This window comes from Pseudomonas sp. TE50-2, assembly GCF_040813665.1.
In the GTDB taxonomy this organism is placed as follows: domain Bacteria; phylum Pseudomonadota; class Gammaproteobacteria; order Pseudomonadales; family Pseudomonadaceae; genus Aquipseudomonas; species Aquipseudomonas soli.
Map to the genome: position 1 here is coordinate 4,575,793 of NZ_JBFNXN010000001.1, position 113,831 is coordinate 4,689,623.

At 63.2% G+C, this 113,831-nt stretch carries 107 protein-coding genes and 6 tRNA genes (2 of these 113 only partly in view); 90 read left to right on the top strand and 23 right to left on the bottom strand.

Features of this window, described 5'->3' with window-relative positions; translation table 11 throughout:
• The 4 genes from AAHK21_RS20905 to AAHK21_RS20920 all read right to left on the bottom strand — a co-directional run.
• On the bottom strand, window positions 1-351 hold the 5' portion of the coding sequence (locus AAHK21_RS20905) for a response regulator transcription factor (protein WP_038706585.1). 327 nt of this gene lie to the left of the window's left edge; the window shows 351 of its 678 coding nt (coding positions 1-351); its start codon is at window positions 349-351; its stop codon lies off the left edge, out of view.
• Window positions 352-358: 7 nt separating this feature from the next.
• Window positions 359-751, bottom strand: a complete 393-nt coding sequence (locus AAHK21_RS20910) for a translation initiation factor 2 (protein WP_367858226.1) — start codon at window positions 749-751, stop codon at window positions 359-361.
• Window positions 752-889: 138 nt separating this feature from the next.
• Window positions 890-1,189, bottom strand: coding sequence for a YciI family protein (locus AAHK21_RS20915; protein ID WP_367858227.1), 300 nt, complete (start codon window positions 1,187-1,189; stop codon window positions 890-892).
• 1 nt (window position 1,190) lies between these two features.
• The gene (locus AAHK21_RS20920) at window positions 1,191-1,787 is read right to left on the bottom strand and encodes a septation protein A (RefSeq protein WP_023631974.1); all 597 of its coding nucleotides are present in this window, start codon (window positions 1,785-1,787) and stop codon (window positions 1,191-1,193) included.
• A 67-nt stretch (window positions 1,788-1,854) separates the two neighbouring features.
• On the opposite strand from AAHK21_RS20920, the gene AAHK21_RS20925 reads away from it, so the two are divergent.
• From AAHK21_RS20925 to AAHK21_RS20950, 6 genes are all read left to right on the top strand, one after another.
• A complete protein-coding gene (locus tag AAHK21_RS20925; RefSeq protein ID WP_038706583.1) occupies window positions 1,855-2,715 on the top strand; it encodes a PHP domain-containing protein in 861 nt (286 codons plus the stop codon).
• A gap of 13 nt (window positions 2,716-2,728) precedes the next feature.
• Window positions 2,729-3,358: an L-threonylcarbamoyladenylate synthase gene (locus tag AAHK21_RS20930; protein WP_367858228.1), complete on the top strand. Its 630-nt coding sequence runs from the start codon at window positions 2,729-2,731 to the stop codon at window positions 3,356-3,358.
• Between the two features lie 125 nt (window positions 3,359-3,483).
• A complete protein-coding gene (locus tag AAHK21_RS20935) occupies window positions 3,484-4,182 on the top strand; it encodes a ScpA family protein (protein ID WP_172670920.1) in 699 nt (232 codons plus the stop codon).
• A gap of 14 nt (window positions 4,183-4,196) precedes the next feature.
• The gene (gene scpB, locus AAHK21_RS20940) at window positions 4,197-4,958 is read left to right on the top strand and encodes an SMC-Scp complex subunit ScpB (protein WP_367858229.1); all 762 of its coding nucleotides are present in this window, start codon (window positions 4,197-4,199) and stop codon (window positions 4,956-4,958) included.
• Window positions 4,959-5,103: 145 nt separating this feature from the next.
• Window positions 5,104-6,168, top strand: a complete 1,065-nt coding sequence (gene rluB, locus AAHK21_RS20945) for a 23S rRNA pseudouridine(2605) synthase RluB (RefSeq protein WP_038706581.1) — start codon at window positions 5,104-5,106, stop codon at window positions 6,166-6,168.
• A gap of 651 nt (window positions 6,169-6,819) precedes the next feature.
• A complete protein-coding gene (locus AAHK21_RS20950; protein ID WP_367858230.1) occupies window positions 6,820-8,238 on the top strand; it encodes an amino acid permease in 1,419 nt (472 codons plus the stop codon).
• A gap of 72 nt (window positions 8,239-8,310) precedes the next feature.
• On the opposite strand, the gene AAHK21_RS20955 is transcribed toward AAHK21_RS20950, so the two are convergent.
• Window positions 8,311-9,192, bottom strand: a complete 882-nt coding sequence (locus tag AAHK21_RS20955) for a LysR substrate-binding domain-containing protein (protein WP_038706580.1) — start codon at window positions 9,190-9,192, stop codon at window positions 8,311-8,313.
• Between the two features lie 151 nt (window positions 9,193-9,343).
• Between AAHK21_RS20955 and AAHK21_RS20960 the strand changes: the two genes are divergently transcribed.
• Complete coding sequence (locus AAHK21_RS20960; RefSeq protein WP_367858231.1) at window positions 9,344-12,361, top strand: FAD-binding and (Fe-S)-binding domain-containing protein; 3,018 nt, start codon at window positions 9,344-9,346, stop codon at window positions 12,359-12,361.
• 134 nt (window positions 12,362-12,495) lie between these two features.
• Here the strand turns inward: AAHK21_RS20960 and AAHK21_RS20965 are convergent, their stop codons facing one another.
• The 6 genes from AAHK21_RS20965 to phhA form a co-directional block, all read right to left on the bottom strand.
• Window positions 12,496-13,698 (bottom strand): MFS transporter, encoded by a 1,203-nt coding sequence (locus tag AAHK21_RS20965; RefSeq protein ID WP_367858232.1) that lies wholly within the window; start codon window positions 13,696-13,698, stop codon window positions 12,496-12,498.
• Window positions 13,699-13,824: 126 nt separating this feature from the next.
• Window positions 13,825-18,099, bottom strand: a complete 4,275-nt coding sequence (locus tag AAHK21_RS20970; protein ID WP_367858233.1) for a deaminase domain-containing protein — start codon at window positions 18,097-18,099, stop codon at window positions 13,825-13,827.
• 164 nt (window positions 18,100-18,263) lie between these two features.
• Window positions 18,264-18,392, bottom strand: coding sequence for a hypothetical protein (locus AAHK21_RS20975; RefSeq protein WP_263974800.1), 129 nt, complete (start codon window positions 18,390-18,392; stop codon window positions 18,264-18,266).
• Between the two features lie 225 nt (window positions 18,393-18,617).
• Window positions 18,618-19,814, bottom strand: coding sequence for an amino acid aminotransferase (locus AAHK21_RS20980; RefSeq protein WP_367858234.1), 1,197 nt, complete (start codon window positions 19,812-19,814; stop codon window positions 18,618-18,620).
• Window positions 19,811-20,167, bottom strand: a complete 357-nt coding sequence (locus AAHK21_RS20985) for a 4a-hydroxytetrahydrobiopterin dehydratase (RefSeq protein WP_062574779.1) — start codon at window positions 20,165-20,167, stop codon at window positions 19,811-19,813. The genes AAHK21_RS20980 and AAHK21_RS20985 overlap by 4 nt, the downstream gene beginning before the upstream one ends.
• Before the next feature lie 38 nt (window positions 20,168-20,205).
• A complete protein-coding gene (phhA, locus tag AAHK21_RS20990) occupies window positions 20,206-20,994 on the bottom strand; it encodes a phenylalanine 4-monooxygenase (RefSeq protein WP_023628482.1) in 789 nt (262 codons plus the stop codon).
• A gap of 255 nt (window positions 20,995-21,249) precedes the next feature.
• Between phhA and AAHK21_RS20995 the strand changes: the two genes are divergently transcribed.
• A complete protein-coding gene (locus tag AAHK21_RS20995; protein WP_110702354.1) occupies window positions 21,250-22,809 on the top strand; it encodes a sigma-54-dependent transcriptional regulator in 1,560 nt (519 codons plus the stop codon).
• A 99-nt stretch (window positions 22,810-22,908) separates the two neighbouring features.
• On the opposite strand, the gene AAHK21_RS21000 is transcribed toward AAHK21_RS20995, so the two are convergent.
• Window positions 22,909-23,163: a DUF2790 domain-containing protein gene (locus AAHK21_RS21000; protein ID WP_023630669.1), complete on the bottom strand. Its 255-nt coding sequence runs from the start codon at window positions 23,161-23,163 to the stop codon at window positions 22,909-22,911.
• A gap of 407 nt (window positions 23,164-23,570) precedes the next feature.
• Here AAHK21_RS21000 and acs point away from each other — a divergent pair, with 407 nt between their 5' ends.
• The 22 genes from acs (at window position 23,571) to mgtE (ending at window position 45,317) form a co-directional block, all read left to right on the top strand.
• Entirely contained in the window at window positions 23,571-25,532 is a 1,962-nt protein-coding gene (gene acs / locus AAHK21_RS21005; protein WP_038706576.1) for an acetate--CoA ligase, read from the top strand.
• A gap of 521 nt (window positions 25,533-26,053) precedes the next feature.
• Entirely contained in the window at window positions 26,054-26,839 is a 786-nt protein-coding gene (locus tag AAHK21_RS21010) for an ABC transporter substrate-binding protein (RefSeq protein ID WP_367858235.1), read from the top strand.
• A 90-nt stretch (window positions 26,840-26,929) separates the two neighbouring features.
• On the top strand, window positions 26,930-27,619 hold the full coding sequence (locus AAHK21_RS21015) for an ABC transporter permease (RefSeq protein ID WP_023630944.1): 690 nt from the start codon (window positions 26,930-26,932) through the stop codon (window positions 27,617-27,619).
• A complete protein-coding gene (locus AAHK21_RS21020) occupies window positions 27,616-28,314 on the top strand; it encodes an ABC transporter permease (protein WP_046854620.1) in 699 nt (232 codons plus the stop codon). The genes AAHK21_RS21015 and AAHK21_RS21020 overlap by 4 nt, the downstream gene beginning before the upstream one ends.
• A 22-nt stretch (window positions 28,315-28,336) precedes the next feature.
• Window positions 28,337-29,101 (top strand): ABC transporter ATP-binding protein, encoded by a 765-nt coding sequence (locus tag AAHK21_RS21025; RefSeq protein ID WP_023630946.1) that lies wholly within the window; start codon window positions 28,337-28,339, stop codon window positions 29,099-29,101.
• A 102-nt stretch (window positions 29,102-29,203) separates the two neighbouring features.
• Window positions 29,204-30,184: a transcriptional regulator ArgR gene (argR, locus tag AAHK21_RS21030; RefSeq protein ID WP_038706575.1), complete on the top strand. Its 981-nt coding sequence runs from the start codon at window positions 29,204-29,206 to the stop codon at window positions 30,182-30,184.
• Window positions 30,185-30,512: 328 nt separating this feature from the next.
• Window positions 30,513-31,733 carry an aspartate aminotransferase family protein gene (locus AAHK21_RS21035; RefSeq protein WP_367858236.1) on the top strand — a complete coding sequence of 407 codons (1,221 nt, stop codon included), beginning with the start codon at window positions 30,513-30,515 and terminating at the stop codon, window positions 31,731-31,733.
• Window positions 31,734-31,873: 140 nt separating this feature from the next.
• On the top strand, window positions 31,874-32,893 hold the full coding sequence (gene aruF, locus AAHK21_RS21040) for an arginine/ornithine succinyltransferase subunit alpha (protein WP_046854622.1): 1,020 nt from the start codon (window positions 31,874-31,876) through the stop codon (window positions 32,891-32,893).
• Window positions 32,894-32,948: 55 nt separating this feature from the next.
• Complete coding sequence (astA, locus tag AAHK21_RS21045; protein ID WP_046854623.1) at window positions 32,949-33,977, top strand: arginine N-succinyltransferase; 1,029 nt, start codon at window positions 32,949-32,951, stop codon at window positions 33,975-33,977.
• Window positions 33,978-35,441, top strand: a complete 1,464-nt coding sequence (gene astD / locus AAHK21_RS21050) for a succinylglutamate-semialdehyde dehydrogenase (RefSeq protein WP_367858237.1) — start codon at window positions 33,978-33,980, stop codon at window positions 35,439-35,441.
• A gap of 23 nt (window positions 35,442-35,464) precedes the next feature.
• Window positions 35,465-36,814 (top strand): N-succinylarginine dihydrolase, encoded by a 1,350-nt coding sequence (astB, locus tag AAHK21_RS21055; protein WP_367858238.1) that lies wholly within the window; start codon window positions 35,465-35,467, stop codon window positions 36,812-36,814.
• Between the two features lie 14 nt (window positions 36,815-36,828).
• A complete protein-coding gene (locus AAHK21_RS21060; RefSeq protein WP_011534960.1) occupies window positions 36,829-37,119 on the top strand; it encodes a hypothetical protein in 291 nt (96 codons plus the stop codon).
• A 10-nt stretch (window positions 37,120-37,129) separates the two neighbouring features.
• Entirely contained in the window at window positions 37,130-38,137 is a 1,008-nt protein-coding gene (gene astE, locus AAHK21_RS21065; RefSeq protein WP_046854626.1) for a succinylglutamate desuccinylase, read from the top strand.
• A gap of 303 nt (window positions 38,138-38,440) precedes the next feature.
• The gene (gene alaS / locus AAHK21_RS21070) at window positions 38,441-41,065 is read left to right on the top strand and encodes an alanine--tRNA ligase (RefSeq protein WP_367858239.1); all 2,625 of its coding nucleotides are present in this window, start codon (window positions 38,441-38,443) and stop codon (window positions 41,063-41,065) included.
• 83 nt (window positions 41,066-41,148) lie between these two features.
• Window positions 41,149-42,384: an aspartate kinase gene (locus AAHK21_RS21075; protein WP_028691060.1), complete on the top strand. Its 1,236-nt coding sequence runs from the start codon at window positions 41,149-41,151 to the stop codon at window positions 42,382-42,384.
• Window positions 42,385-42,552: 168 nt separating this feature from the next.
• Window positions 42,553-42,741 (top strand): carbon storage regulator CsrA, encoded by a 189-nt coding sequence (gene csrA, locus AAHK21_RS21080; RefSeq protein WP_003254503.1) that lies wholly within the window; start codon window positions 42,553-42,555, stop codon window positions 42,739-42,741.
• Between the two features lie 72 nt (window positions 42,742-42,813).
• Window positions 42,814-42,904 (top strand) — tRNA-Ser (locus AAHK21_RS21085).
• Between the two features lie 48 nt (window positions 42,905-42,952).
• Window positions 42,953-43,029: transfer RNA gene (locus AAHK21_RS21090), tRNA-Arg, on the top strand.
• Between the two features lie 70 nt (window positions 43,030-43,099).
• Window positions 43,100-43,176 (top strand) — tRNA-Arg (locus tag AAHK21_RS21095).
• Window positions 43,177-43,248: 72 nt separating this feature from the next.
• Window positions 43,249-43,325 (top strand) — tRNA-Arg (locus tag AAHK21_RS21100).
• 72 nt (window positions 43,326-43,397) lie between these two features.
• Window positions 43,398-43,474, top strand: a tRNA-Arg gene (locus AAHK21_RS21105).
• A 400-nt stretch (window positions 43,475-43,874) separates the two neighbouring features.
• Entirely contained in the window at window positions 43,875-45,317 is a 1,443-nt protein-coding gene (mgtE, locus tag AAHK21_RS21110) for a magnesium transporter (RefSeq protein ID WP_263160367.1), read from the top strand.
• A gap of 65 nt (window positions 45,318-45,382) precedes the next feature.
• On the opposite strand, the gene AAHK21_RS21115 is transcribed toward mgtE, so the two are convergent.
• Complete coding sequence (locus tag AAHK21_RS21115) at window positions 45,383-45,709, bottom strand: Arc family DNA-binding protein (protein WP_003254499.1); 327 nt, start codon at window positions 45,707-45,709, stop codon at window positions 45,383-45,385.
• A gap of 345 nt (window positions 45,710-46,054) precedes the next feature.
• Between AAHK21_RS21115 and phnN the strand changes: the two genes are divergently transcribed.
• Together phnN and AAHK21_RS21125 are read left to right on the top strand one after the other, a co-directional pair.
• On the top strand, window positions 46,055-46,678 hold the full coding sequence (phnN, locus tag AAHK21_RS21120; protein WP_367858240.1) for a phosphonate metabolism protein/1,5-bisphosphokinase (PRPP-forming) PhnN: 624 nt from the start codon (window positions 46,055-46,057) through the stop codon (window positions 46,676-46,678).
• Between the two features lie 74 nt (window positions 46,679-46,752).
• Window positions 46,753-46,829 (top strand) — tRNA-Arg (locus AAHK21_RS21125).
• A 45-nt stretch (window positions 46,830-46,874) separates the two neighbouring features.
• Here AAHK21_RS21125 and AAHK21_RS21130 read toward each other — a convergent pair.
• Window positions 46,875-47,396: a hypothetical protein gene (locus AAHK21_RS21130; protein WP_367858241.1), complete on the bottom strand. Its 522-nt coding sequence runs from the start codon at window positions 47,394-47,396 to the stop codon at window positions 46,875-46,877.
• A 253-nt stretch (window positions 47,397-47,649) separates the two neighbouring features.
• Here AAHK21_RS21130 and AAHK21_RS21135 point away from each other — a divergent pair, with 253 nt between their 5' ends.
• On the top strand, window positions 47,650-48,648 hold the full coding sequence (locus AAHK21_RS21135; protein ID WP_023629442.1) for a sensor domain-containing diguanylate cyclase: 999 nt from the start codon (window positions 47,650-47,652) through the stop codon (window positions 48,646-48,648).
• Window positions 48,649-48,720: 72 nt separating this feature from the next.
• Here AAHK21_RS21135 and lpdA read toward each other — a convergent pair whose 3' ends face one another.
• The 4 genes from lpdA to AAHK21_RS21155 are packed head-to-tail and all read right to left on the bottom strand — an operon-like array spanning window position 48,721 to window position 53,664.
• On the bottom strand, window positions 48,721-50,100 hold the full coding sequence (lpdA, locus tag AAHK21_RS21140; RefSeq protein WP_367858242.1) for a dihydrolipoyl dehydrogenase: 1,380 nt from the start codon (window positions 50,098-50,100) through the stop codon (window positions 48,721-48,723).
• A gap of 2 nt (window positions 50,101-50,102) precedes the next feature.
• Window positions 50,103-51,371 carry a dihydrolipoamide acetyltransferase family protein gene (locus AAHK21_RS21145; RefSeq protein WP_367858243.1) on the bottom strand — a complete coding sequence of 423 codons (1,269 nt, stop codon included), beginning with the start codon at window positions 51,369-51,371 and terminating at the stop codon, window positions 50,103-50,105.
• The gene (locus AAHK21_RS21150; protein WP_038706568.1) at window positions 51,372-52,430 is read right to left on the bottom strand and encodes an alpha-ketoacid dehydrogenase subunit beta; all 1,059 of its coding nucleotides are present in this window, start codon (window positions 52,428-52,430) and stop codon (window positions 51,372-51,374) included.
• 1 nt (window position 52,431) lies between these two features.
• A complete protein-coding gene (locus AAHK21_RS21155) occupies window positions 52,432-53,664 on the bottom strand; it encodes a 3-methyl-2-oxobutanoate dehydrogenase (2-methylpropanoyl-transferring) subunit alpha (RefSeq protein ID WP_094011875.1) in 1,233 nt (410 codons plus the stop codon).
• A gap of 198 nt (window positions 53,665-53,862) precedes the next feature.
• Between AAHK21_RS21155 and bkdR the strand changes: the two genes are divergently transcribed.
• The 3 genes from bkdR to AAHK21_RS21170 all read left to right on the top strand — a co-directional run bounded on the left by bkdR (window position 53,863) and on the right by AAHK21_RS21170 (window position 57,256).
• Complete coding sequence (gene bkdR / locus AAHK21_RS21160; protein ID WP_028691050.1) at window positions 53,863-54,351, top strand: Bkd operon transcriptional regulator BkdR; 489 nt, start codon at window positions 53,863-53,865, stop codon at window positions 54,349-54,351.
• A 204-nt stretch (window positions 54,352-54,555) separates the two neighbouring features.
• Window positions 54,556-55,797 carry a glutamine synthetase family protein gene (locus AAHK21_RS21165; RefSeq protein ID WP_367859014.1) on the top strand — a complete coding sequence of 414 codons (1,242 nt, stop codon included), beginning with the start codon at window positions 54,556-54,558 and terminating at the stop codon, window positions 55,795-55,797.
• 130 nt (window positions 55,798-55,927) lie between these two features.
• On the top strand, window positions 55,928-57,256 hold the full coding sequence (locus tag AAHK21_RS21170; protein ID WP_367858244.1) for an MFS transporter: 1,329 nt from the start codon (window positions 55,928-55,930) through the stop codon (window positions 57,254-57,256).
• Between the two features lie 66 nt (window positions 57,257-57,322).
• Here AAHK21_RS21170 and AAHK21_RS21175 read toward each other — a convergent pair whose 3' ends face one another.
• The 4 genes from AAHK21_RS21175 to flgA form a co-directional block, all read right to left on the bottom strand.
• Window positions 57,323-58,066 carry a flagellar brake protein gene (locus tag AAHK21_RS21175; protein WP_367858245.1) on the bottom strand — a complete coding sequence of 248 codons (744 nt, stop codon included), beginning with the start codon at window positions 58,064-58,066 and terminating at the stop codon, window positions 57,323-57,325.
• A 90-nt stretch (window positions 58,067-58,156) separates the two neighbouring features.
• The gene (locus AAHK21_RS21180) at window positions 58,157-58,624 is read right to left on the bottom strand and encodes a flagella synthesis protein FlgN (RefSeq protein ID WP_367858246.1); all 468 of its coding nucleotides are present in this window, start codon (window positions 58,622-58,624) and stop codon (window positions 58,157-58,159) included.
• Between the two features lie 46 nt (window positions 58,625-58,670).
• A complete protein-coding gene (gene flgM / locus AAHK21_RS21185) occupies window positions 58,671-58,985 on the bottom strand; it encodes a flagellar biosynthesis anti-sigma factor FlgM (RefSeq protein WP_110702385.1) in 315 nt (104 codons plus the stop codon).
• A 177-nt stretch (window positions 58,986-59,162) separates the two neighbouring features.
• Window positions 59,163-59,912, bottom strand: a complete 750-nt coding sequence (gene flgA / locus AAHK21_RS21190; RefSeq protein WP_367858247.1) for a flagellar basal body P-ring formation chaperone FlgA — start codon at window positions 59,910-59,912, stop codon at window positions 59,163-59,165.
• Window positions 59,913-59,975: 63 nt separating this feature from the next.
• Between flgA and AAHK21_RS21195 the strand changes: the two genes are divergently transcribed.
• Window positions 59,976-60,905, top strand: a complete 930-nt coding sequence (locus AAHK21_RS21195) for a chemotaxis protein CheV (RefSeq protein WP_110702387.1) — start codon at window positions 59,976-59,978, stop codon at window positions 60,903-60,905.
• Window positions 60,906-60,957: 52 nt separating this feature from the next.
• Window positions 60,958-61,785, top strand: coding sequence for a protein-glutamate O-methyltransferase CheR (gene cheR, locus AAHK21_RS21200; RefSeq protein ID WP_367858248.1), 828 nt, complete (start codon window positions 60,958-60,960; stop codon window positions 61,783-61,785).
• 65 nt (window positions 61,786-61,850) lie between these two features.
• On the opposite strand, the gene AAHK21_RS21205 is transcribed toward cheR, so the two are convergent.
• Window positions 61,851-62,117 carry a hypothetical protein gene (locus AAHK21_RS21205; protein ID WP_367858249.1) on the bottom strand — a complete coding sequence of 89 codons (267 nt, stop codon included), beginning with the start codon at window positions 62,115-62,117 and terminating at the stop codon, window positions 61,851-61,853.
• Between AAHK21_RS21205 and flgB the strand changes: the two genes are divergently transcribed.
• From flgB to AAHK21_RS21465, 52 genes are all read left to right on the top strand, one after another.
• A complete protein-coding gene (flgB, locus tag AAHK21_RS21210; protein WP_023629791.1) occupies window positions 62,098-62,505 on the top strand; it encodes a flagellar basal body rod protein FlgB in 408 nt (135 codons plus the stop codon). The two genes, AAHK21_RS21205 and flgB, sit on opposite strands and share 20 nt — an antisense overlap.
• A 2-nt stretch (window positions 62,506-62,507) precedes the next feature.
• On the top strand, window positions 62,508-62,951 hold the full coding sequence (gene flgC, locus AAHK21_RS21215; protein ID WP_023629792.1) for a flagellar basal body rod protein FlgC: 444 nt from the start codon (window positions 62,508-62,510) through the stop codon (window positions 62,949-62,951).
• Between the two features lie 10 nt (window positions 62,952-62,961).
• Window positions 62,962-63,660 (top strand): flagellar hook assembly protein FlgD, encoded by a 699-nt coding sequence (gene flgD / locus AAHK21_RS21220; RefSeq protein ID WP_367858250.1) that lies wholly within the window; start codon window positions 62,962-62,964, stop codon window positions 63,658-63,660.
• A 30-nt stretch (window positions 63,661-63,690) separates the two neighbouring features.
• Window positions 63,691-65,013, top strand: coding sequence for a flagellar hook protein FlgE (gene flgE, locus AAHK21_RS21225; protein ID WP_367858251.1), 1,323 nt, complete (start codon window positions 63,691-63,693; stop codon window positions 65,011-65,013).
• Window positions 65,014-65,082: 69 nt separating this feature from the next.
• Complete coding sequence (locus AAHK21_RS21230) at window positions 65,083-65,277, top strand: hypothetical protein (RefSeq protein WP_367858252.1); 195 nt, start codon at window positions 65,083-65,085, stop codon at window positions 65,275-65,277.
• 160 nt (window positions 65,278-65,437) lie between these two features.
• Entirely contained in the window at window positions 65,438-66,178 is a 741-nt protein-coding gene (locus AAHK21_RS21235) for a flagellar basal body rod protein FlgF (RefSeq protein WP_023629796.1), read from the top strand.
• Between the two features lie 48 nt (window positions 66,179-66,226).
• A complete protein-coding gene (gene flgG / locus AAHK21_RS21240) occupies window positions 66,227-67,012 on the top strand; it encodes a flagellar basal-body rod protein FlgG (protein WP_038706564.1) in 786 nt (261 codons plus the stop codon).
• 79 nt (window positions 67,013-67,091) lie between these two features.
• Entirely contained in the window at window positions 67,092-67,787 is a 696-nt protein-coding gene (flgH, locus tag AAHK21_RS21245) for a flagellar basal body L-ring protein FlgH (protein WP_110702406.1), read from the top strand.
• Window positions 67,788-67,793: 6 nt separating this feature from the next.
• Entirely contained in the window at window positions 67,794-68,909 is a 1,116-nt protein-coding gene (locus AAHK21_RS21250; protein ID WP_167659457.1) for a flagellar basal body P-ring protein FlgI, read from the top strand.
• Between the two features lie 11 nt (window positions 68,910-68,920).
• Complete coding sequence (flgJ, locus tag AAHK21_RS21255; protein ID WP_367858253.1) at window positions 68,921-70,117, top strand: flagellar assembly peptidoglycan hydrolase FlgJ; 1,197 nt, start codon at window positions 68,921-68,923, stop codon at window positions 70,115-70,117.
• Window positions 70,118-70,127: 10 nt separating this feature from the next.
• Complete coding sequence (gene flgK, locus AAHK21_RS21260; RefSeq protein ID WP_367858254.1) at window positions 70,128-72,167, top strand: flagellar hook-associated protein FlgK; 2,040 nt, start codon at window positions 70,128-70,130, stop codon at window positions 72,165-72,167.
• A gap of 12 nt (window positions 72,168-72,179) precedes the next feature.
• Entirely contained in the window at window positions 72,180-73,742 is a 1,563-nt protein-coding gene (locus AAHK21_RS21265; protein ID WP_367858255.1) for a flagellar hook-associated protein 3, read from the top strand.
• A gap of 283 nt (window positions 73,743-74,025) precedes the next feature.
• On the top strand, window positions 74,026-74,955 hold the full coding sequence (locus tag AAHK21_RS21270; protein WP_367858256.1) for a ketoacyl-ACP synthase III: 930 nt from the start codon (window positions 74,026-74,028) through the stop codon (window positions 74,953-74,955).
• A gap of 300 nt (window positions 74,956-75,255) precedes the next feature.
• Window positions 75,256-76,668, top strand: coding sequence for a flagellin (locus AAHK21_RS21275; RefSeq protein ID WP_367858257.1), 1,413 nt, complete (start codon window positions 75,256-75,258; stop codon window positions 76,666-76,668).
• Between the two features lie 75 nt (window positions 76,669-76,743).
• Window positions 76,744-77,094, top strand: coding sequence for a flagellar protein FlaG (locus tag AAHK21_RS21280; protein WP_367858258.1), 351 nt, complete (start codon window positions 76,744-76,746; stop codon window positions 77,092-77,094).
• 83 nt (window positions 77,095-77,177) lie between these two features.
• A complete protein-coding gene (gene fliD, locus AAHK21_RS21285) occupies window positions 77,178-78,566 on the top strand; it encodes a flagellar filament capping protein FliD (RefSeq protein ID WP_367859015.1) in 1,389 nt (462 codons plus the stop codon).
• Between the two features lie 128 nt (window positions 78,567-78,694).
• Window positions 78,695-79,096, top strand: coding sequence for a flagellar export chaperone FliS (gene fliS, locus AAHK21_RS21290; RefSeq protein ID WP_110605511.1), 402 nt, complete (start codon window positions 78,695-78,697; stop codon window positions 79,094-79,096).
• Window positions 79,097-79,116: 20 nt separating this feature from the next.
• On the top strand, window positions 79,117-79,413 hold the full coding sequence (locus tag AAHK21_RS21295; RefSeq protein ID WP_367858259.1) for a flagellar protein FliT: 297 nt from the start codon (window positions 79,117-79,119) through the stop codon (window positions 79,411-79,413).
• A gap of 166 nt (window positions 79,414-79,579) precedes the next feature.
• Window positions 79,580-81,055 (top strand): transcriptional regulator FleQ, encoded by a 1,476-nt coding sequence (gene fleQ / locus AAHK21_RS21300; RefSeq protein WP_367858260.1) that lies wholly within the window; start codon window positions 79,580-79,582, stop codon window positions 81,053-81,055.
• Between the two features lie 159 nt (window positions 81,056-81,214).
• Window positions 81,215-82,432 (top strand): PAS domain-containing sensor histidine kinase, encoded by a 1,218-nt coding sequence (locus AAHK21_RS21305; RefSeq protein ID WP_367858261.1) that lies wholly within the window; start codon window positions 81,215-81,217, stop codon window positions 82,430-82,432.
• Window positions 82,429-83,805 (top strand): sigma-54-dependent transcriptional regulator, encoded by a 1,377-nt coding sequence (locus tag AAHK21_RS21310; protein WP_367858262.1) that lies wholly within the window; start codon window positions 82,429-82,431, stop codon window positions 83,803-83,805. Before AAHK21_RS21305 ends, AAHK21_RS21310 begins: the two co-directional genes overlap by 4 nt.
• Before the next feature lie 107 nt (window positions 83,806-83,912).
• Window positions 83,913-84,245: a flagellar hook-basal body complex protein FliE gene (gene fliE / locus AAHK21_RS21315; protein WP_023630998.1), complete on the top strand. Its 333-nt coding sequence runs from the start codon at window positions 83,913-83,915 to the stop codon at window positions 84,243-84,245.
• 15 nt (window positions 84,246-84,260) lie between these two features.
• A complete protein-coding gene (fliF, locus tag AAHK21_RS21320) occupies window positions 84,261-86,039 on the top strand; it encodes a flagellar basal-body MS-ring/collar protein FliF (protein WP_023630999.1) in 1,779 nt (592 codons plus the stop codon).
• Window positions 86,032-87,051 (top strand): flagellar motor switch protein FliG, encoded by a 1,020-nt coding sequence (fliG, locus tag AAHK21_RS21325; RefSeq protein WP_023631000.1) that lies wholly within the window; start codon window positions 86,032-86,034, stop codon window positions 87,049-87,051. Before fliF ends, fliG begins: the two co-directional genes overlap by 8 nt.
• A 139-nt stretch (window positions 87,052-87,190) precedes the next feature.
• Window positions 87,191-87,964 carry a flagellar assembly protein FliH gene (gene fliH, locus AAHK21_RS21330; RefSeq protein ID WP_110702458.1) on the top strand — a complete coding sequence of 258 codons (774 nt, stop codon included), beginning with the start codon at window positions 87,191-87,193 and terminating at the stop codon, window positions 87,962-87,964.
• On the top strand, window positions 87,954-89,309 hold the full coding sequence (gene fliI, locus AAHK21_RS21335) for a flagellar protein export ATPase FliI (protein WP_038706560.1): 1,356 nt from the start codon (window positions 87,954-87,956) through the stop codon (window positions 89,307-89,309). Before fliH ends, fliI begins: the two co-directional genes overlap by 11 nt.
• A 6-nt stretch (window positions 89,310-89,315) precedes the next feature.
• Complete coding sequence (gene fliJ, locus AAHK21_RS21340) at window positions 89,316-89,768, top strand: flagellar export protein FliJ (RefSeq protein ID WP_110605508.1); 453 nt, start codon at window positions 89,316-89,318, stop codon at window positions 89,766-89,768.
• Between the two features lie 79 nt (window positions 89,769-89,847).
• A complete protein-coding gene (locus AAHK21_RS21345; RefSeq protein ID WP_104445088.1) occupies window positions 89,848-90,153 on the top strand; it encodes an STAS domain-containing protein in 306 nt (101 codons plus the stop codon).
• An 8-nt stretch (window positions 90,154-90,161) separates the two neighbouring features.
• Window positions 90,162-91,853: a SpoIIE family protein phosphatase gene (locus tag AAHK21_RS21350; RefSeq protein WP_367858263.1), complete on the top strand. Its 1,692-nt coding sequence runs from the start codon at window positions 90,162-90,164 to the stop codon at window positions 91,851-91,853.
• A gap of 60 nt (window positions 91,854-91,913) precedes the next feature.
• Window positions 91,914-92,261, top strand: a complete 348-nt coding sequence (locus AAHK21_RS21355; protein WP_367858264.1) for an Hpt domain-containing protein — start codon at window positions 91,914-91,916, stop codon at window positions 92,259-92,261.
• 68 nt (window positions 92,262-92,329) lie between these two features.
• Window positions 92,330-93,664: a flagellar hook-length control protein FliK gene (locus AAHK21_RS21360; protein ID WP_367858265.1), complete on the top strand. Its 1,335-nt coding sequence runs from the start codon at window positions 92,330-92,332 to the stop codon at window positions 93,662-93,664.
• Between the two features lie 146 nt (window positions 93,665-93,810).
• The gene (fliL, locus tag AAHK21_RS21365) at window positions 93,811-94,308 is read left to right on the top strand and encodes a flagellar basal body-associated protein FliL (RefSeq protein WP_367858266.1); all 498 of its coding nucleotides are present in this window, start codon (window positions 93,811-93,813) and stop codon (window positions 94,306-94,308) included.
• 10 nt (window positions 94,309-94,318) lie between these two features.
• Window positions 94,319-95,287, top strand: coding sequence for a flagellar motor switch protein FliM (fliM, locus tag AAHK21_RS21370; protein ID WP_023630491.1), 969 nt, complete (start codon window positions 94,319-94,321; stop codon window positions 95,285-95,287).
• A 46-nt stretch (window positions 95,288-95,333) separates the two neighbouring features.
• Window positions 95,334-95,798 (top strand): flagellar motor switch protein FliN, encoded by a 465-nt coding sequence (fliN, locus tag AAHK21_RS21375; protein WP_031315050.1) that lies wholly within the window; start codon window positions 95,334-95,336, stop codon window positions 95,796-95,798.
• 12 nt (window positions 95,799-95,810) lie between these two features.
• A complete protein-coding gene (gene fliO / locus AAHK21_RS21380) occupies window positions 95,811-96,254 on the top strand; it encodes a flagellar biosynthetic protein FliO (RefSeq protein WP_367859016.1) in 444 nt (147 codons plus the stop codon).
• A complete protein-coding gene (gene fliP, locus AAHK21_RS21385; RefSeq protein ID WP_367858267.1) occupies window positions 96,254-97,009 on the top strand; it encodes a flagellar type III secretion system pore protein FliP in 756 nt (251 codons plus the stop codon). The genes fliO and fliP overlap by 1 nt, the downstream gene beginning before the upstream one ends.
• A gap of 21 nt (window positions 97,010-97,030) precedes the next feature.
• The gene (fliQ, locus tag AAHK21_RS21390) at window positions 97,031-97,300 is read left to right on the top strand and encodes a flagellar biosynthesis protein FliQ (protein ID WP_023630488.1); all 270 of its coding nucleotides are present in this window, start codon (window positions 97,031-97,033) and stop codon (window positions 97,298-97,300) included.
• A gap of 7 nt (window positions 97,301-97,307) precedes the next feature.
• The gene (fliR, locus tag AAHK21_RS21395; protein WP_110702466.1) at window positions 97,308-98,084 is read left to right on the top strand and encodes a flagellar biosynthetic protein FliR; all 777 of its coding nucleotides are present in this window, start codon (window positions 97,308-97,310) and stop codon (window positions 98,082-98,084) included.
• A 2-nt stretch (window positions 98,085-98,086) separates the two neighbouring features.
• The gene (gene flhB, locus AAHK21_RS21400) at window positions 98,087-99,229 is read left to right on the top strand and encodes a flagellar biosynthesis protein FlhB (RefSeq protein ID WP_367858268.1); all 1,143 of its coding nucleotides are present in this window, start codon (window positions 98,087-98,089) and stop codon (window positions 99,227-99,229) included.
• A gap of 939 nt (window positions 99,230-100,168) precedes the next feature.
• Complete coding sequence (gene flhA, locus AAHK21_RS21405; RefSeq protein WP_367858269.1) at window positions 100,169-102,298, top strand: flagellar biosynthesis protein FlhA; 2,130 nt, start codon at window positions 100,169-100,171, stop codon at window positions 102,296-102,298.
• An 11-nt stretch (window positions 102,299-102,309) separates the two neighbouring features.
• Window positions 102,310-103,623, top strand: coding sequence for a flagellar biosynthesis protein FlhF (gene flhF, locus AAHK21_RS21410; protein WP_367858270.1), 1,314 nt, complete (start codon window positions 102,310-102,312; stop codon window positions 103,621-103,623).
• 114 nt (window positions 103,624-103,737) lie between these two features.
• Window positions 103,738-104,571, top strand: a complete 834-nt coding sequence (fleN, locus tag AAHK21_RS21415) for a flagellar synthesis regulator FleN (protein WP_023630864.1) — start codon at window positions 103,738-103,740, stop codon at window positions 104,569-104,571.
• Window positions 104,568-105,308, top strand: coding sequence for an RNA polymerase sigma factor FliA (gene fliA, locus AAHK21_RS21420; RefSeq protein WP_038706555.1), 741 nt, complete (start codon window positions 104,568-104,570; stop codon window positions 105,306-105,308). The genes fleN and fliA overlap by 4 nt, the downstream gene beginning before the upstream one ends.
• Before the next feature lie 104 nt (window positions 105,309-105,412).
• Complete coding sequence (locus tag AAHK21_RS21425) at window positions 105,413-105,787, top strand: chemotaxis response regulator CheY (protein ID WP_023630863.1); 375 nt, start codon at window positions 105,413-105,415, stop codon at window positions 105,785-105,787.
• 19 nt (window positions 105,788-105,806) lie between these two features.
• Window positions 105,807-106,595, top strand: coding sequence for a protein phosphatase CheZ (locus tag AAHK21_RS21430; RefSeq protein WP_046854691.1), 789 nt, complete (start codon window positions 105,807-105,809; stop codon window positions 106,593-106,595).
• A gap of 12 nt (window positions 106,596-106,607) precedes the next feature.
• Window positions 106,608-108,821: a chemotaxis protein CheA gene (locus tag AAHK21_RS21435; RefSeq protein WP_367858271.1), complete on the top strand. Its 2,214-nt coding sequence runs from the start codon at window positions 106,608-106,610 to the stop codon at window positions 108,819-108,821.
• A gap of 45 nt (window positions 108,822-108,866) precedes the next feature.
• Entirely contained in the window at window positions 108,867-109,991 is a 1,125-nt protein-coding gene (locus tag AAHK21_RS21440; protein ID WP_367858272.1) for a chemotaxis response regulator protein-glutamate methylesterase, read from the top strand.
• Window positions 109,991-110,731: a flagellar motor protein gene (locus tag AAHK21_RS21445; RefSeq protein WP_023631606.1), complete on the top strand. Its 741-nt coding sequence runs from the start codon at window positions 109,991-109,993 to the stop codon at window positions 110,729-110,731. The genes AAHK21_RS21440 and AAHK21_RS21445 overlap by 1 nt, the downstream gene beginning before the upstream one ends.
• Before the next feature lie 3 nt (window positions 110,732-110,734).
• Window positions 110,735-111,592 (top strand): flagellar motor protein MotD, encoded by an 858-nt coding sequence (gene motD / locus AAHK21_RS21450; protein WP_367858273.1) that lies wholly within the window; start codon window positions 110,735-110,737, stop codon window positions 111,590-111,592.
• A gap of 78 nt (window positions 111,593-111,670) precedes the next feature.
• Window positions 111,671-112,459, top strand: coding sequence for a ParA family protein (locus AAHK21_RS21455; RefSeq protein WP_023631839.1), 789 nt, complete (start codon window positions 111,671-111,673; stop codon window positions 112,457-112,459).
• On the top strand, window positions 112,459-113,379 hold the full coding sequence (locus tag AAHK21_RS21460) for a CheW domain-containing protein (RefSeq protein WP_367858274.1): 921 nt from the start codon (window positions 112,459-112,461) through the stop codon (window positions 113,377-113,379). Before AAHK21_RS21455 ends, AAHK21_RS21460 begins: the two co-directional genes overlap by 1 nt.
• Window positions 113,380-113,446: 67 nt before the next feature.
• Window positions 113,447-113,831: the 5' portion of a chemotaxis protein CheW gene (locus tag AAHK21_RS21465; RefSeq protein ID WP_023630607.1), read on the top strand. 95 nt of this gene lie beyond the right edge of the window; 385 of the gene's 480 nt are visible here — the first part of the coding sequence; it begins with the start codon at window positions 113,447-113,449; its stop codon lies beyond the right edge, outside the window.

A 113,831-nucleotide genomic window follows, 5' to 3' on the forward strand; every position in this document is an offset into this window, starting at 1 on the left:
CAACACCGCGCGCAGGCGGGCGGTGAGCTCGCGCGGGTCGCAGGGCTTGGCCAGGTAGTCGTCGGCGCCCAGTTCCAGGCCAAGGATGCGATCCAGCGGCTCGCCGCGGGCCGAAAGCATCAGCACCGGCAGGTCGGTGTGTTCGCTGCGCAGCTGTTTGAGCAGTTCCAGGCCGCTGCCGTCGGGCAGCATGACATCCAGCACCACCGCCGCCGGGGCGTGGGTGGCCAAGGCCTGGCGCGCACTCTGGCCATCGTGGCAGGCGCGCACCGCAAACCCTTCCTGGGTCAGCCAGCTGCCGAGCAGCTCGCACAGTTCCTGGTCATCATCAATCAGTAACAGCTCGCTCATTTCTCACTCAATTCAACCATTGCCGGCGTCTTCTGTGTCCGCCGCTGGCTAAGATACCGCAGACTGCGGACAACAGTGCAACGACCGAGCCGATCAGGAACCATTGCTGCTGGTCGGTCAGCGGGCTTTGCGGGGCGCTGGCGCCTGCCTGCAGTTCCTTGATCGTCAGCTTCAGGCGCTGGTTGTCCTGGCGCAGGCGGGCGAGCTGGGCGCTTTCACGCTCGCTGTCCTGGTTCTGCAGTTGCTGGGTCAGCGCCGCGCGCTGTTTCTCGCTCTCTTCCAGACGCTGCTGCAAGTCGGTGATCCGCGCCCCGGCTTCCAGCGACAGCGGCTGTTCGGCCGCGGCGAAAGGGGACAGCAGCAACAGGCAAAGCAGCAGGGACATCGGACCTTGACGCATTGGAACTCCTGATTCGTATCGATTCAGGAGGTTGTCGGCCAGTCGTCGGATTTTATGAATAGTGCCGCGCGGGGTGTAGCAGGGAGCGGCTTCGTGGGGGCGGGCTTGCCGCTGCGAAGCCCGTCCCGGTAAAGCCTGTTACGGCAGGACTTGCTTGAACGGCTTGACCACGACCTGGGCGTACACGCCCGCGGCGATGTACGGATCGGCGTCGGCCCAGGCCTGGGCGGCGGCCAGGGAGTCGAACTCGGCGACGATCAGGCTGCCGCTGAAGCCGGCGGCGCCCGGGTCGTTGCTGTCGATGGCCGGGTGCGGGCCGGCGAGCACCACACGGCCTTCGGCCTTGAGCTGCTGCAGGCGTTCGATATGCGCGGGGCGGGCGGCCAGGCGGTTTTCCAGGGAGTTTTCGACGTCGCTGGCGATGATGGCGTAGAGCATGTCAGTCCTTGGGTTTGGAGGTGGAGGGGTCGGCATCGTGCAGGTGGCGCGACAGGTAGACACCCTGGGCCACCAGGAACAGCACGGTCATGCCCAGGCTGCCGAATACCTTGAAGTCGACCCAGATGTCCTGGAAGGTGAAGGCGACGAACAGGTTGGCGGCGCCGCACACCAGGAAGAAGGCGATCCACGCCACGTTCAGGCGGTTCCACACTGTTTCTGGAAGTGTCAGGGCATGGCCCATGATGCGTTTGATCAGCACCCGGTCACCGATGAAGTGGCTGCCGGCGAACGCCAGGGCGAACAGCCAGTTGACCACCGGCGCCTTCCACTTGAGGAAGGTCTCGCTGTGGAAGGCCAGGGTCAGGCCACCGAACACCAGGCAGGCGACCAGGGTCAGCAACTGGCCCTTCTCCAGCTTGCCGTGGCGCAGGAACAGCGCGCCGTAGACCACCACGGAGCTGACGATCAGCATGGCGGTGGCGCTGTAGATCCCGCCGAACTCGAAGCCGTGGCCGGCGAATTCGACCGGGCGCGGGTCAAGCTTGTAGACGATGAAGAACAGCAGCAGCGGGATGAAATCGATGAATTGTTTCACAGTGGCAGCCAGAAGCGGGATGTGACGGCATAATAACAAACATCGATTCCTGCGAAAGCGCTCCTCCATGAATGTTGATCTGCACTGTCACAGCACGGCCTCCGACGGCGCCCTGTCGCCCACGGCACTGGTCGCCCGGGCCCATGAGCACGGGGTGCGCACGCTCTCGCTCACCGACCATGACACCCTCGAAGGCCTGCCGGAGGCGCGCCAGGCGTGCCTGGACAACGGCATGCAGTGGGTCAGCGGCGTGGAGCTGTCGTGCACCTGGGGCGGCGCCACCATTCATGTGCTGGGCTACGACTTCCCTCTCGACGCGCCGCCGTTGCTCGATGCCATCGCCAACCTGCACCGTGGTCGTTGGCTGCGCGCCGAGGAAATCGACCGCAAGCTGGCGGCCAAGGGCATGCCCGGCGCGCTGGACGGCGCGCGGGCCGTGCAGCAGGAACTGGGCGACAGCGGCAACGCCCCGGCGCGCCCGCATTTCGCCGAGTTCATGGTCCGCGCCGGCTTCGTCAAGGACCGCGGCGAGGCGTTCCGCAAGTGGCTGGGTGCCGGCAAGCTGGGCGACGTCAAGCTGCACTGGCCGACGCTTGAGGAAACTGTCGCGACGCTGCGTGAGTCCAATGCGTGGGTGAGCCTGGCCCATCCCATGCACTACGAACTGACCCGCAGCAAGCGCAGACGGCTGATTGCCGACTATATTCAGGCTGGAGGGCAGGCACTGGAAGTGGTCAACGGGATGATGCCGCCCGAGCAGGTGGGGACGATGTCGATCCTCACCCGTGAGTTCGGCCTGCTGGCAAGCGCCGGCAGCGACTTCCACGGCCCTGGCACCTGGGGCGAGATCGGTGCCTACCGGCCATTGCCTGAGGACCTGCCACCCCTGTGGCGCCGATTCCGACATGAACAGCCTATGGCGGTATGAACAGGACGACTTCGTGAGCCAATTTTTCCAGATTCATGCGGAGAACCCGCAGACGCGCCTGATCAAACAGGCTGTCGAGATCATCCGCAAGGGTGGGGTGGTGGTCTATCCGACCGACTCGGCCTATGCCATGGGCTGCCAGATCGGTGACAAGGCTGCCATCGAGCGCGTGCGCCGCCTGCGCCAGCTGGACAAGCACCACAACTTCACCCTGCTGTGCTGCGACCTGTCCGAGATGGGCACCTTCGCCAAGATCGACACGGCGACGTTCCGCCTGCTCAAGGCCCACATTCCGGGCCCGTACACCTTCATCCTCAACGCCACCCGCGAGGTGCCGCGCCTGCTGATGCACGACAAGCGCCGCACCATTGGCCTGCGCGTGCCGTCCAACCCCATCGTCCTGGCCCTGCTCGAGGAGCTGGGCGAACCGCTGATGAGCGTCAGCCTCATTCTGCCAGGCGACGAGGAGCCGATGACCGACCCCTACGAGATCCGCCAGCGCCTGGAGCACCACGTCGACCTGATCATCGACGGCGGCTTCGGCGACCTGAAGGCCTCGACCGTCATCGACCTGTCCGGTGACGAGCCCGAGCTTATCCGTGAAGGCTGCGGGGATCCGACGCCGTTCCTGGTCAACGCGTGAGCCAGGTACAAGCCCCCGAGGCGCCGGCCGCAGAGGCGCAGACGCCGTTCCAGCTGCAACTGGCCCTGGTCTACGGCGAAGCCCTGACCGAGATGCCGGTCGACCTGTACATCCCGCCGGACGCCCTGGAAGTCTTCCTCGAAGCCTTCGAAGGCCCGCTGGACCTGTTGCTGTACCTGATCCGCAAGCAGAACGTGGACATTCTCGACATCCCCGTGGCCGAGATCACTCGCCAGTACATGAGCTATGTCGAGCTGATGAAGAGCGTGCGCCTGGAGCTTGCGGCCGAATACCTGGTGATGGCCGCCATGCTCGCCGAGATCAAGTCGCGCATGCTGCTGCCGCGTTCCGGCGAGGTCGAGGAGGAGGAGGGGGACCCGCGTGCCGAACTGATTCGCCGGCTGCAGGAGTACGAGCGGTTCAAGGCCGCCGCCGAAGGTATCGACGAGTTGCCCAGGGTCGGACGCGAAATCGTCGTGCCGCGCCTGGAGGCTCCGCAGGCCAAGGTGCGCAAGTTGTTGCCGGAGGTGGCGCTGGAAGAGATCCTGCTGTCCATGGCCGAGGTCATGCGCCGCAACGACCTGTTCGAGAGCCACCAGATCACCCGGGAGGTGCTGTCGACCCGCGAACGCATGAGCGAAGTGCTCGACCGCCTCAAGGGCGGTGCCTTCGTGCCCTTCGTCGAGCTGTTCACCCGCGAGGAGGGCAAGCTCGGCGTGGTGGTGACCTTCATGGCGATTCTCGAGCTGGTGAAGGAATCCTTGATCGAACTGGTGCAGAATGAGCCCTTCGCCCCGATTCACGTCCGTGCCCGGGCAGAATGACCTGACAACTACCGATGAACCTGAACGAACCCCGTGAACTGGCGTCGTTGATCGAGGCCTTCCTGCTTGCCTCGGGCAAGTCGCAATCCCTCGAGCGCCTGTACGAGCTGTTCGAGGAGGCCGAGCGCCCGGCCCCCGCCGTTTTCAAGAAGGCCCTGGAGGTGCTGGGCAAGTCCTGCACTGGCCGCGCCTTCGAACTCAAGGAAGTGGCCACCGGCTATCGCCTGCAGATCCGCGAGGACTACGCGCCCTGGGTCGGCCGACTCTGGGAGGAGCGTCCGCAGCGCTATTCCCGCGCGCTGCTGGAAACCATGGCGCTGATCGCCTACCGCCAGCCCATCACCCGTGGCGAGATCGAGGACGTGCGGGGCGTGGCGGTCAACAGCAACATCATCAAGACGCTCATGGAGCGCGAGTGGATCCGCATCGTCGGCTACCGCGAGGTGCCTGGGCGACCGGCGATGTTCGCCACCACCAAGGCATTCCTCGATCATTTCAATCTCAAGAGCCTCGATGAGCTACCGGCGTTGGCCGAGCTGCGCGAGCTGGAGGTGGAACCCGAGGTCGATCCGGACGAGGCGCCGGTGCCCGCTCACCTGCAAGCCCTGGCCGATGCCAGCCTGGGCGAGGAGGGCGAGGAAATCGAGCCGAAGGAGGAGACCAGCTTCCGCTCGCTGCTGGTGGAGCTGGATGCGATGGAGGAAGGGCTCAAGATCGATTTCGATGATTTGCGCGATGAGGCTTCCATCGAGCCCGAGGACGAACCAAAGGCCTGACAGCCCAGCTCTGTGGACGCCGGCTTGCGCCTTTGGGCGGAATCTGTTGGGCGATCGGCAAAAACCTTCTACCCTCCAGTGCGTTCCCTTGCTGAACCGCGTATGATGCGCGCCCGCTTTCACTACTACACCGGGAGGTGCCCAGATGAGTGACAAAGACCTGCAAGACCAACAACCTACCCCGCCGTCCGGCGAAAAGCTGCAGAAGGTACTGGCGCGTATCGGCGTCGGCTCGCGCCGTGACGTCGAGGCCTGGATCGGCCAGGGCCGCATCAAGGTCAACGGCGTCGAGGCCACCCTCGGCCTGCGCGTCGACCTGCACGACGCCATTACCGTCGACGGCAAGCTGATCAAGCGCGTCGAGGCCGCCGAGGCGACCCGCCGCGTGATCATGTACAACAAGCCCGACGGCGAGATCTGCACCCGTGACGACCCGGAAGGCCGCCCGACCGTGTTCGACCGTCTGCCGCGGCCGAAAGAGGGCCGCTGGATCAACATCGGCCGCCTGGACATCAACACCACCGGCCTGCTGCTGTTCACCACCGACGGTGAGCTGGCCAACCGCCTGATGCACCCGTCCTATGAAATGGACCGCGAGTACGCAGTGCGTGTGCGCGGCGAAGTCGACGACGATATGGTCGACCGGCTCAAGGCCGGCGTGGTGCTCGAGGATGGCCCGGCCAAGTTCACCGATATCCAGAAGGCGCCAGGTGGCGAAGGCTTCAACCACTGGTACCACTGCGTGGTGATGGAAGGTCGCAACCGTGAGGTGCGTCGTCTGTGGGAATCCCAGGGCGTGGTGGTCAGCCGCCTGAAGCGCGTGCGTTTCGGCCCGGTGTTCCTCAACTCCGACCTGCCGATGGGCCGCTGGCGCGAAATGAGCCAGGGCGAGATCGACATTCTCGCCGCGGAAGTCGGCCTGCAGCCGGTGGCACTGCCGGAAATGAAGCTCAAGGCCAAGGACAAGCTCGAGCGCCTGCAGCGCAAGTCGACCCGCCCGCTGGGGCGTGGCGAGCGCGTGCGCACCCTGCGTCCTGCCGCCGAAGGCCAAGCCGAGCGTCCGGCACGTGCGCCGCGTGAAGACGCAGCGCCGCGCAAGGGCAACCGTGGCAGCACGGTGGCCGAGCGTCCGAGCGAGATGCGCAAGCGTCCGTCCCGTCCTGAAGGCGACAAGCCGGCAGGCCGTGGTCGCGGCAAGCCGCGCGGCTGATTCGGTCCGGTAGCGTGAGAGCCAGCCTTCGGGCTGGCTTTTTTGTGTCTGCGGTAAATGGCCCATCGCTGCTCAAGTACCTGAACGGACAGAAAATTTCCCGACCGGTGGCAAATTTTCAAACCACCTTGTAAAGAAAACTATACGATTCTTGGCGTTTTCCCCGGCTTGCCCGTGCTTTTCCGTTCTTCGTCACAAAATCTTTCCAAAGCCTGCGCGCCAGAGCCTCCCCGGCCCCCTCCACCCCCTTCCCAAACCCCCGCCCAAGCGCTGAGATAGCGCCATTGCCGTGTGCAGAGCCAGGCAGGATCGCCAGGCACTTAAAACAACAAAATGGAGGCGCCATGCACGCCGATCACTCCGCCTTTTCAGGCCTTCACCCCAGGAACGCTGCGTTTTTTCCACAGGAAACGATGCAACGCGTTGACGCCTGCGCGTTTGCAGGGGTATACAATGCGCCGCGTTTTACCTGTGACTCCCTTGCGTACCGCGCACGCTTGCTGACACCCGGTTGATCCGCCCCTGGCCACCAAGGCCACGAGCGATTTCCCGTCACAAGTATCCAAGGTAACCACCTTGCCCATTCCGCTGCGCCACGAGTGCGGTGGGTCCGATTCCGTCACAGATAAAAACAAGCAGGTGACTTCGTTCATGAGTGGACATAACTCACAGTCCGGCGAACTCAAGCGTGGCTTGAAGAACCGCCATATCCAATTGATCGCCCTGGGCGGCGCCATCGGCACCGGGTTGTTCCTGGGCTCGGCCGGTGTGATGAAGTCCGCCGGTCCGTCGATGATCCTCGGCTATGCGATCTGCGGCTTCATCGCCTTCATGATCATGCGCCAGCTCGGCGAGATGATCGTCGAAGAGCCGGTGGCCGGCTCCTTCAGCCATTTCGCACACAAGTACTGGGGCGGTTTCGCCGGCTTCCTGTCGGGCTGGAACTGCTGGGTGCTGTACATCCTGGTGGGCATGTCGGAACTGTCGGCGGTGGGCAAGTACGTCCACTACTGGTGGCCGGAGATTCCGACCTGGGTAACCGCGGCGGCGTTCTTCCTGCTGATCAACGCGATCAACCTGATGAACGTGAAGTTCTTCGGCGAAGCCGAATTCTGGTTCGCCATCATCAAGGTGGTGGCCATCGTCAGCATGATCGGCCTGGGTGCCTACCTGCTGACCAGCGGTAGCGGCGGTCCTGAAGCCTCGGTGACCAACCTGTGGGCCCATGGTGGTTTCTTCCCGCACGGTGTCAGCGGGCTGGTGATGGCGTTGGCGTTCATCATGTTCTCCTTCGGTGGCCTGGAGATGCTCGGTTTCACCGCCGCCGAGGCCGACAAGCCGAAGACCGTGATCCCCAAGGCGATCAACCAGGTTATCTACCGCATCCTGATCTTCTATGTCGGCGCCCTGGTGGTGCTGCTGTCGCTGACCCCGTGGGACAACCTGGTGGCGAGCATCGACGCCTCCGGCGGCAGCTACGGCAGCAGCCCGTTCGTCCAGGTGTTCTCGTTGCTGGGCAGCGACGTGGCGGCCCACCTGCTGAACTTCGTGGTCCTGACCGCGGCGCTGTCGGTGTACAACAGCGGCACCTACTGCAACGCCCGCATGCTGCTGGGCATGGCCGAGCAAGGTGATGCGCCGGCGGCGCTGGCCAAGGTCGACCGCCGCGGCGTGCCGGTACGTTCGATCCTGGTCTCGGCGGCCGTGACCCTGATCGCGGTGCTGCTCAACTACCTGATGCCGCAGAATGCCCTGGAGCTGCTGATGTCGCTGGTGGTGGCGACCCTGGTGATCAACTGGGCAATGATCAGCTACTCGCACCTGAAGTTCCGCCAGCACCTTGACCGCACCGGCCAGAAGCCGCTGTTCAAGGCGCTGTGGTACCCGTACGGCAACTACCTGGTGCTGGCGTTCGTGGTGCTGATCCTGGGCATCATGCTGCAGATTCCGGGCATCCAGGTGTCGGTGTATGCGATGCCGGTGTGGCTGGTGGTGATGTATGTGGCCTACCAGCTCAAGAGCAAGCGTGGCTCCCAGGCCAATGGCACTGCCGGCAGCATCGCCAAGTAAGCGCTGAGGCGCACCAACAAGAAACCCGATGCCGAGTAACCGGCATCGGGTTTTCTGTTGCCTGTGCCGGCCTCAGATCTGTTCGAGCAACCAGCCACGGAACGCTCGCAACGATGGCAATGCCTCGTTCCTGGGCGGATAGATCAGGTAGTAGCTGCGCTGGCTGGCAAACGGTGTGCCCGGGCTGAACAGTTCGCCGCTGGCCAGTTCCTCCTGCACCAGGATCCTGGGCACCAGGCCAATGCCTATGCCTGCCCGAACTGCCTGAATCAAATGCGAGGTCAGCTCGAAACTTGGCCCAAGGCGCATCGCCCGGTGGGGCAGGGCATGGTGGGAAAACCACTCACCCCAGGCATGGGGGTTATTGGCGACGTTGAGCAGCACTTCCTCACTGATCCTTTGCGGGCTCCATTGGCCATCCGCATTGGCTTCGGGTGGCAGGATCACCACCAGTTCCTCGGCATGCAGGCGATGGCAGATCAGCCCGGGCAGGTCATGGCTGGCAACGCCGATGGCCGCGTCGATTTCGCTGGTGTCGAAGTTGATGGCTTCGATACGTGAATGTATGTGCACCAGCATGCCGGGGTGAGCACCGTAGAAGGCATGCAGGCGCGGTAGCAGCCATTTCGAGCCGAAGGTCGGCAGCGTTGCCAGGCGCAGGGTGCCGACGCCCGACTGATAGGCCAAGGCCTGCAGGGTGGCGCTGCGGATGCGCCCGAGGGCTTCGCTGAGTTCGCGCTGGTAGAGGCGGCCGACGTCGGTCAGTTGCACCTGACGCCCTTCGCGGCGAAACAGGGTGAGCCCCAGCTGTTGCTCCAGTGCCTGCACCTGCCGGCTAACCGCGCTCTGGGTCAGCGACAGCTCGGCGGCGGCGCGGGTATAGCTTTCATGCCGCGCGGCGGCCTCGAAAGCCAGCAAGAGCGACATCGAAGGGGTGAGGTGGCGGTAATTCATTCATAAAGCTCATCGATAGCGGCAGGAATATCCGTTTGCCCCTGGCGCGAAACTACAGGAACATTGACGCATTCGAAATCCTCCCATGATCCATTCATGCCGGAGCGACAAGATTTCCGTGAATTAGCCGATATCAAAGAGGCATCCTTCGATGATCGCCCAGCTGCCGCCCCGCGCGCCCGCCGCCCAATACCCCGAATTCCTCGACGCCCTGAAGAACAGCGGCTTCCGTGGCCAGATCAGCGCCGACTACGGCACCCGCACCGTGCTGGCCACCGACAACTCGATCTACCAGCGCCTGCCCCAGGCGGCGGTGTTCCCGCTGGACGCCGACGACGTGGCGCGGGTCGCCACGCTGATGGCCGAGCCGCGTTTTCGTAACATCAGGCTGACCCCGCGTGGCGGTGGTACCGGCACCAACGGCCAGTCGCTGACCGACGGCATCGTCGTCGACCTGTCGCGGCATATGAACAGCATCCTTGAAATCAACGTCGAGCAGCGTTGGGTGCGGGTGCAGGCGGGTGTGGTCAAGGACCAGCTGAATGCCGCGCTCAAGCCCCACGGGCTGTTCTTCGCCCCGGAGCTGTCCACCTCCAACCGCGCCACCGTCGGCGGCATGATCAACACCGACGCCAGTGGCCAGGGCAGCTGCACCTACGGCAAGACCCGCGACCACGTGCTCGAATTGCACAGCGTGCTGCTCGGCGGTGAGCGCCTGCACAGCCTGCCGATCGACGATGCGGCGCTGGAGCAGGCCTGCGCCGCCCCAGGCCGGCTCGGCGAGGTGTACCGCATGGCCCGCGAGATCCAGGAAACCCAGGGCGAGCTGATCGAGAGCACCTTCCCCAAGCTCAACCGCTGCCTGACCGGCTACGACCTGGCGCACCTGCGCGACGATCAGGGCCGCTTCAACCTCAACAGCGTGCTGTGCGGGGCCGAGGGCTCGCTGGGCTATGTGGTCGAAGCCAAGCTCAATGTGTTGCCGATCCCCAAGTACGCGGTGCTGGTCAACGTGCGTTACACCAGCTTCATGGACGCCCTGCGCGACGCCAATGCGCTGATGGCGCACAAGCCGCTGTCGATCGAGACCGTAGACTCCAAGGTGCTGATGCTGGCGATGAAGGACATCGTCTGGCACAGCGTCGCCGAATACTTCCCGGCCGACCCCGAGCGCCCGACCCTGGGCATCAACCTGGTGGAGTTCTGCGGTGACGAACCGGACGAGGTCAACGCCAGGGTCCAGGCCTTCGTCGCGCACCTGCAGGCGGACAAGGGTGTCGAGCGCCTGGGCCACACCCTGGCCGAAGGCGCCGAAGCGGTGACCCGCGTCTATGTGATGCGCAAGCGCTCGGTGGGGCTGCTGGGCAACGTCGAGGGCGAAGTGCGCCCGCAGCCGTTCGTCGAGGACACTGCTGTGCCACCGGAGCAGTTGGCCGATTACATTGCCGACTTCCGTGCATTGCTCGATGGCTATGGCTTGGCCTACGGCATGTTCGGCCATGTCGATGCCGGTGTGCTGCACGTGCGCCCGGCGCTCGACATGAAAGACCCGGCCCAGGCCGCGCTGGTCAAGCCGATCTCCGATGCCGTGGCGGCGCTGACCAAGAGCTATGGCGGCCTGCTGTGGGGCGAGCACGGCAAGGGCCTGCGCTCGGAGTACGTGCCGGAGTACTTCGGCGAGCTGTACCCGGCGCTGCAGCGCCTCAAGGGCGCGTTCGACCCGCACAACCAGCTCAACCCGGGCAAGATCTGCACCCCGCCTGACAGCGCCGAAGGCCTGACCCCGGTGGATGGCGTGACCCTGCGCGGCGACCTGGACCGCAGCATCGATGAGCGCGTGTGGCAGAGCTTCGGCAGCGCCGTGCACTGCAACGGCAACGGCGCCTGCTACAACTACGACCCCAACGACGCCATGTGCCCGTCGTGGAAGGCCACCCGCGAACGCCAGCACTCGCCCAAGGGCCGTGCCTCGCTGATCCGTGAGTGGCTGCGCCTGCAGGGCGAGGCGAACATCGATGTGCTCGCCGCCGCCCAGCGCAAGGCCTCCTGGCTCAAGGGGTTGCCAGCGCGGCTGCGCAACAGCCGTGCGCAACAGCAGGGGCAGCACGACTTCTCCCACGAGGTTTACGACGCCATGGCCGGCTGCCTGGCGTGCAAGTCCTGCGCGGGGCAGTGCCCGATCAAGGTCAACGTGCCGGACTTCCGCTCACGCTTCCTCGAGCTGTACCACGGCCGCTACCAGCGTCCGCTGCGCGACTACCTGATCGGCTCGCTGGAGTTCACCATCCCGTACCTGGCCCATGCGCCGGGCCTGTACAACGCGGTGATGGGCTCGAAGTGGGTGAGCAGGCTGCTGGCGGACAAGGTCGGCATGGTCGACAGCCCGCTGATCAGTCGTTTCAACTTCCAGGCTACTTTGACCCGTTGCCGTGTTCAGGTCGCCAGCGTGCCCGCGCTGCGTGAGCTGACCCCGGCCCAGCGCGAGCGCAGCATCGTGCTGGTGCAGGACGCCTTCACCCGCTATTTCGAGACGCCACTGCTGGCCTCGTTCATCGAGCTGGCCCATCGCCTGGGGCACAAGGTGTTCCTCGCGCCCTACAGCGCCAACGGCAAGCCTCTGCATGTGCAGGGTTTCCTCGGTGCCTTCGCCAAGGCGGCGGTCCGCAACGCCACCCAGCTCAAGGCCTTGGCCGACTGCGGCGTGCCGCTGGTGGGGTTGGACCCGGCGATGACCCTGGTCTATCGCCAGGAGTACCAGAAGGTCGATGGCGTGGAGTGCCCGTCGGTACTGCTGCCCCAGGAGTGGCTGATGAACGTGCTGCCCGAGCAGGCGCCGTTCAAGGCCGACAGCTTCCGCCTGATGGCCCACTGCACCGAGAAGACCAATGTGCCGGCCAGCACCAGGCAGTGGGAGCAGGTATTCGCCCGCCTGGGGCTGAAGCTGGTCACCGAGGCCACCGGCTGCTGCGGCATGTCTGGTACCTATGGGCACGAGGCGCGTAACCAGGAGGCCTCGAAAACCATCTTCGAGCAGTCCTGGGCGACCAAGCTGGACAAGGCGGGGGAGGCACTGGCGACCGGGTATTCATGCCGCAGCCAGGTCAAGCGCATGACCGAGAAGCAGCTGCGCCACCCGCTGGAAGTGGTGCTGCAGTACGCCCAGCGCTAGTGATATTGTCGGGGCCGCTATGCGGCCCAATCGCCGGCAAGCCGGCTCCCACTCTGATCGCATAAGCCCGAGCCATGCGCTAACCCTGTGGGAGCCGGCTTGCCGGCGATGCGGCCGGTGAAGCTACAGCCGAATCAGGATTGATGTGCACTTTGGCGCATCCGCTGCGCCTGGCGATACAGGTACAAGCTCAACACCAGCCCGCATCCCGCTGCCGCTGCCGCGAACAGGAAAATCGAGGCAAAGCCGAAGCCAGCCGCCACGGCGCCCACCAACGGTCCGGTGATGCCCAGCGACAGGTCGATGAACAGCGAGTAGGCCCCCACCGCCGCGCCGCGGTTGGCCGCCGATACCTGGTTGACCGCCTCCACCCCCAGCGCCGGGAACACCAGCGAGAACCCGAAGCCGCTCAACGCTGCACCCGCCAGGGCCAAGCCGGGTGTCGGCGCCAGCCAGAGCATCAGCAACCCCAGGGTTTCCACCGACAGGCAGGCGATAGCCACGCGAAAACCGCCGATACGGTTGATCAGGTTGCCAAACAGCAGTCGCGCACAGATGAAGCTGGCACCGAACAGGCTCAGGGTCAGCGCGGCATCGGGCCAGTCGCGGCTGGCGTAGTACAAGGTGATGAAGGTGGCGATGGTGCCGAAACCGATCGAGCCCAGGGCCAGCCCCGAGCCATGCGGGAAGACCTTGCCCAGCACCCGCAGGAACGGCAGTCGCACCCCTGCCACCACCGGCGCGGCACGCTTGGGCCAGGCCAGCAGCAAACCGATCGCGCCCAGCAGGATGATGCTCGCGCCCATGCTCCACAGCCCCAGGTGCTTGACCATCAGTACCCCAAGCGGGGCGCCGATGGCCAATGCGCCATAGCTGGCGATGCCGTTCCAGGAGATCACCTTGGCGGTATTTTCCGAACCGACCCGGCCGATCCCCCAGCCGATCGAGCCCGAGCCCACCAGGCTCTCGGCGCTGCCCAGCACCAGGCGGCCGATGAACAGGCAGATCAGGCTCAGCCAGGGCAGGTGAGTAAGGAAGCTGCAGGCCAGCATGAACACGCCGCTCAGTCCGCAGCCGAACAGGCCGTACATGACTGCCTTCTTGCTGCCGAGGTTGTCGATGATACGGCTGGCGGTAGGGCGGCTGAGCAGGGTGGCCAGGTATTGCACGCTGATCACCAGGCCCGCGACCACGGCGCTGAAGCCCAGGTCGTTGTGCACGTAGCCAGGCAGCACGGCCAGGGGGATGCCGATGTTCAGGTAGCCGATGAAGGTGAACAGGACGATGGCGACCACCTGGGTGGTGGTCGCGAAGGATGAAGGCCGATGCTCGGGCATGAGAGGTTCCGGAAACGATAAAGCGAATGCCGGGACATCATAGTCGTGCGGGGGAGGGTTGTGGATGAAGGTTTCATCGTTGGGGGCGGTGGTCGCCTTGGCCACCGTCGGATTCTCATAGAGGCGTCAGTTGTTATACGGCAGCAACCAGCTGACGCTGAACTCGGCATTCGGATAGTCCAGGCGCAAGCGGGGCATTACATAGCCGCCGCAGGATCGGCAAGTGTCCATCAGGGTGAAGACCTTGATGCTGGTGACTTCGTCAGGCAGGTCGAGCAAATCCTGGTTGATTGTCGAGGCGATCAGGCGCTCGGAGTCCAGGTGACGTCGATGATTCCTGATGGTCAGCCAATTGGCGCGACGCAGTACGGGAAGGTGGGTGAAGCGAGGGTCCGGGTCGACACCCTGCATACGTGCGCGGGCGTCGATGTAGTCGAGAGGTGGACTCTGGCCGGGCGCAGGGGGGTGGACCATGATTCCCTGCCTGGCCCTGCCGCCGGAAAGTGCGAAGTACACGCGGCGATTGCCGTTCCTGAGGGTGACCGTGGCGAAGGCGAAGTTGGCGCCCGACAGGTGTTGCTTCAACTGGTTCATGCCGTTTTCGCTGAGCATCCGGGCAACCGACATCGGCGTGTATCCCGCTCGCGTCCCGGACGCGGGCAGCAACCGATTGAGCACACCGTTGACATGCAATTGCTCCACGGCGTCGAACCTGGCCAGGTTATGGAAGTCGGGGATGATGGATTTGTTCAGCCCCATCACGTCGTTCAGTGAAAAGCCGGCCAGGCCATCCTGTGCGCGGGCTGATGTCAGAATATTGCGTGCGAAAAGTGGGTACTGTGCTTCTTCCAGTTGCTCGATCGCGCGTTGCAGGGCGGTCGGTACGGTGGGCGACACGGTGCTTCGCTGGTGGCGCATCCAGTCACGCAACAAACCTGCGAGGTTGTCGATGTCCTGTTGCAGGTTAGGTCGGGCGGCCACCATGCGGTAGGTTTCACTGACATCGAGATATTGGCTGATGGCGTCGAGATCAGTGACCCGAGTGAATGTCAGGCGGGTACTTTCCGCTGGAACGGGATAGCGGGTGGGGCTCAGCGTGCCATTTAACAGGGCTGCTGTCTGGCTGCGTTGCCAGGCCTCGAAGTCGAAAGGGGTACCATAGAACACGCCGGTATCGGCTTCGACCAGCAACCAGTCCTGGTCGAGGTAGTGAACGCGAGCACCGCGCAAGGTGCGTCGATCGGCTAGGCCTCGGCTCAGCCTGCCAAGTCGTACCGGCGGGCAGTGGCCGGTGAACAGCGCGACCTGGTCGGCTGTCATTTCAGCGGGTAGGCCAAGCCAATGTTCGCTCACCGGGTAGCCAAGTACCCCCTCATTGTAATAATGGGGAGGGTTGAGCAACCCCATCGTATCGGCTTCTTCATCGCTCAGCGTTTTGAGAATCATGCGTCCGGTATGGCTGTGCCGGCCCCTGTTGGGTATCACTTCCTCGGTGTACTGCACCAGCCGGTTCTCCCTGACCATGACGTGGGCAACGCTATCGCTGTTCGCGCCGTTCGCCCGGTAGGTGATCGGTACCGGTTCGATGCGAATGGTCTCGAATGCCCGGCTGACCTGCTGGCCGTACGCTGGCGTGCCAGCTTGGTTGGCAACAGGCGCCAGCTGTATCGCGATCCCCTGTGGTGGCGCGTCGGGGTATGGGGTGGGCAGGCGCACAGGGTCCTGTGACCACAGCAATGGCGTCTGTCGCACACGCTGGGCCAAGCTTGCGGATTGACCGATCCGGTGGCGGTAGGCGACACCGTTGATGATTGCGTCTACATGATCAGCGTCGCGAACGATGAAGACCGGGTAGACCACCGGGTTGGACGCTTTGTCCCAGGCCCGGGTGATATCGTCGCCTTCGCCCAGCAGCAGGGTGATGACATCAGGCTTGTGCCCCGGCAGCAGTTTTTCCTGGGGGAGCGCTTCGCCGAGCTTTGCGTGGGCATTCCCACCAAGGGGGGCTCTCCAGCTTTTGGAGCCTGCGCCATGGCGATACAGCTTGGCGGGTATCGATCGGCCTTTCCAGTGCCTGGCGGCTTGCAGCATCCCAAGGCGCATGGCGCTGGCGCTCCTGCCGGCTGTGCCATACAGCCTCGACAGGGGCTTGATGATCCGTCCGCCCAGGGTAAAAGCGCTGCCCAGAGCGCCCAGTGCGTCCAGGCCGCAGCTCAATGCGTCCCCAGCATTGCGCACGCTGAAGCAGCCTAGCCCTGGTACGAGATTGGAGAAGAGTCTGACCAGGTAGCGTCCCGTACTGTCCTTGCGTCTCTCGGCGAGGAAGTGCTCATGTGGCGTCGCGCCCTTACCGCTGTTGTACAGCGCATCGCGATTCCCCAGCGCAACCGATTTGGCATAACAGCGTGCCAGTGCCTGCAATCGGTCTTCGGTCGGTGCCGCGATCAGCGCGACAGTTTCTGGCGTGGGGCTGGTGTGCCAGGGAATATCGACTTCGTTGTAGTCCCGATAGCTGAAATCAAGAGCGGCGGCCCATAACGCGCGCTGCTGTGCGGTGATGCGATGGCGACGCCATTTCAGCCTCTCCGGAAACAGTTCATAAATGGTGTCTGCCGTACCGCCAGGAAGATAGACGACTATCCCTTGGGTGCCGGTTTCCGCCTTCCAGTCAGCAGCCGGCGAGTCTCCATGACTGGGAATGCCGCCTTCGACAGGGCCTATGTAGGTGGGCCAGGTGACCGCGTGGCAATGCCACCTACCGTCACGTAGTTGTTCCTGGTCCGTTTGCGGCAGATGGCGCAGCAAACGGTGCATCATGTCTTCGTATATTGTCTGGGCGCGTAGTTGCCATGCCTTGAATTCATGGTCGTAGAGTGTCGTGGCATCAGGCAGTTCGCCGTGTTGGTAGCCCGCGCCGTGGTCCAGGTAGGCGTTGAGGTGTAGCTGCTTGTCTACATTGCTGCCTTCAGGCGCGATTCCTGCCAGGCGCAGCTCCCACCTGGCCATGTCGAAACGATCAGGCAGGTCCCGCAGGCTTTCCCGATCCCAGGCAATGAGATAGTGGTCATAGGCCTGTTGCCATTGTGATTTCGACCAAGGCGGTGATTCCGCGAGCACGCCGTGCAACTGTGCCCACTCGGCAAGAGTCGCGGCCAGGGCACCTTCGAACACCGCTGTGTCCTCATTGTGCAGGCCAGTGGCAGCCTCTGCGGCGTCGAATGTCACCGGTTTGCACTGGGTCAGCAGCAGATAGGCTCCGTGGCGCAGGTTGGCCCAGCGCACATCGGGCTCGTACAGATAGTCATGGGGATCGTCGTCGATCAGCAGTTCTGGGGCAAAGTGGCGTATCAGCAGTTCGGCGGCAATTTCCGCCATGGCGGGTACACCGCCGAGATGCGTGTGGAGGCTGTTGACTAGATCAAGGCGAATTTCGCTGAGGTGTTCGTACTTGTTATGGGGATTGAAGATCTCGAAATCGAGAATATGGCCTGGTCGGCGCTTTTCCGGTGGATAGAGTGCGTCTGTCAGCGCCTGCTCAGCCAGGGCGCGGTGCATCGCAGCGTTTGCCGCGGAGCAGTCCCATTGTGCTGCTGCCGCCAGGCGCTGTCCCAGGCGCTCGAAGGCCCTGGCGCCAAGTAGTGCATCGACTACCTGTCCTGCCGGCACATTCAGGGCCGAACCGTCCATCGCGATGCGTCCGTACTGGTTCGCAAGCGCACCCTCCTTGCGCTCGCGCGCGGTGGGATGTCTGTATCGCAATCCTTGGTAGTAGAACGAAGCCTGCGCTTCGTCGAGCAGCTTTTCGAAGAGGCTGTTGCCGGGTGTATGCGCGAACAGGTGACCAGCGAGGACGGGGAGATCAAGGTGCTCGTGGACTTCAACGGTGGGTTGCCAGTCGCGGTTGGATGCCGCCGTCAGTTGGCCGCGAAGCAGCAGCGTTGCAATGAGATAGGCGTCCGCACGTCTCAGGCGTGGGTAATGGTGCCAAAGTGCCTGGGCAAAGCTGCAGACTGCATAAGGTGTGTCGAGGTGTGATCGTGGAACCAGCTCGGGAAACTTCTGGGTGTCGGCGTCTTTGATGAGTTGCGCGGCCAGGCTTCCATAGAACAGCGCGCAATCGTTCAGGTTCGCCTGCAGGGACGCTTCACGACCCAGAAAGCGATTGAGGTGCTGTTTTGCGCTGTCCTTGCTCAGGGCCGCATCCAGTGCGCTTTCGAGCTCCAGGTCCAGCAGGTTTGGCGGGTAAAGTACGCCCAGACCGAATGCTTGATCGAAATGGTCGCTGAGTGAGGTGGCGATATCCTGTGGGCCGGAAAGCTCACTGATGACAACAACCTGGTCAGGGGTAAGTGCGCGAATCCTGGCCTTTTCGGCAGAATTGAGGGTCGAACGACGTGACATGGCGGCCTCTGCTGTGTGAAAGGCGTCAGTCTGTCGAGTTCGGGTAGGCCAGAGCGGTGCGTGGATACCGCACCTTGTGGGAAGTATCTGAACGGTGTGAAAACGTGATGACGGGGATAGCCCGCAGGTCAGCCGTTTTCACACAGTCGGAGGGGGATGCGCGGCTATTCCTGGTCGGCGCTGGATTGATCGTCACCATCCTGCTCGACGGCGGGCGTCGGTTCGGCGTGGGCGGCAACGGATTGCTCTTCGGGGTTCAGGCTTGGGAAGGGAAGATTCGGGATTTCATGCATCTCGTCGTTCCTCGCAAGTGTGAGTGAAAAGGCAGCGCTTGGCGCATGTGAGGCTTCGAAAAGCTGGGGCAGGATACAGCAGTCTGGATGACAGTTTGGAATTTTTCCCGGACGCTGGTCGGTTTTAGCGGGCGGCTATCGAACAATGGGATGCAGGAGTGGCGTGGGAGGCTTGCGCCGCGATAGTGCTATCGCGGCGCAAGCCCAGGCCACATCAGCCAGGTTTCAGCGACAGACGTCGGCGATGGCCGCTGCCAGCTGTTCCAGGCGCTTGGCGTCCGCTCCGGCGATGTTCGCCCGGCCAGTACCGACCATGTACACGCTGTGTCGCTCGCGCAGCAGGCGCACTTGCTCGGGGTTCAGGCCGGTGTAGGAGAACATCCCGCGTTGCGCGGCGATATGCGCGAAGCGCTCGGCCAGGCCATGGGGCTCCAGCGCTTTCACCAGGCCGACGCGAAGCTCGGCGATGCGCTGGCGCATGGCGTTCACTTCCTCGATCCACAACGCCTTGAGTGCCGGGTCACCGAGAATCTCGGCGACCACCGCCGCGCCATGGTCTGGCGGCGTCGACCACAGGTTGCGCGCAATGAACGCCAGCTGGCTGCGCACATCCTGCAGTTTCTCGGCGTCGTGGCTGCACACCAGCAGGGCGCCGGTGCGCTCACGGTACAGGCCGAAGTTCTTCGAGCAGGAGCTGGTGATCAGCAGTTCCGGCAGTTCGGCGGCGAACAGGCGCACTGCCCAGGCGTCCTCCTCCAGGCCGTCACCGAAGCCTTGGTAGGCAAAGTCGATCAATGGCAGCAGGTTGCGCCGCTTGACGATGTCGAGCACCGCGCGCCAGTCGTCCTGGCCCAGATCGAAGCCGGTGGGGTTGTGGCAGCAGGCATGCAGCAACACCACGTCGCCTTGCGGTGCTTGCTCCAGTGCGGCGAGCATCGCGTCGACGTTCAGGCGGTTGTCCGCGCCCACGTAGGGGTAGTGCGACACCTTGAGCCCGGCGCCGGCGAAGATCGTCTCGTGGATCGGCCAGGTCGGGTCGCTCAGCCAGATACCGCGGCCCGGCAGGCAGTGGGCGATAAACTCCGCCGCCAGGCGCAGGGCACCCGTGCCGCCAGGGGTCTGGGTGGCGCCGGCGCGCTGGCTTTTGAGCAGCGTGGAATCGCTGCCCAGCACCAGCTCGCTGACCAGGCGCGTGAACGCTGCATCACCATGGCCGCCGACATAGCTCTTGGTGGCCTGCCGCTCGACCAGGCGCTGCTCGGCCTGCTTGACCGCAGCCGGAATCGGCGTCAGCCCCGCAGCGTCCTTGAACACGCCGACACCCAGGTCGAACTTGGCCGGGTTGCCGTCGCGGGCGTAGGCTTCCATCAGCCCCAGGATCGGGTCGCCAGGGACCCGAGCGATGGCGGCGAAGTGCATCACTTGCGCCCTTCAGCAGTTTTGGCGACCTCGTCGGTGCGCGCGCACATGATGAAGTCGTTGCGGTGCAGGCCCTTGATCGAGTGGCTCCACCAGGTCACGGTGACCTTGCCCCACTCGGTCAGCAGGCCTGGGTGGTGGCCTTCGGCTTCGGCGATTTCGCCGATGGCATTGGTGAAGGCCAGGGCGTGCTTGAAGTTCTTGAACAGGAACACGCGCTCGAGCTCCATGTGGCCGTCGCGGACTTCGATGTTCCAGTCCGGGATCTCGCGGATCAGTACCGCCAGTTCCTCATCGGTGACTTTCGGCGCATCGGCGCGGCAGGCTTCGCAGTGGGCTTGGTTCAAGGCATTCATGGGTGTTTTCCGGTTTGAGTTGTTATCGACAGGGGCGCTCAGGCAGCGACCTTGGGTGGAAATTTCGGTGCGTGCAGGCCCAGCTGCATGGCCTGGTGGACCATGGCCATGATGTCTTCGTGGGCCAGGTCGAACAGACGCTTCATGTTCGGCAGGACGAAGTACAGGGGCTGCAGGATATCGATGCGGTAGGGCGTGCGCATGGCTTCGATCGGGTCGAAGGCCTGGTGCTCCGGCTCGCTGGACAGGCTGTAGACCGTCTCTTTCGGCGAGGAGAGGATGCCGCCGCCGTAGATCTTGCGGCCTTGCGCGGTTTCCATCAGGCCGAACTCGATGGTCATCCAGTACAGGCGCGCCAGGTAGACGCGCTGTTCCTTGGTCGCCGCCAGGCCGAGCTTGCCATAGGTGTGGGTGAATTCGGCGAAGAACGGGTTGGTCAGCAGCGGGCAGTGGCCGAAGATCTCGTGGAAGATGTCGGGCTCCTGCAGGTAGTCCAGCTCTTCCGGGGTGCGGATGAAGGTGGCGACCGGGAAGCGTTTGCTGGCCAGCAGTTCGAAGAAGGTCTGGAAGGGAATCAGCGCGGGGACGCGGGCGACCTGCCAGCCGGTGGTGGCGCCGAGCACCTTGTTGACTTCGCCCAGCTGCGGGATGCGGTCATGGGGCAGCTTGAGCTGGTCGATGCCGTCCAGGTATTCCTGGCATGCCCGGCCTTCGATCACTTTCAGCTGACGGGTGATCAAGGTGTTCCACACCGCATGCTCTTGCTGCGGGTAGTCGATAAAGCCATGCGCATCGGGCTCGCGTGCCACGTATTGCGTCTGTTTCATGTGGCTCTCCTGGTGAGGGCGTTCTTGTTATGTACAGGACATGCCTTAGGAATATCCCTACAAACGAGGTTTTGCACCGGGGTGAGGGCCCATCCGGCGGCGCCGTTTATCTTCTGTGCGTAACGATAATTTTACAAAACCAGCGTCATCCCGGAAAATCACGGACATCGAGCTGGGCAGATGGCTATTTTTGTCAGCTTATCTTTACGACTTTTCCGTGGCGCGAGCAAAAACTCGGCCGCTTAGAGAGCCTTCATGCGCATCAAAGTGCATTGCCAGAACCGCATCGGCATTTTGCGGGACATCCTCAACCTGCTGGTGGAGTACGGGATCAACGTGTTGCGCGGCGAAGTGGGGGGGGATCATGGCAACGCCATCTACCTGCACTGCCCGAACCTGATCAACCTGCAGTTCCAGGCCCTGCGGCCCAAGTTCGAGTCGATCGCCGGGGTGTTCGGGGTCAAGCGTGTCGGCCTGATGCCCAGCGAGCGCCGGCACATGGAGCTCAATGCGCTGCTGGGGGCGCTGGACTTCCCGGTGCTGTCGATCGACATGGGCGGCAGCATCGTCGCCGCCAACCGCGGCGCGGCGCAGCTGCTCGGCGTACGGGTGGACGAAGTGCCGGGCATTCCGCTGTCACGCTATGTCGAGGACTTCGACCTGCCGGAGCTGATACGGGCCAACAAATCGCGGATCAACGGCCTGCGGATCAAGGTCAAGGGCGATGTGTTCCTGGCCGATATCGCACCGCTGCAGTCCGAGCATGACGACAGTGAAGCCCTGGCCGGCGCGGTAATCACCTTGCACCGTGCGGACCGTATCGGTGAGCGCATCTACAACGTGCGCAAGCAGGAGTTGCGGGGTTTCGACAGCATCTTCCAGAGCTCACGGGTAATGGCCGCCGTGGTGCGCGAGGCGCGGCGCATGGCGCCGTTGGATGCACCGCTGCTGATCGAGGGCGAGACCGGGACCGGCAAGGAGCTGCTGGCGCGGGCCTGTCACCTGGCCAGCCCGCGTGGCCAGGCGCCGCTGATGGCGCTCAACTGCGCCGGCCTGCCTGAGTCGATGGCCGAGACCGAGCTGTTCGGCTATGGGCCGGGGGCGTTCGAGGGCGCGCGGGCCGAGGGCAAGTTGGGGCTGCTGGAGCTGACGGCCGGCGGCACGTTGTTCCTCGACGGGGTGGGGGAGATGAGCCCGCGCTTGCAGGTCAAATTGCTGCGCTTCCTGCAGGATGGCTGTTTCCGCCGGGTCGGCAGCGACGAAGAGGTGTACCTGGATGTGCGGGTGATCTGCGCGACCCAGGTCGACCTGTCCGAACTGTGCGCCCGTGGCGAGTTCCGCCAGGACCTCTACCACCGCCTCAACGTGCTGTCGCTGCACATCCCGCCGCTGCGCGAATGCATGGATGGCCTGGAAGGGCTGGTGCAGCACTTCCTCGACCAGGCCAGCCGGCAGATCGGCTGCCCGCTGCCGCGCCTGGCGCCGCCGGCGATGGAAAAACTCGGCCAGTATCATTGGCCGGGCAATGTGCGCCAGTTGGAAAACGTGTTATTCCAGGCAGTGTCACTGTGCGAAGGCGGGGTAGTGAAGAGCGAACATATCCGCTTGCCCGATTATGGCGCGCGTCAACCGTTGGGCGAGTTTTCCCTGGATGGCGATCTTTCGCAGATTGTCGGGCGGTTTGAAAGGGCGGTATTGGAAAGTTTGATGAGTGAATTTCCAAGTAGTCGGGCGCTGGGAAAAAGATTGGGCGTTTCCCATACGACCATTGCCAACAAGTTGCGGGATTATTCGTTGAACAAGTCGGTGGAATAATCTGTAATTTTATCGAGGCTTGAATTGATCGCGGGGCAAGCCCGCTCCCACGAATGCAAAGGTGGTGGGAGGGGCTTGCCTCGCGATAAGCCTATGGCCTCAGCCGTTGGAGCAACCGTTGCCCATCACGCGGTATTCGAGAATGTGCTTCTGGCCCTGGGAGTCCTCATAGGTCATGCGCGCAGGCACCACTTCGCAGACGTTCGGCACTTCGCTCATGGAGATGACGCGGGCGATGTCCAGGTGCTGCGAATAACTGTACTGTTCAACCGGAATCTGCTCGACATCTTTTGCTTCGCCGGCCAGTGCCGCGCCGCAAAAACCGCCAAGTACCAATACCAGTAAAGCTTTCATTTTCAATTTACCTGTCTAAGGTCGTGAGGGGGCGCGCGGCGCTTGTGGCGCCGCGAGTGCAACTAAGTTTCAACTATCAGGATGAGGTGCGGATTAACGTTGCCTTCGTGGGGGCTGTTTCCAAGTTAATCGCGTTGCCGTTGCTGGCGAGGTGAATTCTAGGAGGGTGGCCGGGGCTGAAACAGAGCGGGTTTTGATAAAGTCTTTTGACAGAATCTGTAACAATCACTGGCAAAGCGCTGCCTTTTCCCGCCTGCGATGGCTGGATGCCATGCACTAGAGCGGTTGCTGCACATTCAAGGACTGACGGTTCGTCGCGTTACTACCAACGTCGAATGGTCTTTGTCGCTCTGGTACAGTTACAAACGCTTCCATACAAAAACAACTATTACACCGAGGTAACACAGATGAGTGCGGCTCCACTGTATCCCGTTCGTCCCGAGGTTGCGGCCAGTACCCTGACCGACGAGGCCACCTACAAGGCCATGTACCAGCAATCGGTGATCAACCCGGACGGCTTCTGGCGCGAGCAGGCCCAGCGTCTGGACTGGATCAAGCCCTTCACCAAGGTCAAGCAGACCTCGTTCGACGACCACCATGTCGATATCAAATGGTTTGCCGACGGCACTCTGAACGTCTCCTACAACTGCCTGGACCGCCACCTCGAAGAGCGCGGCGACCAGCTGGCGATCATCTGGGAAGGCGACGACCCTTCCGAGCATCGCAACATCACCTACCGTGAGCTCCACGAGCAGGTCTGCAAGTTCGCCAACGCCCTGCGTGGCCAGGACGTGCACCGGGGCGACGTGGTCACCATCTATATGCCGATGATCCCCGAGGCCGTGGTCGCCATGCTGGCCTGCGCGCGCATTGGTGCGATCCACTCGGTGGTGTTCGGCGGCTTCTCGCCCGAAGCACTGGCCGGACGCATCATCGACTGCAAGTCCAAGGTGGTGATCACCGCCGACGAAGGCCTGCGTGGTGGTCGCCGTACCCCGCTCAAGGCCAACGTCGACCTGGCCTTGACCAACCCTGAAACCAGCAGCGTGCAAAAGATCATCGTGTGCAAGCGCACCGGTGGCGACATCGCCTGGCACCAGCACCGCGATATCTGGTACGAAGACCTGATGAAGGTCGCCTCCAGCCACTGTGCGCCGAAAGAAATGGGTGCCGAGGAGGCGTTGTTCATCCTCTATACCTCCGGCTCCACCGGCAAGCCCAAGGGTGTGCTGCACACCACCGGTGGCTACCTGGTGTATGCCGCGCTGACCCACGAGCGCGTGTTCGACTACCGCCCGGGCGAAGTGTACTGGTGCACCGCCGACGTGGGTTGGGTCACCGGCCACAGCTACATCGTCTATGGCCCGCTGGCCAACGGTGCGACCACGCTGCTGTTCGAGGGCGTGCCGAACTACCCGGACATCACCCGCGTGTCGAAGATCGTCGACAAGCACAAGGTCAACATCCTCTACACCGCGCCGACCGCCATCCGCGCCATGATGGCCGAGGGCGAGGCGGCGGTTGCCGGCGCCGATGGCTCCAGCCTGCGCCTGCTGGGTTCGGTGGGCGAGCCGATCAACCCTGAAGCCTGGAACTGGTACTACAAGACAGTCGGCAAGGAACGTTGCCCGATCGTCGATACCTGGTGGCAGACCGAGACCGGCGGCATCCTCATTAGCCCGCTGCCGGGCGCCACGGGGCTCAAACCGGGTTCGGCGACCCGTCCGTTCTTCGGCGTGGTGCCGGCGCTGGTGGACAACCTGGGCAACCTGATCGACGGCGCCGCCGAGGGCAACCTGGTGATCCTCGATTCCTGGCCGGGCCAGTCGCGTTCGCTGTACGGCGACCACGACCGCTTCGTCGACACCTATTTCAAGACCTTCCGTGGCATGTACTTCACCGGGGACGGCGCCCGTCGCGACGAAGATGGCTACTACTGGATCACCGGCCGCGTGGATGACGTGCTCAACGTTTCCGGGCACCGCATGGGCACCGCCGAGATCGAGAGCGCGATGGTGGCGCATCCGAAGGTCGCCGAGGCAGCGGTGGTGGGTGTGCCGCACGACATCAAGGGGCAGGGCATCTATGTCTACGTCACCCTGAACGCTGGCGAGGAGTCGAACGAGCAGTTGCGCCTCGAGCTGAAGAACTGGGTGCGCAAGGAGATCGGCCCGATCGCTTCGCCGGACGTGATCCAGTGGGCGCCGGGGCTGCCGAAGACCCGCTCGGGCAAGATCATGCGCCGCATCCTGCGCAAGATCGCCACTGGCGAGTACGACGCGCTGGGCGATATCTCCACTCTGGCCGACCCAGGGGTGGTGCAGCACTTGATCGACACCCACAAGGCGATGAGCCTGGCTTCGGCCTGAGCGTCGCGGGGCTGCCTTGCGGCCCCGGTGATCCTGAAACCATGACAAAGCCCCGCCGCACCCGGCGGGGTTTTTGCTTTACTGATACAAACTGTTACTCCGACATTCATCGGTAACCGTTGCTGTCACCGATTTCGCCCAAATGCGGGGCTTGCGGAAACATCTGCGTGCCAAATGAGTGCATTCTGCGGGCATTTCGTGCAGGGTCGCACGCTGCGCTTGCCGGAATACAAGGCTTTGCCAATAATGGGCCCGCTTATTGCTTTGGGTATAGGTTATTTCTCTTTTGCTCTTGCATATCTCGCAGGAGCTGTCAATATCGCCCGCCGCGGTTCCTGGCGCTTCTGTAATTAGTTGTCGCTTTGAAGAAATATCGACCACCGGGCTGTCGCTAGAATGCCACTCACTCGCTCGTGGTCTGCGACCTTGGTCGAAACCTGCGCGGCTCGCGCTGTACCCATTCGCATATCGGGCAGCCGTTACAACTGCCTTGTATTGCCCCGTACCGATGGAGTTACCTGATGAAGAAGCTCGCACTGCTTGGCGCCCTGGCGCTTTCCGTGTTTTCCCTGGTATCGCAGGCCGATGAGAAGCCGTTGAAGATCGGTATCGAGGCCGCCTACCCACCCTTCGCCTTCAAGCAGCCCGATGGCAGCCTCGCCGGCTTCGACTACGACATCGGCAACGCCCTGTGCGAACAGATGAAAGCCAAGTGCACCTGGGTCGAGCAGGAGTTCGACGGCCTGATCCCGGCACTGAAAGTGCGCAAGATCGACGCCATCCTGTCGTCCATGTCGATCACCGACGACCGCAAGAAGTCGGTCGACTTCACCAAGCGCTACTACCTGACCCCGGCGCGCCTGGTGATGAAGGAAGGCACCACCGTTAGCAACAGCCTGGCTGAGCTCAAGGGCAAGAAGATCGGCGTGCAGCGCGGTTCGATCCACGACCGTTTCGCCAAGGAAGTCCTGGCCCCGCAAGGCGCCACCGTGGTGCCCTACGGTACCCAGAACGAAATCTACCTGGACGTCGCCGCCGGCCGTCTGGACGGCACCGTGGCTGACGCCACCCTGCTCGAGGACGGCTTCCTGAAGACCGATGCTGGCAAGGGCTTTGCCTTCGTCGGTCCGGCCTTCACCGACACCAAGTACTTCGGTGATGGCGTCGGTATCGCCGTGCGCAAGGGCGACACCGCCAACGCCGAGCGCATTAACGCCGCCATCGACGCGATCCGCGCCAACGGCAAATACAAAGAGATCGAGAAGAAGTACTTCAACTTCGACATCTACGGTCCAGACTCGAAGTAACCATCGAGTTTCACCTGTGCAATGGTGCAAACAGCAGAATCTCTGAGGTTTGCACCATTTTTCATTCCCAAGCCCTGAGGAATCCGAATCATGTTGAAAGGCTATGGGGCAGTCATCCTCGACGGGGCGTGGCTGACGCTGCAGCTCGCCTTGTCGTCGATGGCCCTGGCCATCGTCCTCGGCCTGATCGGCGTGGCGCTGCGTTTGTCGCCGGTGCGCTGGTTGGCCTGGCTGGGGGATCTGTACTCCACGGTGATCCGTGGCATCCCTGACCTGGTCCTGATCCTGCTGATCTTCTATGGCGGCCAGGACATCCTCAACCGGGTGGCGCCGCTGCTCGGCTATGACGACTATATTGACCTCAATCCCCTGGTCGCCGGCATCGGCACGCTGGGCTTCATCTTTGGCGCGTACCTGTCGGAAACCTTCCGCGGTGCCTTCCTCGGCATCCCCAAGGGCCAGGCAGAGGCGGGCGCGGCCTACGGCATGAGCGGTGTCCAGGTGTTCTTCCGCATCATGGTGCCGCAGATGATCCGTCTGGCGATTCCGGGCTTCACCAACAACTGGCTGGTGCTGACCAAGGCGACCGCGCTGATTTCGGTGGTCGGCCTGCAGGACATGATGTTCAAGGCCAAGCAGGCGGCGGACGCCACCCGCGAACCCTTCACCTTCTTCCTCGCGGTGGCGGCGTTGTACCTGGTGCTGACCAGTGTCTCGCTGCTGGCGCTGAAGTATCTCGAGAAGCGCTACTCGGTGGGCGTCAAGGCGGCTGAACTATGATCTTCGACTACAACGTCATCTGGGAAGCCATGCCGCTGTACCTGGGCGGGCTGCTGACCACCCTCAAGCTGCTGGCGCTGTCGCTGCTGTTCGGCTTGCTGGCGGCCATCCCGCTTGGCCTGATGCGCGTCTCGAAACAGCCGCTGGTGAACATGAGCGCCTGGCTGTACACCTACGTCATCCGCGGCACGCCGATGCTGGTGCAGCTGTTCCTGATCTACTACGGCCTGGCCCAGTTCGAGGCGGTGCGCGAGAGCATCTTCTGGCCGTGGCTGTCCAGCGCGACCTTCTGCGCCTGCCTGGCCTTCGCCGTCAACACCAGCGCCTACACCGCCGAGATCATCGCCGGCAGCCTCAAGGCCACGCCCCATGGCGAGATCGAGGCGGCCAAGGCCATCGGCATGTCGCGCATGAAGATGTACCGCCGCATCCTGCTGCCTTCGGCGCTGCGCCGGGCGCTGCCGCAGTACAGCAACGAAGTGATCATGATGCTGCAGACCACCAGCCTGGCGTCGATCGTCACCCTGATCGACATCACCGGTGCCGCGCGCACGGTCAACGCCCAGTACTACCTGCCTTTCGAGGCCTACATCACGGCGGGCGTGTTCTACCTGTGCCTGACCTTCATCCTCGTGCGCCTGTTCAAGATGGCCGAACGCCGCTGGCTCGGTTACCTGGCGCCGCGCAAGCACTGACCGCTCTGTGAGATCCGACAGTATGTACAAACTCCAAATCCAAGACCTGCACAAGCGCTACGGCAGCCATGAGGTGCTCAAGGGCGTCTCTCTCGAAGCCAAGGCAGGCGACGTGATCAGCATCATCGGCTCCAGCGGTTCGGGCAAATCGACCTTCCTGCGCTGCATCAACCTGCTCGAGCAACCGCACGCGGGCAAGATCCTGCTCAACAACGAAGAGCTCAAGCTGGTTGCCGGCAAGGACGGCGCGCTCAAGGCTGCCGACCCGAAGCAGCTGCAGCGCATGCGTTCGCGCCTGTCGATGGTGTTCCAGCACTTCAACCTGTGGTCGCACATGACCGCGCTGGAAAACGTCATCGAGGCGCCGGTGCACGTGCTGGGCGTGAACAAGAAGGAAGCGCTGGAGAAGGCCGAGCACTACCTGGCCAAGGTCGGCGTATCTCACCGCAAGGACGCGTTCCCCGGGCACATGTCCGGTGGCGAGCAGCAGCGTGTGGCCATTGCCCGCGCCCTGGCCATGGAGCCGGAGGTGATGCTGTTCGACGAACCGACTTCGGCGCTGGATCCGGAACTGGTGGGCGATGTGCTCAAGGTCATGCAATCGCTGGCCCAGGAAGGCCGCACCATGGTGGTGGTCACCCACGAGATGGGCTTTGCCCGCGAGGTTTCCAACCAGTTGGTGTTCCTGCACAAGGGCCTGGTGGAAGAGCGGGGCTGCCCGCGTGAAGTGCTGGTCAATCCACAGTCTGAGCGCCTCAAGCAGTTCCTTTCCGGCAGCCTGAAGTAAAGGCTGCACTTTTGCACCATGATGGGGCATGCTGCGCAACGCACGCAGCATGACCCGGCGCCACAAGCGCGACCCTCCTTTTCAGGTTTCGGACCACGCCCTATGACCACCCAGCGAATCGGATTTCTCATCTGGCCCAGCACCAAGCCGCTGACCCTGGCGTTGGCCGAAGAGGTGTTGCAGGTGGCCCAGCGGGTGCATCCGGACGTGGTCTACACAATGTCCTTCCTGCAGGCCGAGGCCGGGCAGGAGGGCGCCTGGCGTCTGCCGGGCGAAGCGTGGGCCGGACGCCTGGAGGGCTATCACAAACTGTTCCTGCTGGCTGATGAGCCGCCGGCGGCGATCGGTTCGGCATTGTCCGCCGCGCTCAAGCAGTTGGCGCGCAGCGGGTGCATGATCGGCGGCTTGTCGGCCGGGGTTTATCCGCTGGCGGCGCTGGGCCTGCTCGACGGCTACCGCGCCGCGGTGCATTGGCGCTGGCAGGATGATTTTGCCGAGCGCTTCCCCAAGGTGATCGCCACCAGCCATCTGTTCGACTGGGATCGGGATCGCCTGACTGCCTGCGGCGGCATGGCGGTGACCGACCTGCTGCTGGCGGTGCTGGCCCGGGACCATGGGGCGGAACTGGCCGGCGCGGTGTCGGAAGAGCTGGTGGTCGAGCGCATTCGCGAAGGTGGCGAGCGCCAGCGCATCCCGCTGCAGAACCGCCTGGGCTCCAGCCACCCCAAGCTCACCCAGGCGGTGCTGCTGATGGAGGCCAACATCGAAGAGCCGCTGACCACCGACGAGATCGCCCAGCATGTGTGCGTGTCCCGCCGCCAGCTGGAGCGGATCTTCAAGCAGTATCTCAATCGCGTGCCCAGCCAGTACTACCTGGAGCTGCGCCTGAACAAGGCGCGGCAGATGCTGATGCAGACCAGCAAGTCGATCATCCAGATCGGCCTGTCCTGCGGGTTCTCCTCCGGGCCGCATTTCTCCAGCGCGTACCGCAATTTCTTCGGCGCCACGCCGCGCGAAGACCGTAACCAGCGACGTAACAGCAGCCCGTTCGAGCTGAGTTCGGCGCCGGCCGAGCGCGGCTGAAGACCTCCCTGCCAGCGAAGACGCTAGCGTGGGGCAAGCCCGCTCTCGCGCAGTGTATTGCTGGTGGGGGCGGGCTTGTCCCGCGATGCGATTTGTATATGTGAACACTCGTTCACCCAATTCTCACCGAGCATCTCCCCGCCACCCCCTGCTGCCGTTACACTGCGCGATTGCGACACTGTTTGTCGCATTGCCGAAAACCGCGTGAAAACTCGGTTTGGCGCTGTAACAAGTTGTCGCCTGGCAGCAAGGACAGGCGCCGATCAGTCCTTACAATCCCTTCATCGCTCGCCACTTCCAGGCCAGCGTTCCTCTTCAGGAGACTCAGATGTCCGTTGAGCAAGCCCCGGTGCAACGTGCCGATTTCGACCAGGTCATGGTTCCCAACTACTCCCCGGCGGCCTTCATTCCTGTGCGAGGCGAGGGCTCCCGAGTATGGGACCAGTCCGGGCGCGAGCTGATCGACTTCGCCGGCGGCATCGCGGTCAACGCACTCGGCCACTGCCATCCGGCGCTGGTCAAGGCGCTGACCGAGCAAGCCAATACCCTCTGGCATGTCTCCAACGTGTTCACCAACGAGCCGGCCCTGCGCCTGGCGCATAAGCTGGTGGACGCGACCTTTGCCGAGCGCGCCTTCTTCTGCAACTCCGGCGCCGAGGCCAACGAGGCCGCCTTCAAGCTGGCCCGTCGTGTCGCCCATGACCGTTTCGGCCCCGAGAAGCACGAGATCATCGCCACCGTTAACAGCTTCCACGGTCGCACCCTGTTCACCGTCAGCGTCGGTGGCCAGCCCAAGTACTCCGATGGCTTCGGGCCGAAGATCACCGGCATCAGCCACGTGCCGTACAACGACCTGGAAGCGTTGAAGGCGCAGATCTCCGACAAGACCTGCGCCGTGGTCATCGAACCGATCCAGGGCGAGAGCGGTGTGGTGCCGGCCGACAAGGCCTACCTGGAAGGCGCGCGCAAGCTGTGCGACGAGCACAACGCGCTGCTGATCTTCGATGAAGTGCAGACCGGCGTCGGCCGTACCGGCTCGCTGTATGCCTACCAGCATTACGGCGTCACTCCGGACATCCTGACCAGTGCCAAGAGCCTGGGCGGCGGCTTCCCGATTGGCGCGATGCTGACCACCAGCGACCTGGCCAAGCACCTGGCCGTCGGCACCCACGGCACCACCTACGGCGGCAACCCGCTGGCCTGTGCCGTCGCCTGCGCCGTGCTCGATGTGGTCAACACTCCGGAAACCCTGGCGGGCATCAAGGCCAAGCATGAGCGCTTCAAGGCCCGCCTGGAGAAGATCGGCCAGGAAACCGGCCTGTTCACCCTGGTGCGCGGTGTCGGCCTGCTGATCGGCTGCGTGCTCAGTGACGCCTGGAAGGGCAAGGCCAAGGACATCCTCAACGCCGCCGAGAAGGAAGGCGTGATGGTCCTTCAGGCAGGTCCCGATGTCGTGCGCTTCGCCCCGAGCCTGGTGGTCGAGGACAGCGATATCGATGAAGGCCTGGAGCGCTTCGAGCGCGCTGTGCGCAAACTGACCCAGGGCTGATCCTGCGGTTCTGTCGCCGGCCTCGAGCGAGGCCGGCGATACCTGATTCCAGTGCGGGCACCTGCTTGCAGGTAGTGGCGCGTGCCCGCCGTTTTTTCGTGCCGAGGTGATCGGTGCGCTTTCCCGAAAGGAGTGACACCATGCTGGTGATGCGCCCCGCGCAAATGGCTGATCTGAACGAAGTGCAGCGCATGGCTGCCGACAGCCCCATTGGTGTCACCTCGCTGCCGGACGATGCTGGCCGCCTGGGCGACAAGATCGCCGCGTCGGAAACCTCTTTCGCCGCCGAGGTCAGCTTCAACGGCGAGGAGAGCTACTTCTTCGTGCTCGAGGACAGCGCCACCGGCAAGCTGGTCGGTTGTTCGGCCATCGTCGCCTCGGCCGGCTACTCCGAGCCGTTCTACAGCTTCCGCAACGAGACCTTCGTGCACGCCTCTCGCGAGCTGAAGATCCACAACAAGATCCACGTCCTGTCGCTGTGCCACGACCTTACCGGCAATAGCCTGCTGACCAGCTTCTACGTGGTGCCGGAGCTGGTGACCAGCGCCTTTGCCGAACTCAACTCGCGTGGCCGCCTGCTGTTCATGGCCTCGCACCCGGAGCGCTTCGCCGAGTCGGTGGTCACCGAGATCGTCGGCTACAGCGACGAGCAGGGCGAGTCACCGTTCTGGGACGCCATCGGCCGCAACTTCTTCGACCTCAACTATGCCGATGCCGAGCGCCTGTGCGGCCTGAAGAGCCGTACTTTCCTCGCCGAACTGATGCCGCACTATCCGATCTACGTGCCGCTGCTGCCGGATGCCGCGCAGGAAGCCATGGGCCAGGTGCATCCGCGGGCGCAGATCACCTTCGACATCCTCATGCGCGAAGGCTTCGAGACCGAACACTACATCGACATCTTCGACGGTGGCCCAACCCTGCATGCCCGCGCTTCAGGCATTCGCTCCATTGCCCAGAGCCGGGTGGTGCCGGTCAAGCTCGACGACGCAGTGATCAAGGGCGGCCGTCCGTACCTGGTGTGCAATGGCCAGTTGCAGGACTACCGCGCCGTGCTGCTGGAACTGGACTGGGTGCCGGGCAAGCCGGTCAGCCTCAGCGGCGAAGCTGCCGAGGCCCTGGGTGTCGGCGAGGGCGCCAGTGTGCGCCTGGTCGCGGTCTGAACCGCCGCAACAGAGAGTTTCGCGGCAGGCACAGACCGCCGCACAAGGAGATAGCATGATCGTTCGTCCTGTACGCAGCAGCGATTTACCCGCGCTGATCGAGTTGGCCCGCAGCACCGGCACTACCGGGCTGACCACCCTGCCTGCCAACGAGGAGCGCCTCGGCCAGCGGGTCGGCTGGGCGGAAAAGAGCTTCCGTGGCGAAGCCGAGCGCGGCGACACCGACTACTTGTTCGTGCTGGAGAACGACGAGGGCCTGGTGGTCGGCATCAGCGCCATCGCCGGCGCTGTCGGCCTGCGCGAGCCCTGGTACAACTACCGGGTTGGCCTGACCGTCAGCGCTTCCCAGGAGCTGAACATCTATCGCGAGATTCCCACGCTGTTCCTGGCCAACGACCTGACCGGCAACTCCGAGCTGTGTTCGCTGTTCCTGCGCAGCGATTACCGCAGCGGGCTCAACGGGCGTCTGCTGTCCAAGGCGCGCATGCTGTTCATCGCCGAGTTCCCGCAGCTGTTCGGCAACAAGATCATCGCCGAGATGCGCGGCATGTCCGACGAGGCAGGTCGTTCGCCATTCTGGGAAAGCCTGGGCCGGCACTTCTTCAAGATGGAGTTCAGCCAGGCCGACTACCTCACCGGCGTGGGCAACAAGTCGTTCATCGCCGAGCTGATGCCCAAGTTCCCGCTGTACACCTGCTTCCTTTCGGAAGCGGCGCGCAACGTCATCGGCCGCGTGCACGCCGATACCGAGCCGGCGCTGGCCATGCTCAAGCGCGAAGGTTTCAACTACCAGGGCTACGTCGACATCTTCGACGCAGGCCCCGCCATCGAGTGCGAGACCTCGAAGATCCGCGCCGTGCGCGACAGCGAGACCCTGGTGCTGGCCGTTGGTACACCAGGCGACGACGCCACCCCTTTCATCATCCACAACCGCAAGCGCGAAGACTGCCGCATCACGGCCGCGCCGGCGCGCCTGGCCGCAGGCACCCTGGTGGTCGATCCGCAGACCGCCAAGCGCCTGCGCCTGGGCGCAGGCGACAACGTGCGCGCCGTGCCACTGTCTGCCGGTCGGGAGGCCCAGTAAATGAATACGCATTACATTGCCGGCCAATGGCTGGCTGGCCAGGGCGAAGGCCTGCAGTCGCTCAACCCCGTCACCCAGGCGGTGATCTGGCAAGGGCAGGGCGCCGATGCCGCGCAGGTAGAGAATGCCGTGCAGGCTGCCCGCCAGGCGTTCCCTGGCTGGGCATCGCTGAGCCTGGAGGCGCGCATCAGCGTGCTGGAGGCCTTCGCCGAGAAGCTCAAGGCCAATGCCGAGGCATTGTCGCGCTGCATTGGCGAGGAAACCGGCAAGCCGCTGTGGGAATCGGCCACTGAAGTGACCAGCATGGTCAACAAGGTCGCCATCTCGGTGCAGAGCTACCGCGAGCGTACCGGCGAGAAGAGCGGTCCGCTGGCCGACGCCACTGCGGTGCTGCGCCACAAGCCCCATGGCGTGGTGGCGGTGTTCGGCCCGTACAACTTCCCCGGTCACCTGCCCAACGGCCATATCGTTCCGGCGCTGCTGGCCGGCAATTGCGTGGTGTTCAAGCCCAGCGAGCTGACCCCCAAGGTTGCCGAGCTGACGGTCCAGTGCTGGATCGAGGCCGGGTTGCCGGCTGGTGTGCTCAACCTGGTCCAGGGCGCCCGTGAGACCGGCGTGGCGTTGGCCGCCAACCCGGGTATCGACGGTTTGTTCTTCACCGGTTCCAGCCGTACCGGCAACCTGCTGCACCAGCAGTTCGCCGGCCGCCCGGACAAGATCCTGGCCCTGGAGATGGGCGGCAACAACCCGCTGGTGGTTGACGAGGTCAAGGACCTGGATGCCGCGGTGTACACCATCATCCAATCGGCCTTCATCTCCGCCGGCCAGCGTTGCACCTGTGCCCGCCGCCTGTTGGTGCCGCAGGGCGCCTGGGGTGACGGGCTGATCCAGCGCCTGGTCGAGGTGAGCCGCAGCATCAGTGTCGGCGCATTTGATCAGCAGCCCGCGCCGTTCATGGGTTCGGTGATTTCGCTGCAGGCGGCACGCGCATTGCTGGCGGCCCAGGCCGAACTGCTCGGCAAGGGCGCCGTGGCGCTGCTGGAGATGACCCAACCGCAGGCTGACGCCGCCTTGCTTACCCCCGGCATCATCGACGTCACTGCGGTAACCGGGCGCCCGGACGAGGAATTCTTCGGCCCATTGCTGCAGGTTATCCGCTACACCGATTTCGATGCGGCAATCGAGGAAGCCAACAACACCCAGTACGGCCTGGCCGCCGGCCTGCTGTCGGACTCCAACGCCCGCTACCAGCACTTCTGGCTGCGCAGCCGCGCCGGCATCGTCAACTGGAACAAGCAACTGACCGGCGCCGCCAGCAGTGCGCCGTTCGGTGGCGTCGGTGCCAGCGGCAACCACCGCGCCAGCGCCTACTACGCGGCGGACTACTGCGCCTACCCCGTGGCTTCGCTGGAGACCGCGAACCTCGTACTGCCGGCGACCCTGACGCCGGGCGTCACCCTATAACAACAGGTCTCGGAGCCTTGCCGATGAAATCCTTTGAAGTGAATTTTGATGGCCTGGTGGGGCCGACCCACAACTACGGCGGCCTGTCCTACGGCAACGTGGCCTCGCAGAGCAACAGCCAGCAGGGTTCCAACCCGCGCGAGGCGGCGCGCCAGGGCCTGGCGAAAATGAAGGCGCTGATGGAAATGGGCTTCAAGCAGGGCGTGCTGGCCCCGCAGGAGCGCCCGGATGTCGCCGCATTGCGCCGCCTGGGTTTCACCGGCAATGATGCCGAAGTGATCCAGCGTGCCGCCAAGGAAGCCATGCCGCTGCTGGTCGCCAGCTGCTCGGCGTCGAGCATGTGGGTGGCCAACGCCGCCACTGTCAGCCCTAGTGCCGACACTGCGGACGGTCGTGTGCACTTCACCGCCGCCAACCTGAACTGCAAGTACCATCGCAGCATCGAGCACCCGACCACCAGCCGGGTGCTGGGCGCCATGTTCAGCGATGACAAGCACTTCGCTCATCACCAGGCCTTGCCGGCCGTGGCGCAGTTCGGTGACGAAGGCGCGGCCAACCATACGCGGTTCTGCCGTGCCTATGGCGAAGCGGGGGTGGAGTTCTTCGTCTATGGCCGCAGCGCCTTCGACAGCCGCTACCCCGCGCCGCAGAAGTACCCGGCGCGCCAGACTCTGGAGGCTTCCCAGGCCGTCGCCCGCCTGCATGGGCTGAGCGATGATGGCGTGGTCTACGCTCAACAGAATCCGGCAGTGATCGACCAGGGCGTGTTCCACAACGACGTGATCTCGGTAGGCAATGGCGAAGTGCTGTTCTACCACGAGGACGCCTTCCTCGAGACCGATGCGGTGCTTGGCCAGCTGCAGGCTAAACTGGCCAGCAAGGGTGGCCGCTTCCAGGGCATCTGCGTGCCGCGTGCGGCGGTGACGGTGGAGGACGCAGTGCGTTCCTACCTGTTCAATAGCCAGTTGCTCAGCCGCGAAGACGGCTCGATGCTGCTGGTGGTGCCGGAAGAGTGCCGCAACAACGAGCGGGTCTGGGCGTACCTGGGGCAACTGACCAGCCAGGGCGGCCCGGTGAAGGAGGTCAAGGTGTTCGACCTCAAGCAGAGCATGCAGAACGGCGGTGGCCCGGCTTGCCTGCGGCTGCGCGTGGCGTTGAAGGAAAACGAACTGGCGGCGGTCAACCAAGGCGTTATCATGACCGCCCCGCTGTACGACACCCTGGTGCAATGGGTCGACAAGCACTACCGCGATCGCCTCGGCGAGGCGGACCTGGCCGACCCGCAGTTGCTGGTGGAATGCCGCACGGCACTGGATGAACTGACCCAGATCCTCAAGCTGGGTTCGGTCTATCCGTTCCAACGCCAACCTTGAAGAGAGAAATTGCAATGTCCGACGCCCTGCGCCTGATCCTGGAAGATGAAGACGGCACCCAGCTTGAAACCTCGTGCACCCGTTTTGCCGTGGTCTGGCAAGGCAAGGAGGTGTGGATCCAGCAGGACGGTCGCGGCCAGCTGCTGATCGGCGTCGATGTCGAGGAAGACGACACCGAGTACGCCAACCTGCTGCTGCGCCCGATGGCCACCAACCTGGTCAGCCTGCAACTGGAAATGGAACCGGCCGATGTCGCCGGTGACGACGACCACGTCCACGGCCCGGACTGCGGCCACCACCACTAAGGAAGCGCCTATGCTCGCCCTTGGCAAACTGCTTGAGCTGACCCTGACCGATCACGAACCGGCCGAGAAGACCCAAGTGACCACCCGGGGCGTGCGTTTGCGCTGGCTGGGGGAGGGTGCGCTGGAAGTGCGCCCGCCCGAAGGTGAGGATTGCGGGCTCGACCTGCTGCTGTCGGCCGGTATCCATGGCAACGAGACAGCGCCGATCGAGTTGCTCGAAAGGCTGCTGCACGGCGTGGCCAACGGCAAGATCAAGCCACGTGCGCGGGTGCTGTTCCTGTTCGGTAACCCGGCGGCGATCCGCAAGGGTGAGCGTTTCATCGAGCAGGACATCAACCGTCTGTTCAATGGCCGGCATGAACTCTCCAGTGGCTTCGAGGCGCTGCGCGCCGCCGAACTCGAACAGTTCGCCCGGGTGTTCTTCAGCAAGCCCGAACGCACCCGCCTGCACTACGACCTGCATACTGCCATTCGCGGGTCGAAGATCGAGCAGTTCGCGCTGTACCCCTACAAGGAGGGGCGCCTGCACTCCCGTCGAGAGCTGGCGCGTCTGGCAGCGGCCGGCATGGAGGCGGTGCTGCTGCAGAGCAAGTCGTCGATCACCTTCAGTGCCTTCACCTATGAGCAGCTCGATGCCGAGGCCTTCACCCTGGAGCTCGGCAAGGCGCGACCGTTCGGGCAGAACGAGGAGGTCAACCTCGACAGGCTCGAAGCGCGTCTGATCCAGCTCATCGAAGATGCCGAGCCGCAGACCGAGCAGTCCCTGGATGGCCTCAAGCTATTCAGTGTCGCCCGCGAGATCATCAAGCACAGCGACAGCTTCCGCCTGCACCTGCCGGCGGACATCGAAAACTTTTCCGAGCTGAAAAAGGGCGATCTGCTGGCCGAGGACCTGGCCGAGACGCGTTGGGTGGTGGAGGAGGAGGGCGCACGGATCATCTTCCCCAACCCCAAGGTGAAGAACGGGCTGCGCGCCGGCATCCTGATCGTCCCGGATTCGGGGCAACGCCTGGCCTGATACCCGTAGGCGCGGGGCAAGCCCGCGCCTGCGATTTTGGATCCCTTCGGTGATGAAATTCTTTTAATTCACCAACCTGTTAATTTTCCCCGCTCCGGGACCGTAATTGGCTTGCCAGTAGCGAAACGCTGGCGATAGCATCGCGGTCATGCCGTTTTCAATTGCTTTAGCCCTGCAAGCCGTCCAATCGACGGTTTCTATCGCATAAACACACTGCACCGAGACTGCAGGACCGATATAATGCGGCCCTTTGCCGTCGTTTCGTCGATTCGACGTGTGGCCGCCGTTTCCGTGGAAGAACCTATGAAAAGCGCAGAAATCCGTGAAGCCTTCCTCCGCTTCTTCGAAGAGCAGGGACATACTCGCGTTGCCTCCAGCTCCCTGATCCCGGGCAATGACCCGACCCTGCTGTTCACCAACGCCGGCATGAACCAGTTCAAGGACTGCTTCCTCGGCCAGGAAAAGCGCGCCTACACCCGCGCCGTGAGCAGCCAGAAGTGCGTGCGCGCCGGTGGCAAGCACAACGACCTGGAAAACGTCGGCTACACCGCCCGTCACCACACCTTCTTCGAGATGCTGGGCAACTTCAGCTTCGGCGACTATTTCAAGCGCGATGCCATCACCTTCGCCTGGACCTTCCTGACCTCGGACAAGTGGCTGAACCTGCCCAAGGAAAAGCTGTGGGTCACCGTCTACGCCAGCGACGACGAAGCCTACGACATCTGGACCAAGGAAGTCGGCGTGCCGGCCGAGCGCATGGTGCGCATCGGTGACAACAAGGGCGCCCCGTACGCCTCCGACAACTTCTGGACCATGGGCGACACCGGCCCGTGCGGCCCGTGCACCGAGATCTTCTATGACCACGGCGCCGACATCTGGGGCGGCCCACCCGGCTCGCCGGAAGAAGACGGCGATCGCTACATCGAGATCTGGAACAACGTCTTCATGCAGTTCAACCGTACCGCCGACGGCGTCCTGCACCCGCTGCCCGCCCCCTCGGTGGACACCGGCATGGGCCTGGAGCGCATCAGTGCGGTGATGCAGCACGTGCACTCGAACTACGAGATCGACCTGTTCCAGAGCCTGCTGGCCGCCGCCGCCGAAGCCATCGGCTGCAGCAACGATGACCAGCCATCGCTGAAAGTGGTCGCCGACCATATCCGTTCCTGCGGCTTCCTGATTGCCGACGGCGTGCTGCCGTCCAACGAAGGCCGTGGCTACGTGCTGCGCCGCATCATTCGCCGCGCCTGCCGCCACGGCAACAAGCTGGGCGCCAAGGGCAGCTTCTTCCACAAGATCGTCGCCGCCCTGGTGGCCGAGATGGGCGAAGCCTTCGCTGAGCTGAAGAGCCAGCAGGCGCACATCGAGCGCGTGCTCAAGACCGAGGAAGAGCAGTTCGCCAAGACCCTCGAGCAGGGCCTGCGTATCCTCGAGCAGGACCTGGCGCAACTGCAGGGCAAGGTCGTCCCGGGCGACGTGGTGTTCAAGCTGTACGACACCTACGGCTTCCCCATGGACCTCACCGCCGACATCGCCCGCGAGCGCGAGTTGACCATCGACGAAGCCGGCTTCGAGCGTGAAATGGAAGCCCAGCGCGAGCGTGCCCGTTCCGCCAGCGCCTTCGGCATGGACTACAACAGCCTGGTAAAAGTCGACACCGCCACCGATTTCCTCGGCTACGACACTACCGAAGGGCAAGGCAAGATCGTCGCCCTGTACAAGGATGGTCAGTCGGTCGACCAGTTGGGCGAAGGCGAGGAGGGCGTGGTCGTGCTCGACCGCACGCCGTTCTACGCCGAGTCCGGCGGCCAGGTCGGCGACAGCGGCTACCTGCAGGCCGGCGCCGCACGCTTCGACGTGCGCGATACCACCAAGACCGGTGGTGCCTTCCTGCACCACGGCGTGGTCGCCAGCGGTGCGCTGGTCATCGGCTCGCCGGTCGAGGCCAAGGTCGATGCCGAGGTGCAACACGCCACCTCGCTGAACCACTCGGCCACTCACCTGCTGCACGAAGCGTTGCGCCAGGTGCTGGGCGATCACGTGCAGCAGAAGGGCTCGCTGGTCGACAGCCAGCGCCTGCGTTTCGACTTCAGCCACTTCGAGGCGGTCAAGCCAGAGCAGATCAAGGCCCTGGAAGACATCGTCAACCGCGAAGTGCGCAGGAACACCCCGGTCGAGACCGAACTGACCGATATCGAAACCGCCAAGGCCAAGGGCGCCATGGCGCTGTTCGGTGAGAAATATGGCGACACCGTGCGTGTGCTGAGCATGGGCGGTGACTTCTCTGTCGAGCTGTGTGGCGGCATCCATGCCAAGCGCACCGGCGACATCAGCCTGTTCAAGATCATCAGCGAGGGCGGCGTGGCCTCTGGCGTGCGCCGTATCGAAGCGGTCACCGGCGCCGCCGCGCTGGCCTACCTGAACGCTGCCGAAGAGCAGGTCAAGGAAGCCGCGCAGCTGGTCAAGGGCAACCGCGACAACCTGATCGACAAGCTGTCGGCTGTGCTCGAGCGCAACCGCCAGCTGGAAAAGCAGCTCGAGCAGCTGCAGGCCAAGGCCGCCAGCGCCGCCGGGGATGATCTCTCCAACGCGGCCGTTGAGGTCAAGGGTGCCAAGGTCCTCGCCGCCCGCCTGGATGGGCAGGATGGCAAGGCCCTGCTGGCGCTCGTCGATCAGCTGAAGAACAAGCTCGGCCATGCAGTGATCCTGCTGGGCAGCGAGCATGAGGGCAAGGTCGTGCTGGTGGCTGGCGTGACCAAGGACCTCTCCAGCCAACTCAAGGCTGGCGATCTGATGAAACAAGCCGCTGCGGCGGTCGGTGGCAAGGGCGGCGGTCGCCCTGACATGGCCCAGGGTGGTGGCGTCGACGTCGCCGCGCTGGACAAGGCCCTGGCCCTGGCAGTGCCGTTCGCCGAGCAGGGACTTTGAGATGAGGCGGCCGGCGGTCTAGTCGCCGGCCGTTTCATGTTGGATTGTTTTTTGGGGCCCTTTAGGGCTGAGGCACCTTTGAAATGGCGTTGATCGTACAGAAATTTGGCGGTACCTCTGTCGGTTCCATCGAGCGGATCGAGCAGGTTGCCGACAAGGTCAAGAAATTCCGCGAGCAAGGCACCGACCTGGTGGTCGTGCTGTCGGCGATGAGCGGGGAAACCAATCGCCTGATCGACCTGGCGAAGCAGATCACCGACAAGCCCGAACCCCGCGAGCTGGACGTGATCGTCTCGACCGGCGAGCAGGTCACCATCGCCCTGTTGTCCATGGCCCTGATGAAGCGCGGCGTGCCGGCGGTGTCCTACACCGGTAACCAGGTGCGCATCCTCACCGACAGCGCGCACAACAAGGCGCGCATCCTGCAGATCGACGACCAGAAGATCCGCGCCGACCTCAAGGCTGGCCGTGTCGTGGTGGTTGCCGGTTTCCAGGGTGTCGACGAGCACGGCAACATCACCACCCTCGGTCGTGGCGGCTCCGACACCACCGGTGTGGCCCTGGCCGCGGCCCTGAAAGCCGACGAGTGCCAGATCTACACCGATGTCGATGGCGTCTACACCACCGACCCGCGTGTCGTGCCCCAGGCCCAGCGCCTGGAGAAGATCACCTTCGAGGAAATGCTGGAAATGGCCAGCCTCGGCTCCAAGGTGCTGCAGATCCGCTCGGTGGAGTTCGCCGGCAAGTACAACGTCCCGCTGCGCGTGCTGCACAGCTTCAAGGAGGGTCCGGGTACCCTCATTACCATCGATGAAGAGGAATCCATGGAACAGCCGATCATTTCCGGTATCGCCTTCAACCGTGATGAGGCCAAGCTGACCATTCGTGGCGTCCCGGACACCCCAGGCGTTGCCTTCAAGATCCTCGGCCCGATCAGCGCCGCGAACATCGAAGTCGACATGATCGTGCAGAACGTCTCGCACGATAACACCACCGACTTCACCTTCACCGTGCACCGCAACGAGTACGAGAAGGCGCTGAGCGTGCTGGAGAACACCGCCCGCGAGATCGGCGCGCGTGAAGTGATCGGCGACACCAAAATTGCCAAGGTATCGATCGTCGGCGTCGGCATGCGTTCCCACGCGGGCGTTGCCAGCCGCATGTTCGAGGCCCTGGCCAAGGAGAGCATCAACATCCAGATGATCTCCACCTCCGAGATCAAGGTCTCGGTGGTGATCGAAGAGAAGTACCTGGAGCTGGCCGTACGCGCGCTGCACACCGCGTTCGAGCTCGATGCTCCTGCCCGACAGGGTGAGTGACACGCTGCCTGGAGGGGCGCGGCTTGCCGCGCCCTTCGCGTTTCTGGTCGCGGCGGCTGTCCCTGTCCAGGCAGCCGTGGCGGTCGATCCGGGCCAGTGCCGTCGTCCCCGGCCAGGCCCTGCTTTTCAAAGACTGTTGTCCCTGAAGATTCATGTGAGGAGAAAACTATGCTGATTCTGACTCGTCGGTGCGCCGAGAGCCTGATCATTGGTGACGGTGAGATCACCGTGACGGTCCTGGGTGTCAAAGGCAACCAGGTGCGTATCGGCGTGAGCGCGCCGAAAGAAGTGGCCGTTCACCGCGAGGAAATCTACCTGCGGATCAAGAAAGAGAAGGACGAGGAGCCAAGCCTTTAATTCTTTTGAAGTTTTTTTCAAAAAAAGGGTTGCAAACGAGGAAGGGTGTGTTTAATATTCGCCTCGTGTTGCGGTGAGGTGGCCGAGTGGCCGAAGGCGCTCCCCTGCTAAGGGAGTATACCTCATAAGGGTATCGGGGGTTCGAATCCCCCCTTCACCGCCATTATTTGCCTGGAGCGCTTCAAGCGATCCGAATGGCACAGCAAGACACGGACTCATAGCTCAGCTGGATAGAGTACTCGGCTACGAACCGAGCGGTCGGAGGTTCGAATCCTCCTGAGTCCGCCACTTTTGAAGTGGCTTTGCCTGCAAGGCTGCTTCAATCAACCAGTGGTAACCTGGTCTAAAACTACCCCACGGACTCATAGCTCAGCTGGATAGAGTACTCGGCTACGAACCGAGCGGTCGCAGGTTCGAATCCTGCTGAGTCCGCCACTTTTGAAGTGGTTTTGCTTGCAAAGGCACTTCAACAAGCCAGTGGTAACCTGGCCTAAAACTACCAACCACGGACTCATAGCTCAGCTGGATAGAGTACTCGGCTACGAACCGAGCGGTCGCAGGTTCGAATCCTGCTGAGTCCGCCACTTTTTGAAGTGGCTCTGCTTGCAAAGACGCTTCAACAAGCCAGTGGTAATCTGGCCTAAAACTACCACCACGGACTCATAGCTCAGCTGGATAGAGTACTCGGCTACGAACCGAGCGGTCGCAGGTTCGAATCCTGCTGAGTCCGCCATACATCAAGAAGCCCGCTCATTTGAGCGGGCTTTTTGTTTTCCGTATGCGCTGAATTGTCGCAGATGTCCATCTAAGCTACTGCTGTAGGTGATCCTTGCAAGGATCTGCAGCTGTAGATCGAGTCGACACAAAACGAATGTGCTTTTAACGCCAGAGCAACCGTCGCACTGATGGCTTCGAGCGTTGTCACAGCTTTAGCGCGCAAACGATTGTTCTAGCCAAAAATTTAAGCGATCCGACAGCTTGCACAGTGTATGATTGCGCCCGTCAGCCCCGCCGGGGCTTGTGGAATACCACCATGGACTTACCCAGTAGTTACTCGCTAACACGCTTCATACAGACAGATCTGACCGATTGATTCTCCCGGCGTGCTCCGCTGCTGGGAGTGGAGTTCGCCTATGACCGAAATCGAAGTAAAGAAAACCCAAGACAGCCTGCAGGATCGCCTGGCCCAGGTGATCGAACTGTTGCAGCGCCAGCGGGTGGTCGAGGACCTGACGCACCGTCAGGAAGGTCATCACCATGACCTGGTGGAAAACCTGGTCCACCGCCAGAACCTGGTCGAGTTGCAGCGCAAGCTCGACGACCTGCACCCCGCAGACATCGCCCACATCCTTGAAGCCCTGCCACTGGACGATCGCCTGACGGTCTGGCAGCTGGTGCGCTCCGACCGTGACGGCGACATCCTGCTTGAAGTCTCCGATGCCGTGCGCCAGACCCTGATCGCCGACATGGACGATCACGAGTTGCTGGCGGCCGCCAAGGAGATGGACGCCGACGAACTCGCCGACCTGGCTCCGGAATTGCCCCGCGACGTCGTCCATGAACTCATGGAGAGCCTCGATGCTCAGCAGCGCGAGCGTGTGCGCTCGGCCCTGAGCTACGACGAGGAGCAGGTCGGTGCGTTGATGGACTTCGAGATGGTCACCATCCGCGAAGATGTCAGCCTCGAAGTGGTATTGCGCTACCTGCGCCGGCTCAAAGAGCTGCCAGGGCACACCGACAAGCTGTTCGTGGTCGATTACGACGGTATTCTCAAGGGCGTGCTGCCCATCAAGCGGTTGTTGGTCAACGACCCGGACAAGAAAGTCGCGGAGGTCATGGCCAATGACCCGGTGACCTTTCACCCCGAGGAAGATGCCTACGACGCGGCTCAGGCTTTCGAGCGATACGACCTGGTCTCCGCCCCTGTGGTGGACAAGAAAGAGCGCTTGATCGGCCGCCTGACCATCGACGAGATGGTCGACCTGATCCGTGAGGAAAGTGAGAGCGAAGTGCTCAACATGGCCGGTCTGCGCGAAGAGGAAGACATCTTCGCCTCGGTCTGGCGCTCGCTGCGCAACCGTTGGGCCTGGCTGGCCATCAACCTGATCACTGCGTTTGTCGCGTCGCGGGTGATCGGCCTGTTCGAAGGCTCCATCGAGAAGCTGGTGGCCCTGGCGGCATTGATGCCGATCGTTGCCGGCATCGGCGGTAACTCCGGCAACCAGACCATTACCATGATCGTTCGCGCCATGGCGCTGGACCAGGTGTCTCCAGGCAACACCAGCCGCCTGATGCGCAAGGAGCTGGCGGTATCGTTGATCAATGGCCTGGTCTGGGGCGGTGTGATCGGGGTGGTGGCGTTCTGGCTGTACGGTAGCTGGTCACTGGGGCTGGTCATGACCGCCGCGATGACCTTGAACCTGCTGCTGGCAGCGCTGATGGGTGTACTGATCCCGATGACGCTGACGCGCCTGGGCCGAGATCCGGCAATGGGGTCGAGCGTGATGATCACTGCCGTGACCGACAGTGGTGGGTTCTTCATCTTCCTCGGCCTGGCAACGTTGTTCCTGATGTAGGTCGACGGAACGCCAGAAACAAGAAAGCCAGCTTACGCTGGCTTTTTTGTGTGCGCTTGGCAGGATCAGGACGCGTCGGCGGCCATTTCCACATCGTGAGCGATGAGGGCGACCAGCGCATTCTGCTGGCGGTGGGACAGCTGGCGGAAGCGTTGCAGCAGTTCGCGTTCGTGAAGGCTGAGCTCTGGGCTGTCCAGGCGCATGCTCAGCTCGTCACCCAGAGCGCCTTCCTGGATAAGGCTCTGCTCCAGGCGGGCGATGATCTCGGAGTTCATGCTGCGGTGATGGTTGCGCGCTACCTCGGCAATGCGCTCACGCATCCCGTCTGGCAGGCGGACGACAAACTTGTCAGCGGTGCGGCTGGAGTAGATAGCCTGTTTCATTGGGCGCATATAAATTGACCGGTTGTTCTGGTTCAGGGGAGCGGTTCTCAAATTGGCCGCACGGTGGAAGTACGACCGCGGCGACGACAAAATGTTCAACCGTGATGTGATTTTGGTTCTTCATCTTGCCTCATGGTCGCCGTTTCCTTGGCGTCAATTCTGTGACAAATAGTGATCTCGATAAAGGCTTTTTGCCAGTACCAATTATCAGAAATGAGCACTGGTTTGAAAAGTTTCACATTCATCGAATTGCACAGGTGTCAGACAAATGCCGTCAAAATCTGGTAAAAGACAGCAAAGGGTTAGGGAAAATCATCAAATGCGCTGGTTTCCCATACATTGAGCATAGTGGCTATGCAATATGACGCAAGCGGTGGGGCGGCCTCAAGGGGGCGCCTGATATTCCTCATGGGACCGTCTGGTTCAGGAAAAGATTCCCTGCTCGAGGCGGCTCGTGAGCAATTGTCCGCCCAGGGGGTCGAAGTCGCCCGACGGGTCATCACGCGCTCTGCCGAAGCCAAGGGAGAAGCCGCGCATGGCGTGAGCGCCGAACGTTTCGAGGTGATGCGCGAAGCGGGGGCCTTTGCGTTGGACTGGCAGGCCAATGGCCTGCGCTACGGCATCCCTGTGCAGCTGGATGCGTGGCTCGCTGTGGGGCGCTCGGTACTGGTCAACGGTTCGCGGGCGTACCTGCCGATTGCCCGGCAGCGCTATCCCGACCTCGTGGCCGTGGGGCTGGTCGTTTCGCTGCCGGTGCTGCGCCAGCGCTTGCTGGCCCGGGGGCGGGAGAGCACCGAGCAGATCGAGCAGCGCCTGGCCCGCAACTTCAGGCTGCAGGCCTATGATCCCGGCGTGCATGTCGTGGACAATTCCGGGCCGTTGGCCGGTGCGGTCGAGGCCTTGATCGCACTGTTGCACGCCGAAGGCGTTATCGCTGACACGCAGGGAAAAAGACCGACGTGCATAATGCCCGATTGATACATGACAAATGCGTACATGCTGGTTAACATGCTCGCCGTCCCCGCCGTACAGCGTCCGCTGTTGGCTGCAGTGTCTCAGTAGCTCAATTGGATAGAGCATCCCCCTCCTAAGGGGAAGGTTGCAGGTTCAAATCCTGCCTGGGACGCCATTTCCCCTTTTGGTTTTCATAGTCCAGTGTGTCCGCGTGCCTGCCTCAGAGCTGGGCGCTGTAGCGTTGCTCGATATCCCGGTCATCCTCAGAGGTCAGCCTGCCATGCGACTGGCTGGCGACCTGCGCATTTTGCGCCTGATGTTCGACCTTGGCCTGGACCTTCGCTTCAATCTCTTCCTGCATACGTCGAGCGATCAGCTGATCGACCCTCATTTTCTGCTCGGGCGGCAACGCGTCGTACTCCTCCGGACTCAAGCCCAGCTCCTGAAGCATCTTTTCCTTGATCTTCTCTGCCGGCGACTTGGCCATGTAATCGCGAAACTCCTGCAGGGCGCTGGATCCTTCCTGTTTGCCCACGCTGGCCTGTTCGCGTTTGGCCGCGTCCGGATTCTGCAGCATGACCATCAGCTTGGCGAAGGCCTCCTTGCGATTGTCTTCGGCGTGTTGCTGCGACGTGCTGTCCTGATTGTTCTGCTGTGCCGAAGATTTCGCGCTGGCCATCAGCGGTTGGAGCGCGGGCATCTGCGCGGCGGGATGTTCGAGAGCGCTGCGTTGCGTTTGCACGGCCTGCCAGTTCAGGCCGTTCGCTGTGATAAGCATGTTTCCTCCATGAACGACTGTTAGAGAGGCGACTAAAGGGGCAAAAGCTGTGCCAGCGATGGTGGAACGGCAAAATAGGCCGCAAGGGCTATTCCGGCGACCTCTCGCTCGGAATATGCTTGCCCGGCAGAGGAACGGTATTGCCGCTAGCGGCAAAAAATAAGTGTCGGCAGCACCGGTTACGGGGCGCAGTTGCTGGGCAACAGGGAGAGCGTCCATGAGTCAGGCAGCAAAGCCGATACCGGCTGGCTTCACCGAGCAGCAATTGCACACCTTGTTCGAACTGATCAGCGACGGCATCTGGGACTGGGATGCCAACAGCGGCTATGTCTACCGCAACCCGGGCTGGTACGCGATGCTGGGTTACCCCAGCCACTCGCTGGACAACTCCGTGCTGACCTGGGAAAGCGTGATACACCCGCAGGACTATCCACGGGTGATGGCGCATTTCGAGGCCTATATCACCCAGCGCAACGAGCGCTACCGCATCGAGTACCGGTGCCGTTGCCAGGATGGCAGTTACCTGTGGGTCGAGGACAGCGGCCATATCATCGCCCGCAACGCCGATGGCTCGGTGGCGCGCATGCTTGGGGCCCATCGCAATATCGATGCAGGCAAGCGCCTGGTGGAGGAGCTCGAACAGCGCAACCAATCGCTCGAGGGCCAGGTGGCCGAGCGTACCCGTGAGCTGTCATGGGTCAACCAGCAGTTGCAGCGGCAACTGGATGAGAACCGCGAACTGGCCGAGCGGGATGCGTTGACCCGTACCGCCAATCGCTATCGCCTGGAGAAAACGCTTCAGCAGGAGTGCGAGCGCGCCCGGCGCTTCCGTGAGCCACTGGCATTGATCGCCATGGACCTGGACGACTTCAAGCCGATCAACGACCTGCACGGTCATGCCCGCGGGGATGCCGCGCTGATCGAGGTCACCGAGCGCATCCGTCAGTGCCTGGGCGGTCGGGGACTGCTGGCACGTTGGGGAGGTGATGAGTTTGCCGTGGTGTTGCCGCGCACATCGCTGGAACAGGCCTGTGAGGTGGCGTCGGCGATCCGCACGGCGATGGCGGCGATCGAGCCCATCGGCACGTGTCGGCTGACCATGAGCTATGGCGTGGTGCAGTGGCGTGAGGGTGACGATGTCGGCGGGTTGCTGGCACGGGCGGATCAGGCGCTGTATCGGGCCAAGGCGGATGGCAAGAACACCGTAGCCGAGTGATGGCTGAAAAAAGACCCGCGGCGCCTGGGGCGCAGCGGGCCAAATCGGCTAGTGCCGCTTCAGTGTCTTCAATCAGATGTGCAGTGCGTGCCCCAGGGCGCGCAGCGCCGCTTCCTGTACCGCCTCGCCCAGCGTCGGGTGGGCATGAATGGTCCCGGCGATGTCTTCCAGGCGCGCGCCCATTTCCAGGGACTGGGCGAAGGCACTGGACAGTTCGGAAACCGCCACGCCCACGGCTTGCCAGCCGAGGATCAGATGGTTGTCACGGCGAGCCACCACGCGCACGAAGCCGCTCTTCGACTCCAGGCTCATGGCCCGGCCATTCGCGGCGAAGGGGAACTGCGCGACGATGCAATCCACACCTTGCTGGCCGGCCTGTTCCGGGGTCTTGCCGACCACCACCACTTCCGGGTCGGTGAAGCACACCGCGGCGATTGCGCTCGGCTCGAAGCGTCGGCTCTTGCCGGCGATGATCTCGGCGACCATCTCGCCCTGGGCCATGGCCCGGTGCGCCAGCATCGGCTCGCCGGCCACGTCGCCGATGGCCCAGACGTTGCGCATGCTGGTCTGGCAGCGCTCATCAATGGCGATGGCGGCGCCGTTCATCTTCAAGTCCAGGCTTTCCAGGCCGAAGCCTTTGCTGCGTGGACGGCGGCCCACGGCCACCAGCACCTGGTCAGCTTCCAGGCGCAGTTGCCCACCCTGGCCGTCGCTGGCCAGCAGGCAGCCGTCGGCATAGCCTTCGACACTGTGGCCCAGGTACAGGGCGATGCCGAGTTTCTTGATCGAGTCGGCCACCGGCGCGGTGAGTTCCGCGTCGTACGTCGGCAGGATGCGTTCGCGGGCTTCCACCACGCTGACCTTGGCGCCGAGCTTGCGGTAGGCGATGCCCAGCTCCAGGCCGATGTAGCCGCCGCCGACCACCACCAGGTGCTCGGGCATGGCCTTGGGCGCCAGGGCCTCGGTGGAGGAAATGATCGGCCCGCCAATCGGTAGCATCGGCAGTTCGACACTGCTGGAGCCGGTGGCCAGCAGCAGGTGTTCGCACTGGATGCGCTGGCCATCGACTTCGACGCTCTTGCCATCGAGGATCTTCGCCCAACCATGGATCACCTTCACGCCGTGCTTTTTCAGCAGCGCGGCGACGCCGCTGGTGAGGCGGTCGACGATGCCGTCCTTCCACTCGACGCTGCGGCTGATGTCCAGGCGCGGCGAGGACACGCTGATGCCCAGCGGTGAGGGTTCGGTGTAGCGGCTGGCCTGGTGGAACTGCTCGGCCACGTGGATCAGCGCCTTGGACGGAATGCAGCCGATGTTCAGGCAGGTGCCGCCCAGGGCCTGGCCTTCGACCAGCACGGTGGGGATGCCCAGTTGCCCGGCGCGGATGGCGGCCACATAGCCGCCGGGGCCGCCACCGATGATCAGCAGGGTGGTGTTGATGAGCTCTTGCATGATCACTCCACGAACAGGCAGGCGGGCTGTTCCAGCAGGCCGCGCACGGCCTGGATGAACAGTGCGGCATCCATGCCATCGACCACGCGGTGGTCGAACGAGCTGGACAGGTTCATCATCTTGCGCACGACGATCTGGCCGTCGATCACCATCGGCCGTTCGACCATCCGGTTGACGCCGACGATCGCCACTTCCGGGGTGTTGACCACCGGGGTGCTGACGATGCCGCCGAGGGCGCCGAGGCTGGTCAGGGTGATGGTCGAGCCGGCCAGCTCTTCACGGCTGGCCTTGTTGTTGCGCGCCGCGTTAGCGACACGGGCGATCTCGCTGGCGTTGCTCCACAGGCTGCCGGCTTCGGCATGGCGCAGCACGGGCACCATCAGGCCGTTGTCACCCTGGGTGGCGATGCCGACGTGCACCGCGCCGTGGCGGGTGATGACCTGGGCTTCGTCGTCGTAGGTAGCGTTGATCTGCGGGAAGTCGCGCAGGGCGACGACCATGGCGCGTACCAGGAACGGCAGCAGGGTCAGCTTGCCGCGGCTGTCGCCATGCTTGGCGTTGAGCTGCTGGCGCAGGGCCTCGAGGGCGGTGACGTCGATTTCCTCGACGTAGCTGAAGTGGGCGACGCGGCGCTTGGCGTCCTGCATGCGCTGGGCGATCTTGCGGCGCAGGCCGATCACCGGTACCTGCTCGCTGTCGGTGCGTTTACCGTAGCCGCCGGGTGCCTGCCCGGCACTGCTCTGCGGCTTGCTGATGAAGGCATCGAGGTCTTCGTGCAGGATGCGCCCGGCCGGGCCGCTACCGTGCACGTAGCGCAGTTCGATACCGGCATCCAGGGCACGCTTGCGTACCGCCGGGGAGGCCAGTGGCTTGTCATGGGCCTCGCGCGGCACGATGGGCGCGGCTGCGTGGGTTGCGGCAACCTGCGGCTGGGGCTCGACGCGTGGCTCGGGGCGGGCTGCAGCCTGCGCCGCTGCAGGTGCCGGCTCGGCCGGCTTGGCCTGGGGCGTGTCGACATGATTGCCGCTGCCTTCGACTTCGATGCGGATCAGCTCGCTGCCGACCGCCATCACCTCACCAGGCTGGCCGCCCAGGGCCAGCACCTTGCCGCTGACCGGCGAAGGGATTTCCACGGTGGCCTTGTCGGTCATGACATCGGCCACCACTTGATCTTCGGCGATCACATCGCCGACCTTGACGAACCATTCCACCAACTCGACCTGCGCGATGCCTTCGCCAATGTCCGGCATCTTGATGACGTGCGTGCCCATTCAGACCTCCATGACCCGTTTCAGTGCCGCGCCTACCCGCGAAGGGCCGGGGAAGTAAGCCCATTCCTGTGCGTGGGGGTAGGGGGTATCCCAGCCGGTGACGCGCTCGATCGGCGCTTCGAGGTGATGGAAGCAGTGCTCCTGGACCAGCGATACCAGTTCCGCGCCGAAGCCGCAGGTGCGAGTGGCTTCGTGCACGACCACGCAACGGCCGGTTTTCTTCACCGACTCGACGATGGTCTCCAGGTCTAGCGGCCACAGGCTGCGCAGGTCGATGACCTCGGCGTCGACGCCGCTCTCTTCGGCCGCCACTTGCGACACATACACGGTGGTGCCGTAGGTCAGCACGGTGACGTCGTTGCCCGGGCGGGTGATCACCGCCTTGTCCAGCGGCACGCTGTAGTAGCCATCCGGCACGGCGCTGTGCGGATGCTTGGACCACGGCGTCACCGGACGGTCGTGGTGGCCGTCGAACGGGCCGTTGTACAGGCGCTTGGGCTCGAGGAAGATCACCGGATCGTCGCATTCGATCGAGGCGATCAGCAGGCCCTTGGCGTCATAGGGGTTCGATGGCATGACGGTGCGCAGGCCGCAGACCTGGGTGAACATCGCCTCGGGGCTCTGGCTGTGGGTCTGGCCGCCGTAGATGCCGCCACCGCAAGGCATGCGCAGGGTCAGCGGGGAGATGAACTCGCCGGCCGAGCGATAGCGCAGGCGGGCCATCTCCGAGACGATCTGGTCGGAGGCGGGGTAGAAGTAGTCGGCGAACTGGATCTCGACCACCGGGCGCAGGCCGTAGGCGCCCATGCCCACGGCGGTGCCGACGATGCCGCTTTCGGAGATCGGCGCGTCGAACACGCGGGACTTGCCGTATTTGGTCTGCAGGCCTTCGGTGCAGCGGAACACGCCGCCGAAGTAGCCAACGTCCTGGCCATAGACCACCACGTTGTCATCGCGCTCGAGCATGACATCCATGGCCGAGCGCAGGGCCTGGATCATGGTCATGGTGGTGGTGGACATGGCGTTTTCCAGATGGATGCTGTTGTTGTGATCGTTCATCTCAGACCCCCAGTTCCTGGCGCTGACGGCGCAAGTGGTCGGGCATTTCCTTGTACACGTCCTCGAACATCGACGCGGCGCTGGGGATATGGCCATTGCTCAGGGTGCCGAACTGCTCGGCGTCCTTCTGCGCCTTGATCACCTCGGCCTCGAGCTCGGCGGTGACCGCCTGGTGCTCTTCCTCGGACCAGTGGCCAAGCTTGATCAGGTGCTGCTTGAGGCGGGCGATTGGGTCGCCCAGCGGGAAGTGGCTCCAGTCGTCGGCCGGGCGGTACTTGGACGGGTCGTCCGAAGTCGAGTGCGGGCCGGCGCGGTAGGTGACCCATTCGATCAGCGTCGGGCCCAAGCCGCGGCGGGCGCGTTCGGCGGCCCAGCGCGAAGCGGCGTAGACCGCGATGAAGTCGTTGCCGTCGACGCGCAGCGAAGCGATGCCGCAACCCACGCCACGGCCGGCGAAGGTGGTCGACTCGCCCCCGGCGATGGCTTGGAAGGTCGAGATCGCCCACTGGTTGTTGACCACGTTGAGGATCACCGGGGCGCGGTACACGTGGGCGAAGGTCAGGGCGGTGTGGAAGTCGGACTCGGCCGTGGCGCCGTCGCCGATCCATGCCGAGGCGATCTTGGTATCGCCCTTGATCGCCGAGGCCATGGCCCAGCCGACCGCCTGGACGAACTGGGTGGCCAGGTTGCCGCTGATGGTGAAGAAGCCGGCCTCGCGCACCGAATACATGATCGGCAGCTGGCGGCCCTTGAGCGGGTCACGGGTGTTGGACAGCAGCTGGCAGATCATGTCGACCAGCGACACGTCGCGGGCCATCAGGATGCTCTGCTGGCGATAGGTGGGGAAGCACATGTCGGTACGGTTCAGGGCCAGGGCCTGGCCGCTGCCGATGGCTTCCTCGCCCAGGCTCTGCATGTAGAAGGACATCTTCTTCTGACGCTGGGCAACCACCATGCGGCTGTCGAAGATGCGCGTCTTGAGCATGGCGTGCATGCCCTGGCGCAGCACCTGCGGCTCGATGCCCTCGGCCCACGGGCCAACGGCGTCGCCATGCTCGTTGAGCACGCGCACGAGGCTGTAGGATAGGTCCGCGGTGTCGGCGGCTTCCACATCGATAGGGGGTTTACGGACTTGACCGGCGTCGTTCAGGCGCAGGTAGGAGAAATCGGTCTGGCAGCCTGGCCGGCCTGTAGGCTCGGGCACATGCAGACGCAGGGGGGCGTACTCGTTCATGCTTTTTACGCTCGCTCGAATGTTGTTTTTGTGAGCTTTGAAGCGGCCGCCGCTGACTGCCGGCTCGTGACTGGCAGGTCAGCGTCTTTTTACATCATAGGGGGACGGCAGGAGAATTTTTCTCTCAAGTTCGTTGCCTTTCTCCTGTGGCGCAGATAAACATTCCGTACAAACACAAAAACCAGGTCAATTTCTCTCATGCGTAAATTGGATCGAACGGATATCGGCATCCTCAACAGCCTGCAGGAAAACGCCCGCATCACCAACGCGGAGCTGGCGCGCTCGGTCAACCTGTCGCCCACGCCGTGCTTCAACCGGGTCAAGGCCATGGAGGAGCTGGGGGTGATTCGCCAGCAGGTGACATTGTTGTCACCCGAGGCGCTGGGGCTGGATGTGAACGTGTTCATCCATGTCAGCCTGGAAAAGCAGGTGGAGCAGTCGCTGCATCGCTTCGAGGAAGAAATTGCCGAGCGCCCTGAGGTGATGGAGTGCTACCTGATGACCGGCGACCCGGACTACCTGCTGCGGGTGCTGCTGCCAAGCATCCAGGCACTGGAGCGCTTTCTCGATTACCTCACCCGCTTGCCCGGGGTGGCGAACATTCGCTCCAGCTTTGCCTTGAAGCAGGTGCGTTACAAGACCGCGTTGCCGCTGCCGGCCAATGGCATGACGTTGCGCGAGCAATGATCCGGGCGCGGTGCCTGGGGTGCTTGATATTTTAAACACCCCCGGCCTATGTTGTGTACGTCGCCATTCCCGGCATGCGAACACAACAAGAAGGACAGCGTCATGACGACCGAAGGCCCGCACAACCAGGCAGTGCTCCTGGAGGGCATCGATGAAATCGAGTGCGTCACCCCCGACCTCAATGGCGTGCCCCGCGGCAAGGTGATGACCGCCGAGGGCTTCCTCGAGGGGCGTCGCTTGCAGATGGCCCGTGGCGTGCTGCTGCAGTGCATCATGGGCGGTTACCCGGCGGCAAAATACTATGGCAGCGACGATGGCGACCTCGCGCTGGTGGCCGAACCCTCGCAGATCCACCGCCTGCCCTGGAGCGACGAGCCTCGGGCATTGGCGATCTGCGATGCGGTGGAACTCGATGGCACTCCTTCGGGGTTGTCCAGCCGTGGCCAGCTCAAGGCGGTGATCGCCCGGTACGCCGAGCGCGGGTTGGCACCGGTGGTGGCGACCGAGCTGGAATTCTTCGTCTTTGCCGCCAACGCCGACCCGACCCAGCCGTTCCAGCCGCCGCTGGGCAAGGACGGACGCCGGGAAATGGGCCACTCGGCCTTCAGTGTCAGCTCCAACAACGGCCTGCGGCCATTCTTCAACGAGGTGTACCGCTGCATGGCGGCGCTGGGCCTGCCACGCGACACCTTCATGCACGAGATGGGCGTCAGCCAGTTCGAGATCAACCTGCTGCACGGCGATCCTTTGCTGCTGGCCGACCAGACCTTCCTGTTCAAGCACCTGCTCAAGGAGGTCGCGCTCAAGCATGGCCTGACCGTGGTGTGCATGGCCAAGCCACTGGCGCACACGCCCGGCAGTTCGATGCACATTCACCAGAGCCTGGTGGAGGTCGGCAGTGGGCGCAATGTGTTCAGCGACGAGCAGGGCAGGGCGACCGACACCTTCCACCATTTCATCGGTGGCCTGCAGGCCTGCCTGGCCGACTTCACCGTGCTGTTCGCGCCGAACGTCAATTCCTACCAGCGTCTGTGCCACCCTTATGCGTCACCGAACAACGCCTGCTGGTCCGAGGACAACCGTGCCGCGGGCCTGCGCATCCCGGCCAGCTCACCTGTGGCGCGGCGGGTGGAGAACCGCCTGCCGGGCGCCGATGCCAACCCCTACCTGGCCATTGCCGCGAGCCTCGCCGCCGGCCTGCACGGTATCGAACGGCAGATTGCGCCGACGCCGGCGATCCAGGGCGAGTTCGAGGTGCCGGAGCACCTCAGCCTGCCTTGCACCCTGCATGCCGCGCTTGAGCGGCTCAAGCGCAGCGGCCTGGCGCGGGAACTGTTCGGCAAGGAGTTCATCGAAGGCTACATCGCCACCAAGACCCTGGAGCTCAGCGATTTCTTCGATGAAATCACCCCCTGGGAGCGCCGTGTGCTGGCCGCGCAGGCCTGAGCGCGACACGACCGCTACTGGATGCGCCCCCACGGCTCTTTTTGCTGCCTGGGGGCCTGTGCCAAGATGGATTTGCTTTTATGCTTGCCTGCAACCCAACGCCACCTGGTCAAGGAGCTTGACGGGACGTATGCGAAATATCTGGAAGCCGTTTCAGTCGCTGTACTTCGCCGCCTTGATGATGCTGATCGGCTCGGGCCTGCTGAGTACCTACCTGGCCTTGCGCCTGGCCGCCGATCATGTCGACAGCCTGTGGATCGGTGCGTTGATGGCGGCCAACTACTTTGGCCTGGCGGTGGGGGGCAAGGTAGGGCACCGGCTGATCGGCCGGGTCGGACATATCCGTGCCTATGCCACTTGTGCCGGCATTGTCGGCGCCGCGGTGCTCGGGCATGGGCTGACCAACTGGCTGCCGGCTTGGGTCGGGCTGCGCATGATCGTCGGCCTGGGGATGATGTGCCAGTACATGGTCATCGAGAGCTGGCTCAACGAACAGGCCGACGCCAAGCACCGCGGCGCGGTGTTCAGCGGCTACATGATCGCCTCCTACCTGGGGCTGGTGCTCGGCCAGCTGATCCTGGTGGTGCACCCGCAACTGGGGCCGGAGCTGCTGATGCTGGTGGCGATGTGCTTTGCCTTGTGCCTGGTGCCGGTGGCCATGACCCGGCGCATTCACCCCGCACCGTTGCGCCCAGCGCCGATGGAGCCGAAGTTCTTCATCAAGCGCGTGCCGCAATCGCTGTCCACGGTGCTCGGTTCGGGCCTGATCGTCGGCTCCTTCTATGGCCTGGCGCCGCTGTATGCGTCCAGCCAGGGGCTGAGCACCGAGCAGATCGGCCTGTTCATGGGCTGCTGCATCTTTGCCGGGCTGCTGGTGCAGTGGCCGCTGGGCTGGCTTTCCGACCGCTATGACCGCGCCGTGCTGATCCGCAGCGTGGCCATCGGCCTGGCCCTGGCTGCCGCGCCGCTGGCGATCCTGCCGGGGGTTCCGCTCGAGCTGCTGTTCGCCATGGGCTTTGTCATATCGCTGTTGCAGTTCTGCCTGTACCCCTTGGCGGTGGCGTTCTCCAATGACCACGTGGAGAGCGAGCGGCGGGTCTCGCTGACCGCCATGCTGCTGGTCACCTATGGTGTGGGCGCCTGTATCGGGCCGTTGGCGGCCGGGGTGCTGATGAAGCTGTTGGGGGCGCAGATGCTCTACGCCTTTTTCGTGTTCTTCGCGCTTGTGCTGGTCTGGCGCATTCGGCCCAAGGCTGTCACCGGGCTGCATCAGGTTCAGGATGCGCCACTGGGGCACGTGGCGATGCCGGCGGCGGGCTCGCCCTTGTCGGCGGCCCTCGACCCACGGGTGGATGAACAGACGGTGCAGGATGTGATGCAGGCGCCGGTGGCGGCGGAAGATACCGAGGAGGATGCCGGTGCGCAGGCGCAAGGCGAGGTGGGCAAATCGGTTTCCTAAACGGCCTGCCCAGGCCCAAATGAAAACGCCACCCGAGGGGTGGCGTTTTTCATGGGCTGGCGACGATCAATAGTCGTCCTTGTCGAACCGCCGCGCTTCACGCTGCAGCTGGTAGACGAAGCTCTCGATCTTGCGCTGGGCCTGACCGTTGAGGTTGTGGAAGCGAACCCCGGCGAAGGTGGTGTTGATGCGCTCTTCGAAGTGCAGGTGGCGCAGTTCGACCAGGGTGTCGGTCAACCCCAGTGGGTTGCCGGCCTTGAAGCGCTCGTAGACCTGGCCCAATTGCAGGCGATCCTCGACGTTGCCGTCGAAGCGCAGTTTGCAGCCGGTGGCCGAGATATCCAGCAGTTTGCCGCGCAGCGCGCCGTTGCCCTTGAGGTGGGTGCCATCGAGGGTCACATCGACCAGTTGCGACAGCTTCAGCGCGGCGCGGAAGGCATTGCGGCGCTGGTGATAGGTCACTTCATTGGGCAGCGGGCCACGGTAGCAGCGGTGGCCGTCGATCTCGGTGATGGTCAGCGGTATGCTGCTTTCCCAGGCGATGCGCACGCCGTCGTGGAAGCCTTCGATGCGGAAGGGTTCGCCGCTCTCGATGTACTTCTCGCCGTCGCGAGGGATCATTTCATCCAGTGCCAGGACACCGCTTTCCCGGTCGACATGCACCACATAGCTCTGGAACCGCTGGCTGCGCTCATGGAAGCTGATGATCAGCGGGTCGTGGCTATCCAGCAGCTGGCGCAAGTTGGCCGCGATCTCCAAAGGGGTGGTCAGCACCTTTGGGGGCTGGGGAGCATCGGATTCATTGAACACGGGTTATCAATCTCCAGGCAAAACGGCACACGCAAGTTACGGCATTTTGCCAGTATGTTCCGTGCCTTGATATAACTAAGATAGAACTAATCACACTTGGCTGATTGCGCGGGGCTTGGCCATTGGCGAGGTACCGCCACGGCTGTCGTAGAGCGACGGAGAATCGCCACCCTGAAGGATTCTGATCTGGTTGGCCGTGGTCTGCTGCTGGACCTGGATGATGCGGCCGTTGGTCTCGTTGACCTGCTGGCAGGCGTCCATGAGCTCGCCCAGGGCATCGAGGCGGCTCATGATGGCCTCGCCGTTGCTCGACTGCGCGGCCAGCGCCTGTGCGCCGGCGCGGTCGGCGCTCAGGCCGAGCTCCAGCAGCAGCTGGCTGCGGCGCTTGCCCTGCTGCTCGAGCAAGATGATCAACGACTGTTTACGGGCCAGGATGTGCTCCAGGGCCAGCATATCCCGGCCGTGCAGGGCTATCGCTTCGTTTTGCAGGAGTTCGAGCAGTTCCTGCGTTGGCGCGATGTCGTTTTCGATCAGTTGCAGCAAGGTGATGTCGTGCATGGCTAACTCTTGGCGGTTGCGTCCTTGAAGTCAGCGCGCCTGAGGGTCAGCGCTGGGCTTCGAAATCAAGCAGTTTGCTGGCGACACGGTCGGCATCGACCTTGTAGCTGCCATCTGCGATCGCTTGCTTCAACTCGGCCACGCGGGCGCTGTTGACGGTTGGCTGGTCGCGCAGCTTGTCGCTGATCTTCTGCAATTGCTGGGCCTCTGGGCTCAGGTGTACGGCTTCTCCGCTGGCATTGGCCTGCTTTGGCGCTTCACTGGCCGCGCCGGCTTTATCGGCGGTGCCCGGTGCGGCATTGCCGCGAACGCCGCCCGTGACGGACGGAGAATTGTTTAGACGACTGAAGTCGATGACCATGTTCAAAACCCCTGGGAATTAGGACGCATGCCTTGCTTTCGGCCTACCCGAGCAAAACTTTAGGCGTGAATGCATCACCGCCTCTCGGCACGCGTACGCAACCCGATGTGTGACACAGTTTAGGGTGCGCGGTTCCACATCGCCAGCGTTCTGTCAGTATCCCGACGCGGGGTGTTGCTACATGGCCACCTCGACCTGGCCGGGCCCTGTGACCCGTGCCTTGACCACGCGCTTGGAGTTCAGGTTGCGCACGCGGATCTGCGTCTGCAGGCCGCCCTTGTCCAATGCTTCGCCCGGCATGCGCACGCTGAGGCTGCCGCTGCGGGCGATGATCACCACGTGGTCGCCCTTGCGCACCACTTCGGCCTGCTCCAGGTGCTGTTGCGTCAGCACCTGATCGAGCACCGTGGGGCGCAGCAGCTTCATGCCCAGCGCCTGGTCCAGTTGAGTCAGGTAGCCGGGGCCCAGCGTGCCTACATCGCGCTCGCGCATGGCTATATCGCCTTCACCGACCACGCTTTCGCGCTTGAGCGGGCGAGTCATCACCACCACGTCGCGCAGCAGGCGCACCTGAGCCGGGACGAACACCGTCCAGGGCGCCGCGCCATCGCAGCGCACCCGTACCGTGACCCGCCCAAGCGGCGTCGAACTTTCCAGCGAGGCATCGAGCTGCTGGCTGCACAACGGCATGCGCAGGCGCGGGTCCAGGGTGTTGACCTGGATCTCGTAGCGCCCCGGCGTCTGGGTGGTCGCCAGATAATCCTCTACGGTGAATTCAAGAAACCCCTGAGTGACACCGATAAGCTGTTCAGGCAAGGTAAAAGCGTCCGCCAGCGTACGTATGCCGGGTGCCAGCAGGCACAGGGCGGCCAGTGAGCCGGTCAACAGGCGCGTCAGTCGTCGGAAATTTGTCGTTTTCGTGTACATGGCGTTCAAAAAAGCAAAGCCCGTGCCGATTTGGTACACAGGCAATCGTTGAAGGAGTCCGGCATGGCTGGAGTGATGGATTCGGTCAACCAGCGCACGCAACTGGTGGGGCAGAACCGCCTGGAGTTGTTGTTGTTTCGCCTCAATGGCGACCAGCTCTACGGCATCAATGTGTTCAAGGTGCGCGAGGTACTACAGTGCCCGGACCTGACCTTGCTGCCCAGGTCTCATCCGGTGGTGCGCGGCGTGGCCAACATTCGGGGGGCGACCATCCCGATCCTGGACCTGTCGATGGCCACGGGCCTTCCGCAGCTGAAGGAAGAGACGCGCAACAGCTTCGTGATCATCACCGAGTACAACACCAAGACCCAGGGTTTCCTGGTGCACTCGGTGGAGCGCATCGTCAACATGAACTGGGAAGAGATCCATCCGCCACCCAAGGGCACCGGGCGTGATCACTACCTGACCGCCGTGACCCGGGTCGACAACCGCATGGTCGAGATCATCGATGTCGAGAAGGTGCTGGCCGAGGTGGCGCCATCGTCCGAGTCTGTGTCGGATGGTGTGATCGATGCCGAGGTTCAGGACAAGGCGGTGATGCTGCGGGTATTGACCGTCGATGACTCGTCGGTGGCGCGCAAGCAGGTAAGCCGTTGCCTGCAGACCGTGGGCGTCGAGGTGGTGGCGCTCAACGATGGTCGCCAGGCCCTGGATTACCTGCGCAAGCTGGTGGACGAGGGCAAGCGTCCTGAGGACGAGTTCCTCATGATGATCTCGGATATTGAAATGCCGGAAATGGACGGCTATACCCTCACGGCGGAGATTCGCAGCGATCCACGCATGCAAAAGTTGCACATCTGCCTGCATACTTCGTTGTCCGGGGTATTCAACCAGGCGATGGTCAAGAAGGTCGGGGCCGATGACTTCCTGGCCAAGTTCAAGCCGGATGATCTCGCCCAGCGCGTGGTCGATCGGATCAAGGCGAGCCATTGAAAACGGCCGGGGGTCGTCCCCGGCGCTAGCGATTGATAAAGAGGCGGCAGCATTGTCTACGGGTAATTTGGATTTCGAACAGTTCCGGGTCTTCCTGGAGAAAGCCTGTGGCATCCTGCTGGGCGAGAATAAGCAGTACCTGGTCTCCAGCCGTCTCAACAAGCTGATGGAGCAACAGGGCATCAAGTCGCTGGGCGAGCTGGTGCAACGCATCCAGACCCAGCCACGCGGTGGCTTGCGCGAGCAGGTGGTCGATGCCATGACCACCAACGAGACGCTGTGGTTCCGCGATACCTACCCATTCGAGGTGCTCAAGAACAAGGTGATTCCGGAGTTCATCAAGAACAACCCGGGCCAGCGCCTGCGCATCTGGTCGGCGGCCTGTTCCTCCGGGCAGGAGCCGTACTCGCTGTCGATGGCCATCGACGAGTTCGAGCGGACCAACCTTGGCCAGTTGAAGGTGGGTGCGCAGATCGTCGCCACCGACCTGTCGGGCGCCATGCTCAACAACTGCAAGACCGGTGAGTACGACAGCCTGGCCATCGCCCGCGGCTTGTCGCAGGAGCGCCTGCAGCGCTACTTCGACACCAAGGGGCCGGGGCGCTGGGCGATCAAGGCGCCGATCCGCAGCCGCGTCGAGTTCCGTTCCTACAACCTGCTCGATAGCTACGCGCCGCTGGGCAAGTTCGACATCGTGTTCTGCCGTAACGTGCTGATCTACTTCTCGGCCCAGGTCAAGAAGGACATCCTCATGCGTATTCACGGCACGCTCAAGCCTGGGGGTTATCTGTTCCTCGGTGCGTCGGAGGCGCTCAACGGGCTGCCGGACCACTACCAGATGGTCCAGTGCAGTCCGGGGATCATCTACCAGGCCAAGTGAGGCTCAACAAAAAAGGCCGGTATCTCGCGATATCGGCCTTTTTGTTTGCGTTGTGAAAAGCGCTATCAGCTGTAGCCATCGATAGCGAATAGGCGCGCCTGCATGACGTCAAATTTTTGTTTTGCCGCTTTTACCGCCCGGCAATTGCCGCCCGCCGCGTTCGAAGCGGAAGCACTTTGCCGCTTTTCTGGCATTGCCATCTGCCGCATGCCCGGCAAACTCCACTGATTTCGGGGGTTGCCGGGATTGGCACAGCCCTTGCTAAAGCCTAAGCCAACGAAACTCTGGTCAACCTCTGAAGGTTTCCCCGATATGAGCATCAGCTTCGACAAGGCGCTCGGCATCCACGAAAAGGCATTGGGCTTCCGCGCCCAGCGTGCCGAGGTGCTGGCCAACAACATTGCCAACGCCGACACGCCGAACTACAAGGCGCGCGACATGGACTTCTCCTCCGTGCTCGCCGCCGAGTCCGACAAGCAGCAGAGCGGCCGCATTGCCCTGGATCGCACCAACAATCGCCATATCGAGGCTGAAGGCCTGGCGATGATGGATGACACCCTGAAATACCGTACCCCGATGCAGCCGTCGATCGACCAGAACACCGTCGATGCGCAGATCGAGCAATCGAACTACACGGAAAACGCCGTTGGCTTCCAGGCCAGCTTCACCCTGCTCAACAGTAAATTCAAAGGGCTGGTATCGGCCCTGCGCGGAGAGTGACCATGTCCCTTGCCAGTGTCTTCAACATCGCCGGTAGCGGCATGAGCGCGCAGAACACGCGCCTGAACACCGTTGCCTCGAACATCGCCAACGCCGAGACCGTCTCGTCGAGCATCGACCAGACCTACCGTGCCCGTCATCCGGTGTTCGCCACCACCTTCCAGCAGGCCCAGGGTGGCGCTGGCCAGTCGCTGTTCGAGGACCAGGGCGAAGCGGGGCAGGGCGTACAGGTCAAGGGCATCATCGAGGACCAGAGCAACCTCGAGGCGCGCTACGAGCCGAACCACCCGGCGGCGAACAAGGACGGCTACGTCTACTACCCGAACGTCAACGTGGTCGAGGAGATGGCTGACATGATCTCCGCCAGCCGTGCGTTCCAGACCAACGCCGAACTGATGAACACCGCCAAGAACATGATGCAGAAAGTGCTGACCCTGGGTCAGTAAGCGAGCCTAAATGACTACCACCAATACCGATAACAAGGTCGGCAGCGGCTATCTGGAGTCGCTGCAGAAGCCTACCACCAAGAACAATGCCAGCACCGGCCAGGCCGGCAGCGCATTGGGCAAGGATGCGTTCCTGAAGTTGCTGGTTACGCAGATGAAGAACCAGAACCCGCTCGATCCCCAGGACAACGGCGAGTTCGTCGCGCAGCTGGCGCAGTTCAGCAGCCTCGAAGGCATCCAGTCGCTGAAGGAGTCGGTCGACGGCATCCTTACCGGCATCGGTTCGTCCCAGGCATTGCAGGCTACCTCGCTGGTCGGCCGTTCGGTGATCGTGGCGAGCGACAAGGCGGTGGTAGACACCACCAAGAGCTTCAATGGCCAGGTCGTGGTGCCGTCGAACATCACCGAAGGCAAGGTCACCATCAAGGACAAGGACGGCAACGTGGTCAAGACCATCGAGCTGGGCGCGCAGAAGGCCGGCACCGCCGACTTTATCTGGGATGGCAAAAACGAAAAGGGCGAGGCGGTCGATCCGGGTACCTACACCTTCAGCGCCGAGACCAAGGTCGACGGCAAGGCCAAGACGCTGGCCACGTTGCTGCCGGCCAAGGTCAACAGTGTCAGCTTCCAGAACGGCAGCGAGATGATGGTCGACCTGGCCGGCATCGGCAAAGTCGGCATCTCCAAAGTAACCACCATCGGAATTTAACGCCGCAGAATCGGCACAAGGAGCGAGTACATGTCTTTCAATATCGGCCTTAGCGGTCTCTATGCGGCGAACAAGGCACTGAACGTTACCGGCAACAACATTGCCAACGTTGCCACCAGCGGTTTCAAGGCGTCGCGCGCCGAGTTCGGCGACCAGTATTCGCAGTCCATCCGCGGCACCGCCGGCGGCAAGACCCAGGTGGGCAGCGGCGTGAAGACCATGGCGGTCTCGCAGATGTTCAATCCGGGCAACATCAACGGCACCGGCCAGGCGCTGGACATGGCCATCGATGGCAACGGCTTCTTCGCCCTGAACGACAACGGTTCGCGTATCTACACTCGCTCCGGTGCCTTCTACAGCGACAAGGAAGGCTATGTCGTCAACGCCAACGGCGCCAACCTGCAAGGCTATCCGGTGGATGAGAACGGCAAGGTCATCCAGGGCTCGCTGACCAACCTGAAGATCGATACCTCGAACCTGTCGCCGAAGCCGACCGGTCGTATCTCTGAAACCGTCAACCTGAACTCCAGCGACGCCGCGCCTTCGGTTGCGCCGTTCGACCCGACCAATGTCAAAAGCTACAACTACACCTTCAACACCCCGGTCTATGACAGCCAGGGTAACGAACACCAGATGAACCAGTACTTCGTCAAGGATGCCGGCACCAACTCCTGGACCATGTACACCACCATCGATGGTCGCAACCCTGCCAACCCGGCGCTGACCACGCCGCTGGCCAACAAGCTGCCGTTCACCTCGGGCGGCAAGCTCGACACCGCGGCCATGACTGCCGGTGCGGTCACCGGTGGCCTGACCATCGCCGCGGACAAGACCTTCCAGCTGACCGGCTGGGTGCCTGCCGAGAAAAACGCGGCGGGTACCTGGGTCGGCAATGGCGCCACCGCGCGTACCGGTGGTGTGACCCTGGACATGCTGGCCACCACTCAGTACAACGCAGCTTCGGCCACCACCGCCAAGGACCAGGATGGTTATGCCACCGGTGAACTGGCCGGCCTGACCGTGGATCAGAGCGGCAACATGTTTGCCAACTTCACCAACGGCCAGAACAAGGTCATCGGTCAGGTGGTGGTCGCCAACTTCGCCAATCTGCAGGGTCTGACGCCGGTCGGCGCCACTGCCTGGAAAGAGTCCTACGCTTCGGGCGTGCCGATCATCGGCGAGCCAGATACCGGCACCCTGGGCCGTATCGCCGGCAGCTCCCTGGAAGACTCCAACGTCGACCTGACCGGTGAGCTGGTCAACCTGATCAAGGCGCAGAGCAACTACCAGGCCAATGCCAAGACCATTTCCACCGAAAGCACCATCATGCAGACCATCATCCAGATGACCTGATGATCGTGGCGTGAAAAAGCCCCTGCCCGCAGGGGCTTTTTCACATCTGGCAGTGCGGAGAGTGAAGTCATGAAGAAGTTGTCGGTGTTCGTGGTCGTGGCCGGTACGTTGCTGGTGGCGCTGTCGCTGGGGGCCGCGCCGGCGCCCTGGTATCAGTGGCAAAGCCTGGCGACCGGGCGCTACATGTGCTCGGCCAACGATCCGGGCGAGGGCTGGAAGCGTCATTCTGGTCCCTACCGTAACGGCGCCTGTCGTGACGACTGACGTGGGTTTGCCGCCTGCGGCAAGTATTCGCCGATAAACTGACGCCAACCGCCATAGGATGCCCTGAAAGCCCCGTGTTACGGGGCTTTGTAATGTTGGTTCGATAATTGCTTTGCCCTTGCCAACGACAGCGCGGCAAGGTTCGCGTAGAGGAGATGCTGTGGACAAGATGCTTTATGTGGCCATGACCGGTGCCAGCCAGAACGCGCTGGCGCAAAAGGCCCATGCCAACAACCTGGCGAACGTTTCCACCAATGGCTTCCAGCGCGACCTGGAGCAGGCCCGTTCGATGCCGGTGTTTGGCGACAGCTTTCCGGCACGTGCCTTTGCCATGACCGAGCGTCCGGCTACCGACTTCAGTGAAGGTGCGCTGGTCGAGACCGGTCGCGAACTGGACGTGGCGGTTGCCGGCAAGGGCTTCATCGCCGTGCAGGCGCCCGATGGCAGCGAAGCCTATGTGCGCACTGGTAGCCTGAACATTGACGCCCTGGGCGTGCTGCGTGCCGGCAACGGCATGCCGGTCATCGGCAATGGTGGCCCGATCGCGATTCCGCCCGAGCAGAAGGTCGAGGTCGGCGACGACGGCACCATCAGCATCCGCGCCATGGGCGAGGATCCGCGAGTGATGGCCGAGGTCGACCGGATCAAGCTGGTCAATCCGGATATCAAGGGTATGACCAAGGGGCTGGATGGCATGATCCACACCGCCAGCGGCCAGCCAGCTGATGCCGACGTCAACGTCCGCCTGGTCTCGGGCTTCCTGGAATCGAGCAACGTCAACGCCGTCGAGGAAATGACCTCGGTGCTGGCGCTGTCGCGTCAGTTCGAACTGCACATCAAGATGATGAACGCGGCCAAGGAAGGCGATGAAGCCATGGCTCGGGTTTTGCAAATCGGCTAACTACATTTGAACGGGTGCCGTAAAACAGGCGCACGAGGAGAACACTAAATGCTTCCGGCTCTTTGGGTCGCTAAAACCGGCCTGTCCGCCCAGGACACCAACCTCGCGGTCATCTCCAACAACCTGGCCAACGTCTCGACCACCGGCTTCAAGCGTGATCGCGCCGAGTTCCAGGATCTTTTGTACCAGATCAAACGCCAGCCTGGTGCGCAGTCGACCCAGGACAGCGAGCTGCCTTCGGGCCTGCAGGTCGGTACTGGTGTGCGCATCGTCGGCACCCAGAAGAGCTTCACTGCCGGCAGCCTGCAGACTACCGAGAACCCGCTGGACATGGCGGTCGACGGTCGCGGTTTCTTCCAGATCCTGCAACCTGACGGCACCGTTTCGTACACCCGTGACGGTACCTTCCACCTGAACTCCGACGGCCAGATCGTCACCGCCAACGGCTTCGCCCTGGAGCCGGCCATTGTCGTGCCGCCAGATGCGCAGACCTTCACCGTCGGCCGGGACGGCACCGTCTCGATCACTACCGCCGGCAACCCGGCCGCGCAGGTCATCGGCAACATCCAGACCGCCGACTTCATCAACCCGGCCGGCCTGCAGGCCATCGGCGGCAACCTGTTCCTTGAGACCGCCGCCAGCGGCGCGCCGCAAATTGGCACGCCGGGCCTGAACGGCTTTGGCACCACCCAGCAACAGACCCTGGAAGCCTCCAACGTCAGCACCGTCGAAGAGCTGGTGAACATGATCACCACCCAGCGCGCCTACGAGATGAACTCCAAGGTCATCTCCGCCGCCGACAAGATGCTGTCGTTCGTCACCCAGCAGCTGTAAGCCGTGGCGGCCCGCCGGGTGCGGGCCGCTGACCATCCGCTCGCTGTTGCAGCGCCTGTTTTGCCTAGAGGTAAGAGTCATGAAACGTCTGTTGTCCGTGTTCGCCCTGGGGGGGGCGGTATCGTTGGCCGGTTGCGTCGCGCCGCCGCCCAAGCCCAACGATCCGTACTACGCGCCGGTCCTGCCGCGCACCCCGTTGCCGGCGGCGGCCAACAACGGTTCGATCTACCAGGCCGGTTTCGAGCAGGGCCTGTACACCGACCGCAAGGCGTTCCGGGTTGGCGACATCATCACCATCACCCTCAACGAGCGTACCTCGGCGAGCAAGAATGCCGGCTCGCAGATCCAGAAGAACAGCAAGGCCAACCTCGGCCTGACTTCGCTGTTCGGTACCGTGCCCAACACCAACAATCCGCTGGGCAGCGGCGATCTTACCCTTGAGGCCGGTTACAGCGGTGACCGCTCCACCAAGGGTGACAGCAAGGCGACCCAGGGCAATACCCTGACCGGTTCGATCACTGTCACCGTGGCCGAAGTGCTGCCCAACGGCATCATCGCGGTGCGTGGCGAGAAGTGGATGACCCTGAATACCGGCGAGGAGCTGGTACGCATCGCCGGTCTGGTGCGGGCCGACGACATCGCCACCGACAACACCGTGCCGTCCACCCGTGTGGCCGACGCGCGCATCACCTATTCGGGCACCGGCTCGTTCGCCGATGCCAGCCAGCCTGGTTGGCTGGACCGTTTCTTCATCAGCCCGCTCTGGCCTTTCTGAGTACGGATGACCATGTTCAACGCTAGGCGGTTGATTGCCGCGACTCTGCTTCTGTCCTGTGCCTTCGGCGCCCACGCCGAGCGCCTGAAGGATATCGCCAGCATTTCCGGCGTGCGTGCCAACCAGCTGATCGGCTACGGTCTGGTGGTGGGCCTGAACGGTACCGGTGACCAGACCACCCAGACTCCGTTCACCCTGCAGACCTTCAACAACATGTTGTCGCAGTTCGGTATCAAGGTACCGCCAGGTTCGGGCAACGTGCAGTTGAAGAACGTTGCCGCGGTGTCGGTGCATGCCGACCTGCCGGCCTTCGCCAAGCCCGGCCAGGTGGTCGACATCACCGTGTCGTCGATCGGCAACTCCAAGAGCCTGCGCGGCGGCAGCCTGTTGATGACGCCGCTCAAGGGTATCGACGGCAACGTCTACGCCATCGCCCAGGGCAACCTGGTGGTTGGCGGCTTCGACGCTGAAGGCCGCGATGGCTCGAAGATCACCGTCAACGTCCCGTCCGCCGGGCGCATTCCAGGTGGCGCTTCGGTCGAGCGGGCGGTGCCGAGTGGTTTCAACCAGGGCAACAGCCTCACCCTGAACCTCAATCGCCCGGACTTCACCACTGCCAAGCGCATTGTCGACAAGGTCAACGAACTGCTGGGGCCAGGCGTGGCGCAGGCGATTGATGGCGGCTCGGTGCGGGTTACCGCGCCGATGGACCCGAGCCAGCGCGTGGATTACCTGTCCATTCTCGAGAACCTCGAGATCGACCCGGGCCAGGCCGTGGCCAAGGTCATCATCAACTCGCGCACCGGCACCATCGTTATCGGCCAGAACGTCAAGGTCTCGCCGGCGGCGGTTACCCACGGCAGCCTGACCGTGACCATCACCGAAGACCCGATCGTCAGCCAGCCGGGCCCGTTCTCCAATGGCCAGACCGCCGTGGTGCCGCGCTCGCGGGTCAACGCCGAGCAGGAAGCCAAGCCGATGTTCAAGTTCGGCCCGGGTACCACGCTGGATGAAATCGTTCGCGCGGTAAACCAGGTGGGTGCGGCGCCGAGCGACCTGATGGCGATCCTTGAAGCCCTGAAGCAGGCCGGCGCGTTGCAGGCCGACCTGATCGTGATCTGAGGACGCCAGGGATGAATCCGAAAAGCCTGATTTCCGGTAGCGCCGACAGCGGTGCCTTTACTGATCTCAATCGCCTGAGTTCGCTCAAGCATGGCGATCGCGACAGTGAGGGCAATATCCGCAAGGTCGCCCAGGAATTCGAATCGCTGTTTGTCAGCGAAATGCTCAAGGCGTCGCGCAAGGCCACCGATGTGATGGCCGATGAAGACAGCCCGATGAACAGCGACACGGTCAAGCAGTACCGTGACATGTACGACCAGCAGATGGCGGTGAGCATGTCCCGCCAGGGTGGTGGTATCGGTCTGCAGGATGTGTTGGTGCGCCAGTTGAGCAAGAACAAGGGTAGCGTCAACACCAGTCCGTTCCCACGAACCGACGTTGCTGCCCCGGCGTTGTGGGGCAGCCGCATGGTCAACCCGGCGCGCGTCGAACAGTCTGTGACCGGGCGCAATGATGTGGCGGCGCTGAACTCGCGTCGCCTGGCGCTGCCGAGCAAGCTGACCGACCGTTTGCTGGCCGGTATCGTGCCGCCCGCCGCCGTTGCTGGTGCAAATGGCAATGACACGGCGGTGTCCGGTCGTAATGCCCCTTCGCTCGCCGGCGTCGCCCGCGGCGACTGGCAGCCGGCACAGACCTTCGCCGCGCCGCGCGAGGGCATGCGTATTTTCGGCCGGGCCGTGGCTCAGCCGCCGCTGGCGCCGAACAAGGCGTTCAGCAATGGTGATGCCTTCGTCGCCACCATGCTGCCGATGGCGGAGCAGGCGGCCAAGCGCATCGGCATCGATCCGCGCTACCTGGTGGCCCAGGCGGCGCTGGAAACCGGTTGGGGTAAGTCGGTCATGCGCAACCCCGACGGCAGCAGCAGCCACAACCTGTTCGGCATCAAGGCTACCGGCAACTGGCAGGGTGGTGAAGCGCGGGCGATCACCAGCGAGTTCCGTGGCGGTCAGTTCGTCAAGGAGACGGCGGCCTTCCGTTCGTACGACTCCTACCAAGACAGCTTCCACGACCTGGTCAGCCTGTTGCAGAACAACAACCGCTATAAAGATGCCGTCGGTGCCGCCGATAACCCGGAACAGTTTGCAAGAGAGCTGCAGAAGGCAGGCTATGCGACCGATCCGGACTACGCCCGCAAGATCATCAGCATTGCCCGGCAGCTGCGGCCAACCCAGGAATACGCCATGGCCGGCACTAACACGAATCTATAAGGATTGAAGCATGTCTCTGATCTCGATCGGGCTTTCCGGCCTGAATGCCAGCCAGACCGCGCTGTCCATCACCGGTAACAACATCGCCAACGCGGCGGTCTCCGGCTATTCGCGGCAGCAGGTCATCCAGGGTACCGGCGCCTCGCACAATATCGGCGTCGGCTTCGTCGGTACCGGCACTACGTTGCAGGATGTGCGCCGCATCTACAACGCCTACCTGGACAATCAACTGCAGACCGCCACCTCGCTCAACACCGACGCGGCGGCGTTCCAGGATCAGATCACGGGTATCGACAAACTGCTGGCCGAGAGCAGCACGGGCATCAGCTCGGTGCTGACTGCATTTTTCTCGGCGCTGCAGACCGCTTCGGCCAAGCCTAGCGACGTTGCCTCGCGCCAGCTGCTGCTGACCCAGGCGCAAACCCTGAGCAACCGCTTCAACGCCATCTCCAGCGAGATGAACAAGCAGAACGACAGCATCAACAGCCAGCTGGACACGCTGTCGGGCCAGGTCAACAAGCTGACCTCGAGCATTGCTGACCTCAACAAGCAGATCACCCAGCTGTCGGCGTCCGGCGCTTCGCCGAACAACCTGCTGGATGCGCGCAGCGAAGCGGTCCGCCAGCTCAATGAGCTGGTCGGCGTCACCGTGCAGCAGCGCGACGGCAACTACGACGTGTACCTGGGCAATGGCCAGTCGCTGGTTACCGGCAACCGCGCCAACACCCTGAGCGCGGTGCCGAGCGCCACGGACAACAGCCAGTACAGCCTGCAGATCAACTACCCGACCTTCTCCTCCGACGTCACCTCGGTGGTCACCGGCGGGCAGATGGGCGGCCTGCTGCGCTATCGCCAGGACGTGCTCAATCCGTCGATGAATGAGCTGGGCCGCGTGGCCCTGGTGGTGGCGGACAGCATCAACAGCCAGTTGGGGCAGGGCCTGGATGCCAACGGGCAGTTCGGCAGCGCGCTGTTCTCCAGCATCAACAGCGCCATGGCGGTCAGCCAGCGCAGCCTGGCGGCCGCGGGCAACAGCGCCGGCTCCGGCAATCTGGATGTGACCATCGCCAACAGCGGCGCGCTCACCACCTACGATTACGAAGTCAAGTTTACCGGCCCCAATCAGTACAGCGTGCGCCGTTCCGACGGCACCGATATGGGTAACTTCGATCTGACCACCACGCCGCCGCCGGTGATCGACGGCTTCACCCTCAAACTCCAGGGGGGCGCTCTGGCGGCTGGCGACAGCTTCAAGGTCAGCCCGACCCGCACGGCGGCGGGTTCGATCAATACCGTGCTCACCGATGCCAACAAGCTGGCGTTCGCTGGCCCGATCAATGGCATCGTCGGCAGCGGCAATAAAGGTTCCGGCACCATCACCCCGCCGAATCTCGGTGCCAACCTGAACATCTACGGTGGCGCCGACACTGCGCTGATCCAGGATTCGATCAAGCATTCGATGCCGGTGCGCATGGTGTTCCAGGCGGCCAGTGGTGGTACGCAGGCTTATGAACTGTTCGATGCCAAAGGCAACTCCATCGGCACCGGCACCATCGTGCCCGGCCAGGACAACAAGCTGACCATCAACGTGCCAATGCGTGATGCCGCCGGTGCGCCAATCCTCGATGGTAGCGGCAATCCGCGTAAATTCAGTGTCGAGACCTCGGTGGGCGGCAGTCCGGCCGCCAATGACAGTTTCAGCTTCGGCTTCAATGCCGACGGCAAGTCCGACAACCGCAACGCCCAGGCGCTGCTAGGCCTGCAGACCAAATCCACGGTCGGCATGAACTCCGGCGGCGGTACCAGCTTCACATCCTCCTACGCCTCGCTGGTCGAGCGCGTCGGTGCCAAGGCCAACCAGGCCAAAATCGATACCGTTGCGACCACGGCCGTGCTCAATGCGGCCAAGGATAGCCGCAACGGGGTTTCCGGTGTCAACCTGGACGATGAGGCGGCCAACCTGATCAAGTTCCAGCATTACTACACCGCGTCGTCGCAGATCATCAAGGCGGCGCAGGAAACTTTCAGCATTCTGATCAACGCCCTTTAAGGAGTAGCCATCGTGCGTATTTCCACCGCTCAGTTCTATGAGTCGAGCGCCAGTAGCTACACCAAGAACTTCGCTGACTTGATGAAGAGCAAGACACAGATCGACACCGGCGTGCGCATCCAGACCGCCGCTGACGATCCGGTCGGCGCTGCACGCCTGCTCCTGCTGCAACAGCAGCAAGCGCTGCTCAAGCAGTACGACGGCAACATGACCACGGTGAACAACTCGCTGCTGCAGGAAGAGAGCGTGCTGTCCACCATCAACGATGCCATGCAGCGTGCCAGCGAGCTGGCCATCCGCGCCGGTGGCGCCGGGGTCAGTGATGCCGATCGCGTGTCCATCAGCAGCGAGCTGAAAGAGATCGAGGCCAATATCTTCGGCCTGCTCAATTCGCGCGATGCCAACGGCGACTACATGTTCGGTGGTACCAAGACTTCGTCGCCACCCTATGTGCGCAATGCCGATGGCAGCTACAGCTACCAGGGCGACCAGACCCAGCTGAGCCTGCAGGTGTCCGACACCTTGAGCCTGGCGACCAACGACACCGGTTTCAGCATCTTCGATTCGGCCAAGAACAAGAGCCGTACCGAGTCCACCCTGGTGGCGCCGGCGGTCGATGATGGCAAGGTTGCGCTGTCGCCGGGGCTGATGACCTCGAACAACACGTTCAACAGCAGCTTTACCGCTGGGCAGCCGTACAAGATCACTTTCACCAGCGCCACCCAGTACACGGTGACCGATGCCCTGGGCAACGACATCACCGCCGAAACAGCGACCAATGGCACTTTCGACAGCAAGACCGAGGGCAGTAACCGCATCGCCTTGCGTGGCGTCGAATTCGAAGTCACTGCATCGCTGAAAGAAGGCGATGATGCCAATGCCGTCTTCGCCGGTCGTGAGTTCAGCGTGCAGGCCCGTCCCGATTCGCTGACCACCGTGCGTGGCGCCGGTAACCCGTCGAGCGCGCAGGTGACCGGCAGCGCCGTGACCGACCAGGCTGCCTACAGCAGCACCTTCCCGAGCAATGGCGCGGTGATCAAGTTCACCGGGGCCAACACCTACGAGTTCTATGCCCAGCCATTGACCGCAGACAGCAAGCCGGTGGCCAGCGGTACCTTCACCGCGCCGGCGTTGACGGTGGCAGGGGTGACCTACCAGGTATCCGGTGCGCCGCAGGCGGGTGACCAGTTCGCCATCAATGCCAACAACCACCAGAACCAGAGCGTGCTGGAAACCCTCAGCCAGCTGCGTTCCGCGCTGGATGCGCCGCCTGGCAATGACGGCAACAACAACGCGATCAAGAACGCCGTTGCCTCGGCGGTCGCCAACCTCGCCAGTGCTCGCGAGCAGGTGGATATCACCCGTGGCGCCATTGGTGCGCGAGGCAATTCGATCGATATCCAGCGCCAGGAAAACACCAGCCTGACCACGGCCAACAAGATCACCCAGGACGCCATCGGCAACACCGACATGGCCGAAGCGTCGATCATGCTGACCCTGCAGCAGGCCATGCTCGAAGCTTCGCAGCTGGCCTTCTCGCGTATCTCGCAGCTGAGTCTGTTCAACAAGCTCTGATTGCGCTCTACCAAAAAGCCCCGGCCAGCGCTTCGCTGCCGGGGCTTTTTCGTGTCTGGCCGCCTGCTTTGAAAGGTGTCTGGCGAGAATTGACTGTGACTAATGAGTCAAATCGTGCATCTTCCCTGTATTCTATGCGGCAGCTGCTGCAGCATTTTGTTACCGGTGCGCAGAAGGGCAGGCCAGATGTCGGCCTGGCCAAGGCCTGTTGCCCTCGTCCCGGTAGTTGGCGCCCTCAATCCATCGAGTGGCGGTCTTTGGCTGTTTTCATTGGGAAGCCAGAATGATTGGCATCAAAAGCATCGCGAGTTACGTGCCCACCGCTGGCCTGGACAACTACGTCCAGGGTGCGAAGTTCGGCAAGGACGAAGAGTTCATGTTCGGCAAGATCGGCGCCTCCTTCCTGCCGCGCAAGGCCGAGGAGCAGGAGACCTCTGACCTGTGCGTGGAGGCGGCCCGTGCGTTGTTCGCCAACAACCCGGAGCTGGATCCGCAGTCGATCGATGTGCTGATCGTGGTCACCCAGAACGGTGACGAAGAAGGGCTGCCGCACACGGCGGCGATCGTGCAGAACAAATTGGGCCTGTCGACCCGCGTGGCGGCCTTTGACGTGTCGCTGGGCTGCTCCGGCTATGTCTACGGCCTGTACGCCATCAAGGGCTTCATGCAGGCGGCCGGGCTGAAGAACGGCTTGCTGATCACCGCCGACCCGTATTCGAAGATCGTCGATCCGGAAGATCGCAACACCACCATGCTGTTCGGCGATGCCGCCACCGCCACCTGGATGGGCGAAGATGCTGTGTGGCAGTTGGGCGAGGCGCGTTTCGGCACTGACGGCTCGGGTGCCGAGCACCTGAAGGTCAGTGATGGCACCTTCTTCATGAACGGTCGCCAGGTATTCAACTTCGCGCTGGTCAAGGTGCCGGCGCACCTGCATGAATTGCTCGCGGCCAGCAACCTGCAGTCCTCGGATATCGATGCGTTCTGCATTCACCAAGGCAGCGCGGCGATCGTCGATGCCGTGGCGCGACGCTTCGAGGAGCAGCACCCGGAGAAGTTCGTCAAGGATATGCTCGAAACCGGCAACACCGTGTCGTCCAGCGTGCCGCTGCTGCTGCAGAAGCATATGTTCGACAGCAGCTGGCAGCGTGTGGCCATCAGTGGTTTCGGTGTTGGGCTGTCGTGGGGCTCGGCGATTCTCTATCGCGACTGAGTCGATGTGGTATCAAAAAAACGCCTGGCGTACCCCCGTCAGGCGTTTTTTTATGCTTGGAAGATGGGGTGGTTACTGTGGGGCTGAGTCGCGTTGGGCTGGACGGCAGGTCATGATCGTCCGCCGCCAAATCGATAAACCCCTGATTTCATAGGGGTGGCGGGGTGATGGCATTTTTTTTTCGAAAATGCCCTCAAGCAACTTACGCAGACGACGATAACCATTACGAAGGTTCTCTAGGCCATACCCGGCGGATGCCAGGGCCGGAAGCCGCAGTACCCATCCAACGAGGATTTCGTCATGGCTTTAACTGTAAACACCAACATTGCTTCGGTTACTACTCAGGTTAACCTGAACAAGGCCAGCAGCGCCCAGACCACTTCGATGCAGCGCCTGTCTTCCGGCCTGCGCATCAACAGCGCCAAAGACGACGCTGCCGGCCTGCAAATCGCCAACCGTCTGACCAGCCAGATCAACGGCCTGGGCCAGGCAGTTAAGAACGCCAACGACGGTATCTCGATCGCCCAGACCGCCGAAGGCGCAATGCAGGCTTCGACCGACATCCTGCAAAAAATGCGTACCCTGGCTCTGTCCTCGGCCACTGGCTCCCTGAGCCCTGACGACCGTAAGTCGAACAACGACGAATACCAGGCTCTGACCGCCGAACTGAACCGTATCTCGGAAACCACCACCTTCGGTGGCCAGAAGCTGCTGGACGGCTCCTACGGCACCAAGGCCATTCAGGTCGGCGCCAACGCCAACGAAACCATCAACCTGACCCTGGAAAACGTTGCTGCCAGCAACATCGGTTCCCAGCAGGTCAAGAGCACCGCGATCGCACCAAGCGCAACCGGCGTTGCCGCTGGCAGCCTGTCCGTTACCGGTAACGGCCAGACCGCCACTGTCGCCTACGCTGCTGGCGCTTCCGCCAAGCAGATCGCCAGCAACCTGAACGGTTCGATCGGTGGTCTGACCGCAGCTGCTAGCACTGAAGTCAAGCTGGACGTTCTCGCTGCCACTCCATCCAACTTCAAGCTGTCTGTCGGTTCCAGCGGTACTGTTGACTTCGTTGGTGTGACCGACCAGAAAGGCCTGGCTGACCAGCTGAAATCCAACGCCGCCAAACTGGGCATCAGCGTCAACTACGACGAAGCCAAAGGCACCCTGAGCATCAAGTCGGACACCGGCGAGAACATCAACTTCTCGGCTGCTGACACCAACGCCCAGGCGAACATCTCGATCGCCGCTAAAGACGGCTCCGGCAACTTCGCTGCTGGTGCTGCTCTGGGTGGTGCTGCCATGGTGGTTACCGGTCAGATCTCCCTGGACTCGGCCAAGGGCTTCTCGCTGGGCGGCGCTACTGATCTGTTCGGTGCTGCGACCGTTACCTCCGCCAAGACCGCCATCTCGCAAACCGACGTCACCGACGCCACCAAGGCTCAGAACGCCCTGGCCGTTATTGACAAGGCCATCGGTTCGATCGACAGCGTCCGTTCGGGCCTGGGTGCTACCCAGAACCGTCTGACCACCACCGTTGACAACCTGCAGAACATCCAGAAGAACTCCACCGCTGCCCGTTCGACCGTGCAGGACGTGGACTTCGCTTCGGAAACTGCAGAGCTGACCAAGCAGCAGACCCTGCAGCAGGCCTCGACCGCGATCCTGTCGCAGGCTAACCAGCTGCCATCCTCGGTCCTGAAACTGCTCCAGTAATTCAGGCGCCTGAGTAAGAGGTGGAAGGGCGCGTTTACGTGCCCTTTCGCTTTTTTGACATGAGGAGTTCGAAGCATGGACATGAGTGTCAAGCTGAACCAGGTGTATCCTCCGGTGCTGCCTCAGGCAGTGGCGACTGCCAAGGATCCGCTGGTGCCTGCCAAGGTGCCGGAAACCGTGGCTGCCGATGACAAGCCGCACACCCGCGAAGACCTGGAGAAGGCGGTTGGCGATATCCGTGATTTCGTCCAATCGAGCCAGCGCAAGCTGGATTTTTCAATCGATGATTCCACCGGCCGGGTAGTGGTCAAGGTAATCGCCACCGAGTCCGGTGACGTGATCCGCCAACTTCCGTCGGAAACCGCGCTGAAGCTGGCACAAAGCCTCAGCGAAGCCGGCAGCCTGTTGTTCGACGACAAGGCTTAGGCTGGCATGATTTTTGTTGCTGTCGGGCATTTGAGGCGCGTAGTCGTCAAGGATCCGGCAGCTACCGAACAAGGAGAGCAATGATGGCAGGTTCAACAATCAGCGGTATTGGATCGGGCATCGATACCCAGGCGATTGTGAAGTCCCTGGTGGACGCGCAGAAGGCGCCGAAGCAGGCACAGATCAATACCCAGACACTGAAGGCAACCACCACATTGTCCTCGATCGGCAAGATCCAGGCGGCCCTGGATGCCTTCCGTGGTGCGTTGACCAGCATGACCAACGACAACAGCTTCGGCGGACTGGCGTTGAAGTCCTCGGATGAGAAGGTTGCGACCATCACCGCTGGTGCTGGTGCGGCCAATGGTTCCTTCAACCTGGTTGTGACCCATCTGGCATCGGCTTCCAAGGTGTCCACAAAGGTGTACGCTGGCGGCGCGGGTAGCGTGGTCAACCCGGGTACCACCTCGACCAAACTGACCATTACCCAGAATGGCAAGGCCCACGACGTCAGCATCCCGCCGGGCGCTACGCTGCAGCAGGTGCGCGAGACGATCAACAGCCAGTTCGGTACCGCAGGCTTGAGTGCCAACGTTCTGACTGACGCCTCGGGTTCGCGTCTGGTGATCACTTCCAACAAGATGGGTGTGGGTTCCGATATCACGTTGTCGGGCAACTCGGGGCTCGACATTGGGGCGACCGTTGTAGATGAACCCCAGAATGCCAAGTACACGCTTGATGGCATCTCCATGGAGTCCAAAAGCAACGATATCAGCGATGCGGTAAGCGGGTTGAATATCAAGCTGGTGGGTGTTTCCCCCCAGGACAAGGATACCAAGGAGTTCCTCAAGACCACGCTGTCCCTGACCACCAGCACCTCCGCGCTGAAGTCGGGCCTCAAAGGCTTCATCGACACCTACAACGCGTTGCTCAAGGTGGTCAACGCCGAGACCAGGGTGACAAAGAACGCCGACGGCACCGTGACTCCCGCAGCGCTCACCGGCGACGCATCCATGCGCGCGCTGATGTCATCGATCCGCGAAGAAATGAACGCGCTTTCCGGCAACGGCACGATGAAGTCGCTCGCCGCCTTTGGCGTCACCACATCCCAGGATGGCGGCACGCTCAGCCTGGACGAAAAGAAGTGGGACAAGGCCGCAGCCACGAACGCAGCTGACCTGACCAGCATTTTCAATGGCAAGGATGGCCTGCTGGCGCGCCTGCAGAAGGTCACAGAACCATACGCCAAGGCCAGCACTGGCACCCTGGCTGAGCGTTCCAAGGCCTTGTCTGAAAGCCTGACCAAGCTCAAGACCGAGCAGGACACGCTGGACACGCGCATGGAAGCCCTGCGCATCAGCCTGCAGGACAAGTACAACAGCATGGATACCCTGGTCTCCCAGTTGCGCCAGCAGCAGCAGAACGTGCTAGGCACGCTCAATGCGCTGAACAACGCCAAGAACGACAAATAATCCGTGAACGTCGCGTGAAGTCCGGGCATGATGCCCGGCTTCATGTCATCGGGTGGTAAAGTTTTTCGCCGCCGGCCCGATACAGGGACTATCGAACCTACCGTTTTTGCCCGTCACGAGGTCGCAAGATGAATCCCATGAGAGCCCTTCGGCAGTACCAGAAGGTCAATTCCCATGCCCAGATTTCCGAAGCTACGCCCCATCGCCTGGTGCAGATGCTGATGGAGGGTGGGCTCGATCGCATGGCCCAGGCCAAAGGTGCCCTGGCCCGTGGCGACATCGCCGAGAAAGGCCTGATGCTGGGCAAGGCGATCGATATCATCATCGGCCTGAACGATGGCTTGGATGCGCAGAAGAGCGAAGATCCTGCCTATATCGAGCAGCTGTCGAGCCTCTACGCCTACATGACCAACCGCCTGATGCAGGCCAATATCGACAACGACCCGGCGATCATCGACGAGGTCGCGCAGTTGCTGATCACCGTCAAGACCGGTTGGGATGCGATTGCCGATGCGCAGCAGCCCGCCTGAGGCGGGGAGGGGAGAGCAAGGTGAGTAGCGAGCTGCAACGATTCGACGACACCCGTGATGCCCTGCTCGAAGCCTTGGGTGCGCGCGACTGGGAAGCCATCGGCAGGCTCGACGAAACCTGCCGCGCCTGCATCGATGAGATGCTCAGTGCTCCGGCATTGGACGAGGCACTGATCCGGGAGCGGTTGGAAGGGTTGCTGCAGGTCTATGGCGAGCTGGTCAGCGTCACTACCGGTGAGCGCCAGGCCATCGCCGATGAAATGACCCAGATCAACCAAGCAAAGAATGCGTCGAAGGTTTACCATTTATTCAGTTAAGATGCACCGAACTGAGTAAGAGGCGCCATAAATTTGACTGCTTCGGTCTTTTTGACTTTACTAGTGGCTGTTTTCGAAATTCAGACGTCCGAACACTGACCATTCAGTCGGAATGATGTCGTGCACGCCCTTCGGGCGCCGATATGACTAGGGAAGTTGCTATTGCATGTGGCGTGAAACCAAGATTCTCCTGATCGATGACGACAGCGAACGCCGCCGCGATCTGGCGGTGGTCCTGAATTTTCTCGGCGAAGAAAACCTTTCTTGCTCCAGCCAGGACTGGCAGCAGGTGGTCGAGGGTTTGTCTTCCAGCCGTGAAGTGCTGTGTGTCCTCATCGGCACAGTAAATGCCCCGGCAAGTGTGCTGGGGCTCCTTAAGACAGTGGCTGGGTGGGATGAGTTCCTTCCGGTGCTGCTGTTGGGTGAAATTTCTTCCACGGAGTTCCCCGAGGACCTGCGTCGTCGCGTGCTCTCCAACCTGGAGATGCCGCCGAGCTACAGCCAGTTGCTCGACTCCCTGCACCGTGCCCAGGTCTACCGCGAGATGTACGACCAGGCCCGCGAGCGCGGTCGCCAGCGCGAGCCCAACCTGTTCCGCAGTCTGGTGGGCACCAGCCGTGCCATCCAGCACGTACGGCAGATGATGCAGCAGGTGGCTGACACCGACGCCAGCGTGCTGATTCTCGGTGAGTCCGGTACCGGCAAGGAGGTGGTGGCGCGTAACCTGCACTACCACTCCAAGCGTCGCGAAGCGCCGTTCGTGCCGGTCAACTGCGGGGCGATCCCGGCGGAGCTGCTGGAGAGCGAGCTGTTCGGTCACGAGAAGGGCGCCTTCACTGGGGCTATCACCAGCCGTGCCGGGCGTTTCGAGCTGGCCAACGGCGGTACCCTGTTCCTCGACGAGATCGGCGACATGCCGTTGCCGATGCAGGTCAAGCTGCTGCGCGTGCTGCAGGAGCGCACCTTCGAGCGCGTCGGCAGTAACAAGACCCAGAGCATTGATGTGCGCATCATCGCCGCGACGCACAAGAACCTGGAGACCATGATCGAGGACGGGACCTTCCGTGAGGACCTGTACTACCGCCTCAACGTCTTCCCTATCGAGATGGCGCCATTGCGTGAGCGGGTAGAAGACATCCCGCTGCTGATGAACGAGCTGATCTCGCGCATGGAGCACGAGAAGCGCGGTTCGATCCGCTTCAACTCCGCCTCGATCATGTCGCTGTGCCGTCATGGCTGGCCGGGCAACGTCCGCGAGCTTGCCAACCTGGTCGAGCGCATGGCGATCATGCATCCCTACGGGGTGATTGGTGTCGCGGAGTTGCCGAAAAAATTCCGCTATGTGGATGACGAGGACGAGCAACTGGTCGACAGCCTGCGCAGCGATCTTGAGGAGCGCGTGGCTATCAACGGCCATGCGCCGAGTTTCGCCAGCCACGCCATGCTGCCGCCTGAAGGCCTGGACCTGAAGGACTACCTCGGCAGCCTCGAGCAAGGGCTGATCCAACAGGCGCTGGACGACGCCAATGGCATCGTCGCCCGGGCCGCCGAGCGCCTGCGCATCCGTCGTACCACGCTGGTGGAGAAGATGCGCAAGTACGGCATGAGCCGCCAGGGTGGCGAGGAGCAGGCGGACGACTGATCTCGCCCGGCAAGTCGAAATGGTCGGGGTGGGCAACCGCTCCGGCCATTGAGTTCGATCAACTAGTCCACCTGCCATTGTCCTCATCTCCGGCACGGCTATTGCTACACCGCTGGCAACATACCGTTTTTATGACGGTCAGCCACGCGAGAGAGCACGATGCCCCAGGCCGCCCACCGTTCCCATTCCTCCGATCCGCGAGGACACACCCCGCTCGAGCAGGAAAGCCGGCAGGGTCTTGAGCAGGCGTTTGCCCTGTTCGATCAGGTCTCCAGCCAACTGAGCCAGTCCTACAACATGCTCGAGGCCCGGGTCAGCGAGCTCAAGGGTGAGCTGGCGGTGGTCAGCGCGCAGCGCATGGCCGAGCTGGACGAGAAGGAGCGCCTGGCCAACCGTCTGCAGAACCTGTTGGACCTGCTGCCGGGCGGAGTCATCGTGATCGACGCCGAGGGCTTCGTGCGCGAGGCCAATCCGGCGGCCTGCGAGCTGCTCGGCGAGCCGTTGGTGGGCGTGCTCTGGCGCCAGGTGATCGCCCGCAGTTTCGCTCCGCGGGAGGATGACGGCCATGAAGTCTCGCTGCGCGACGGGCGGCGCCTGTCCATCGCCACGCGTTCGCTGGATGCCGAACCTGGGCAGTTGGTGTTGCTCAATGACCTGACCGAAACCCGTCGCATGCAGGACCAATTGGCGCGGCACGAGCGCCTGTCGTCGCTGGGGCGCATGGTCGCCTCCCTGGCCCATCAGATCCGTACGCCGCTCTCGGCGGCGATGCTGTACGCCAGCCATCTGGCCGACCCGGAGCAGGTGTTGGCGGACGAGACTCGCCAGCGCTTCGCCGGCAATCTCAAGGAGCGCCTGCACGAACTCGAGCATCAAGTGCGCGACATGCTGGTGTTTGCCCGTGGCGAGCTGCCACTCAATGACCGGATCAGCCCGAAGGCGCTGTTCCAGGCCTTGCAGCAGGCGGCCCATGCCCATGTCCAGGGGCATGCGGTGCGCTGGCAGTGTGACAGTCACCTGGGCGAGTTGCTGTGCAATCGCGACACCTTGGTCGGCGCACTGCTCAACCTGATCGAGAATGCCCTGCAGGCCAGTAGCGGGCCGGCGAAGCTCAAGGTTCACCTGTCGCGTCGCGAGGACAGCCTGCGTGTATGTGTCAGCGATGCTGGCAGCGGCATCGACGCCGCGTTGCTGGCGCGGCTGGGGGAGCCCTTCCTGACTACCAAGGCCACCGGCACCGGCCTCGGCCTGGCGGTAGTGCAGGCTGTGGTGCGGGCGCATCGCGGCACCCTGAGCCTGCGTTCGAAGCTAGGCCGTGGCACCTGTGTCAGCGTCGTGTTGCCGTTGATCGATGGGCGTTTGGAGGCGAGTCAATGAGCGTCAAGGTTCTGCTGGTGGAGGATGACCGGATCCTGCGTCAGGCGCTGGTCGATACCCTGGAGATCGGTGGTTTCTGCCACCGTGCCGTCGGCAGTGCCGAAGACGCCTTGCTGGCGGTGACCGAAGAGTCGTTCAGCCTGGTGGTGAGCGATGTGAACATGCCAGGCATGGATGGTCATCAGCTGTTGGCCCAATTGCGCCGCAACCACCCGCAACTCCCGGTACTGCTGATGACCGCTCATGCGGCGGTTGAGCGGGCCGTCGAAGCTATGCGTCAAGGAGCTGTCGACTATCTGGTCAAGCCGTTCGAGCCCAAGGCGCTGCTCAGCCTGGTGACGCGGCATGCCGTCGGGTCCGGCGCATCAGCGGGCGAAGAGGGGCCGGTGGCCTGCGAGCCTGCGAGCCGACAATTGCTGGAGTTGGCGGCCAAGGTCGCGCAAAGCGATTCCACCGTGCTGATCTCCGGCGAGTCAGGGACCGGCAAGGAGGTGCTGGCGCGCTATATCCACCAGCAGTCACGGCGCGTGGATCAGCCGTTCGTGGCGATCAATTGCGCGGCGATCCCGGACAACATGCTCGAGGCGACCCTGTTCGGCCATGAGAAGGGCGCCTTCACCGGGGCGATCGCCGCCCAGGCCGGCAAGTTCGAGCAGGCCGACGGTGGCACCCTGCTGCTCGACGAGATCTCCGAGATGCCGCTGGGCTTGCAGGCCAAGCTGTTGCGCGTGCTGCAGGAGCGCGAGGTCGAGCGTGTGGGTGGGCGCAAGCCCATCGCCCTGGATATCCGCATTCTCGCCACGACAAACCGTGACCTGGCAGGAGAAGTGGCGGCCGGGCGTTTCCGGGAAGACCTGTACTACCGTCTTTCGGTATTCCCCATGGCGTGGCGGGCGCTGCGCGAGCGCCCAGCCGATATCGTGCCGCTGGCCGAGCGCTTGCTGGCACGGCATGCGCAAAAGATGCGTCATGCCCAGGTCCGGTTGTCCGCCGAGGCGCGGGCGTGCCTGCAGGCCTACGCCTGGCCGGGCAACGTGCGCGAACTGGACAACGCGATACAGCGTGCACTGATTTTGCAGCAGGGTGGAGTGATCGAAGCGGCGGATTTCTGTCTGGCTGGCGCCATTCCGTTGTCGCTGCCAAAGGTGGCCACTATTGAGCCATTATCCGCCGAGTTGGGTACCGAAGCTGGAGGGCTGGGTGACGACATGCGTCGTCATGAGTTCCAGATGATCATCGACACCTTGCGCGCCGAGCGCGGGCGTCGCAAGGAGGCTGCCGAACGCCTGGGCATCAGCCCGCGCACCTTGCGCTACAAGCTGGCGCAGATGCGTGACGCGGGCTTGGATGTCGAGGCCAGCCTGTTCGGTTGATACGTCGTTTTGAATGATTTTCGGGTTGGCTGGCACTCCTCTTGCTAGCTCCAACCCATTCGCTGCACGAGTGTCAAAAAAAGTGCGGCAGCCGGAGAGAGAAGTCCATGACCCAAGGTGTTGAATTCAATCGTCTGATGTTGGACATGCGCGCCATGCAGGCCGAAGCCATGTCCCAGCCCAAGGTTGCCGCCGCGCCTGAGCTGGCGCCTGGCCAGAGCAGCTTCGCCGACATGCTTGGCCAGGCCATTGGCAAGGTGCATGAAACGCAACAGGCTTCCTCCCAGCTGGCCAACGCCTTCGAGATCGGCAAGAGCGGTGTCGACCTGACTGACGTGATGATCGCCTCGCAAAAGGCCTCGGTATCGTTCCAGGCCATGACCCAGGTACGCAACAAGCTGGTACAGGCGTACCAGGACATCATGCAGATGCCGGTATAAGGGCGAGAGTGAGTCATGGCCGAAGCAGTCGTCGATAACGCCCCCGCCAAGAGTGGCCCGCCAGTCGCCAAGCCGCCGCTGTTCGGCATGGCGTTCCTGGAAAACATCTCGCAGATGCCAATGCTGCGTCAGGTCGGCCTGCTGGTCGGCCTGGCCGCCAGCGTGGCCATCGGTTTTGCCGTGGTGCTCTGGTCGCAGCAGCCGGACTATCGGCCCCTGTATGGCAGCCTGGCGGGCATGGACACCAAACAGGTGGTGGATGCGCTGGCCACAGCCGACATTCCCTACAAGGTTGAGCCGAACTCCGGCGCCTTGCTGGTCAAGGCCGACGATCTCTCCCGTGCGCGCCTCAAGCTCGCAGCAGCCGGCGTGGCGCCAAGCGATGGCAATGTCGGCTTCGAACTGCTCGACAAGGATCAGGGCCTGGGAACCAGCCAGTTCATGGAAGCCACCCGCTACCGCCGTGGCCTGGAGGGCGAACTGGCGCGCACCGTGTCGAGCCTGAACAACGTCAAGGCTGCCCGCGTGCACCTGGCGATTCCGAAGAGTTCGGTGTTCGTGCGCGACGAGCGCAAGCCAAGTGCCTCGGTACTGGTTGAGCTGTACCCAGGGCGTGCGCTTGAGGCTGGGCAGGTCATGGCCATCGTCAACCTCGTGGCTACCAGTGTCCCGGAACTGGACAAGTCCCAGGTGACCGTGGTCGACCAGAAAGGCAACCTGCTCTCCGATCAGTTGCAGGACACCGCCCTGACCATGGCCGGCAAGCAGTTCGACTACAGCCGCCGCATGGAAGGCATGCTCACCCAGCGTGTGCACAACATCCTGCAGCCGGTGCTGGGCAACGACCGCTACAAGGCCGAAGTGTCGACCGATGTCGACTTCAGTGCCGTCGAGTCCACTTCCGAGCAGTTCAACCCTGATCAGCCTGCTCTGCGTAGCGAGCAGTCGGTCAACGAACAACGTGCCAGCAGCCAGGGTCCGCAAGGTGTGCCGGGGGCGTTGAGCAACCAGCCGCCGGCCGGTGCCTCCGCGCCCGAGAACGCCAAGGCCGCCGCCACGCCAGCCGGTGCCATCCAGCCCGGCCAACCGCTGGTGGATGCCAATGGCCAGCAGATCATGGATCCGGCCACCGGCCAGCCGATGCTCGCGCCGTACCCGAGCGACAAGCGCCAGCAAAGCACCAAGAACTTCGAACTGGACCGTTCCATCAGCCACACCCGCCAGCAGCAAGGTCGCCTGACCCGCCTGTCGGTGGCCGTGGTGGTGGATGACCAGGTCAAGCTGGACGCCGCCACCGGCGAGACGACCCGTACTCCGTGGGGCGCCGAGGATCTGGCGCGCTTTACCCGCCTGGTACAGGACGCCGTGGGCTTCGATGCCAGCCGTGGCGACAGCGTCACCGTAATCAACGTGCCGTTCGCCGCCGACCGTGGCGACGAGCTGGTCGATATTCCGTTCTACTCGCAGCCGTGGTTCTGGGACATCGTCAAGCAAGTGCTGGGCGTGCTGTTCATCCTGGTGCTGGTGTTCGGCGTGCTGCGGCCGGTGCTCAACAACATTACAGGTGGCGGCAAGCAGGCGGCCACGGACAGCGACATGGAGCTGGGCGGCATGATCGGTCTGGATGGCGAACTGGCCAACGACCGCGTCAGCCTGGGTGGCCCGACAAGCATTCTGTTGCCGAGCCCGAGCGAGGGTTACGAGGCACAGCTCAACGCAATCAAGGGCCTGGTGGCCGAAGACCCGGGCCGCGTGGCCCAGGTCGTGAAAGAGTGGATCAACGCCGATGAGTGACAATCGAGCCATTACCGCCAAGCTGAGCCGCGTCGACAAGGCGGCCATCCTCCTGCTCTCGCTCGGCGAGACCGATGCCGCGCAAGTCTTGCGCCACATGGGGCCCAAGGAAGTGCAGCGGGTCGGTGTGGCCATGGCGCAGATGGGCAACGTCCATCGCGAGCAGGTCGAGCAGGTGATGAGCGAGTTCGTCGAGATCGTCGGCGACCAGACCAGCCTGGGCGTCGGTTCCGACGGCTACATTCGCAAGATGCTCAACCAGGCCCTCGGCGAGGACAAGGCCAACGGCCTGATCGACCGCATCCTGCTCGGTGGCAACACCAGCGGCCTGGACAGCCTCAAGTGGATGGAGCCGCGCGCCGTGGCCGATGTCATCCGCTACGAGCACCCGCAGATCCAGGCCATCGTGGTCGCCTACCTCGACCCCGACCAGGCCGGCGAGGTGCTGAGCAACTTCGACCACAAGGTGCGCCTGGACATCGTCCTGCGCGTGTCGTCGCTCAACACCGTGCAGCCGGCGGCGCTCAAGGAGCTCAACCAGATCCTCGAGAAGCAGTTCTCCGGCAACTCCAATGCCGCGCGCACCACCCTGGGTGGCATCAAGCGCGCCGCCGATATCATGAACTTCCTCGACAGCTCGGTGGAAGGCGCGCTGATGGACTCGATCCGCGAGATCGACAGCGACCTGTCGGAGCAGATCGAAGACCTGATGTTCGTCTTCAACAACCTGGCCGACGTCGACGACCGTGGCATCCAGGCGCTGCTGCGCGAAGTGTCGTCCGACGTGCTGGTGGTGTCGCTCAAGGGTGCCGACGAGCGGGTCAAGGACAAGATCTTCAAGAACATGTCCAAGCGTGCGTCCGAGCTGCTGCGCGACGACCTGGAGGCCAAGGGGCCGGTACGGGTCAGCGACGTGGAAACGGCGCAGAAGGAAATCCTCACCATCGCCCGCCGCATGGCCGAGGCCGGCGAGATCGTGCTTGGCGGCAAGGGCGCCGAGGAAATGATCTAAGCCAGCGACTGGTGACACTGTGGGAGCGGGCTTGTCCCGCGATGTGGCCAGGGCCGGCAATGCTGTCGGTCCGGCGTCCGCTCATCGCGGGGCAAGCCCGCTCCCACGGCCCTTTCAAGGTTTTCGAGAAGCTCACAGCATGTCCACCACCGAACACCCCAGCGACCTGATCCGTGCCCGCGACCTCGAGGGCGTCGACGTCTGGGCGCTGCCCAGCTTCGACCCGGAGCCGGAACCCGAGCCGGAACCTGAGCCTGAAGTCATCGAGGAAGAAGTCGAGGAAGTACCGCTGGAGGAAGTCCAGCCGCTGACCCTCGAGGAGCTCGAAGCCATTCGCCAGGAGGCCTACAACGAAGGCTTCGCCACCGGCGAACGCGAAGGTTTCCACAGCACCCAGCTGAAAGTGCGCCAGGAAGCCGAAGTGGCACTGGCGGCCAAGCTGGCCAGCCTCGAACAGATCATGGGGCATCTGCTCGAGCCGATCGCCGAGCAGGATACCCAGATCGAAAAGGCCTTGGTGCAACTGGTCGCCAACATGACCCGCCAGGTCATTGGTCGCGAATTGCGCAGCGATTCGAGCCAGATCACCCATGTGCTGCGCGAAGCGCTGAAGCTGCTGCCGATGGGCGCCGACAACATTCGCATCCACCTCAACCCGCAGGATTTCGAGCTGGCCAAGGCCTTGCGCGAGCGACACGAGGAAAGCTGGAAGCTGCTCGAGGACGAGTCGCTGTTGCCGGGTGGCTGCCGTATCGAAACCGCCCATAGCCGTATCGATGCCACCATGGAAACACGTATCGAGAAGGCGGTGGCGCAACTGTTCGACCAGTCCCACGACCAGGCCCTGCACCCGGCGGCGGCGGATATTTCCGTTGAGCTGGACGTCCCGGCAGGTGAACCCGATGCGCCTTGACCGCACCAGTTTCGGCAAGCGCCTGGAGGGCTACGCCGATGCGGTGAAGCTGCCCGACCAGCCGATCGTCGAGGGGCGCCTGCTGCGCATGGTCGGCCTCACCCTTGAAGCCGAGGGTCTGCGCGCCGCGGTGGGCAGCCGCTGCCTGGTGATCAACGACGACAGCTACCACCCGGTGCAGGTGGAGGCTGAAGTCATGGGCTTTGCCGGCAGCAAAGTGTTCCTGATGCCGGTCGGCAGCATCGTCGGCCTGGCGCCCGGTGCTCGCGTGGTACCGCTGGATGACAGCGGTCGCCTGCCCATGGGCATGAGCATGCTCGGCCGGGTGCTTGACGGCGCCGGTCGTGCGCTGGACGGCAAAGGCGGGATGAAGGCCGAGGATTGGGTGCCGATGGACGGCCCGATCATCAACCCACTCAACCGTGACCCGATCAGCCAGCCGCTGGATGTCGGTATCCGCAGCATCAACGGCCTGCTCACCGTCGGCCGCGGCCAGCGCCTGGGGCTGTTCGCCGGTACTGGTGTTGGTAAGTCGGTGTTGCTGGGCATGATGACGCGCTTTACCGAGGCCGAGATCATCGTGGTCGGCCTGATCGGCGAGCGGGGCCGGGAGGTGAAGGAATTCATCGAACATATCCTCGGCGAGGAGGGGCTCAAGCGCTCGGTGGTGGTGGCATCGCCTGCGGACGACGCGCCGCTGATGCGCTTGCGTGCCGCGATGTACTGCACGCGGATCGCCGAGTACTTCCGCGACAAGGGCAAGAACGTCCTGCTGCTGATGGACTCGCTGACCCGTTTCGCCCAGGCCCAGCGCGAGATCGCCCTGGCCATCGGCGAGCCGCCCGCCACCCGTGGCTACCCACCCTCGGTGTTCGCCAAGCTGCCAAAGCTGGTGGAGCGTGCCGGCAACGGCGAGCCGGGTGGTGGCTCGATCACTGCGTTCTATACGGTGCTTTCCGAAGGTGACGACCAGCAGGACCCGATCGCCGACTCGGCGCGGGGCGTGCTCGATGGCCACTTCGTGCTGTCCCGGCGCCTGGCCGAGGAAGGGCACTACCCGGCCATCGATATCGAAGCCTCGATCAGCCGGGTCATGCCGCAGGTGGTCGACCCCGACCATTTGCGCCAGGCGCAGAAGTTCAAGCAGCTGTGGTCGCGCCTGTCGCAGAGCCGTGACCTGATCAGCGTCGGCGCCTACGTGGCTGGTGGCGATCCGGAAACCGACCTGGCCATTGCCCTGCAGCCCAAGCTGGTGGACTTCCTGCGCCAGCGCCTGGACGAGAACGTCGGCATGGCGCAGAGCCGCGAAGAACTGGCGGCGGTATTCGCGCCGCCAGCGGGCTGATAGACCATGGCCCAGCCCAGCCGAGCCGCACGCCTGGTGCCGGTGGTCGAGATGGCCGAGGAGGCCGAGCGCAAGGCCGCCCAGCGCCTGGGGCATTTCCAGAAGCTGCTCAGCGATGCCCAGGCCAAGCAGGCTGAGCTCGAGAGCTTCCGCGAGGCCTATCAGCAGCAGTGGATCAATCGCGGCAGCCAGGGTGTCGACGGCAACTGGCTGGTCAACTACCAGCGCTTCCTCGGCCAGCTGGAAACGGCGATGACCCAGCAGCGCCAGAGCATGGCCTGGCATCAGAACAACCTGAACAACGCCCGCAACACCTGGCAGCAGGCCTATGCCCGGGTGGAAGGCTTGCGCAAGCTGGTGCAGCGCTATCTGGACGAAGCGCGCCGGGCCGAGGACAAGCGCGAGCAGAAGCTGCTCGACGAGCTGTCCCAGCGTCTGCCGCGCCAGAGCCACCCCTGATCGACCTGACTGGCGCCTGTCGCCAGCGCCTGCTAAACCTTCAGAAGTCGCATTCGCCATCATCGAAGGAATCGCTCGCATGGCAGTCGAAACTGATTTTTCACAGGACGGGAAAAAGCTGACGATCAAGGTCAAGGGTCGTTTCGATTTCGGCAAGCACCAGGAATTCCGGGATGCCTACGAGCGGCAGCGTCCGCGCCCTGACTCCGTGGTGGTCGACCTGAAGGAGGCCACTTATCTCGACAGCTCGGCGCTGGGCATGTTGCTGTTGCTGCGCGACCATGTCGGCGGTGAGGAGTCGGATATCCGCGTGGTTCATGCGAGCCCGGATGTGCGCAAGATCCTCGCCATCTCCAATTTCGAAAAACTGTTCGACATCAGTTGAGTGCCGTCATGCCCGCCGAGCAGGCGTTGACCGTGCTGGTGGCCGAAGACGGCGCTGCGGATCGTCTGTTGCTGGCGCAGATCGTCCGGCGCCAGGGGCATGAGGTGCTCACCGCCGAAAACGGTGAGCAGGCCGTCGCAATGTTCGCCGAGCGGCGGCCGCAACTGGTGCTGCTCGATGCCCTGATGCCGGTCATGGACGGTTTTGAAGCGGCGCGGCGGATCAAGGCGTTGGCCGGCGAGGCCCTTGTGCCGATCATCTTCCTGACATCGCTCAACGAAGAAGAGGGCTTGGTGCGCTGCCTCGAGGCCGGGGGCGACGACTTCATGGCCAAGCCTTACAGCGCCGTCATCCTGGCGGCGAAGATCCGCGCCATGGACCGTTTGCGCCGGTTGCAGGCGACGGTGCTCGAGCAGCGCGACCAGATCACCCGGCATCATCATCACCTGCTCAACGAGCAACGGGTGGCCAAGGCGGTGTTCGACAAGGTTGCCCATGCCGGCTGCCTGAATGCGCCGAACATACGTTACCTGCAATCGCCGTACGCGCTGTTCAATGGCGACCTGTTGCTGGCGGCGTTCACGCCTTCGGGCGACATGCATGTGCTGCTGGGCGACTTCACCGGCCACGGCCTGCCGGCGGCGGTCGGCGCGATGCCGTTGGCCGAGGTGTTCTATGGCATGACCGCCAAGGGTTATGGCCTGGTCGAAACACTGCGGGAGATGAACGCCAAGCTCAAGCGTATCCTGCCCGTGGACATGTTCTGCTGTGCGCTGCTGCTCAAGCTCAGCTTCCAGCGAGCAACGGTGGAGGTGTGGAACGGCGGCATGCCGGATGGCTATCGATTGTCCGCGGCAGGCGAGGTGCTCGAAGTGCTGCCTTCCCGCCACCTGCCACTAGGGATCCTGCCTCCCGAGCAGTTCGACGATACTACCGAAGTATTGCCGCTCGCGGCGGGGGAGCGCTTGTTCCTGCTGTCCGATGGCGTGGTCGATACCGGAGATGCGCAGGATTGCCTGTTCGGTGTGCAACGCTTGCGCCAGGTACTGGCCGCCAACCGAGACCCGGCGGTACTGTTCGATGAGGTCATGCAGGCGCTGGCGCGCTTCGGTGGTCAGTCCCGTGACGACATCAGCCTGTGTGATATCTGCATGCTGGAGCCTGATCACGGGATGGCCCAGGCCGTGGTGTATTCCGACAGCGGTCGTTCCAGCCCGCTGGACTGGTCGATGCAGTTCGAGCTGCGTGGCGAGAGCCTGAAGCGTTTCAACCCGGTCCCTTACCTGGTACAGCTGTTGCAGGAAATACATGGGCTGCGCCCCAGCAGCGGCAGGCTGCACAGCGTGCTCAGCGAGCTGTATTCCAACGCGCTGGAGCACGGCGTGCTTGGCCTCGACTCGGGGCTCAAGCGCGATGCCGAGGGCTTCTCCGAGTACTATCGCCAGCGCGCCGAGCGCCTGGCGCGGCAGGTGCAGGGGGTTGTCGGCATTGCCCTGCGGGTGGAACCGCAGGGGGCGGGTGGGCGTCTGACGATAGAGGTTCGCGACAGTGGGGCGGGCTTCGATGTGGCGGGCATGCTTGCCGGCGAGCCTGCGGCGCAGGGGTTCAGTGGGCGTGGAGTAAGTCTGGTACGGCGGCTGGCAGGCAATGCCCAGTGGTTGGAAGGTGGTCGTCTGGCGCGTGTGGAGTTCCAATGGTGAGCCGGCGGCGTCGGGAGGCCACGGCTCGGGCTTAATCAGGCTTGATCAGGGAGTGAGCAAGTGGTGGACATGCATATCGATCAGAAGGTGTTGAGTGACTTGCGGGAGGTCATGGAAGATGGCTACCTGCAGTTGCTGGAAACCTTCCTGGAAGACTCCGAGCGACGCCTGAGCCAGCTCCATGAGGCCAAGGATGCCGATGAGCTTGGCCTGGCCGCACACAGCTTCAAAGGTAGCAGCAGCAACATGGGGGCCGTTGGCCTGGCCGAGCTGTGCCGGGAGCTGGAAGAGCGGGTGCGCCAGCAGCCTTTGTACGGTATCGAGGATCTGATCAACCGCATCGATCTGGAGTACATCGAAGTCCGGCGCTTTTACCGTGACGAGTGGCAAAGAGTAGCCACGGAGTAAAAGCTGGCGCGAGTTTTGCTTTTCTTCGCACAGACGCACTTTACCAGTTCTGCCGCGGAGACCTTTCAATGCCTGTCGCATCCAATCCCTTGCTGCAAGCCAGCCTCGTCAACAAGACGTCGCGCCCGGCTGCCAGTGTGCCGGACAAATCGCTGCAGGGCCCGGCCAGCCAGGGCACAGGCTTCGACCAGGTCATGGCCCGGCAGGGGCGCGACAGCGTTCCTGCACGTGACGACAAGGTTGCCAAGGGCGCCGACCAGGTCAAGCCCAAGGAGGAGGCCGGCCCGGCCGCCGGCGGCAAGCCGGAGGAAAGCAGCAAGCCGACGGTTGCCGATGACGGCAAGAACTTGCCAGTGGCCACGGCCCCCAAGCCGGCCGAGGAAGCGGACGAATCTGCCGACAGCGGCAATACCACGCCTATCGATGCCAGCCTGGTAGCAGGGCAGGTCACCGATGCCCAGCCGGGAGCGCAGTTGATCCAGGCCCAGGCCGAAGCGGTTGCCCCGGTGTTGCAGGCGGCAGCGCAGGTGCCGCAGCCTGTGTTGCCGCCGGCGGCGGTCGATGAGGCCGCCAAGGATGCCGCGTTCGATCCCGAGGCCGATCCTCTGGCCAACATGCCGACCTTGCGCCTTGCGTTGGAGCAGGATGCCCAGGCCAAGGGCACCACGTCCGCCCATGCGGCCGCCCGTTCCGACAGCAGCCAGGCACCTGCCGACCCGGCTGCCACGGCCGTCAATACCTTGGCGAATGTGGTGCAGAAGGCCGAATCGGAGGCCGGGCATTCCGAGCGCGGCGACAAGGCCTTCGCCGGGCTGATCGACGATGGCCTCAAGGACATCAAGGGGGCCAGCAGCGATACGCGCGTGGATGACTTCGCCGATCGCCTGGCCAGCCTCACCCAGGCGGCGACGCCCAAGACTGCCAATGCCGTGCCGGTGACTCCAAGCCCGCTGCAGCAACCCCTGACCATGAACCAGGGTGCCTGGACCGAGGGGCTGGTGAACCGGGTCATGTACCTGTCGAGCCAGAACCTCAAGTCGGCGGATATCCAGCTTGAGCCCGCAGAGCTTGGCCGTCTGGACATTCGCGTCAATGTTGCGGCGGACCAGCCCGCACAGATTCATTTCGTCAGCGGTCATGCCGGCGTGCGTGATGCGCTCGACAGCCAGCTGCATCGCTTGCGCGAGTTGTTCGCCCAGCAGGGCTTGGCGCAACCGGACGTCAGCGTCGCTGACCAGTCCCGTGGCCAGCAGCAACAGCAGGCGCAGCAGGGTGGGTCGAGCCTGTCCGGGGTTGCGGCGCGCCGTGCCGAGGCTGCAGGCGAGGGTGGTGAAGTTGACGCCGGGCGTCCCGTCGAGCATCAGGCGGTGGTCGGCGACAGCATGGTCGACTACTACGCCTGACAGTTGCCGGCCTGGCCGACGTGCCTGCGACAGTAGGCGCGTCCCACCTCAAGGCCGCTACATTGCTACTCTGGCAAATCTGGCATAACACTTGCTCAAGCCACGTCATCCTTCTTTGAAACCCCGATGGACGACGGATTATTGGCATGGCGAAGAGTGACGCAGTGAAAGACCCCGCCGCTAAAGGCAAACTCAAGTTGATCCTGCTGCTGGTGCTGGCCCTGCTCCTGGCGGTCGGCCTGTCGGTAGGTGCTACCTGGTTCTTCATGCACAAGAGCGGGTCGGAGCCGGCACCCGAGGCGGCACAGAGCAACGTCAAGCCGGCGGCGATCTACGAACCCCTGGCCCCGGCATTCGTGGTCAACTTCAACCAGAACGGTCGGCAGCGCTACATGCAGGTGAGCATCACCATGCAGGGTCGCAGCCAGGCGGACCTGGAAGCGCTGAAAGTGCACATGCCGGTGATTCGCAACAACTTGGTGATGATGTTCTCCGGGCAGGGTTTCGACACCCTTGCCGCGAGCTCGGTCGGCCAGGAGATGCTGCGCCAGAAGGCCACCGCGGTGGTCCAGGAAGTGGCGCAGAAGGAAGTCGGCAGGCCGGTCGTCGACCAGCTGCTGTTCACCAATTTCGTATTGCAGTAGGAGCACATAGATGGCCGTGCAGGACCTGCTGTCCCAGGATGAGATCGACGCCCTGCTGCATGGGGTGGACGATGGGCTGGTACAAACCGAGAGCACCGGCGAGCCCGGCAGCATCAAGAGCTACGACCTGACCAGTCAGGACCGTATCGTCCGGGGGCGCATGCCGACCCTGGAAATGATCAACGAGCGTTTCGCCCGCTACACCCGCATCAGCATGTTCAACCTGCTGCGTCGCTCCGCCGACGTGGCGGTGGGCGGCGTGCAGGTGATGAAGTTCGGCGAGTACGTGCACTCGCTGTACGTGCCGACCAGCCTGAACCTGGTCAAGATCAAGCCGTTGCGCGGCACCGCGCTGTTCATCCTCGACGCCAAGCTGGTGTTCAAGCTGGTGGACAACTTCTTCGGTGGCGACGGCCGCCACGCCAAGATCGAGGGGCGAGAGTTCACCCCGACCGAGCTGCGCGTGGTGCGCATGGTCCTGGACCAGTGCTTCGTCGACCTCAAGGAGGCCTGGCAGGCGATCATGCCGGTCAACTTCGAGTACATAAACTCCGAGGTCAACCCGGCCATGGCCAACATCGTCGGCCCCAGCGAGGCGGTGGTGGTCTCGACCTTCCACATCGAACTCGATGGTGGCGGCGGCGACCTGCACGTGACCATGCCGTACTCGATGATCGAGCCGGTGCGCGAGATGCTCGACGCGGGCTTCCAGTCCGACCTGGACGACCAGGACGAACGCTGGGTCAAGGCCCTGCGCGAGGACGTGCTGGACGTCAATGTCCCGGTTTCGGCCACGGTTGCCCGTCGCCAGCTGAAGCTGCGCGACATCTTGCACATGCAGCCCGGTGACGTGATTCCGGTTGAACTGCCGGAACACCTGGTGCTGCGCGCCAACGGCGTGCCGTCGTTCAAGGCGCGGCTGGGATCGCACAAAGGCACCCTGTCGCTGCAGATCATCGACCCGATCGAGCGCCGCTGAAGGCGTGCCGGTCGCTCCAACGTATTGAATGCCTGTCGAGGAAATCATGGCTAACGAAAACGAGATCAACTCTCCAGAGGAACAGGCCCTGGCCGATGAGTGGGCTGCCGCCCTGGAAGAAACCGGCGATGCCGGCCAGTCCGACATCGACGCGCTGCTGGCCGCCGATGCCGCGGGCTCCGGCGCCGGCCGCCTGCCGATGGAAGAGTTCGCCAGTTCGCCCAAGCCTAACGAGCACGTAAGCCTCGAAGGCCCGAACCTGGACGTGATCCTGGACATTCCGGTGAGCATCTCCATGGAAGTGGGCAGCACCGAGATCAGCATCCGCAACCTGCTGCAGCTCAACCAGGGCTCGGTGATCGAACTGGATCGCCTGGCCGGCGAGCCGCTGGACGTGCTGGTCAACGGCACCCTGATCGCCCATGGCGAGGTGGTCGTGGTCAACGAGAAGTTCGGCATCCGCCTGACCGACGTGATCAGCCCCAGCGAACGTATCAAGAAGCTGCGCTGAGTGAAGCGCATGATGCGGGGCGTCACGGCCCTCGGTGCCTTGCTCGCCAGCGAGGTGGTGATCGCCGCCGCCGAGCCAGTCGCCGCGCCGGCAGCAGGCTCGCCGCTGCCGGGCGGGCTGGGGGCGCAGCTGGCACAGATGGTGTTCGGCCTGCTGCTGGTGGTGGGCTTGATCTTCTTCCTGGCCTGGCTGCTGCGGCGCATGCAGGGCAACGCCCAGCGCGGTGCCCAGGTCATCGAGATCGTCGGCAGCCGGGCCATCGGCCCGCGTGACCGGCTGTTGCTGGTGCAGGTCGGCAAGGAGCAGATCCTCATCGGCCATACCCCCGGCAGCATCGAAGCGCTGCATGTGCTGGCCGAACCCGTGGCCGTGCCTGCCACGGCGCGCCAGGCCGCACCGGAATTCGCCCAGCGGCTGCTCGAGCTGATGGGCAAGGATCATAAGGACAAGACGTGATGAGCGGCGCAGTGCGCTTTCTGTTGACCTTGGCGCTGCTGCTGGCCGCGCCGCTGGCCCTGGCCGCCGACCCGCTGTCGATCCCGGCCATCACCCTGTCCAGTGGGGCGGACGGGCAGCAGGAGTATTCGGTCAGCCTGCAGATCCTGCTGATCATGACGGCGCTGAGCTTCATTCCGGCGTTCGTCATCCTGATGACCAGCTTCACCCGCATCATCATCGTCTTCTCCATCCTGCGCCAGGCCCTGGGCCTGCAACAGACACCGTCGAACCAGGTGCTTACCGGCATGGCGCTGTTCCTGACCATGTTCATCATGGCGCCGGTGTTCGAGCGCGTGAACAAGGACGCGCTGCAGCCGTACCTGGCCGAGCAACTGACCGCCCAGCAGGCCATCGACAAGGCCCAGGGGCCCTTGAAGGACTTCATGCTGGCGCAGACCCGGCAGAGTGACCTCGACCTGTTCATGCGCCTGTCCAAGCGCACCGACATCGCCGGGCCCGACCAGGTGCCGCTGACGATCCTGGTGCCGGCGTTCGTCACGTCCGAGCTCAAGACCGCGTTCCAGATCGGTTTCATGATCTTCATTCCGTTCCTGATCATCGACATGGTGGTCGCCAGCGTGCTGATGGCCATGGGTATGATGATGCTGTCGCCGTTGATCATCTCGCTGCCGTTCAAGATCATGTTGTTCGTGCTGGTCGATGGCTGGGCGCTGATCATGGGTACCCTGGCCGGCAGTTTCGGCGGTGTCTGACGCCGCCAAGGAGAGCCTTGCATGACACCTGAAGTCGCAGTCGACCTGTTCCGTGACGCCTTGTGGCTGACCACCCTGATGGTCGCCGTGCTGGTGGTGCCGAGCCTGCTGATCGGCCTGGTGGTGGCGATGTTCCAGGCGGCCACGCAGATCAACGAACAGACCCTGAGCTTCCTGCCGCGCCTGCTGGTGATGCTGATCACCTTGATCGTCGCCGGGCCCTGGCTGGTGCAGAAGTTCATGGAGTACTTCATCGGCCTGTACACCAGCATTCCGCAGCTGATCGGTTGAGGCTGCCATGCTGGAGCTGACCGACACGCAGATCGGCACCTGGGTCGCCACCTTCATCCTGCCGCTGTTCCGGGTGGCGGCGGTACTGATGACCATGCCGATCTTCGGCACCAAGATGCTGCCGGCGCGGGTGCGCCTGTACGCTGCCGTGGCCATCACCGTGGTCATCGTGCCGGGCCTGCCGCCGCTTCCCGAGATCGACCCTTTGAGTCTGCGGGGCATGCTGCTGTGTGCCGAGCAGATCATCGTCGGGGCACTGTTCGGGTTTTCCTTGCAGCTGTTGTTCCAGGCGTTCGTCATTGCCGGGCAGATCGTCGCCGTGCAGATGGGCATGGCCTTCGCCTCCATGGTCGACCCGGCCAACGGGGTCAACGTGGCGGTGATCAGCCAGTTCCTGACCATGCTGGTGAGTGTGCTGTTCCTGTTGATGAATGGCCACTTGGTGGTGTTCGAGGTGCTGACCGAGAGTTTCACCACGTTGCCGGTGGGCAACGCCCTGGTGGTCAATCATTTCTGGGAGATGGCCGGGCGCCTGAGCTGGGTGCTGGGCGCCGCGCTGCTGTTGATCCTGCCGGCGATCGCCGCGTTGCTGGTGGTCAACATCGCCTTCGGCGTGATGACCCGCGCCGCACCGCAGTTGAACATCTTCTCCATCGGTTTCCCGCTGACCCTGGTGTTGGGCATGGGGATTTTCTGGGTCGGCCTGGCCGACATCCTTCCGCATTACCAGGCACTGGCCAGCGAAGCGCTGCAGTGGCTGCGTGAGCTGGCACGGGCGCGCTGAGCATGGCAGAGAGCGAAAGCGGTCAGGACAAGACAGAGGAACCCACCGAGAAGCGCAAGCGCGACTCACGGGAGAAGGGTGAGGTTGCCCGCTCCAAGGAGCTGAACACCGTCGCGGTGACCCTGGCGGGCGCCGGTGGCTTGCTGGCATTCGGCGGTTATCTGGCGGAAACGCTGATGACCCTGATGCGCATGAACTTCAGCCTGACGCGTGAGGTGATCGTCGACGAGCGCAGCATGGGTGCGTTCCTGCTGGCCTCGGGCAAGATGGCGATCTGGTCGGTGCAGCCGATCCTGATCCTGCTGTTCGTGATTTCTTTCGTCGCGCCGATCGCCCTGGGCGGCTTCCTGTTCTCCGGGAGCCTGCTGCAACCGAAGTTCAGCCGGATGAATCCGTTGTCGGGGATCAAGCGCATGTTCTCGATGAACGCGCTGACCGAGCTGCTCAAGGCGATGGCCAAGTTCGTCATGATCCTCATGGTGGCGTTGCTGGTACTGGCCAGTGACCGCGAGGCGCTGCTGGCCATCGCCAACGAGCCACTGGAACAGGCGATCATCCATGCGGTGCAGGTGGTGGGCTGGAGCGCCTTGTGGATGGCGGCGGGGTTGCTGCTGATTGCCGGGCTCGATGTGCCGTACCAGCTGTTCCAGACGAACAAGAAGATGAAGATGACCAAGCAGGAGGTCAAGGACGAGTACAAGGACAGTGAAGGCAAGCCCGAGGTCAAGCAGCGTATCAGGCAGTTGCAGCGGGAGATGTCGCAGCGGCGGATGATGGCGGCGGTGCCGGATGCCGATGTGATCATCACCAACCCGACCCATTATGCGGTGGCGTTGCAGTATGACCCCGAGAAGGGGGGCTCGGCGCCGTTGCTGTTGGCCAAGGGTACGGACTTCATGGCCTTGAAGATTCGTGAGATCGGGGTTGAGCACAAGGTGCAGATCCTTGAATCGCCGGCCCTGGCGCGGGCTATCTATTACTCTACCGAGATCGAGCAGGAGATTCCGGCGGGGCTTTACCTGGCGGTGGCGCAGGTGTTGGCTTATGTGTTCCAGATTCGGCAGTATCGGGCGGGCAGGGGGAAGGCGCCGGAGCCGTTGAAGAAGGATTTGCCTATTCCTGAGGATCTGCGGCGGGATAGTTGAGTTTGTTGTTTGTTGTTTGTTGTTTGTTGTTTGTTGTTTGTTGTTTGTTGTTTGTTGCTTATGTTGGTTATTGTTTTGTGGGGTTTATGCGCATTCATTGGCGATGTCGACGCATAATCACCTTTCCGCCCTTACGGCGGGTCCCTTTTTGAAGCATCAAAAAGGAACCAAAAAATGCTCGCTCCATTCATCCGGCCCTCCGCTTCGCTCCGGGTTCCCTCACTCCGGCCTCCTGAAGTCGCGAAGTTACGGGCGGCGCCTGCACTAACGCAGCTAGTCGCTAGTTGCCATCGTGGGAACTCTAGATCAACATCGCGGGGCAAGCCCGCTCCCACGATAGTTTGGCTATTTCATTCAACGTGGGAGCGGGCTTGACCCGCGATGACGTAATGAAGAACTACACTTCATTCACTAATAAACCAAAATATCTGCTCTTGATCTGCTCTTGATCTGCTCTTGATCTTGCTTCTAAGTGCGCGATAGTTCAGGCGCCACAAATTGCGACTTCAGGAGGCCGAACGGAGGGCTTGCGCAGGGAGGTGACGGGCATGGATGCCCGCCAAGCGCCGATCAGGCCATGGATGGCCCGTCGGCGCGTCCTCCCGGAGCGAGCCCGGAGTGAGGGGACCCCGGAGCGAAGCGTAGGGGCCGTATGATGGAGCGAGCGGCTTTTGCCTTCTTTTGCCCGCGTGCAAAAGAAGGTCGCCGTAAAGGCGAAAAGGTGATTATGCGTCGACATGGCGAATGAATGCGCATACAAGAATCAAAACACACACTCTTAAGCCCGACCCCGACCCCGACCCCGACCCCGACCCCGACCCCGACCCCGACCCCGAGAACCCCTCAAAATCCCCACCCCCAGAAAAGTTGGAAGGCTTCTTGCAAAGGCAGCGCCAGCCGCCACACAGGCGTCAAAGTTTTGCTTGAAGAGGAATCGCGGTGGATCGCACTCAGTTAATCAGCAGCGCCCGTAACAACCTGGCCGGTCTCGGCCGGGGCAGCCTCGGCGTGCCGCTGCTCCTGCTGGTGATGCTGGCAATGATGATGTTGCCGATCCCGCCGTTCCTGCTCGACGTGTTCTTCACCTTCAATATCGCCCTGTCGATCGTGGTCCTGCTGGTCTGCGTCTACGCCCTGCGGCCGCTGGATTTCGCCGCGTTCCCGACCATCCTGCTGGTGGCGACGCTGCTGCGCCTGGCGCTCAACGTTGCCTCCACCCGTGTGGTCATGCTCCACGGCCAGGAAGGTCACGGCGCAGCGGGCAAGGTGATCCAGGCCTTTGGTGAGGTGGTGATCGGCGGCAACTACGTTGTCGGTGCGGTGGTGTTCGCCATCCTCATGATCATCAACTTCGTCGTGGTCACCAAGGGTGCCGGGCGTATTTCCGAGGTGAGCGCGCGCTTCACCCTCGATGCCATGCCCGGCAAGCAGATGGCCATCGATGCCGACCTCAACGCCGGCCTGATCGACCAGGTCCAGGCCAAGGCACGCCGTGCCGAGGTCGCCCAGGAGGCCGAGTTCTACGGCTCCATGGACGGTGCCAGCAAGTTCGTCCGCGGTGACGCCATTGCCGGCCTGCTGATCCTCTTCATCAACCTTATCGGCGGCATGCTCATCGGCATGCTGCAGCACAACATGACCTTCGCCGACGCTGGCAAGGTCTACGCCCTGTTGACCATCGGTGACGGTTTGGTGGCGCAATTGCCATCGCTGTTGCTGTCCACCGCGGCCGCGATCATGGTCACCCGCGCCTCGGGCTCCGAGGACATGGGCAAGCTGATCAATCGGCAGATGTTCGATTCGCCCAAGGCCCTGGCGGTCTCAGCCGGGCTGATGATCGTCATGGGGCTGGTGCCGGGCATGCCGCACGTCGCCTTCCTGAGCCTCGGCGCCCTGGCCGCCGGTGGCGCCTACCTGGTGTGGAAGAAACAGCAGAAGACCAAGATCGTCGCCCAGCAGGAGGCCCAGCGTCAGCAGGACCTGCTGCCATCGCCGCAACGCGCCATCGAAACCAAGGAGCTGGGCTGGGACGACGTCACCCCCATCGACATGATCGGCCTGGAAGTCGGCTACCGCCTGATTCCGCTGGTTGACCGCAACCAGGGCGGCCAGTTGCTGGCGCGGATCAAGGGCGTGCGCAAGAAGCTTTCCCAGGACTTGGGCTTCCTCATGCCCACCGTGCACATTCGCGACAACCTCGACCTGCAGCCCAGCGCCTATCGCCTGACGCTGATGGGCGTGATCCTGGCCGAGGCCGAGATCTACCCCGACCGGGAACTGGCGATCAACCCGGGCCAGGTGTTCGGTGCGCTCAACGGTATCGCCTCGCGAGATCCGGCGTTTGGCCTGGAGGCGGTGTGGATCGATGTCGGGCAGCGCGCTCAGGCGCAATCGCTGGGCTACACCGTGGTCGATGCCAGCACCGTGGTCGCCACCCACCTCAACCAGATACTGCAGAAACACTGCCACGAGCTGATCGGGCACGAGGAGGTGGTGCAACTGCTGCAGGTGCTGGCCAAGGTCTCGCCGAAACTGGCCGAAGAGGTGGTGCCGGGTGTCATTTCCTTGTCGGGCCTGCTCAAGGTCCTGCAGGCACTGCTCGCCGAACAGGTGCCGGTGCGTGACATCCGCAGCATTGCCGAAGCCATCGCCAACAACCCGACGAAGAGTCAAGATACCGCCGCGCTGGTGGCGCTGGTACGCGTCGGATTGTCCCGCGCCATCGTGCAAAGCATTGTCGGCGTTGAGTCCGAGCTGCCTGTGATCACCTTGGAGCCAAGGTTGGAACAGATCTTGCTCAATAGTCTGCAAAGGGCCGGGCAGGGTCAGGAAGATGGTGTTCTTCTTGAGCCGAGCATGGCCGAGAAGCTTCAGCGTTCGTTGATCGAGGCAGCCCAGCGTCAGGAAATGCAGGGCCAGCCGGCCATCCTTCTGGTAGCCGGCCCGATCCGCGCCATGCTGTCGCGCTTCGGCCGCCTGGCTGTACCGAATTTGCATGTTTTGGCGTATCAGGAAATACCTGACAACAAGCAAGTCACCATCGTTGCCACCGTGGGCCCCAACGGCTGAGGTAGTGGGTTATGCAAGTTAAGCGTTTTTTTGCCGCCGATATGCGTCAGGCCATGAAGCTGGTCCGTGATGAGCTCGGCTCCGATGCCGCCATCATCGGCAACCGGCGCATTGCCGGCGGTGTCGAGCTGACGGCTGCGCTGGACTACAAGCTGTCCGCCCTGGCCCCGCGCGTGCCCAACGCAGAGCTCGAAGACGAGCTGCGCAAGACCCAGTCGCGCATCGTTACCGCCCAGGCCGAACTGACCGGGCGTGGCGATGCCGTCGAAGGCGGCAACCGGCAGTTGTTCGCCGGGCAGCCGCTGACCGCCTCGGAGCCGCTGATCGAGCAGCATGTCGATGAGCCCGCGGCGGTTGCCGCGCCGGCGTCGGCACCGGTTGATCCACGTCTGTTCGATGCCATGCGTTTCGAGCTGACCGGCTTGCGCGAATTGCTTGAAGTCCAGCTCGGTTCGCTCGCCTGGAGCCAGCTGCAAGGCAGCAAGCCGCAGCAGGCCAACCTCTGGCGCCGGCTGCAGCGCCTCGGCCTTTCCGGTGGCCTGGCCCGCGAGCTGCTCGACCTCACCGCTGGGATCGAAGAACCACGCCATGCCTGGCGCATGGTCCTGGCGCACCTGGCGCGGATGATCGACGTGCCCGAGATCGAACCGATCGAGGAGGGCGGGGTGATCGCCATGGTCGGCCCCGCCGGCATGGGCAAGACCACCACGCTGGCCAAGCTGGCCGCGCGCTACGTGCTCAAGTACGGCGCGAACAACCTGGCGCTGGTGAGCATGGACAGCTTCCGCATTGGCGCCCAGGAACAGCTCAAGACACTGGGCCGCATCCTCAATGTGCCGGTCACCTACGTCGATCCGGGCGAGTCGCTGGCCCAGGCCCTGGAGCCGCTGCTGCGCAAGCGTGTGGTGCTGATCGATACCGCAGGCCTGCAGGCCAGCGACCCGGCGCTGCGCATGCAGCTCGAGACCCTGGCCGGGCGCGGCATCGCCGCAAAGAATTACCTGGTGCTGGCGACCACCAGCCAGAAGCAGGTGCTCACCGCCGCCTACCACAGCTACAAGCGCTGCGGCCTGGCCGGGTGCATCCTGACCAAGCTCGACGAAACGGCCTGCCTCGGCGAAGTGCTGAGCCTGGCCATCAGTCATGAATTACCGGTGGCCTATCTGACCGATGGGCCGCGCATTCCCGACGACCTGCAGCTACCGCGCAAGCACCAGTTGGTAAGCCGCGCCGTCAGTGTGCAATTGCAGGAAGAGCCCAGCGACGAGGCCATGGCCGACATGTTTGCTGATCTGTACCACAGCCCTGGCAAGCGCGCGGGTTGAGGGTGAATACTGTGCAAAGTACCTACATCATGGGGTTGCCCGGCCGGACCGTGGCCTTGAATGTTCAGCCCCTCATGTGGCCTGGGTCCAAGCGAGACAAGGTAAAGAACAGACATGGGTAGCATGCATCCCGTACAGGTGATCGCCGTGACCGGTGGCAAAGGTGGCGTCGGCAAGACTAACGTTTCAGTGAACCTGTCCCTGGCGCTGGCCGAGCTCGGCCGCCGGGTGATGTTGCTGGACGCCGACCTGGGCTTGGCCAATGTCGACGTTCTGCTGGGGCTCACGCCCAAGCGCACCCTCGCCGACGTGATCGAAGGCCGCTGCGAGCTGCGCGATGTGCTGTTGCAAGGCCCGGGTGGTGTGCGCATCGTCCCGGCGGCCTCCGGCACGCAGAGCATGGTGCACCTGGCGCCCGCGCAACACGCCGGCCTGATCCAGGCCTTCAGCGACATCGGCGACAACCTCGATGTGCTGGTGATCGACACGGCTGCGGGTATCGGTGACTCGGTGGTCAGTTTCGTCCGTGCCGCCCAGGAAGTGTTGCTGGTGGTGTGCGACGAGCCGACCTCGATCACCGACGCCTACGCGCTGATCAAGCTGCTCAACCGCGATTACGGGATGAACCGGTTCCGTGTGCTGGCCAACATGGCCCAGAGCCCACAGGAAGGCCGCAACCTTTTCGCCAAGTTGACCAAGGTCACGGACCGCTTCCTCGACGTCGCCCTACAATACGTCGGTGCCGTGCCTTACGACGAATGCGTGCGCAAAGCCGTGCAGAAGCAGCGGGCGGTCTATGAGGCCTTCCCTCGGTCCAAGTGTGCGCTGGCGTTCAAGGCCATCGCGCAGAAGGTCGACAGCTGGCCGCTGCCTGCCAACCCGCGTGGGCACCTGGAATTCTTTGTCGAGCGCCTGGTGCAGCCCACCAGTGCAGGGCCGGTGCTATGAACGCGAGCGGTTTCAAGATGTACAGCAAGGCCGCCAAGGACGCGCAGTACGAGCTGATCGAACGCTACGCGCCACTGGTCAAGCGTATCGCCTACCACCTGCTGGCACGCCTGCCGGCCAACGTCCAGGTCGAGGATCTGATCCAGGCCGGGATGATCGGCTTGCTGGAAGTGGCCAACAAATACGATGCCAGCAAGGGTGCCAGTTTCGAAACCTACGCTGGTATCCGTATTCGCGGCGCCATGCTCGACGAGGTGCGCAAGGGCGATTGGGCGCCACGTTCGGTGCACCGCAATACGCGCATGGTCAGTGACGCGATCCGCTGTGTCGAAGCAAAGACTGGCCGCGACGCTAAAGATCACGAGGTTGCTGCCGAACTCCAATTGAGTCTCGATGATTACTACGGGATTTTGAATGACACCTTGGGCAGCCGCCTGTTCAGTTTCGACGACCTGCTGCAGGACGGCGAACATGAAGGGCTGCACGAGGACGGAGCCAGCGGCCAGCTGGAGCCGGCGCGTGACCTGGAAGACGAGCGCTTCCAGGCTGCGCTGGCCGATGCGATCGCCAACCTGCCGGAGCGAGAGCGCCTGGTCCTGGCGCTGTACTACGACGAAGAGCTGAACCTCAAGGAAATCGGTGAGGTGCTGGGGGTCAGCGAATCGCGTGTCAGCCAGTTGCACAGCCAGTGCGCCGCGCGTTTGCGCAGCCGCCTTGGGGAGTGGCGGGCACGTTGAACCCGGGTTCAGTGCAGTCGTTTTTTTGTAGTGCCGAATTGATTGAGCGCGCGCTCGGCGCCGAGCGCGTTAAAGACTGCTTGGAGGTCTAATTGAACAAAGACATGAAAATCCTCATCGTTGACGACTTTTCGACGATGCGGCGGATCATCAAGAACCTGTTGCGTGACCTGGGGTTCACCAACGTCAAGGAAGCTGATGACGGCAATACGGCACTGCCGATGCTCACCAGCGAGCATTTTGATTTCCTGGTGACCGACTGGAACATGCCGGGCATGACCGGTATTGACCTGCTGCGCGCCGTTCGCGCCGACGAGCGCCTCAAGCACCTGCCGGTACTGATGGTCACCGCGGAAGCCAAGCGCGAGCAGATCATCGAAGCTGCCCAGGCCGGCGTGAACGGCTATGTGGTCAAGCCTTTCACCGCCCTGGCGCTGAAAGAAAAGATCGAAAAGATCTTCGAACGCGTCAACGGCTGAGTCACGTCTGGGGGGCGCAATGGAGTCAACCAACAACTCTTTGGGTGAGTTCGAATCAACCCTGAAGAAGCATGCCCAGGAGCTGGTCGAGAGCCTCGAGCGCGGCCGGTTCGGTGAGGCGGTGCAGCTGATCCACCAACTGAACCAGACCCGCGACCGCGGGCTGTACCAGGAAGTCGGCAAGCTCACCCGCGAACTGCACAGTGCAATCGTCAACTTCCAGATCGACCCGGCCATGCCGCAGGCCGAGGAAGTGTCGCAGATTACCGATGCCGCCGAGCGCCTCTCCTACGTGGTCCGCCTCACCGAAGGTGCGGCCAACCGCACCATGGACCTGGCGGAGGCGTGCACCCCGGTGCTCAACGACCTTGCCACCGAGGCCCAGAGCCTGTCCGCCGACTGGCAGCGCTTCATGCGCCGCGAGGTGGCGGCGCCGGAGTTCCGTGAGTTGGTCAAGCGTGTGGACAGTTTCCTGACGCACAGCGCCGAAGGTAATCAGAAGGTTGCGGGCCATATCAACGATATCGTCCTGGCCCAGGATTATCAGGATCTCACCGGCCAGGTGATCAAACGGGTGACCACGCTGGTCACCGAAGTCGAAAGCAATCTGCTCAAGCTCGTGCTGATGGCAAGCCAGGTCGACCGCTTTGCCGGTATCGAACATGACCACCAGCAGCTGCGCGCTGAAAAAGATCAAGAAAAACATCCGACTCGGGGTGAAGGTCCGCAGATTCATGCCGATAAGCGTGAAGACGTCGTGTCCAGCCAGGACGATGTCGACGATCTGTTGTCCAGCCTGGGTTTTTAAGGAGCACGTTTAATGAGCTTCGGCGCCGATGAAGAAATCCTTCAGGATTTCCTGGTAGAAGCCGGCGAAATCCTCGAGCAACTGTCCGAGCAATTGGTCGAGCTGGAAAGCCGGCCTGATGATGCGGACCTGCTCAACGCGATTTTCCGCGGTTTCCACACTGTAAAAGGGGGCGCCGGCTTCCTTCAGCTCAATGAGTTGGTGGAGTGCTGCCACATTGCCGAGAACGTGTTCGACATCCTGCGCAAAGGTGAGCGCCGGGTCGACGCGGAGCTGATGGACGTGGTGCTCGAAGCACTCGACACGGTCAACAGCATGTTTGGCCAGGTACGTGAGCGCACCGATGTCACGCCGGCCACCCGTGAGCTGCTGGCAGCGCTGTCGCGCCTGGCCGAGCCCGCTGGTGCCGACGAGCCGGCCCCGGTCGAGGTGGCCGCTGTCGCCGAGGCGCCGGCTGCCGAGCCCGACATCACCGACACCGAGTTCGAGCAACTGCTCGACTCGCTCGATGCAGTCAAGGCCGAAGCCCAGGTTCACGAGCAACTGCAAGGTGAACAGGTCAGCGCGGGTGGTGACGAGATTACCGACGCCGAATTCGAGTCGTTGCTCGACCAGCTGCACGGCAAAGGCCAGTTTTCGCCAGATACCGCTGCCAGTGAGCCAGCGGCCGTTGCCCCTGCCAGTGATGAGATCACCGACGACGAGTTCGAGTCGCTGCTCGATCAGTTGCACGGCAAGGGCACCTTCGCTGTCGACGCATTGCCTGGCGTCGCTGCTCCTGCAGCCAGCGCGGCACCAGCGGCGGCTGACGAGAGCATCACCGAACACGAATTCGAGGCGCTGCTCGACCAGTTGCACGGCAAGGGCAAGTTCTCTGGCGAGGCGGTTGTTGCCGAAGCGCCAGCAGCCGCTGTTGCCGCACCTGTCGCGGCCAAGGCCGAAGCCAAGCCGGTTGCCAAGCCAGCGCCAGCGCCTGCTCCCGCGCCTGCCGCTGCCAAGCCTGCCGCTCCGGCCCGGGCGCCGGCGCCGGCCGCCGACAAGCATGGCGCCAGCGAGGCGGAGACCACCGTGCGGGTCGACACCGCGCGCCTGGACGAGATCATGAACATGGTCGGCGAACTGGTGCTGGTGCGTAACCGCCTGGTGCGCCTGGGGCTCAACAGCGGTGACGAGGCCATGTCCAAGGCCGTGTCCAACCTCGATGTGGTTACCGCCGACCTGCAGACCGCTGTCATGAAGACGCGCATGCAGCCGATCAAGAAGGTCTTCGGGCGTTTCCCGCGCCTGGTTCGCGACCTGGCCCGCCAGCTCAAGAAAGAGATCAACCTGGAGCTGGTCGGCGAAGAAACCGACCTGGACAAGAACCTGGTCGAGGCCCTGGCCGACCCGTTGGTGCACTTGGTGCGCAACGCCGTCGACCATGGCGTCGAGATGCCCGACGAGCGCGAGGCCTCCGGCAAGTCGCGCATGGGCCGGGTGGTACTGTCCGCCGAGCAGGAAGGTGACCACATCCTGCTGTCGATTTCTGACGACGGCAAGGGCATGGACCCGAGCATCCTGCGCGCCAAGGCCGTGGAGAAGGGCCTGATGGACAAGGACGCGGCCGACCGCCTGAGCGAGTCGGACTGCTACAACCTGATCTTCGCCCCGGGCTTCTCGACCAAGACCGAGATCTCCGACGTGTCCGGCCGCGGTGTCGGCATGGACGTGGTGAAGACCAAGATTTCCCAGCTCAACGGCTCGATCAACATCTTCTCGGCCAAGGGCCAGGGCTCGAAGATCGTCATCAAGGTGCCGCTGACCCTGGCGATCATGCCGACGCTGATGGTGATGCTGGCCAACCAGGCGTTCGCCTTCCCGCTGGTCAACGTCAACGAGATCTTCCATCTCGACCTGTCGCGCACCAACGTGGTCGACGGCCAGGAAGTGGTGATCGTGCGCGACAAGGCGCTGCCGCTGTTCTACCTCAAGCGCTGGCTGGTCCAGGACCACGAGCACGAGGAGCAGCACGAAGGTCATGTGGTGATCCTCTCGGTCGGCACCCAGCGCATCGGTTTCGTGGTCGACCAGCTGGTCGGTCAGGAAGAGGTGGTGATCAAGCCGCTGGGCAAGATGCTGCAGGGAACCCCGGGCATGTCCGGCGCGACCATCACCGGTGACGGCCGTATCGCGCTGATCCTCGACGTCCCGAGCATGCTCAAGCGTTACGCCGCCCGGCGTATTTGATTTCGGTGGCGCGCCCAGGCGGGTGCGCCGCCTAACGGAGTGTTTATGGCAGTCAAGGTCCTGGTGGTGGATGATTCCGGTTTCTTCCGCCGCCGTGTCTCGGAAATTCTCGCGTCCGACCCGACGATCCAGGTCGTGGGTACCGCGACCAACGGCAAGGAAGCGATCGACCAGGCGCTGGCGCTCAAGCCCGATGTCATCACCATGGACTATGAAATGCCCATGATGGATGGCATCACCGCGGTGCGTCACATCATGCAGCGCTGCCCGACGCCGGTATTGATGTTCTCCTCGCTGACCCACGAAGGCGCCCGCGTCACCCTCGACGCCCTGGATGCCGGTGCGGTCGACTACCTGCCGAAGAATTTCGAAGACATCTCGCGTAACCCGGAGAAGGTCAAGCAGATGCTGTGCGAGAAGGTCCACACCATCTCGCGCAGCAACCGCCGTTTCAGTGCCTATTCCAGCCCGGCACCGGCCGCAGCGCCGGCACCGGCCAGCAGCCATGCCCCAGCCAGTAGCTTCGCCGGTACCGCGCCTGCGCGCACTGCCGCCCCGGCCCGTGCCGCGGCACCGGCTGCCACGCATTCGCCGGCACCCAAGCGCAAGCCGTACAAGCTGGTTGCCATCGGCACCTCCACGGGCGGTCCGGTGGCGCTGCAGCGGGTGCTGACCCAACTGCCCGCCGGTTTCCCGGCGCCGATCGTGCTCATCCAGCACATGCCGGCGGCTTTCACCAAGGCCTTCGCCGAGCGCCTGGACAAGCTGTGCAAGATCAGCGTCAAGGAGGCCGAGGACGGTGACGTGCTGCGCCCGGGCCTGGCCCTGTTGGCCCCGGGTGGCAAGCAGATGATGGTCGACGGCCGTGGCACGGTGAAGATCCTGCCGGGCGATGAACGCCTGAACTACAAGCCCTGCGTGGACATCACCTTTGGCTCTGCCGCCAAGTCCTACGGCGACAAGGTGCTCTCGGTGGTTCTCACCGGCATGGGCGCCGATGGCCGCGAAGGCGCACGCCTGCTCAAGCAGGGTGGCAGCACCGTGTGGGCGCAGGATGAAGCCAGCTGCGTGATCTATGGCATGCCCATGGCCATCGTCAAGGCCAACCTCGCCGACGCCGTCTACAGCCTGGACGAGATCGGCAAGCACCTGGTCGAGGCGTGCGTCTGATGGATGTGTTGAGCCTGATCGGCCTGATCCTCGCCTTTGTCGCCATCGTCGGCGGCAATTTCATGGAGGGCGGCCACGTCGGTGCGCTGATCAACGGCCCGGCGGCGCTGATCGTGCTGGGCGGTACCCTGGCGGCGGCATTGCTGCAGTCGCCGCTGTCGTCGTTCAAGCGTGCCCTGCAGATCATTCGCTGGATTTTCTTCCCGCCACGGGTGGACCTGGCCGGCGGCATCGACCGTGTGGTGAACTGGAGCCTGACGGCGCGCAAGGAAGGCCTGCTGGGCCTGGAAGGCGTGGCCGATGCCGAGCCCGATCCCTATGCGCGCAAAGGCCTGCAGTTGCTGGTCGACGGCGCCGAGCCGGAAGCCATCCGCAGCATCCTCGAAGTCGACTTTTTGACCCAGGAGTCCCGTGACATCCAGGCCGCCAAGGTGTTCGAGAGCATGGGCGGCTACGCGCCGACCATCGGTATCATCGGCGCGGTAATGGGCCTGATCCATGTGATGGGCAACCTCGCTGATCCGTCGCAGCTGGGCAACGGCATCGCCGTGGCCTTCGTCGCCACCATCTATGGCGTGGCCAGTGCCAACCTGATCCTGTTGCCGGTCGCCAACAAGCTCAAGGCCATCACCCTGCGCCAGTCGCGTTACCGCGAGATGCTGCTCGAAGGCCTGCTGTCGATCGCCGAAGGCGAGAACCCACGCTCGATCGAGCTGAAGCTGCAAGGCTTCATGGAGTAAGCCATGGCCCGCCGTCGCAAGATCGAAGAGCACGAGAACCACGAACGCTGGCTGGTCTCGTATGCTGACTTCATTACCCTGCTGTTCGCCTTCTTCGTGGTCATGTATTCGATTTCGTCGATCAACGAAGGCAAGTACAAGCAGATTTCCCAGGCGCTGATCGGGGTGTTCAACGACCCCGAGCGCAGCATGAAACCGATCCCGATCGGCGATGAGCGCCCGCTGAGCGTCAAACCGGCCGAGCCGTTGATCAAGGACAGCGAGCAGACCGACGCGGGCCTGGCGCAGACCAGCGTCGACCCGCTCAAGACCATCACCGACGATGTGCGTGACGCTTTCGGCGACCTGATCAAGTCCAACCAGATGACCGTGCGCGGCAACGAACTGTGGGTGGAGATCGAGCTCAACTCCTCGCTGCTGTTCGCCAGCGCCGATGCCATGCCCAGTGATGTCGCCTTCGAAATCATCGAGAAGGTGGCGAAGATCCTCAGGCCCTTCGCCAACCCGGTGCATGTCGAGGGCTTCACCGATAACCTGCCGATCCGCACCGCCCAGTACCCGACCAACTGGGAGCTGTCGTCGGCGCGAGCGGCGAGCATCGTCCGCTTGCTGGCCATGGAGGGGGTCAACCCCGCGCGCATGGCCTCGGTGGGGTACGGCGAGTACCAGCCGGTGGCCAGCAACGACAATGCGGACGGGCGTGCGCGCAACCGCCGAGTGGTGCTGGTGATTTCGCGCAACCTGGAGGTGCGTCGCAGCCTGACCGGCAGCGGCAGCGCCAACGCCACCCCGGATGCGGCGATGCGCCGGGCTGGCACACAAAGTGCACCAGCCTCGCCAGCACCGAGGACCGGGGGCTGATTTCGTCAAATCCCCGTCACTGAACTTCACACCGTTCCCGGCAGGGCAGGCGGCCATACCGGGAGGAAGCAACGCACGATGAGAGTCTGGGCAGTAGCCAATCAAAAAGGTGGCGTCGGCAAGACCACCACCACCATCGCCCTGGCCGGCCTGCTGGCCGAGGCGGGCAAGCGCGTGGTCGTGGTCGACCTCGACCCGCACGGCTCGATGACCAGTTATTTCGGGCACAACCCCGATGCGCTGGAGCACAGCTGCTACGACCTGTTCCTGCACAAAGGCACGGTGCCCGACGGGCTGCCGGGCCAGCTGCTGCTACCCACCAGTGATGAGCGTATCTCGCTGCTGCCGTCGAGCACTGCTTTGGCGGTGCTCGAGCGTCAGTCGCCGGGCCAGAGTGGCCTGGGCCTGGTGATCGCCAAGAGTCTGGCGCAGCTGTGGCAGGATTTCGACTTCGCCCTGATCGACAGCCCACCCTTGCTGGGCGTGCTGATGGTCAACGCCCTGGCCGCCAGCCAGCAGTTGGTGATCCCGGTGCAGACCGAGTTTCTCGCGGTCAAGGGCTTGGAGCGCATGGTTGGCACGCTGGGCATGATCAACCGTTCGCGCAAGCAGGCGTTGCCGTACCAGATCGTGCCGACCTTGTTCGACCGCCGCACGCAGGCTTCGCTGGGCACCTTGAAAGTGCTGCGCGACACCTATGGCGATCAAGTCTGGCAAGGCTACATCCCGGTGGATACGCGCCTGCGCGACGCCAGCCGCAACGGCGTCACGCCTTCGCAGTTCGATGGCAAGAGCCGTGGCGTGGTGGCCTATCGCGCGCTGCTCAAGCACCTGTTGACCTACCGTTCCGCGTTGCAGGTGGCCTGATGAACCAGGCGCCGCATATCACCACCAAGCCGCAGATGGCCTTGCAGTCCTACCTTGATGGGTTGCTGCAGGAGGCCACCGAGCCACTCGAGTTGCCGCAGGAGCAGGACGCGCCGGCCGCGCCACCCGTGGAGCCGGCCCCCGCCGATGAGTTCGAGGCGGCTGTCCGCGAGGAACAGGTTCGCGACGCACAGCGCCAGGTCACGCCAGCCGCGCCTGCGCCCCGGCCTTTCGCCGAGCCGCAGGCCAAGGTCCTGCCAACCGTGCTGCCGCCCGCCACGCCTGTCGTGGAGCCGGTGGTGGCGGTGGTCGAGCGCGAGGTGGTGGCTGAGGCCAGCATCCCGCTGTTGACCGAAGCTCCGGCCATCGAGCCGGCGACGCCACTGGTGGAGCTGCACGTGCCGGCGGCGCCTGCCGCGCCGACACCTCCGGCGACGGTCGACGGGCGCCCGGAATGGGCCGCCGAGCCATTCGAATGCCTGCTGTTCGATGTCGCCGGGCTGACCCTGGCGGTACCGCTGGTTTGCCTGGGCTCGATCTACACTCTGGCCGGGCAGGAGTTGACGCCGCTGTTCGGCCAGCCGGACTGGTTCCTCGGCATCCTCACCTGCCAGGCGGGCAACCTCAAGGTGCTGGATACCGCGCGCTGGGTCATGCCCGACCGCTACCGGGACGATTTCCGCCAGGGCCTGCAATACGTCATTTCGGTCCAGGGCTACGAATGGGGGCTGGCCGTGCACCAGGTCAGCCGCTCGCTGCGCCTGGACCCGAGCGAGATCAAGTGGCGCAGCCAGCGCGGTCAGCGCCCGTGGCTGGCCGGCACGGTGATCGAACACATGTGCGCGCTGCTCGACGTCGCCGAGCTGGCCGAGCTGATCGCCAGTGGCGCGGTCAAGCAGATGAACACCAAACACAACTGAATCAACGCCGCTACTGCCGCGGCAACACAGAGCACACCGCCAATGGCGGATTTTGAGGGCTAGGGGAATGAAAAAGTCGTCTGCACAAGGTTCCGAAGATCCGATCCTGCAGTGGGTAACCTTCCGTCTGGACAACGAGTCCTACGGCATCAATGTCATGCAGGTGCAGGAAGTCCTGCGCTACACCGAGATCGCCCCGGTTCCGGGCGCCCCCAGCTATGTACTGGGCATCATCAACCTGCGCGGTAATGTGGTGACCGTGATCGACACCCGCCAGCGCTTCGGCCTGATGTCGAGCGAAGTCACCGACAACACCCGTATCGTCATCATCGAGGCGGACAAGCAGGTGGTCGGCATCCTCGTCGACAGCGTCGCTGAAGTGGTGTACCTGCGCCAGTCGGAGATCGAGACCGCGCCGAACGTCGGCAACGAAGAGTCGGCCAAGTTCATCC

What these genes read in the sequence shown, in the direction of transcription:
- AAHK21_RS20910 (WP_367858226.1), bottom strand. Translation starts at nt 751, where the DNA reads ATGCGTCAAGGTCCGATGTCCCTGCTGCTTTGCCTGTTGCTGCTGTCC.
- AAHK21_RS20915 (WP_367858227.1), bottom strand. Translation starts at nt 1,189, where the DNA reads ATGCTCTACGCCATCATCGCCAGCGACGTCGAAAACTCCCTGGAAAAC.
- AAHK21_RS20925 (WP_038706583.1), top strand. Translation starts at nt 1,855, where the DNA reads ATGAATGTTGATCTGCACTGTCACAGCACGGCCTCCGACGGCGCCCTG.
- scpB (WP_367858229.1), top strand. Translation starts at nt 4,197, where the DNA reads ATGAACCTGAACGAACCCCGTGAACTGGCGTCGTTGATCGAGGCCTTC.
- rluB (WP_038706581.1), top strand. Translation starts at nt 5,104, where the DNA reads ATGAGTGACAAAGACCTGCAAGACCAACAACCTACCCCGCCGTCCGGC.
- AAHK21_RS20950 (WP_367858230.1), top strand. Translation starts at nt 6,820, where the DNA reads ATGAGTGGACATAACTCACAGTCCGGCGAACTCAAGCGTGGCTTGAAG.
- AAHK21_RS20955 (WP_038706580.1), bottom strand. Translation starts at nt 9,192, where the DNA reads ATGAATTACCGCCACCTCACCCCTTCGATGTCGCTCTTGCTGGCTTTC.
- AAHK21_RS20960 (WP_367858231.1), top strand. Translation starts at nt 9,344, where the DNA reads ATGATCGCCCAGCTGCCGCCCCGCGCGCCCGCCGCCCAATACCCCGAA.
- AAHK21_RS20965 (WP_367858232.1), bottom strand. Translation starts at nt 13,698, where the DNA reads ATGCCCGAGCATCGGCCTTCATCCTTCGCGACCACCACCCAGGTGGTC.
- AAHK21_RS20970 (WP_367858233.1), bottom strand. Translation starts at nt 18,099, where the DNA reads ATGTCACGTCGTTCGACCCTCAATTCTGCCGAAAAGGCCAGGATTCGC.
- AAHK21_RS20975 (WP_263974800.1), bottom strand. Translation starts at nt 18,392, where the DNA reads ATGCATGAAATCCCGAATCTTCCCTTCCCAAGCCTGAACCCCGAAGAG.
- AAHK21_RS20985 (WP_062574779.1), bottom strand. Translation starts at nt 20,167, where the DNA reads ATGAATGCCTTGAACCAAGCCCACTGCGAAGCCTGCCGCGCCGATGCG.
- phhA (WP_023628482.1), bottom strand. Translation starts at nt 20,994, where the DNA reads ATGAAACAGACGCAATACGTGGCACGCGAGCCCGATGCGCATGGCTTT.
- AAHK21_RS20995 (WP_110702354.1), top strand. Translation starts at nt 21,250, where the DNA reads ATGCGCATCAAAGTGCATTGCCAGAACCGCATCGGCATTTTGCGGGAC.
- AAHK21_RS21000 (WP_023630669.1), bottom strand. Translation starts at nt 23,163, where the DNA reads ATGAAAGCTTTACTGGTATTGGTACTTGGCGGTTTTTGCGGCGCGGCA.
- acs (WP_038706576.1), top strand. Translation starts at nt 23,571, where the DNA reads ATGAGTGCGGCTCCACTGTATCCCGTTCGTCCCGAGGTTGCGGCCAGT.
- AAHK21_RS21010 (WP_367858235.1), top strand. Translation starts at nt 26,054, where the DNA reads ATGAAGAAGCTCGCACTGCTTGGCGCCCTGGCGCTTTCCGTGTTTTCC.
- AAHK21_RS21015 (WP_023630944.1), top strand. Translation starts at nt 26,930, where the DNA reads ATGTTGAAAGGCTATGGGGCAGTCATCCTCGACGGGGCGTGGCTGACG.
- AAHK21_RS21020 (WP_046854620.1), top strand. Translation starts at nt 27,616, where the DNA reads ATGATCTTCGACTACAACGTCATCTGGGAAGCCATGCCGCTGTACCTG.
- AAHK21_RS21025 (WP_023630946.1), top strand. Translation starts at nt 28,337, where the DNA reads ATGTACAAACTCCAAATCCAAGACCTGCACAAGCGCTACGGCAGCCAT.
- argR (WP_038706575.1), top strand. Translation starts at nt 29,204, where the DNA reads ATGACCACCCAGCGAATCGGATTTCTCATCTGGCCCAGCACCAAGCCG.
- AAHK21_RS21035 (WP_367858236.1), top strand. Translation starts at nt 30,513, where the DNA reads ATGTCCGTTGAGCAAGCCCCGGTGCAACGTGCCGATTTCGACCAGGTC.
- aruF (WP_046854622.1), top strand. Translation starts at nt 31,874, where the DNA reads ATGCTGGTGATGCGCCCCGCGCAAATGGCTGATCTGAACGAAGTGCAG.
- astA (WP_046854623.1), top strand. Translation starts at nt 32,949, where the DNA reads ATGATCGTTCGTCCTGTACGCAGCAGCGATTTACCCGCGCTGATCGAG.
- astD (WP_367858237.1), top strand. Translation starts at nt 33,978, where the DNA reads ATGAATACGCATTACATTGCCGGCCAATGGCTGGCTGGCCAGGGCGAA.
- astB (WP_367858238.1), top strand. Translation starts at nt 35,465, where the DNA reads ATGAAATCCTTTGAAGTGAATTTTGATGGCCTGGTGGGGCCGACCCAC.
- AAHK21_RS21060 (WP_011534960.1), top strand. Translation starts at nt 36,829, where the DNA reads ATGTCCGACGCCCTGCGCCTGATCCTGGAAGATGAAGACGGCACCCAG.
- astE (WP_046854626.1), top strand. Translation starts at nt 37,130, where the DNA reads ATGCTCGCCCTTGGCAAACTGCTTGAGCTGACCCTGACCGATCACGAA.
- alaS (WP_367858239.1), top strand. Translation starts at nt 38,441, where the DNA reads ATGAAAAGCGCAGAAATCCGTGAAGCCTTCCTCCGCTTCTTCGAAGAG.
- AAHK21_RS21075 (WP_028691060.1), top strand. Translation starts at nt 41,149, where the DNA reads ATGGCGTTGATCGTACAGAAATTTGGCGGTACCTCTGTCGGTTCCATC.
- csrA (WP_003254503.1), top strand. Translation starts at nt 42,553, where the DNA reads ATGCTGATTCTGACTCGTCGGTGCGCCGAGAGCCTGATCATTGGTGAC.
- mgtE (WP_263160367.1), top strand. Translation starts at nt 43,875, where the DNA reads ATGACCGAAATCGAAGTAAAGAAAACCCAAGACAGCCTGCAGGATCGC.
- AAHK21_RS21115 (WP_003254499.1), bottom strand. Translation starts at nt 45,709, where the DNA reads ATGCGCCCAATGAAACAGGCTATCTACTCCAGCCGCACCGCTGACAAG.
- phnN (WP_367858240.1), top strand. Translation starts at nt 46,055, where the DNA reads ATGCAATATGACGCAAGCGGTGGGGCGGCCTCAAGGGGGCGCCTGATA.
- AAHK21_RS21135 (WP_023629442.1), top strand. Translation starts at nt 47,650, where the DNA reads ATGAGTCAGGCAGCAAAGCCGATACCGGCTGGCTTCACCGAGCAGCAA.
- lpdA (WP_367858242.1), bottom strand. Translation starts at nt 50,100, where the DNA reads ATGCAAGAGCTCATCAACACCACCCTGCTGATCATCGGTGGCGGCCCC.
- AAHK21_RS21145 (WP_367858243.1), bottom strand. Translation starts at nt 51,371, where the DNA reads ATGGGCACGCACGTCATCAAGATGCCGGACATTGGCGAAGGCATCGCG.
- AAHK21_RS21150 (WP_038706568.1), bottom strand. Translation starts at nt 52,430, where the DNA reads ATGAACGATCACAACAACAGCATCCATCTGGAAAACGCCATGTCCACC.
- AAHK21_RS21155 (WP_094011875.1), bottom strand. Translation starts at nt 53,664, where the DNA reads ATGAACGAGTACGCCCCCCTGCGTCTGCATGTGCCCGAGCCTACAGGC.
- bkdR (WP_028691050.1), top strand. Translation starts at nt 53,863, where the DNA reads ATGCGTAAATTGGATCGAACGGATATCGGCATCCTCAACAGCCTGCAG.
- AAHK21_RS21165 (WP_367859014.1), top strand. Translation starts at nt 54,556, where the DNA reads ATGACCGCCGAGGGCTTCCTCGAGGGGCGTCGCTTGCAGATGGCCCGT.
- AAHK21_RS21170 (WP_367858244.1), top strand. Translation starts at nt 55,928, where the DNA reads ATGCGAAATATCTGGAAGCCGTTTCAGTCGCTGTACTTCGCCGCCTTG.
- AAHK21_RS21180 (WP_367858246.1), bottom strand. Translation starts at nt 58,624, where the DNA reads ATGCACGACATCACCTTGCTGCAACTGATCGAAAACGACATCGCGCCA.
- flgM (WP_110702385.1), bottom strand. Translation starts at nt 58,985, where the DNA reads ATGGTCATCGACTTCAGTCGTCTAAACAATTCTCCGTCCGTCACGGGC.
- flgA (WP_367858247.1), bottom strand. Translation starts at nt 59,912, where the DNA reads ATGTACACGAAAACGACAAATTTCCGACGACTGACGCGCCTGTTGACC.
- AAHK21_RS21195 (WP_110702387.1), top strand. Translation starts at nt 59,976, where the DNA reads ATGGCTGGAGTGATGGATTCGGTCAACCAGCGCACGCAACTGGTGGGG.
- flgB (WP_023629791.1), top strand. Translation starts at nt 62,098, where the DNA reads ATGAGCATCAGCTTCGACAAGGCGCTCGGCATCCACGAAAAGGCATTG.
- flgC (WP_023629792.1), top strand. Translation starts at nt 62,508, where the DNA reads ATGTCCCTTGCCAGTGTCTTCAACATCGCCGGTAGCGGCATGAGCGCG.
- flgD (WP_367858250.1), top strand. Translation starts at nt 62,962, where the DNA reads ATGACTACCACCAATACCGATAACAAGGTCGGCAGCGGCTATCTGGAG.
- flgE (WP_367858251.1), top strand. Translation starts at nt 63,691, where the DNA reads ATGTCTTTCAATATCGGCCTTAGCGGTCTCTATGCGGCGAACAAGGCA.
- AAHK21_RS21230 (WP_367858252.1), top strand. Translation starts at nt 65,083, where the DNA reads ATGAAGAAGTTGTCGGTGTTCGTGGTCGTGGCCGGTACGTTGCTGGTG.
- flgG (WP_038706564.1), top strand. Translation starts at nt 66,227, where the DNA reads ATGCTTCCGGCTCTTTGGGTCGCTAAAACCGGCCTGTCCGCCCAGGAC.
- flgH (WP_110702406.1), top strand. Translation starts at nt 67,092, where the DNA reads ATGAAACGTCTGTTGTCCGTGTTCGCCCTGGGGGGGGCGGTATCGTTG.
- AAHK21_RS21250 (WP_167659457.1), top strand. Translation starts at nt 67,794, where the DNA reads ATGACCATGTTCAACGCTAGGCGGTTGATTGCCGCGACTCTGCTTCTG.
- flgJ (WP_367858253.1), top strand. Translation starts at nt 68,921, where the DNA reads ATGAATCCGAAAAGCCTGATTTCCGGTAGCGCCGACAGCGGTGCCTTT.
- flgK (WP_367858254.1), top strand. Translation starts at nt 70,128, where the DNA reads ATGTCTCTGATCTCGATCGGGCTTTCCGGCCTGAATGCCAGCCAGACC.
- AAHK21_RS21270 (WP_367858256.1), top strand. Translation starts at nt 74,026, where the DNA reads ATGATTGGCATCAAAAGCATCGCGAGTTACGTGCCCACCGCTGGCCTG.
- AAHK21_RS21275 (WP_367858257.1), top strand. Translation starts at nt 75,256, where the DNA reads ATGGCTTTAACTGTAAACACCAACATTGCTTCGGTTACTACTCAGGTT.
- AAHK21_RS21280 (WP_367858258.1), top strand. Translation starts at nt 76,744, where the DNA reads ATGGACATGAGTGTCAAGCTGAACCAGGTGTATCCTCCGGTGCTGCCT.
- fliD (WP_367859015.1), top strand. Translation starts at nt 77,178, where the DNA reads ATGGCAGGTTCAACAATCAGCGGTATTGGATCGGGCATCGATACCCAG.
- fliS (WP_110605511.1), top strand. Translation starts at nt 78,695, where the DNA reads ATGAATCCCATGAGAGCCCTTCGGCAGTACCAGAAGGTCAATTCCCAT.
- fleQ (WP_367858260.1), top strand. Translation starts at nt 79,580, where the DNA reads ATGTGGCGTGAAACCAAGATTCTCCTGATCGATGACGACAGCGAACGC.
- AAHK21_RS21305 (WP_367858261.1), top strand. Translation starts at nt 81,215, where the DNA reads ATGCCCCAGGCCGCCCACCGTTCCCATTCCTCCGATCCGCGAGGACAC.
- AAHK21_RS21310 (WP_367858262.1), top strand. Translation starts at nt 82,429, where the DNA reads ATGAGCGTCAAGGTTCTGCTGGTGGAGGATGACCGGATCCTGCGTCAG.
- fliE (WP_023630998.1), top strand. Translation starts at nt 83,913, where the DNA reads ATGACCCAAGGTGTTGAATTCAATCGTCTGATGTTGGACATGCGCGCC.
- fliF (WP_023630999.1), top strand. Translation starts at nt 84,261, where the DNA reads ATGGCCGAAGCAGTCGTCGATAACGCCCCCGCCAAGAGTGGCCCGCCA.
- fliG (WP_023631000.1), top strand. Translation starts at nt 86,032, where the DNA reads ATGAGTGACAATCGAGCCATTACCGCCAAGCTGAGCCGCGTCGACAAG.
- fliH (WP_110702458.1), top strand. Translation starts at nt 87,191, where the DNA reads ATGTCCACCACCGAACACCCCAGCGACCTGATCCGTGCCCGCGACCTC.
- fliI (WP_038706560.1), top strand. Translation starts at nt 87,954, where the DNA reads ATGCGCCTTGACCGCACCAGTTTCGGCAAGCGCCTGGAGGGCTACGCC.
- fliJ (WP_110605508.1), top strand. Translation starts at nt 89,316, where the DNA reads ATGGCCCAGCCCAGCCGAGCCGCACGCCTGGTGCCGGTGGTCGAGATG.
- AAHK21_RS21345 (WP_104445088.1), top strand. Translation starts at nt 89,848, where the DNA reads ATGGCAGTCGAAACTGATTTTTCACAGGACGGGAAAAAGCTGACGATC.
- AAHK21_RS21350 (WP_367858263.1), top strand. Translation starts at nt 90,162, where the DNA reads ATGCCCGCCGAGCAGGCGTTGACCGTGCTGGTGGCCGAAGACGGCGCT.
- AAHK21_RS21360 (WP_367858265.1), top strand. Translation starts at nt 92,330, where the DNA reads ATGCCTGTCGCATCCAATCCCTTGCTGCAAGCCAGCCTCGTCAACAAG.
- fliL (WP_367858266.1), top strand. Translation starts at nt 93,811, where the DNA reads ATGGCGAAGAGTGACGCAGTGAAAGACCCCGCCGCTAAAGGCAAACTC.
- fliM (WP_023630491.1), top strand. Translation starts at nt 94,319, where the DNA reads ATGGCCGTGCAGGACCTGCTGTCCCAGGATGAGATCGACGCCCTGCTG.
- fliN (WP_031315050.1), top strand. Translation starts at nt 95,334, where the DNA reads ATGGCTAACGAAAACGAGATCAACTCTCCAGAGGAACAGGCCCTGGCC.
- fliO (WP_367859016.1), top strand. Translation starts at nt 95,811, where the DNA reads ATGCGGGGCGTCACGGCCCTCGGTGCCTTGCTCGCCAGCGAGGTGGTG.
- fliP (WP_367858267.1), top strand. Translation starts at nt 96,254, where the DNA reads ATGAGCGGCGCAGTGCGCTTTCTGTTGACCTTGGCGCTGCTGCTGGCC.
- fliQ (WP_023630488.1), top strand. Translation starts at nt 97,031, where the DNA reads ATGACACCTGAAGTCGCAGTCGACCTGTTCCGTGACGCCTTGTGGCTG.
- fliR (WP_110702466.1), top strand. Translation starts at nt 97,308, where the DNA reads ATGCTGGAGCTGACCGACACGCAGATCGGCACCTGGGTCGCCACCTTC.
- flhB (WP_367858268.1), top strand. Translation starts at nt 98,087, where the DNA reads ATGGCAGAGAGCGAAAGCGGTCAGGACAAGACAGAGGAACCCACCGAG.
- flhF (WP_367858270.1), top strand. Translation starts at nt 102,310, where the DNA reads ATGCAAGTTAAGCGTTTTTTTGCCGCCGATATGCGTCAGGCCATGAAG.
- fleN (WP_023630864.1), top strand. Translation starts at nt 103,738, where the DNA reads ATGGGTAGCATGCATCCCGTACAGGTGATCGCCGTGACCGGTGGCAAA.
- fliA (WP_038706555.1), top strand. Translation starts at nt 104,568, where the DNA reads ATGAACGCGAGCGGTTTCAAGATGTACAGCAAGGCCGCCAAGGACGCG.
- AAHK21_RS21425 (WP_023630863.1), top strand. Translation starts at nt 105,413, where the DNA reads ATGAAAATCCTCATCGTTGACGACTTTTCGACGATGCGGCGGATCATC.
- AAHK21_RS21430 (WP_046854691.1), top strand. Translation starts at nt 105,807, where the DNA reads ATGGAGTCAACCAACAACTCTTTGGGTGAGTTCGAATCAACCCTGAAG.
- AAHK21_RS21435 (WP_367858271.1), top strand. Translation starts at nt 106,608, where the DNA reads ATGAGCTTCGGCGCCGATGAAGAAATCCTTCAGGATTTCCTGGTAGAA.
- AAHK21_RS21440 (WP_367858272.1), top strand. Translation starts at nt 108,867, where the DNA reads ATGGCAGTCAAGGTCCTGGTGGTGGATGATTCCGGTTTCTTCCGCCGC.
- AAHK21_RS21445 (WP_023631606.1), top strand. Translation starts at nt 109,991, where the DNA reads ATGGATGTGTTGAGCCTGATCGGCCTGATCCTCGCCTTTGTCGCCATC.
- motD (WP_367858273.1), top strand. Translation starts at nt 110,735, where the DNA reads ATGGCCCGCCGTCGCAAGATCGAAGAGCACGAGAACCACGAACGCTGG.
- AAHK21_RS21455 (WP_023631839.1), top strand. Translation starts at nt 111,671, where the DNA reads ATGAGAGTCTGGGCAGTAGCCAATCAAAAAGGTGGCGTCGGCAAGACC.
- AAHK21_RS21460 (WP_367858274.1), top strand. Translation starts at nt 112,459, where the DNA reads ATGAACCAGGCGCCGCATATCACCACCAAGCCGCAGATGGCCTTGCAG.